This window comes from Kitasatospora sp. NPDC040550, from assembly GCF_055594965.1.
The window spans coordinates 1-112,532 of record NZ_JBVIWC010000020.1; the positions used below are offsets into that span (position 1 = coordinate 1).

The 112,532-nt window shown below is 71.0% G+C and carries 116 protein-coding genes and 1 pseudogene (1 of these 117 running past the window's edge); 78 read left to right on the forward strand and 39 right to left on the reverse strand.

Annotated features, from left to right (window positions below; all coding sequences use genetic code 11):
- From ACZ58X_RS26550 to ACZ58X_RS26570, 5 genes and pseudogenes are all read right to left on the reverse strand, one after another.
- Nucleotides 1-521: pseudogene (locus ACZ58X_RS26550) on the reverse strand (hypothetical protein); the annotation flags it as partial.
- Complete coding sequence (locus tag ACZ58X_RS26555; RefSeq protein ID WP_470336109.1) at nt 518-1,588, reverse strand: ParA family protein; 1,071 nt, start codon at nt 1,586-1,588, stop codon at nt 518-520. The pseudogene ACZ58X_RS26550 and the gene ACZ58X_RS26555, both read right to left, overlap by 4 nt.
- Nucleotides 1,589-2,733: 1,145 nt before the next feature.
- On the reverse strand, nt 2,734-3,486 hold the full coding sequence (locus ACZ58X_RS26560; protein ID WP_470336110.1) for a hypothetical protein: 753 nt from the start codon (nt 3,484-3,486) through the stop codon (nt 2,734-2,736).
- Nucleotides 3,487-3,692: 206 nt separating this feature from the next.
- Nucleotides 3,693-4,574, reverse strand: a complete 882-nt coding sequence (locus ACZ58X_RS26565; protein WP_470336111.1) for an aminoglycoside phosphotransferase family protein — start codon at nt 4,572-4,574, stop codon at nt 3,693-3,695.
- The gene (locus tag ACZ58X_RS26570; protein ID WP_470336112.1) at nt 4,571-5,974 is read right to left on the reverse strand and encodes an XRE family transcriptional regulator; all 1,404 of its coding nucleotides are present in this window, start codon (nt 5,972-5,974) and stop codon (nt 4,571-4,573) included. Before ACZ58X_RS26570 ends, ACZ58X_RS26565 begins: the two co-directional genes overlap by 4 nt.
- A 160-nt stretch (nt 5,975-6,134) precedes the next feature.
- Between ACZ58X_RS26570 and ACZ58X_RS26575 the strand changes: the two genes are divergently transcribed.
- The 21 genes from ACZ58X_RS26575 to ACZ58X_RS26675 all read left to right on the forward strand — a co-directional run bounded on the left by ACZ58X_RS26575 (nt 6,135) and on the right by ACZ58X_RS26675 (nt 27,587).
- Nucleotides 6,135-6,623: an ATP-binding protein gene (locus ACZ58X_RS26575; RefSeq protein ID WP_470336113.1), complete on the forward strand. Its 489-nt coding sequence runs from the start codon at nt 6,135-6,137 to the stop codon at nt 6,621-6,623.
- The gene (locus ACZ58X_RS26580) at nt 6,620-7,129 is read left to right on the forward strand and encodes a DUF6415 family natural product biosynthesis protein (protein ID WP_470336114.1); all 510 of its coding nucleotides are present in this window, start codon (nt 6,620-6,622) and stop codon (nt 7,127-7,129) included. The genes ACZ58X_RS26575 and ACZ58X_RS26580 overlap by 4 nt, the downstream gene beginning before the upstream one ends.
- 309 nt (nt 7,130-7,438) lie before the next feature.
- The gene (locus ACZ58X_RS26585) at nt 7,439-7,690 is read left to right on the forward strand and encodes a hypothetical protein (RefSeq protein ID WP_470336115.1); all 252 of its coding nucleotides are present in this window, start codon (nt 7,439-7,441) and stop codon (nt 7,688-7,690) included.
- A gap of 194 nt (nt 7,691-7,884) precedes the next feature.
- Entirely contained in the window at nt 7,885-9,723 is a 1,839-nt protein-coding gene (locus ACZ58X_RS26590; RefSeq protein WP_470336116.1) for a glycoside hydrolase family 15 protein, read from the forward strand.
- Nucleotides 9,724-9,773: 50 nt separating this feature from the next.
- A complete protein-coding gene (locus ACZ58X_RS26595; RefSeq protein ID WP_470336117.1) occupies nt 9,774-10,253 on the forward strand; it encodes a hypothetical protein in 480 nt (159 codons plus the stop codon).
- Nucleotides 10,253-11,575: an ATP-binding protein gene (locus tag ACZ58X_RS26600; protein ID WP_470336118.1), complete on the forward strand. Its 1,323-nt coding sequence runs from the start codon at nt 10,253-10,255 to the stop codon at nt 11,573-11,575. Before ACZ58X_RS26595 ends, ACZ58X_RS26600 begins: the two co-directional genes overlap by 1 nt.
- Nucleotides 11,575-12,000, forward strand: coding sequence for a roadblock/LC7 domain-containing protein (locus ACZ58X_RS26605; RefSeq protein ID WP_470336119.1), 426 nt, complete (start codon nt 11,575-11,577; stop codon nt 11,998-12,000). Before ACZ58X_RS26600 ends, ACZ58X_RS26605 begins: the two co-directional genes overlap by 1 nt.
- 23 nt (nt 12,001-12,023) lie before the next feature.
- The gene (locus tag ACZ58X_RS26610) at nt 12,024-12,353 is read left to right on the forward strand and encodes a DUF742 domain-containing protein (protein ID WP_470336120.1); all 330 of its coding nucleotides are present in this window, start codon (nt 12,024-12,026) and stop codon (nt 12,351-12,353) included.
- Nucleotides 12,331-12,933 carry a GTP-binding protein gene (locus tag ACZ58X_RS26615; RefSeq protein WP_470336121.1) on the forward strand — a complete coding sequence of 201 codons (603 nt, stop codon included), beginning with the start codon at nt 12,331-12,333 and terminating at the stop codon, nt 12,931-12,933. The genes ACZ58X_RS26610 and ACZ58X_RS26615 overlap by 23 nt, the downstream gene beginning before the upstream one ends.
- Nucleotides 12,930-14,132, forward strand: a complete 1,203-nt coding sequence (locus ACZ58X_RS26620; protein ID WP_470336122.1) for a cytochrome P450 family protein — start codon at nt 12,930-12,932, stop codon at nt 14,130-14,132. The genes ACZ58X_RS26615 and ACZ58X_RS26620 overlap by 4 nt, the downstream gene beginning before the upstream one ends.
- A gap of 15 nt (nt 14,133-14,147) precedes the next feature.
- Nucleotides 14,148-15,383 carry a cytochrome P450 family protein gene (locus ACZ58X_RS26625; RefSeq protein ID WP_470336123.1) on the forward strand — a complete coding sequence of 412 codons (1,236 nt, stop codon included), beginning with the start codon at nt 14,148-14,150 and terminating at the stop codon, nt 15,381-15,383.
- A gap of 23 nt (nt 15,384-15,406) precedes the next feature.
- Nucleotides 15,407-15,916, forward strand: a complete 510-nt coding sequence (locus ACZ58X_RS26630) for a LuxR C-terminal-related transcriptional regulator (RefSeq protein WP_470336124.1) — start codon at nt 15,407-15,409, stop codon at nt 15,914-15,916.
- Nucleotides 15,913-16,578, forward strand: coding sequence for a hypothetical protein (locus tag ACZ58X_RS26635; RefSeq protein WP_470336125.1), 666 nt, complete (start codon nt 15,913-15,915; stop codon nt 16,576-16,578). The genes ACZ58X_RS26630 and ACZ58X_RS26635 overlap by 4 nt, the downstream gene beginning before the upstream one ends.
- Nucleotides 16,575-17,150, forward strand: coding sequence for a hypothetical protein (locus ACZ58X_RS26640; protein ID WP_470336126.1), 576 nt, complete (start codon nt 16,575-16,577; stop codon nt 17,148-17,150). The genes ACZ58X_RS26635 and ACZ58X_RS26640 overlap by 4 nt, the downstream gene beginning before the upstream one ends.
- Nucleotides 17,147-18,433, forward strand: a complete 1,287-nt coding sequence (locus tag ACZ58X_RS26645) for an MFS transporter (RefSeq protein ID WP_470336127.1) — start codon at nt 17,147-17,149, stop codon at nt 18,431-18,433. The genes ACZ58X_RS26640 and ACZ58X_RS26645 overlap by 4 nt, the downstream gene beginning before the upstream one ends.
- 96 nt (nt 18,434-18,529) lie before the next feature.
- Nucleotides 18,530-20,662, forward strand: coding sequence for a tetratricopeptide repeat protein (locus ACZ58X_RS26650; protein WP_470336128.1), 2,133 nt, complete (start codon nt 18,530-18,532; stop codon nt 20,660-20,662).
- A 358-nt stretch (nt 20,663-21,020) separates the two neighbouring features.
- Nucleotides 21,021-21,206, forward strand: a complete 186-nt coding sequence (locus ACZ58X_RS26655) for an FxLD family lanthipeptide (protein ID WP_470336129.1) — start codon at nt 21,021-21,023, stop codon at nt 21,204-21,206.
- A gap of 83 nt (nt 21,207-21,289) precedes the next feature.
- Nucleotides 21,290-23,326: a lantibiotic dehydratase family protein gene (locus ACZ58X_RS26660; RefSeq protein ID WP_470336130.1), complete on the forward strand. Its 2,037-nt coding sequence runs from the start codon at nt 21,290-21,292 to the stop codon at nt 23,324-23,326.
- Nucleotides 23,323-24,396 (forward strand): lanthionine synthetase C family protein, encoded by a 1,074-nt coding sequence (locus ACZ58X_RS26665; RefSeq protein WP_470336131.1) that lies wholly within the window; start codon nt 23,323-23,325, stop codon nt 24,394-24,396. The genes ACZ58X_RS26660 and ACZ58X_RS26665 overlap by 4 nt, the downstream gene beginning before the upstream one ends.
- 37 nt (nt 24,397-24,433) lie before the next feature.
- Nucleotides 24,434-26,485, forward strand: coding sequence for a methyltransferase, FxLD system (fxlM, locus tag ACZ58X_RS26670; RefSeq protein WP_470336132.1), 2,052 nt, complete (start codon nt 24,434-24,436; stop codon nt 26,483-26,485).
- A 4-nt stretch (nt 26,486-26,489) separates the two neighbouring features.
- Nucleotides 26,490-27,587: a hypothetical protein gene (locus tag ACZ58X_RS26675; protein WP_470336133.1), complete on the forward strand. Its 1,098-nt coding sequence runs from the start codon at nt 26,490-26,492 to the stop codon at nt 27,585-27,587.
- Nucleotides 27,588-27,722: 135 nt separating this feature from the next.
- Here ACZ58X_RS26675 and ACZ58X_RS26680 read toward each other — a convergent pair whose 3' ends face one another.
- Nucleotides 27,723-28,103: an HIT family protein gene (locus ACZ58X_RS26680; protein ID WP_470336134.1), complete on the reverse strand. Its 381-nt coding sequence runs from the start codon at nt 28,101-28,103 to the stop codon at nt 27,723-27,725.
- Between the two features lie 434 nt (nt 28,104-28,537).
- Here ACZ58X_RS26680 and ACZ58X_RS26685 point away from each other — a divergent pair, with 434 nt between their 5' ends.
- From ACZ58X_RS26685 to ACZ58X_RS26720, 8 genes are all read left to right on the forward strand, one after another.
- Nucleotides 28,538-30,427 carry an ABC transporter ATP-binding protein gene (locus ACZ58X_RS26685; RefSeq protein WP_470336264.1) on the forward strand — a complete coding sequence of 630 codons (1,890 nt, stop codon included), beginning with the start codon at nt 28,538-28,540 and terminating at the stop codon, nt 30,425-30,427.
- 163 nt (nt 30,428-30,590) lie between these two features.
- Nucleotides 30,591-31,445, forward strand: coding sequence for a phosphotransferase (locus ACZ58X_RS26690; RefSeq protein WP_470336265.1), 855 nt, complete (start codon nt 30,591-30,593; stop codon nt 31,443-31,445).
- Nucleotides 31,442-31,918 (forward strand): NUDIX domain-containing protein, encoded by a 477-nt coding sequence (locus ACZ58X_RS26695; protein WP_470336135.1) that lies wholly within the window; start codon nt 31,442-31,444, stop codon nt 31,916-31,918. Before ACZ58X_RS26690 ends, ACZ58X_RS26695 begins: the two co-directional genes overlap by 4 nt.
- The gene (locus ACZ58X_RS26700) at nt 31,915-33,201 is read left to right on the forward strand and encodes an MFS transporter (RefSeq protein WP_470336136.1); all 1,287 of its coding nucleotides are present in this window, start codon (nt 31,915-31,917) and stop codon (nt 33,199-33,201) included. Before ACZ58X_RS26695 ends, ACZ58X_RS26700 begins: the two co-directional genes overlap by 4 nt.
- Nucleotides 33,198-33,779: a class I SAM-dependent methyltransferase gene (locus ACZ58X_RS26705; RefSeq protein ID WP_470336137.1), complete on the forward strand. Its 582-nt coding sequence runs from the start codon at nt 33,198-33,200 to the stop codon at nt 33,777-33,779. Before ACZ58X_RS26700 ends, ACZ58X_RS26705 begins: the two co-directional genes overlap by 4 nt.
- A 33-nt stretch (nt 33,780-33,812) precedes the next feature.
- A complete protein-coding gene (locus ACZ58X_RS26710; RefSeq protein ID WP_470336138.1) occupies nt 33,813-34,973 on the forward strand; it encodes a bifunctional class I SAM-dependent methyltransferase/NUDIX hydrolase in 1,161 nt (386 codons plus the stop codon).
- Between the two features lie 44 nt (nt 34,974-35,017).
- Entirely contained in the window at nt 35,018-35,803 is a 786-nt protein-coding gene (locus ACZ58X_RS26715; RefSeq protein WP_470336139.1) for a PIG-L deacetylase family protein, read from the forward strand.
- 57 nt (nt 35,804-35,860) lie between these two features.
- On the forward strand, nt 35,861-36,226 hold the full coding sequence (locus tag ACZ58X_RS26720; protein WP_470336140.1) for a MazG-like family protein: 366 nt from the start codon (nt 35,861-35,863) through the stop codon (nt 36,224-36,226).
- A 253-nt stretch (nt 36,227-36,479) separates the two neighbouring features.
- On the opposite strand, the gene ACZ58X_RS26725 is transcribed toward ACZ58X_RS26720, so the two are convergent.
- Complete coding sequence (locus ACZ58X_RS26725; protein ID WP_470336141.1) at nt 36,480-37,481, reverse strand: DUF6624 domain-containing protein; 1,002 nt, start codon at nt 37,479-37,481, stop codon at nt 36,480-36,482.
- A gap of 552 nt (nt 37,482-38,033) precedes the next feature.
- On the opposite strand from ACZ58X_RS26725, the gene ACZ58X_RS26730 reads away from it, so the two are divergent.
- From ACZ58X_RS26730 to ACZ58X_RS26770, 9 genes are all read left to right on the forward strand, one after another.
- On the forward strand, nt 38,034-39,716 hold the full coding sequence (locus tag ACZ58X_RS26730; protein WP_470336142.1) for a ParB/RepB/Spo0J family partition protein: 1,683 nt from the start codon (nt 38,034-38,036) through the stop codon (nt 39,714-39,716).
- A gap of 140 nt (nt 39,717-39,856) precedes the next feature.
- Nucleotides 39,857-40,414, forward strand: coding sequence for a hypothetical protein (locus tag ACZ58X_RS26735; protein ID WP_469502831.1), 558 nt, complete (start codon nt 39,857-39,859; stop codon nt 40,412-40,414).
- A gap of 95 nt (nt 40,415-40,509) precedes the next feature.
- Entirely contained in the window at nt 40,510-40,743 is a 234-nt protein-coding gene (locus ACZ58X_RS26740) for a hypothetical protein (protein WP_470336143.1), read from the forward strand.
- Nucleotides 40,744-40,863: 120 nt separating this feature from the next.
- Nucleotides 40,864-41,307, forward strand: coding sequence for a hypothetical protein (locus ACZ58X_RS26745; protein ID WP_470336144.1), 444 nt, complete (start codon nt 40,864-40,866; stop codon nt 41,305-41,307).
- 70 nt (nt 41,308-41,377) lie between these two features.
- Nucleotides 41,378-42,139, forward strand: a complete 762-nt coding sequence (locus ACZ58X_RS26750) for a hypothetical protein (RefSeq protein WP_470336145.1) — start codon at nt 41,378-41,380, stop codon at nt 42,137-42,139.
- 192 nt (nt 42,140-42,331) lie between these two features.
- Entirely contained in the window at nt 42,332-42,796 is a 465-nt protein-coding gene (locus ACZ58X_RS26755) for a Mom family adenine methylcarbamoylation protein (protein ID WP_470336146.1), read from the forward strand.
- 138 nt (nt 42,797-42,934) lie between these two features.
- A complete protein-coding gene (locus ACZ58X_RS26760; RefSeq protein ID WP_019548545.1) occupies nt 42,935-44,104 on the forward strand; it encodes a tyrosine-type recombinase/integrase in 1,170 nt (389 codons plus the stop codon).
- A complete protein-coding gene (locus ACZ58X_RS26765; protein WP_019548546.1) occupies nt 44,101-44,448 on the forward strand; it encodes a helix-turn-helix domain-containing protein in 348 nt (115 codons plus the stop codon). The genes ACZ58X_RS26760 and ACZ58X_RS26765 overlap by 4 nt, the downstream gene beginning before the upstream one ends.
- Before the next feature lie 199 nt (nt 44,449-44,647).
- Nucleotides 44,648-46,801 (forward strand): hypothetical protein, encoded by a 2,154-nt coding sequence (locus ACZ58X_RS26770; protein WP_234350681.1) that lies wholly within the window; start codon nt 44,648-44,650, stop codon nt 46,799-46,801.
- A gap of 68 nt (nt 46,802-46,869) precedes the next feature.
- Here ACZ58X_RS26770 and trxB read toward each other — a convergent pair whose 3' ends face one another.
- Entirely contained in the window at nt 46,870-47,844 is a 975-nt protein-coding gene (gene trxB, locus ACZ58X_RS26775) for a thioredoxin-disulfide reductase (RefSeq protein ID WP_019548547.1), read from the reverse strand.
- A complete protein-coding gene (locus ACZ58X_RS26780; RefSeq protein WP_019548548.1) occupies nt 47,841-48,263 on the reverse strand; it encodes an arsenate reductase ArsC in 423 nt (140 codons plus the stop codon). The genes trxB and ACZ58X_RS26780 overlap by 4 nt, the downstream gene beginning before the upstream one ends.
- 95 nt (nt 48,264-48,358) lie before the next feature.
- On the opposite strand from ACZ58X_RS26780, the gene ACZ58X_RS26785 reads away from it, so the two are divergent.
- From ACZ58X_RS26785 to ACZ58X_RS26830, 10 genes are all read left to right on the forward strand, one after another.
- A complete protein-coding gene (locus ACZ58X_RS26785; protein WP_026328687.1) occupies nt 48,359-48,667 on the forward strand; it encodes an ArsR/SmtB family transcription factor in 309 nt (102 codons plus the stop codon).
- Nucleotides 48,664-49,776 (forward strand): ACR3 family arsenite efflux transporter, encoded by a 1,113-nt coding sequence (gene arsB / locus ACZ58X_RS26790; protein WP_019548550.1) that lies wholly within the window; start codon nt 48,664-48,666, stop codon nt 49,774-49,776. The genes ACZ58X_RS26785 and arsB overlap by 4 nt, the downstream gene beginning before the upstream one ends.
- Nucleotides 49,773-50,831 (forward strand): ArsO family NAD(P)H-dependent flavin-containing monooxygenase, encoded by a 1,059-nt coding sequence (locus ACZ58X_RS26795; protein ID WP_026328688.1) that lies wholly within the window; start codon nt 49,773-49,775, stop codon nt 50,829-50,831. Before arsB ends, ACZ58X_RS26795 begins: the two co-directional genes overlap by 4 nt.
- 1,058 nt (nt 50,832-51,889) lie before the next feature.
- The gene (locus ACZ58X_RS26800) at nt 51,890-53,038 is read left to right on the forward strand and encodes a PLP-dependent cysteine synthase family protein (RefSeq protein WP_019548552.1); all 1,149 of its coding nucleotides are present in this window, start codon (nt 51,890-51,892) and stop codon (nt 53,036-53,038) included.
- Complete coding sequence (locus tag ACZ58X_RS26805; RefSeq protein ID WP_019548553.1) at nt 53,035-54,294, forward strand: MFS transporter; 1,260 nt, start codon at nt 53,035-53,037, stop codon at nt 54,292-54,294. The genes ACZ58X_RS26800 and ACZ58X_RS26805 overlap by 4 nt, the downstream gene beginning before the upstream one ends.
- A 179-nt stretch (nt 54,295-54,473) precedes the next feature.
- Nucleotides 54,474-54,878: a DUF6153 family protein gene (locus ACZ58X_RS26810; RefSeq protein WP_019548554.1), complete on the forward strand. Its 405-nt coding sequence runs from the start codon at nt 54,474-54,476 to the stop codon at nt 54,876-54,878.
- Between the two features lie 120 nt (nt 54,879-54,998).
- Complete coding sequence (locus ACZ58X_RS26815) at nt 54,999-55,625, forward strand: DUF305 domain-containing protein (protein ID WP_019548555.1); 627 nt, start codon at nt 54,999-55,001, stop codon at nt 55,623-55,625.
- A 96-nt stretch (nt 55,626-55,721) separates the two neighbouring features.
- The gene (locus ACZ58X_RS26820; protein WP_019548556.1) at nt 55,722-56,624 is read left to right on the forward strand and encodes a F510_1955 family glycosylhydrolase; all 903 of its coding nucleotides are present in this window, start codon (nt 55,722-55,724) and stop codon (nt 56,622-56,624) included.
- Between the two features lie 72 nt (nt 56,625-56,696).
- Nucleotides 56,697-57,218 carry a DUF4396 domain-containing protein gene (locus tag ACZ58X_RS26825; RefSeq protein ID WP_026328689.1) on the forward strand — a complete coding sequence of 174 codons (522 nt, stop codon included), beginning with the start codon at nt 56,697-56,699 and terminating at the stop codon, nt 57,216-57,218.
- A gap of 142 nt (nt 57,219-57,360) precedes the next feature.
- Nucleotides 57,361-57,771 (forward strand): four-helix bundle copper-binding protein, encoded by a 411-nt coding sequence (locus ACZ58X_RS26830; RefSeq protein WP_019548558.1) that lies wholly within the window; start codon nt 57,361-57,363, stop codon nt 57,769-57,771.
- A 37-nt stretch (nt 57,772-57,808) separates the two neighbouring features.
- Here ACZ58X_RS26830 and merB read toward each other — a convergent pair whose 3' ends face one another.
- On the reverse strand, nt 57,809-58,771 hold the full coding sequence (merB, locus tag ACZ58X_RS26835) for an organomercurial lyase (RefSeq protein ID WP_019548559.1): 963 nt from the start codon (nt 58,769-58,771) through the stop codon (nt 57,809-57,811).
- Nucleotides 58,772-58,864: 93 nt separating this feature from the next.
- Between merB and ACZ58X_RS26840 the strand changes: the two genes are divergently transcribed.
- Nucleotides 58,865-59,281 (forward strand): heavy metal-responsive transcriptional regulator, encoded by a 417-nt coding sequence (locus ACZ58X_RS26840; protein ID WP_019548560.1) that lies wholly within the window; start codon nt 58,865-58,867, stop codon nt 59,279-59,281.
- A gap of 314 nt (nt 59,282-59,595) precedes the next feature.
- On the opposite strand, the gene ACZ58X_RS26845 is transcribed toward ACZ58X_RS26840, so the two are convergent.
- Nucleotides 59,596-59,958 (reverse strand): ArsR/SmtB family transcription factor, encoded by a 363-nt coding sequence (locus ACZ58X_RS26845; protein WP_026328690.1) that lies wholly within the window; start codon nt 59,956-59,958, stop codon nt 59,596-59,598.
- Nucleotides 59,959-60,167: 209 nt separating this feature from the next.
- Here ACZ58X_RS26845 and ACZ58X_RS26850 point away from each other — a divergent pair, with 209 nt between their 5' ends.
- The 3 genes from ACZ58X_RS26850 to ACZ58X_RS26860 all read left to right on the forward strand — a co-directional run bounded on the left by ACZ58X_RS26850 (nt 60,168) and on the right by ACZ58X_RS26860 (nt 62,700).
- Complete coding sequence (locus ACZ58X_RS26850; RefSeq protein WP_019548562.1) at nt 60,168-61,535, forward strand: MBL fold metallo-hydrolase; 1,368 nt, start codon at nt 60,168-60,170, stop codon at nt 61,533-61,535.
- A 65-nt stretch (nt 61,536-61,600) separates the two neighbouring features.
- Nucleotides 61,601-61,960, forward strand: a complete 360-nt coding sequence (locus ACZ58X_RS26855) for a rhodanese-like domain-containing protein (RefSeq protein WP_019548563.1) — start codon at nt 61,601-61,603, stop codon at nt 61,958-61,960.
- The gene (locus tag ACZ58X_RS26860; RefSeq protein ID WP_019548564.1) at nt 61,957-62,700 is read left to right on the forward strand and encodes a sulfite exporter TauE/SafE family protein; all 744 of its coding nucleotides are present in this window, start codon (nt 61,957-61,959) and stop codon (nt 62,698-62,700) included. Before ACZ58X_RS26855 ends, ACZ58X_RS26860 begins: the two co-directional genes overlap by 4 nt.
- A 78-nt stretch (nt 62,701-62,778) precedes the next feature.
- Here ACZ58X_RS26860 and ACZ58X_RS26865 read toward each other — a convergent pair whose 3' ends face one another.
- Entirely contained in the window at nt 62,779-63,057 is a 279-nt protein-coding gene (locus ACZ58X_RS26865; protein ID WP_019548565.1) for a metal-sensitive transcriptional regulator, read from the reverse strand.
- Nucleotides 63,058-63,126: 69 nt separating this feature from the next.
- Between ACZ58X_RS26865 and ACZ58X_RS26870 the strand changes: the two genes are divergently transcribed.
- Nucleotides 63,127-63,699: a rhodanese-like domain-containing protein gene (locus tag ACZ58X_RS26870; protein WP_019548566.1), complete on the forward strand. Its 573-nt coding sequence runs from the start codon at nt 63,127-63,129 to the stop codon at nt 63,697-63,699.
- Nucleotides 63,700-63,790: 91 nt separating this feature from the next.
- On the opposite strand, the gene ACZ58X_RS26875 is transcribed toward ACZ58X_RS26870, so the two are convergent.
- From ACZ58X_RS26875 to ACZ58X_RS26890, 4 genes are all read right to left on the reverse strand, one after another.
- Nucleotides 63,791-64,393 (reverse strand): cadmium resistance transporter, encoded by a 603-nt coding sequence (locus ACZ58X_RS26875; protein ID WP_019548567.1) that lies wholly within the window; start codon nt 64,391-64,393, stop codon nt 63,791-63,793.
- Nucleotides 64,394-64,686: 293 nt separating this feature from the next.
- Nucleotides 64,687-65,208 carry a signal peptidase II gene (lspA, locus tag ACZ58X_RS26880; RefSeq protein ID WP_019548568.1) on the reverse strand — a complete coding sequence of 174 codons (522 nt, stop codon included), beginning with the start codon at nt 65,206-65,208 and terminating at the stop codon, nt 64,687-64,689.
- The gene (locus tag ACZ58X_RS26885; protein WP_019548569.1) at nt 65,205-65,909 is read right to left on the reverse strand and encodes a cation diffusion facilitator family transporter; all 705 of its coding nucleotides are present in this window, start codon (nt 65,907-65,909) and stop codon (nt 65,205-65,207) included. The genes lspA and ACZ58X_RS26885 overlap by 4 nt, the downstream gene beginning before the upstream one ends.
- The gene (locus tag ACZ58X_RS26890; protein ID WP_019548570.1) at nt 65,906-66,292 is read right to left on the reverse strand and encodes an ArsR/SmtB family transcription factor; all 387 of its coding nucleotides are present in this window, start codon (nt 66,290-66,292) and stop codon (nt 65,906-65,908) included. Before ACZ58X_RS26890 ends, ACZ58X_RS26885 begins: the two co-directional genes overlap by 4 nt.
- A gap of 48 nt (nt 66,293-66,340) precedes the next feature.
- On the opposite strand from ACZ58X_RS26890, the gene ACZ58X_RS26895 reads away from it, so the two are divergent.
- The 9 genes from ACZ58X_RS26895 (at nt 66,341) to ACZ58X_RS26935 (ending at nt 75,842) form a co-directional block, all read left to right on the forward strand.
- A complete protein-coding gene (locus ACZ58X_RS26895; RefSeq protein WP_019548571.1) occupies nt 66,341-67,054 on the forward strand; it encodes a class I SAM-dependent methyltransferase in 714 nt (237 codons plus the stop codon).
- A 295-nt stretch (nt 67,055-67,349) separates the two neighbouring features.
- Nucleotides 67,350-68,750 (forward strand): NAD(P)-binding domain-containing protein, encoded by a 1,401-nt coding sequence (locus ACZ58X_RS26900; protein ID WP_019548572.1) that lies wholly within the window; start codon nt 67,350-67,352, stop codon nt 68,748-68,750.
- The gene (locus ACZ58X_RS26905) at nt 68,747-69,985 is read left to right on the forward strand and encodes an MFS transporter (protein WP_019548573.1); all 1,239 of its coding nucleotides are present in this window, start codon (nt 68,747-68,749) and stop codon (nt 69,983-69,985) included. The genes ACZ58X_RS26900 and ACZ58X_RS26905 overlap by 4 nt, the downstream gene beginning before the upstream one ends.
- Before the next feature lie 415 nt (nt 69,986-70,400).
- Complete coding sequence (locus tag ACZ58X_RS26910; protein WP_470336147.1) at nt 70,401-71,402, forward strand: DUF6884 domain-containing protein; 1,002 nt, start codon at nt 70,401-70,403, stop codon at nt 71,400-71,402.
- Between the two features lie 106 nt (nt 71,403-71,508).
- Nucleotides 71,509-72,735: a hypothetical protein gene (locus ACZ58X_RS26915; protein ID WP_470336148.1), complete on the forward strand. Its 1,227-nt coding sequence runs from the start codon at nt 71,509-71,511 to the stop codon at nt 72,733-72,735.
- Nucleotides 72,736-72,789: 54 nt separating this feature from the next.
- Complete coding sequence (locus ACZ58X_RS26920; RefSeq protein WP_470336149.1) at nt 72,790-73,038, forward strand: hypothetical protein; 249 nt, start codon at nt 72,790-72,792, stop codon at nt 73,036-73,038.
- Nucleotides 73,035-73,598: a hypothetical protein gene (locus ACZ58X_RS26925; protein ID WP_470336150.1), complete on the forward strand. Its 564-nt coding sequence runs from the start codon at nt 73,035-73,037 to the stop codon at nt 73,596-73,598. Before ACZ58X_RS26920 ends, ACZ58X_RS26925 begins: the two co-directional genes overlap by 4 nt.
- Before the next feature lie 244 nt (nt 73,599-73,842).
- The gene (locus tag ACZ58X_RS26930; RefSeq protein WP_470336151.1) at nt 73,843-74,691 is read left to right on the forward strand and encodes a hypothetical protein; all 849 of its coding nucleotides are present in this window, start codon (nt 73,843-73,845) and stop codon (nt 74,689-74,691) included.
- Nucleotides 74,691-75,842 carry a recombination directionality factor gene (locus ACZ58X_RS26935; protein WP_470336152.1) on the forward strand — a complete coding sequence of 384 codons (1,152 nt, stop codon included), beginning with the start codon at nt 74,691-74,693 and terminating at the stop codon, nt 75,840-75,842. The genes ACZ58X_RS26930 and ACZ58X_RS26935 overlap by 1 nt, the downstream gene beginning before the upstream one ends.
- 291 nt (nt 75,843-76,133) lie before the next feature.
- Here the strand turns inward: ACZ58X_RS26935 and ACZ58X_RS26940 are convergent, their stop codons facing one another.
- The 12 genes from ACZ58X_RS26940 to ACZ58X_RS26995 form a co-directional block, all read right to left on the reverse strand.
- Entirely contained in the window at nt 76,134-76,691 is a 558-nt protein-coding gene (locus tag ACZ58X_RS26940; RefSeq protein ID WP_470336153.1) for a P-loop nucleotide/nucleoside kinase family protein, read from the reverse strand.
- A gap of 79 nt (nt 76,692-76,770) precedes the next feature.
- On the reverse strand, nt 76,771-77,538 hold the full coding sequence (locus ACZ58X_RS26945) for a hypothetical protein (protein ID WP_470336154.1): 768 nt from the start codon (nt 77,536-77,538) through the stop codon (nt 76,771-76,773).
- A gap of 33 nt (nt 77,539-77,571) precedes the next feature.
- Nucleotides 77,572-78,372 carry a class I SAM-dependent methyltransferase gene (locus ACZ58X_RS26950; protein WP_470336155.1) on the reverse strand — a complete coding sequence of 267 codons (801 nt, stop codon included), beginning with the start codon at nt 78,370-78,372 and terminating at the stop codon, nt 77,572-77,574.
- A gap of 44 nt (nt 78,373-78,416) precedes the next feature.
- Nucleotides 78,417-79,265, reverse strand: coding sequence for a phytanoyl-CoA dioxygenase family protein (locus tag ACZ58X_RS26955; RefSeq protein ID WP_470336156.1), 849 nt, complete (start codon nt 79,263-79,265; stop codon nt 78,417-78,419).
- Nucleotides 79,262-81,421, reverse strand: a complete 2,160-nt coding sequence (locus ACZ58X_RS26960; RefSeq protein ID WP_470336157.1) for a phosphoketolase family protein — start codon at nt 81,419-81,421, stop codon at nt 79,262-79,264. The genes ACZ58X_RS26955 and ACZ58X_RS26960 overlap by 4 nt, the downstream gene beginning before the upstream one ends.
- Entirely contained in the window at nt 81,418-82,581 is a 1,164-nt protein-coding gene (locus tag ACZ58X_RS26965) for a nucleotidyl cyclase domain-containing protein (RefSeq protein WP_470336158.1), read from the reverse strand. The genes ACZ58X_RS26960 and ACZ58X_RS26965 overlap by 4 nt, the downstream gene beginning before the upstream one ends.
- Nucleotides 82,581-83,288: an HAD family hydrolase gene (locus tag ACZ58X_RS26970; RefSeq protein WP_470336159.1), complete on the reverse strand. Its 708-nt coding sequence runs from the start codon at nt 83,286-83,288 to the stop codon at nt 82,581-82,583. Before ACZ58X_RS26970 ends, ACZ58X_RS26965 begins: the two co-directional genes overlap by 1 nt.
- Nucleotides 83,285-84,424, reverse strand: coding sequence for an enolase C-terminal domain-like protein (locus ACZ58X_RS26975; RefSeq protein ID WP_470336160.1), 1,140 nt, complete (start codon nt 84,422-84,424; stop codon nt 83,285-83,287). The genes ACZ58X_RS26970 and ACZ58X_RS26975 overlap by 4 nt, the downstream gene beginning before the upstream one ends.
- Before the next feature lie 23 nt (nt 84,425-84,447).
- The gene (locus ACZ58X_RS26980; protein ID WP_470336161.1) at nt 84,448-85,512 is read right to left on the reverse strand and encodes a radical SAM family protein; all 1,065 of its coding nucleotides are present in this window, start codon (nt 85,510-85,512) and stop codon (nt 84,448-84,450) included.
- Between the two features lie 254 nt (nt 85,513-85,766).
- A complete protein-coding gene (locus ACZ58X_RS26985) occupies nt 85,767-87,014 on the reverse strand; it encodes a helix-turn-helix domain-containing protein (RefSeq protein WP_470336162.1) in 1,248 nt (415 codons plus the stop codon).
- Nucleotides 87,015-87,099: 85 nt separating this feature from the next.
- On the reverse strand, nt 87,100-88,248 hold the full coding sequence (locus ACZ58X_RS26990) for a helix-turn-helix domain-containing protein (protein WP_470336163.1): 1,149 nt from the start codon (nt 88,246-88,248) through the stop codon (nt 87,100-87,102).
- Between the two features lie 445 nt (nt 88,249-88,693).
- Nucleotides 88,694-89,653: a hypothetical protein gene (locus tag ACZ58X_RS26995; protein ID WP_470336164.1), complete on the reverse strand. Its 960-nt coding sequence runs from the start codon at nt 89,651-89,653 to the stop codon at nt 88,694-88,696.
- A gap of 188 nt (nt 89,654-89,841) precedes the next feature.
- Here ACZ58X_RS26995 and ACZ58X_RS27000 point away from each other — a divergent pair, with 188 nt between their 5' ends.
- The 8 genes from ACZ58X_RS27000 (at nt 89,842) to ACZ58X_RS27035 (ending at nt 96,845) form a co-directional block, all read left to right on the forward strand.
- Nucleotides 89,842-90,168, forward strand: coding sequence for a hypothetical protein (locus tag ACZ58X_RS27000; protein ID WP_470336165.1), 327 nt, complete (start codon nt 89,842-89,844; stop codon nt 90,166-90,168).
- A gap of 394 nt (nt 90,169-90,562) precedes the next feature.
- Complete coding sequence (locus tag ACZ58X_RS27005) at nt 90,563-92,599, forward strand: hypothetical protein (RefSeq protein WP_470336166.1); 2,037 nt, start codon at nt 90,563-90,565, stop codon at nt 92,597-92,599.
- A gap of 47 nt (nt 92,600-92,646) precedes the next feature.
- A complete protein-coding gene (locus ACZ58X_RS27010) occupies nt 92,647-92,871 on the forward strand; it encodes a hypothetical protein (RefSeq protein ID WP_470336167.1) in 225 nt (74 codons plus the stop codon).
- On the forward strand, nt 92,868-93,242 hold the full coding sequence (locus ACZ58X_RS27015) for a fic family toxin-antitoxin system, toxin component (protein WP_470336168.1): 375 nt from the start codon (nt 92,868-92,870) through the stop codon (nt 93,240-93,242). The genes ACZ58X_RS27010 and ACZ58X_RS27015 overlap by 4 nt, the downstream gene beginning before the upstream one ends.
- A gap of 189 nt (nt 93,243-93,431) precedes the next feature.
- Entirely contained in the window at nt 93,432-94,928 is a 1,497-nt protein-coding gene (locus tag ACZ58X_RS27020) for a hypothetical protein (protein ID WP_470336169.1), read from the forward strand.
- A gap of 80 nt (nt 94,929-95,008) precedes the next feature.
- A complete protein-coding gene (locus ACZ58X_RS27025) occupies nt 95,009-95,959 on the forward strand; it encodes a hypothetical protein (protein WP_470336170.1) in 951 nt (316 codons plus the stop codon).
- A 95-nt stretch (nt 95,960-96,054) separates the two neighbouring features.
- Nucleotides 96,055-96,420 (forward strand): hypothetical protein, encoded by a 366-nt coding sequence (locus tag ACZ58X_RS27030; protein WP_470336171.1) that lies wholly within the window; start codon nt 96,055-96,057, stop codon nt 96,418-96,420.
- A gap of 74 nt (nt 96,421-96,494) precedes the next feature.
- Complete coding sequence (locus tag ACZ58X_RS27035) at nt 96,495-96,845, forward strand: hypothetical protein (protein ID WP_362412283.1); 351 nt, start codon at nt 96,495-96,497, stop codon at nt 96,843-96,845.
- Nucleotides 96,846-96,897: 52 nt separating this feature from the next.
- Here the strand turns inward: ACZ58X_RS27035 and ACZ58X_RS27040 are convergent, their stop codons facing one another.
- Entirely contained in the window at nt 96,898-97,374 is a 477-nt protein-coding gene (locus ACZ58X_RS27040) for a hypothetical protein (RefSeq protein ID WP_470336172.1), read from the reverse strand.
- A gap of 118 nt (nt 97,375-97,492) precedes the next feature.
- Entirely contained in the window at nt 97,493-98,458 is a 966-nt protein-coding gene (gene hemC / locus ACZ58X_RS27045) for a hydroxymethylbilane synthase (protein ID WP_470336173.1), read from the reverse strand.
- 232 nt (nt 98,459-98,690) lie between these two features.
- Between hemC and lexA the strand changes: the two genes are divergently transcribed.
- Nucleotides 98,691-99,422: a transcriptional repressor LexA gene (lexA, locus tag ACZ58X_RS27050; protein ID WP_470336174.1), complete on the forward strand. Its 732-nt coding sequence runs from the start codon at nt 98,691-98,693 to the stop codon at nt 99,420-99,422.
- A gap of 70 nt (nt 99,423-99,492) precedes the next feature.
- Here the strand turns inward: lexA and ACZ58X_RS27055 are convergent, their stop codons facing one another.
- Nucleotides 99,493-100,314, reverse strand: coding sequence for a 3'-5' exonuclease (locus ACZ58X_RS27055; RefSeq protein ID WP_470336175.1), 822 nt, complete (start codon nt 100,312-100,314; stop codon nt 99,493-99,495).
- Between the two features lie 108 nt (nt 100,315-100,422).
- Between ACZ58X_RS27055 and ACZ58X_RS27060 the strand changes: the two genes are divergently transcribed.
- Nucleotides 100,423-100,635, forward strand: coding sequence for a helix-turn-helix domain-containing protein (locus ACZ58X_RS27060; protein WP_470336176.1), 213 nt, complete (start codon nt 100,423-100,425; stop codon nt 100,633-100,635).
- 221 nt (nt 100,636-100,856) lie between these two features.
- Here the strand turns inward: ACZ58X_RS27060 and ACZ58X_RS27065 are convergent, their stop codons facing one another.
- The 7 genes from ACZ58X_RS27065 to ACZ58X_RS27095 form a co-directional block, all read right to left on the reverse strand.
- Complete coding sequence (locus ACZ58X_RS27065; RefSeq protein WP_470336177.1) at nt 100,857-101,714, reverse strand: hypothetical protein; 858 nt, start codon at nt 101,712-101,714, stop codon at nt 100,857-100,859.
- Nucleotides 101,701-102,054: a hypothetical protein gene (locus ACZ58X_RS27070; RefSeq protein WP_470336178.1), complete on the reverse strand. Its 354-nt coding sequence runs from the start codon at nt 102,052-102,054 to the stop codon at nt 101,701-101,703. Before ACZ58X_RS27070 ends, ACZ58X_RS27065 begins: the two co-directional genes overlap by 14 nt.
- A gap of 69 nt (nt 102,055-102,123) precedes the next feature.
- A complete protein-coding gene (locus ACZ58X_RS27075) occupies nt 102,124-103,134 on the reverse strand; it encodes an NAD(P)H-dependent glycerol-3-phosphate dehydrogenase (protein WP_470336179.1) in 1,011 nt (336 codons plus the stop codon).
- Nucleotides 103,131-104,015 (reverse strand): class I SAM-dependent methyltransferase, encoded by an 885-nt coding sequence (locus ACZ58X_RS27080; protein ID WP_470336180.1) that lies wholly within the window; start codon nt 104,013-104,015, stop codon nt 103,131-103,133. The genes ACZ58X_RS27075 and ACZ58X_RS27080 overlap by 4 nt, the downstream gene beginning before the upstream one ends.
- Complete coding sequence (locus tag ACZ58X_RS27085; RefSeq protein WP_470336181.1) at nt 104,012-105,160, reverse strand: YcaO-like family protein; 1,149 nt, start codon at nt 105,158-105,160, stop codon at nt 104,012-104,014. Before ACZ58X_RS27085 ends, ACZ58X_RS27080 begins: the two co-directional genes overlap by 4 nt.
- Nucleotides 105,147-106,403 (reverse strand): TfuA-like protein, encoded by a 1,257-nt coding sequence (locus ACZ58X_RS27090; protein ID WP_470336182.1) that lies wholly within the window; start codon nt 106,401-106,403, stop codon nt 105,147-105,149. Before ACZ58X_RS27090 ends, ACZ58X_RS27085 begins: the two co-directional genes overlap by 14 nt.
- A 348-nt stretch (nt 106,404-106,751) precedes the next feature.
- Nucleotides 106,752-106,982 (reverse strand): hypothetical protein, encoded by a 231-nt coding sequence (locus tag ACZ58X_RS27095; protein ID WP_470336183.1) that lies wholly within the window; start codon nt 106,980-106,982, stop codon nt 106,752-106,754.
- 320 nt (nt 106,983-107,302) lie between these two features.
- On the opposite strand from ACZ58X_RS27095, the gene ACZ58X_RS27100 reads away from it, so the two are divergent.
- On the forward strand, nt 107,303-107,830 hold the full coding sequence (locus ACZ58X_RS27100; RefSeq protein WP_470336184.1) for a hypothetical protein: 528 nt from the start codon (nt 107,303-107,305) through the stop codon (nt 107,828-107,830).
- A complete protein-coding gene (locus ACZ58X_RS27105) occupies nt 107,827-108,159 on the forward strand; it encodes a PCC domain-containing protein (RefSeq protein ID WP_470336185.1) in 333 nt (110 codons plus the stop codon). The genes ACZ58X_RS27100 and ACZ58X_RS27105 overlap by 4 nt, the downstream gene beginning before the upstream one ends.
- A gap of 201 nt (nt 108,160-108,360) precedes the next feature.
- Here ACZ58X_RS27105 and ACZ58X_RS27110 read toward each other — a convergent pair whose 3' ends face one another.
- Nucleotides 108,361-109,548: a zinc-ribbon domain-containing protein gene (locus ACZ58X_RS27110; RefSeq protein WP_470336186.1), complete on the reverse strand. Its 1,188-nt coding sequence runs from the start codon at nt 109,546-109,548 to the stop codon at nt 108,361-108,363.
- 249 nt (nt 109,549-109,797) lie between these two features.
- On the opposite strand from ACZ58X_RS27110, the gene ACZ58X_RS27115 reads away from it, so the two are divergent.
- The 4 genes from ACZ58X_RS27115 to ACZ58X_RS27130 form a co-directional block, all read left to right on the forward strand.
- Nucleotides 109,798-110,328 (forward strand): hypothetical protein, encoded by a 531-nt coding sequence (locus ACZ58X_RS27115; RefSeq protein WP_470336187.1) that lies wholly within the window; start codon nt 109,798-109,800, stop codon nt 110,326-110,328.
- Between the two features lie 174 nt (nt 110,329-110,502).
- Nucleotides 110,503-110,916, forward strand: coding sequence for a hypothetical protein (locus ACZ58X_RS27120; RefSeq protein ID WP_470336188.1), 414 nt, complete (start codon nt 110,503-110,505; stop codon nt 110,914-110,916).
- Between the two features lie 55 nt (nt 110,917-110,971).
- The gene (locus ACZ58X_RS27125) at nt 110,972-111,757 is read left to right on the forward strand and encodes a hypothetical protein (RefSeq protein ID WP_470336189.1); all 786 of its coding nucleotides are present in this window, start codon (nt 110,972-110,974) and stop codon (nt 111,755-111,757) included.
- A gap of 68 nt (nt 111,758-111,825) precedes the next feature.
- Nucleotides 111,826-112,532, forward strand: the 5' portion of a protein-coding gene (locus ACZ58X_RS27130; RefSeq protein ID WP_470336190.1) for a hypothetical protein. The gene runs 283 nt beyond the window's last position; only the first 707 of its 990 coding nucleotides appear in the window; its start codon is at nt 111,826-111,828; the stop codon falls past the right edge of the window.

Genomic DNA, 112,532 nt, shown 5'->3' on the forward strand with positions numbered 1-112,532 from the left:
TCCTCGGCCTTGCGCTTCTCCTCGGCTTCGGCTTCGGCGCGGGCGGCCTCTTCGGCCTTGCGCTTCTCCTCGGCTTCGGCTTCGGCGCGGGCGGCCTCTTCGGCCTTGCGCTTCTCCTCGGCTTCGGCTTCGGCGCGGGCGGCTTCCTCGGCCTTGCGCTTCTCCTCGGCTTCGGCTTCGGCGCGGGCGGCCTCTTCGGCCTTGCGCTTCTCCTCGGCTTCGGCTTCGGCGCGGGCGGCTTCCTCGGCCTTGCGCTTCTCCTCGGCTTCGGCTTCGGCGCGGGCGGCCTCTTCGGCCTTGCGCTTCTCCTCGGCTTCGGGGTCGATGGAGGGGACAGGGGCGGGGGCAGCCGGAGGAGGAACCGCTGCTCCACCCCCTGCGAAGGTGGCGGGTACGGCGCCGGGCGTCGTACCGGCAGACTGGTTTCCGGCCGCAGCCACGCGGGATCCGCGGCGCCGTCCCAGCCCGGCAACCTGGGGCTTCGGCGGGGTCACCGGACCGTTCGTGTAGGTCTCGGTCATGCGGCCAGGGCCTCCTCCTGCTCTACCTGAACCACGCGCTCAACGATCTCGACGACCAGATCTTCGTAGTCGCGGCCAACTTCCTCAGCACGGTCCGTGGGGAGCACGGGTCCCTTCTCGCCGCGCTTCTTCTGCCACCACTTGATGCCGTCGGATGCTTCAGCGACCTCGTACGCCAACTGGCCCCTGTCCCGGCAGTTGACCGCGACCCCCTCTGCGTCTCGGATGACTGCCTGGAAGACCGGAGCGTCCGAGCCGGCCTCGGCCAGCAGGGTCTGGATTCGTTCCCGCGCTTGGACCCACAGGCCAACCGGTCGCGTCTGCTTCGTCTTCCTGTCGGTGTAGTACCGGTGGGCGAATCCGAAGAGGACCGCGCCCAGGAGCTCCAGATCGGGGTTGAGGTGGGCGGTCTCTTCGAAGCGGTGCGATACGCCACCGAGTCCATCGATTGACGACGTGTCGCCAGTCGAGACCGGGGCCAGCACCCACCTGGCCGCGCACAGTGCAAGGAGCTGGGGCTCCTTGGTGACCGGCGGGCAGTCGATAACGATCCAGGCGTACTCGCGGGACAGCTTCGCGAGCATCACGGCCAGGCTCAGGTTGGCTGCCTGGCCGTGCTTGCTCTGCATGGTGACCATCTGGAACGGGATCTGCTCCAGCTGCTTGCCGCTCGGCACCACGTCGAGGTGAGGGCGCACGTCGCGAATGATCTTGGGTAGATCGCCGAACTGGAGGGCGATGGCAAGGGATTTGCCGTCGTCGTTCAGCGGGTGGCCCTTGATGCCGAGGTCGTGAAGCGTGTTGCCCTGGGCATCGACTTCGAGGAGTAGGACACGGCCGGCCTCCTGACCTTCCGCTGCCTTCGCGGCCTCTCCCTCGGCGAGAAGGCCGGCCGTGTGCGACGCGATGCTCGTCTTGCCCTGGCCGCCCTTGCCGTTGAACACGGCGATGACCCGTGTCAGGAAGGGACGGAGCGATTCCACGAACCGGTTCAGCACCTCGGGTGACGTCGAGGGCGTGAACGGCTCAAGTGAGAAGTCGGGAAGCGTGAGTTCATCGACGGTCATCAGTGCGGGTTCCCCTCCGAGCGATCGACGGGCGCCGTGTGGCTCCCGATGGTGGACTCCGACCTGGGTCAACGAGCAGTTCGCGCCCCTGGTGTAGAGACGGGACGGCAGCTTACCCGAGGGGCTGACTGCTGAGCGGCTCCCACCCCGTGGCCTACCTGGGTTCGTCCAGGCGTCCGTGTGTCAGTCCGTAGTGACGACCGCTAGATGGTTCTTTGGCTGAGTCTCCTGATGCGTCTCTCGTTGAGGGCCAAGGTTGACTGGCCGTCTGTTGGTTCAGCGGATCAATAGCCGAGTCTTTGGGGCATCCGCCAGATTGATCTAACGGTAAACCTTTCGCTGGCATGAGGGTTCGGACTACACCTAGTTTGATCACGTGTTCGCAATACGGAACGCCAGAGGGGCTATTAGCTGGGCCTCCAGTGTGTCAGTGAGCAGGATCGTCAGATGGACTGCCAGTCGGACCTCCAGTGGGTTCTGGTGATTGGGCGTTTCTGAAGTCCATCTGCCGATCTTGATTAAAGCCAGAAGGTAGGCCGAGAGCAAAGGTCTATGCCGAGCCGAAGTAGAGATCTACTTACGGTCTACTTCCTTGAGCTTGTCTAAGTGCTACCTGAAGGTGTGTTGAAGGATCGCTGTACAGGCGCAAGATACGCCGCCTCAGTAGCCCTAGACATAGACCTATGTTGGAAACATGCTGTCATCTGGAGTGCAGGCCAACCTAAAGACTGTCCGGTGTCTGAAAGTAAGGCTAGGTAGGAGACTGGGAAGAGCCTGCTGTAGCAACTATGTAAGAGACTTATCCAACCTTCTGAACTGCGAAGATGTTCGGAGGCTCTCAGGTTGAACAGTAGTCGAATAGGGGCTGAATGACCCTAGGATCTGGCTGGCAAGTTGAGGGCTCTGTCTCCTTGTAGAGACAAGAAAGCGCTGATTAGCATGCTGAAAAACAGTGACCTCTTCCGGAGCCCCATGGTGCTCAACAACGGGCAATCGGTAGGCCGAGTGAAGGTCATGACGTGCTTTTGGTGTCCTCTGTTCGGCAGCGGTTGCCAACTAAGCGTCGCGAACCTGTAGCGATCTGATCTAGCGATAGGCGCGTGGAAGATGGGGGAGGCTACTTCTGTAGATCCAGGCTCTCAATCTCAAAGGTTTCGCGCATCATTGAGTGCAGATTCGGCTTCGTCCGTGCGGGCCGCAGGCACACCCTGTGTGGCTGCAAACAGCTTGATTTCCGTTGCAGCGAGGCTGATGTAGGCGATCAACCCTTGTTGTGCCGTGGGTGTTGGTGACTCTTCTTCGAGGATCTCCTGCGCGGCGGCGAGCCATTCCTCGGCGTCCTCGTTCAGTGTGAGGTCGTCAATTTGCCGAAGGAGATTCGAGGCGACACCCCGTACCTCGTTGAATCGCCTCGCGACGGCGAGCTGGGCACGGCGCTCGCGATCGGCTGCCGCAGCCTCCTCGGCCACGGCCTTCCGCCCGGCGGCAGGGGTGCGCCGGCCATCTGGTGCTGCCGCCGATGCACGAAGTCGATCCAGACGGTTGGATGCGCTGCCGGGGTACTCGACGCCGATCAGGTCCGCGATGGCCTGCCAGGTGAGCCCGCCAGCTCGGGCATCTTCAAGGGCGGAGAGTTCCTCGAGGTCCAGAGCTTCGCGCAGATGACGGATCAGCGTCAGTCGGAGGCCGGCCTGCTCGCCGCGGCGCCTGTTCTCGTAGGTCGCGGGCGGCAGGGCGCGGTGGTGCGTGCGCGTGTAGCTGAGGATCCCGATGGAATCCCGGTCATCTGGCCACAGGGCGAGGCTCTGATCGTCTGCATCGACCTGCATCTGGTAGAGCTGCTGTCGCAGTTTTCGCAGGTCAGCGCTCTGCGGGCGAAGGGGGCGTCCTTTGGGCACGGGGTGATGATGCCACCGGAACGCGGGCTTTGTCAGACTGGCAAAGCTGCGACGTATGACTCAAATGACCCATCACGGTGAGGGGACGGCATGGTGGTCGGCCCGGTTCTCGAGATGTTGCTCGGCTTCGAGAGGAAGCAGCAGCAGAACCACCGCGGTGAGCCTTCTTGTCGACGGCTCGGCGGAGGGCGCTCCCGCCTCGTCCATCACAGGATTCCCTGCCAGAGCCAAGGCCGGGCTCCGCAGCGGCCGCGCAGGCAGTCGACGCGGTGTTGGGCTTGGGCCCGCCACCGGGGATTCTCAGCGGCGTGCTGGGCGGCGTACGTCACCATGCGAAGCTCCCGCGCACCCGCGAGAACGGAGTAGCCGGCCCAGGTCGTCACGTCGTGGCCGTAGATCGAGCAGAAGGCCTCGTACTCAGCTGGAGAGACCGCACCGGTCGTCCACGTCCGTACAGCCGTGGAGACGAGGTCCCACTCGGGAGGGCCGGCCGAGAACCGTTCCAGGTCCATCAGCAGTCGACCGCCGCGGTCGAGCCGCAAGACGTTGCCGGGCCACGCGTCTCCGTGGACGGCTGATGTGGGGAGGCCGGGTGGGAGGCCGGCATCCCACCGCTCCGAGAGGTCTCCGTACAGGCTCAGGAGCCACTGCCGGTCGTTGCTCGACAGCGTGTGGGCGGCGGACAGCCGTTCGGGAATGCGGACGAAGGGGTCCAGGTGCCCAATGTCGAAGTCGGGGAGCGGGAGGGCATGCAGCTCCTTCAGGGCCGCTGCAACGTCCTCGGTCGAGCCGTGGCCGTGAGGCGGGACTTCATGCCAGAACGTCACCACGCGCCCCGCCCGCTCGACGGGCTGATCGGCGAGCAACGGCTTCACCACGGGAATGCCGTTCGCGGTGAGCCATCGGGCCACGCTGATCTCGCGTGCTGCGGAGGCGGATCGGTCGGGCGGTGCGATGCGGGCGACGATGCCCCCTGGCAGCCGCCAGATCTGGTTCTCCGCGATGCGTATCGGCTCTGCGCCGCGGTCGTCGAGGTCGAGCGCGGCGCAGGCCTCGTGCAGGGCGTCGGGTGCCTCCATGTCCGTCATGCCCGCAACGTAGCGTCGATCTCCTCCTTGAGGACCGCTGTTTCCTGGATCTTCGGGTGCCGGCTGGCGAACTGGCCGAGCTGTCGCAGATCGTCCGCGGCGCGGCGCGAGGTCAGGTCGCCCCCGAGAGCCACAGCCTTCCGTCCGATGGCTGCCGCCTCGCGTGGATCTCCTCGTCGCATCACCAAGGAGGCCAGCTTGGTGCAGGACATCGCTTTGGACCGGGCGAACTGCGGTCCGTGGCCGCTCACGGCCGCCGCGAACCGCTGGCCGGCCTGGGCGGGGTCGTACTCGTCGATCCCAACGGCCAGGTCCCACAGGGCGTGCGCGGTGTCGCCGTTGTGCTGTGCGGCGTCGTAGTACGCCATCCACGGTGGCTCGTCTTCGGGGCGCCGCTGGGCGAAGGCGTCGTCTGCTGCGCCGACGGCGGCGATCGTCTCCTGGACGTTGCGCAGCTTGCCGAAGGCGCGGGCCCTGGCGGTGTGCAGCATGGCCCGCTCCGAGGCGGTCAGCCGATCCGAACGAACCAGTCCCTTCTCCGCGTTGGTCAGGCCGTCGTCGGCGTTGCCGACCCAGATCGCTTGCCGGGCGAGGAAGGAGTAGCCCTTCGCTCGGAGGTGCCAGTGCTGTCCTTCCTCGGCACACTCCACGGCGACCCTGAAGGCGAGGCGGGCGTCGTCGTGCCGGTAGACATCGAACTGCGAGGCTCCGGCGACGAGGCCGAGCCGGGCGACGGCTTCGAGGAAGTCGGGACGGTGGGAGGGAGGGCAGGACACGGACAGAAGCCGGATGGCCCACTGCATCGAGTCGGTGGCGAGCTGCCCGATGAGCCCGCCGCCTCCGTAGGTGTTGTCCCAGGTGTGCAGGCCGGTCGCGATCTGTTGCAGCTGCCGGATCTCCCTGGAGCTGATTTGGTGGGGAACGGCCGGCGGGGTCGTCGGTGTGAGCAGGGCGGAAAGGTCCAGCGGGTCGAGGGCTAACAGGCTCCCGAGCACGAGGAACTGACGGCGGTACAAGGGATCAGGGCTCCTGGTCGATGAGGATGGGGCGCCTCCCTCCAGCATGCGTCCTGCCAGCCGCTGAACGTCTCCCTCCGGGGTGCGCGGGCGGCGGATATCCGCATCACGACGCTGTTTATCCGCATCGCCGAACACCATGGCCCATGCCCGGGTGAAGAGTCCTCCTGTCTGGAGGGCGGCATCCAGCCGCGGCGGCAGGTCCTCCGGGCATCGGTAGACGCCCTTCTCGATCTTCAGCAGGACATCGACGCTGACCTGCACCTTTGCCGCGAACGGGGCGGCCGTCGGGAACCCTGCCTCTTTCCTCCGCAGGCGGAGTTCGTGGCCGAACCACTCCTCCGGGGAGCGCGACGGGTCGAGGATCTTCTCTGGTTGCGGCATGCGGCTCCTGACCTCCCGATGCGGATTCCGTGAGACATCCGCATCACCCACTGCACGTGCCCCTCGCGTGCTGCCTCAATAGTTGCTGACCGGTGCAGGACCAGTACACACCGCAACCGGAGGCCCGAGGAGGGGTTTCCGGCCAACGAAGTGGACGGACATGCTGAACCTTCTCAGTGCACCTCCTCTGGGAGACCGGGGCGTGGCCTCGGCTGTGCCGGGGCAGCTGGCGCTGGACCTGACGCTGTCGGAGAAGGCCATCCGGCACGCCAGGAGAATCGCCATGGAGAGCGTCGGTATGTGGGGCTACGACCACGTGGCCCACGACGTCGCCGTGGTCGTGGCCGAACTACTGACGAACGTCTTTCAGCACGCCGACGCGCCCAAGGGCGGTATGGACAAGAGGGCTCGCCTCGTCGTCCAGGTCCTCGTGGTCCTTCCCTCGGCTGGACGGCTGGTCGTGGTCGTGCACGACGACGATCCCGCGATGCCGAAGGAGCGGTGCGCTGACGAGACCGCGGTCAGCGGCCGCGGCCTCGCCCTGGTCCGCGGGCTGGCGGACAGCCTGGCCTTCGTGCCGGCGGCGGGCGGAAAGGACCTGGTCGCCGTCTTCTCGTTGCAGGCCGACCGTGAGGAGGCTGCGGCGTGAGCACGCGAACGTTGATCGGCCGACGCGTACGTTGGGGCGGCGTACGTCACGCGGCCCTGCGGACCGAGCAGACGACACGGCACGAGCGTGACGCGAGCGCGGCGGCGATGGAGACAGTCGCCCTCGTGCTGGAAGACGGCTCACCGTTACCCGAGACGGCAGAGGACGTCCACTACCTGGTGCAGCGGCTGCGGGGACACGTCATGGTGCTCGGTGGCGGGCTTCCCCCCTCGTACGCCGAGGACGTGCTGGCCGAGGCCCATGCCGCGGCCGAGGAGGAGATGCCTGAGGGATTCATGCCCTCCCGCGTCTACCTGGTGCGGTTGGCCAGGATCACCAAGGCGTTGGCGGAGGCGGCCCAGGCGGAGTCGAGCCAGCATCTCCCGGCTCAGCGGACCACGGGTCTGGCGTTCCGAGGCTGGCCCAGCCGGAACACGCTCCGGGTCGTCACCTTCGCCATCGCGATGGCGACACTGATCCTCGCTGCTTCCGTGAGGCCTTCATGATGCCCGCGCGCTGTTCTGCCGCGGGGCGTTCCTTGGTTCCGGAACAGCACGGTGACCTGCGTCTTCTCGGAGTGCTCACAGCTGTGAGCAATACGGCTCTCCGGCCGGATACGGTCCTCGTCCTCTCCACCGTCGCGTCGCTGGCAGCAGCCGCGCACAGGAGGTGGTGAGGCGTGATGGGACTGACGGCAGACCGGGTGATCCTGCTCGCGGTCATTTTGGTTCCGATGGGAGCTCTTGTGGTGGGAGGCCCGCGGTGGAGCCGACGGCGCTGCGGAGACGAGAGCCCGGTCCGAAGACGGGGAGCAGATGACCAACGACCGCTATCCGCTCCAGCCGGCGATCCGCTCGCGAGCCCCGGGCGCCGTGACCGGCGGAGTCGGCGGCGTGCGCGCGGAGCCGGGGACGCTTCTGCGACGAATCGACGTCCGTGACGCGGTGGTACCCGACACGGCCGACACGCTCCAGAGGTTCTTCCTCACCGGCCGGCGCCTGGCCCGCGCGCACGCAATGACCGCCCTCGCGACGAAGTCGCGTCCCACGGAGGCCCCGCCGCCCTAGGCATTCTCGCCCTGCTCTCTGTCGATGAACGCGGCGAAGCCGCCACTCCACCATGCCCACCCGCAACTGCCCGGTGCCCGCCGGGCCCGTAGAGATCGGACATCATGGAAAGCCGTCTCCCTCTTCCGCACCAGGCTCCGCCTCCCGAGGCAGCGGTGACAGGGGTGCTGATCCCGACCCCCAGGAACGCTCTGGTGCGGCCCCGGCGAGTGGGACGGATCGAGGACCACGGCTTCATCGGGAACATGCGGACGGCCGCCTTGGTCGACCGGGACGGCGCCATCGACTGGATGGGTCTGCCCCGCTTCGACTCCCCGGCCCACTTCACGAGCCTGCTCGGGACCGAGACGCATGGGTTGTGGCGCATCGGCCCGGCCGGTGCGGACGGTGCCGCGCCCGCAGCTGCGGATCGGCGGCGCTACCTCGACGGCACGCTGATCCTGGAGTCCACCTGGATCACCCCGACGGGCACGGTCCAGGTTCTCGACTTCATGCCGGCCACCGATGGGGCGCCGCAGCTGGTCCGCATCGTGCGCGGCGTCAGCGGCCGGGTGCCGATGCGGTCCCTTCTGCGGGCGCGCCCCGGGTACGGAATCCGTGTGCCGCGGATCGAGGTCGACGGCCGCCGCGCGAGCGCCGACCTCGGCGACGGCCGGCTCTGGCTCGACACTTCCGCCCCCACTCGTGAGGCCGACGGTGACCTGTCGTCGGAGTTCACCGTGTCCGCGGGCGAGCGCGTCGCTTTCACCCTGTCCTGGGAGCAGGGCCAGGACGCCCCGCCGCCGCTGCCGGACGCGACCGGGCTGCTGAAGGCGACCGCGGACTTCTGGAGGGACTGGATCTCCCAGTCCACCTACACTGGGCCCCACCGGGGAGCCGTCGAGCGGTCCCTCATCACGCTCAAGGCCCTCACCTACGCGCTGACCGGCGCCATCGTGGCCGCGCCGACGACGTCGCTGCCCGAAGAGATCGGCGGCGTGCGGAACTGGGACTACACCTTCTGCTGGCTGCGCGACTCCGCCCTCATCGTGGAGCAGTTCGTGGACTGCGGCTTCGTGCAGGAGGCCAGGGACTGGATCGCCTGGCTCCGGATGGTCATCGGGGACCGCCCCGAGAACTTGCAGGTCATGTACGGGGTAGGCGGCGAGCGCGACCTGCCCGAGACCGTGCTCCACTGGCTGCCCGGCTTCGAGAACTCGGCCCCGGTCCGGATCGGGAACGGCGCCGTCAAGCAGCTGCAGCTGGACATCTACGGCGAGGTCGTCAACGCCCTGTACGCGGCGCAGCAGCGCGACCCGAGGCTGACGGCGGTTGTCGCGCCGCTGATCACGGACCTGGTGGGCTGCCTGGAGACGTGCTGGGAGGAGCCGGACGAGGGGGTGTGGGAGGTTCGCGGCCCGCGCCGGCAGTTCGTCCACTCCAAGGTCATGGCCTGGACCGGCTTCGCCCTGGCGGTGCGGCTCGTCGAATCGGGTGCCTGCCAGGGTCCGGTGGAGCGGTGGCGGGAGATCCGGGACACGATCCACGAGCAGGTCTGTCGCGACGGGTACGACGAGCAGCGGAACACCTTCACGCAGTCGTACGGCTCGTCGGCACTGGACGCCTCCCTGTTGCAGCTGGCCATCACCGGCTTCCTGGCCCCGGACGACAAGCGGCTCATCGGCACGATCGAGGCGATCCAGCAGGAGCTGTCCATCAAGGGCGGGTTCCTGCTGCGCTACCACACCGAGGGCGCGGCGGCGGGTGTCGACGGCCTGCCCGGTGACGAGGGCGCCTTCCTCATCTGCTCGGGTTGGCTGGTCACCGCTCTCGCTCTCATCGGGCGCGTCGACGAGGCCGAGATCCTCCAGGACGGGCTGCTGCGGGCCCGCAACGACCTCGGCCTGCTCGCCGAGGAGTGGGACCCCGTCAACGAGCGGCAGCTGGGGAATTTCCCGCAGGGCTTCTCGCATGTGGCGTTCCTCCAGTCCGAGCTGGCCTTGGAGGCCGCGCGGTGTGGCCGGGAGCTGGTCGGAGCGGGGGCCGGGCGATGAGGGCGGCGGCCGTCCGCCCGGCCGGGTTCGCGGCTGCTGGTCCCGGGGCCGTGTCGCCCTCGTACGGGGCCTGCCCCGGCACGCAGGAGATCACCGTCGACGACCTGTTTCCCCTGGTAGCGGCGGGGGAGCCGTACGAGGCGTTGATCGGGGAGCACTTCGACACCCTGACGCTGCCTCGCCGGGCCGCGCTGGAAGTCATCAGCCGCTTCGAGGGGTTCCGGCCTCACCCGGTGGGCGCCGCCGTAGTCCGCGCGCTCACCGACGAATGGGTCCTCATCCTCCCGCCCGGCTCCGGCTACGGCATGCACTGGAGCTGGCCGGCCGAGCACCGCGACGAGGGCCTCCTCGAGGTCCCGCCGCGCACGGCCGGACCGGACGAGGACCTGCGCTGGGCCCGCTTCGGCAACGCGCAGGGACGGGTCTTCAGCGCCCCGTTCCTCCTGATGGCCGCCCTGTGTCCGCCGCACGCGACCCGCCCTCCGTACTTCGTACCTGCCCGAGACGACCGCACGCCCGTGGGGATCTGATGAGCACTCTGATAGAAGCCGCAGCGGTCGCCGTGCCGTCGGCGCTGGCCCTGGCCGGCGGAGGTGCGGTCTGGCACTTGCGGGGGTCCCTGCGCGCGGAGCGCCGCCGGTCCGACAGGTTGCAGCGGCATGCCGAGAACCTGACCCGGCAGTTGCGGGCCGCCGAGCTGATCCTCGGCCAGGTGGCCGACGAGGTGGTGCCTGCGATCCAGGCGGCCGTCGTGAGGCCTGGCGCCGGACAAGGCGTCGACTTCACGCTGCCGGACGCCCTGACGGGCACCGTGATCGCCGACCGGGTGCGTGCCGTCGTCGATTCGGTGGCCGCGGCGATGCGGCAGGTGCAGTACGACGCGGAGACCGCCACCGGTGTTCAGGTGTCCCAGGTCAAGCAGGATGCCGAGGCAGCGGCCGCCGAAGCCCAGCGTGCTGCCGAGGAGGCGGCCCAGGCAGCGGTGCGCAGCTTCGCCGCGTCCATGGTGGTGATCGCGTCGAAGGTGAGCCGGCAGATCAGCGAGGGCGTGCGCCTGCACGCGGGCGGGGAGGCGTACGAGACGCTCGTCACCATCGACCGTCTCGTCCAGCAGCTGCTGCTCGTGGCGCAGAACTACGTGATTCTCGGCGGGGGGAAGCTGTCGAGGCGCTGGCCGGCCACCACCTTCACCAACGTGGTCCAGGCGGCGATGGGCCACCTGGAGGGGTTCGAGCGGATCAAGCACGAGGAATCCGATGTCGCCCTGACCAGCCGGGCAGTCGGGCCGGCCGTCCACACGATCGCGGTGCTCCTCGACAACGCGCTGAAGTACTCGCCCTCGTCGGCCTCCGTAGACGTGCGCCTGCTCAACGGGCACCACGGCCTCACGGTGCGAATCGACGACGCCGGCCTGCAGATGAACCGCGAGGCCGTCATGGCCGCCCGCCAGACCCTGAACGGTCAGAAGACCGCGCCGGTCACCCAGCACGGGGCCCACCCGCGCACCGGGTTCGCGGTGGCCGCGGTCCTGGCCCGCGAGTACGGCTTCAGCGTGGACCTGGAGGCCCCCAACCCCTACCGGGGAACCAGCGTCCAGATCTTCTTCCCCGGCCAGCTGCTCACCCACGTCCCCGAAGAGCAGGCCGCCAGCGCGCAGCCCGCCCCGCCGGTGCCCGCACCGACGACCACGTCCACCGGCCTGACCGTCCGCCAGCGCGGCGCGGCCCTCACACCGCGGCAGCCCGCCGCCAGCGCCGAGCACGCCCGGCCGGGCCGCGCGAGCGTGGTCGCCGCCTGGGCCACCGGCACCGAGCGCGCCCGCCAGAACCCTGACGCCCCCGAAGGAGCCTGATGTTCACCGACACGCACGCCAACACGCTCGGCTGGCTGCTCGACGAGCAGCTCGCCACCCTCGACGGAGTCCAGTGCGCCGTCCTGCTCACCACCGACGGCATGCTGCACTCCCGGACGTCCTCCATCGCTCACGACCAGGCCGAGCGACACGCGGCCATCGCCGCCAGCCTGCGCGGCGCCGCCCGCACCTACAGCGAGGAGTTCCGCGGCGGCGGGATGCGGCAGGTCCTGCTGGAGCTGCACGAGTACGTCTGCCTGATCACGCAGGCCGGCCCGAACGCGCTCCTCCTGGTGCAGACCACCGGCCCGGACGTCGATCTCGCCGCGATCGCCCACCAGTTGGGCGAGCTCGCGGTGAGCGTCGGCGACCGGATGGCCGTGGAGACCCGGACGCCGGTACGGGACGCGCAGGCCGCGGGGTGAGCGGGCCGCGGCGGGACCCGGACATGGTGCGGCCCTTCGTACGGACCGGAGGGCGTGACCGCCCCAGCCGGCCGGACGTGCGCCTGGAGTCCCTGGTTCTCGCCGCGACGGGCCCGGCCGACGGGCTGCGCCTGGACCACCGCCGGGTCCTGGCACTCACCCAAGGCGTACGGGGCGGCCTGGCGGTGGCCGACATCGCCGCCGCCCTTCAGCTCCCGCCGTCCACCGTCCTCATCCTCGTCAGCGACCTGATGGACAGCGGCCACCTGAGCAGCCCCGTCAACGCCCGCGACGACCAGCCCGACATCGACATCCTCAGGGAGGTGCTCCATGGTCTACGGACCAAGGTCTGAGATCCGCCCCACCACCGCGGTGCACTCCGCGAAGATCGTCGTCGCGGGCGGCTTCGGCGTGGGCAAGACCACCTTCGTCGGGTCCGTGTCCGAAGTGCCGCCCCTGCACATGGACGAGCCGCTCACCCAGGCCGGCGCCAAAGTGGACGACCTCGCCGGCGCCCCGGAGAAGAAGACGACCACCGTCGGCGTCGACTTCGGCCGCATCCACATCAGCGCGACTCGGGTGCTGTACCTGTTCGGGACTCCGGGCCAGACCCGGTTCCGGCCGCTGTGGCAGAGCCTGACCGAGGGCGCCCTGGGCGCCCTGGTCCTCGCCGACACGCGCAACCTCGACGCCTCCCACGAACACCTGACCCTCCTGGAAGAGCACGCCCTCCCCTACGCCGTGGCGATCAACCGGTTCGACGGCGCCCCCGCGCATCCGCCCGAGGAGATACGCCAGGCCCTCGCCCTGGACGTGGACACCCCGTTGACCGAATGCGACGCCCGGGTGGGCCGCTCCGGCTACCTGGCCCTGATCGAACTCGTCGCCTACCTGACCGACCGCCACCTCCGCCTCCTGGAGCGCCGCCCGTGACCACCGCCCCCGGTACCGCCCCGCCGCCGACCCGTATCGCGCTCTACGAGGCCGAGTTCGCCGCCGACCCGCACGCCGCCTACGCGGCGATGCGCCTGGCGTACGGGCCGCTCGTGCCCGTCGACCTGGCGCCCGGCGTGCCCGCGACCCTGGTCATCGGCTACGACCAGGCCCGCCGCATCCTCAACGACGATGTGCGCTTCCCCGCCGACCCCCGGGTGTGGGAGCAGGCGGTTCCCGACACCTGTCCCGTGCGGCCGATGATGGAGTACCGCCCCAACGCGCTGCGTTCGGCCGGCCCCGCGCACTCCCGCTACCGGGCGGCGAACGCCTCCGCCCTCGACGCCGTCGACCAGCACCGACTGCACTCCCTCGTCCAACGGGTCGTCGCCGAGACGATCGCCGAGTTCCGCCCTGTCGGCCGTGCCGATCTGCTGGCGCAGTTCGCGTGGCCGCTCGCGTTCCGGATCCTGAGCGCGCTGCTGGGCTGCCCGGACGAGCTCGGCCTGCGCATCGCGAACGGCATGGCCAAGATCTTCGACGGCGTGAACGCGGCGGCCGGCAACCAGATGCTGGCCCAGGCCGTGTCCGAGCTCGTCGCCCTGCGCCGAAGCCAGCCCGCCGAGGACATCACCTCCCGGCTCATCGCCGACCCGGCCCGGCTCGACGACACCGAGATGGCACACCAGCTCGTCACCCTGTACGGCGCCGGCATCGAACCCCTGACCAACCTGATCACCAACACCCTGTTGAAGATCCTCACCGACGAGGACTTCTCCGCGACCGTGCACTCCGCCGGCGCCTCCGTACGCGAAGTGCTGGACACCGTGCTCTACCGCGACCCGCCGCTGGCCAACTACTGCATCACCTACCCGCCGCAGCCCGTCCACCTCGACGGCATCCTGCTGCCCGCCCACCAGCCGGTCGTCATCTCCATGGCCGCGTGCAACAACGACCCCGCCCTGGACGGAGGCGGGTCCGGCGACCGGGCCCACCTGTCGTGGAGCACCGGCCCGCACGCCTGCCCGGCACGCTCCCTGGCCTACCTCATCGCCGAAACGGCCGTCACCGACCTGCTCGACGCGCTGCCCGAGATGGACCTCGACTGCCCTGCCGGCGAGCTGACCTGGCGCCCGGGCCCGTTCCACCGCGCGCTGACCCGACTCCCGGTCCGCTTCCCCGCTCCCGCCGCAGCCTGAAGGAGAAGTTCTCCCATGCCCCAGCCCGCCACCCCGATCGTCCTCGATCCCACCGGCGCCGACCACCACGGCGAGCACGAGCAGCTCCGCGGCCACGGCGCCGCGGTCCGCGTCGACATCCTCGGCGTGAACGCCTGGTCGATCACCGACCCCGCCCTGCTCAAGAGCCTGCTGAAGAACCCCGACGTCTCCAAGGACGCCCGCGCCCACTGGCCCGGCTACGAAGAGGCGATACAGACCTGGCCGCTCGCGCTGTGGGTCGCCGTCGAGAACATGTTCACCGCGTACGGCGACGACCACCGGCGGCTGCGCCGCATGATCGCCCCCGCCTTCTCCGCACGCCGCATCGACGCCCTGGCCCCCGTCGTCGAGACCATCGTGGAGGCGATCCTCGACGACCTCGAAGCGCTGCCCACCGGACAGAGCGTCGACCTGCGCGAGCACCTGGCCTACCCGCTTCCGATCACGGTCATCGGCCACCTCATGGGCGTCCCCGCTGACCAGCGTGCCCACTTCCGGGGCGTCGTCGACGGCGTCTTCGACACCACCCTCACCGCCGACCAGGCCGCCACCAACACCAAGGACCTGTACGAGGTCCTGGACCAGCTCATCGCCACCAAGCGTGCCGACCCCGGCGACGACATGACCTCCCTTCTCATCGCCACCCGCGACGACGACGGAGACGGGCGCGGCCTGTCCGACGCCGAACTCCGCGACACTCTCCTGCTGATGATCAGCGCCGGATACGAGACCACCGCCAACGTGATCGACCAGGCCATCAGCCTCCTGCTGACCCACCCCGAACAGCTCGACCAGATCCGCGCCGGCCACGCCGACTGGGCGGACGTCGTCGAGGAGACCCTGCGCCTGGAACCGGCCGTCAAGCACCTCCCGATGCGCTACGCCGTCAACGACATCGTGCTGCCCGACGGGCAGGCCATCGCCAAGGGCGAGGCGATCCTCGCCTCCTACGCGGCCGCGAACCGGCACCCGGACTGGCACGGCGAGACCGCCGACGCCTTCGACATCCGCCGACCCGCCAAGGACCACCTCGCCTTCGGGCACGGCGTGCACTTCTGCCTCGGCGCCCCGCTCGCCCGACTGGAGCTCGCCACCAGCCTGCGCAAGCTCTTCACCCGCTTCCCCCACCTCGAACTCGCCGTCCCCGCCGACCATCTCAAGCCGCTCAGCTCCCTGATCAGCAACGGCCACGAGCAGCTGCTCGTCCGTCTCCGCCCGTCCGCGGCCTGACCATCACCCGACCAGGAATCCAGATGACCACCACCGTCGCCGCCCCGATCACTCCGCTCACCCGGGCTCAGAAGCGGGTCGCCGCCCACCTCGTGTGCGGGCTCACCAACCCGGAGATCGCGGGCGAGGAACACCTGTCCGGCGACACGGTGAGCTCCCACGTCCGGGTGATGCGCGAGAGCCTGCACTGCCCTCCGCGCTCCTCCCGCGCGGTTCTCGCCCATGCCCTCCTCAGCCACCAGCAGGTGCCCCCGCCCCCGCCCTCGCTGCTGCGCCGCGCCTTCGAGCCGGACGCAGACGACCTACTGCTCATCCGCGCCATCGCCGAGCACTCCCGGCCGGACGACATCGCCCGCGCAGCGCGCATCCCGGCCGGCGAACTCCGCACCCGAACCGACGGACTCGTGCGCAGGGCGGGCGCCAGCAACGCCGCGCACCTCATCGGACTGGCCCACACCCACGCCATCCTCGGCGGCGAAGGATCCACCGCCGCCGAGCAGCCCCCGGCACAGCCCGCCGGAGCGGCGCGATGAACACCACCACCCCCGACACCACCGCCCCCGCCGGCACGGCGGCCGACCGCAACGGCCGGGCGACGTGGGCGTACGAGATGCGGCCGATCGTGACGGCCGCCGACCGCGAGGCGGCCGCCGCTCTCGTCCAGGACCGCGGCCTGTGGCTCGCCCGGCGCGGTCACGACGCACCCGCTCTCCACGTCGCCGCCTTCCGGGACCACCGTACGGAGGCGGTCGGCCTGTATGAGGACGACGACGGGGACGAAGTCCTCGTCGGCTGCCTCCTCCTGCACCGGGAGCCGGATCTGCGGTCGTGGGCCGTCGACGACCCGGCTCCGGCCCTGAAGGTCTCATTGGCCTACACCGCCCCTGGACGCACCGACCGGGTCGGCTGGCTGATGACGCTGTGGCTCGCCAACCACGCGGCCCGCACCGGCATCGACTGGGTGTACGCCGAGGCCCCGGGCCGGAGCACCGGGCCGGACGGAAGCGGCGGCCGGCTCCTGGGGTATCTGCGCGACCTCGGCTGGCACGTCCTCGGCTCCGGTCGTACCCCGGACGGTCACCGGGTCGCGCGGATCCGCCTGCCTGCCGCTGCCTCGCCCGGTCTGGCTGCGCTGATCCACTCCACTGTCCCCGCCGTGACGCGACGCGGGCCCGAGGAGGACAGCGAGCGATGAGCACACTCACCCAGGCTCCCGTTCTCGTGCCGCCCCCAGGCCGCGTCCTGCCACCGCGAGCGCGGGCGCTCCGCCCGGCCCCGGCCGCGGCCCCGCCGCTGAAGGACCCTCACGCACTCGCCGCCTGGCGGGACAACATCAACCGGACTGCCCTCGCGCGCTCCGGCGAGACCCTCTCCGTTGTGCTGTACGCGCTGACCGGACCCGGCGAAGACCCGCACACCGACCTCGCCGCCGCCCAGCACTACGCCGAACGGCACCGGCTTCTCGTCGTGGACCGGATCGTCGACACCCTGGCCCGCGACGACCAGGCGAGCACCGACCAGCCGGAGCTCCGGCGCGGATACGCCCACACCGTGCACCTCTTGGGCGACCCGGCCTCCCCCGTGCGCGGGCTCGTCACTACCAGCCAGACCGCGGTCACCCGCGTCGGCCGCCTCTACGAAGCCCAGCTGGACAGGTACGCCGCACTCCGCGCCGCCCTCTTCCTCGTCCGTGCCGAGACCGAGATCTCAGCGATGCCGTCAACCACCCTCCTCCCTCATCCCCAGACCCTCGGAGGCGCACTGTGACCACGGCCTCCGACACCACCGCCAACCCGGCGGCACCGGCCGGCAGCCCGACCGCCCGGCAGGCCTTAGCCGCGCTCCTGGTCGGTGAGGGCACCAGCTACGCGGGGACCGCCGTCCACCAGGTGGCGCTGCCCGCCCTCGCCGTCCTCCAACTCCAGGCCACCCCCGGCCAGATCGCGCTCCTGGCCTTCGCCGCGAAGCTCCCGGCGCTGGTCGTCTCGCTGCCGGCGGGCGTCGTTCTGGACCGGTACCCGATACGCACCGTGCTGCTCGTCACCGACCTCGCCGCGGCCACCGTCGTCCTGGCGATACCCGCCGGTGCCGTTCTCGGCCAGATCACGATGCCCGCCCTCTACGCCGTGGCCCTCACCCTGGGCACCCTCTCCGTCCTCCACAGCGCCGCCGCGATGGCGGCACTGCCCCGCCTCGCCGGACCCGGGCAGCTGCACCAGGCCCATGCACGGCTCACCGCGGCGATCACCGTCGCCGGAACCGCCGGGGCAGCGCTGGGGACCCTGCTCGTCGCGGCAGCCGGGCCCGCCCGGGCGATCCTTGCGAACGCGGCGTCCTTCCTCGTCTCCGCGTGGTGCGCGACCCGCACCCGCGTCCTGCCCATCCCCACGGCACGGGGCAAGAAGCCGCCGATGGCCGGCGAGATCCGCGACGGCCTCCTCCACAGCGCCCGCCACCCCCTGCTGAGCCCCCTGCTCCTGGCCTTGGCCGGTACCGGCTTCGGCACCGGTCTAACCAGCACGTACCTGGCGTACTACCTGCTCACCACGGCGCACGTCGGCGCGACAGGCCTCGGCATGATCATGGCGGCGAGCAGCTTCGGGGGCCTTACCGGAGCACTGCTCGCGCCCCGCCTCGTCCGCCACCACGGCCCGGGCGTCGTGCTCAGCATCGGATTGACGGTCTACGCCCTCACCCACGCGGCACCACTCATCGCCGGGCCTGGACTCGTGTGGCTGGTGGCCCTCGCCGCCGCCGGGTGCGCGCAGCACGCCGCGGCGTGTGCCGTGGGCACCACTCAGCGCTCCGTGCAGCAGTCCGTCAGCCCGCCCCATCTCGGGTCCCGGACCTTGCAGACCTCCTTCTGGGTCATCGCCGGCAGTGAGACCCTCGCCGCCCTCGCCGCCGGTCCCCTGGCCTCTCTCACCAGCGTGCCCACCACCATGCTGACCGGCCTCGTCCTGCTGGTCCTGTCGTCCTCGGTGCTGTGGCGCTCGCCCGTAGGCCGCCTGACCGTCATGCCCACGCCCGTGAACGCGAGGACCGGCTGACCCTCCAAGCTGCTCGCGGCACCGGGCCGCGGCCGCCCGTGCGCGGCGAGGCCGAGATCTGACCACCCACCGGACACGACGAAAGGCTTCTCGGTGATGACCGAGCCGACCCCCGGGCCCCCGCGCCCGCCCGCGGCGGTGACCAACACGATCGCGGACTCCGGTCTCCACACGGCCATTCAGGCCGGCACGATCGGCTCGGTCCATCTCCACCAGCCCCAGCATGTCCTGCCCGTCCCCCGCCAGGTGCGGCCGGTCCCGGCTTCGTGGACCGATCGCGAGCGGGAACTGACCGGGATCACCGCGTGGATCACGGCGCAGCCCGACTACGTCGTACCGATCGTCCTCATCCACGGGCCCATCGGTGTCGGTAAGACGTCCTTCGCGGAGCGGCTGGTCCACAGCCTGACCAGCCGCTACCCCGGCGGCCAGCTCCATGCCGACCTCGGGGGCGCGGGAGGGCCGGCCCGCGTGAGCGACGTCCTGGGCCGCCTCTTGCGCGCCGTTCAGCCCGGTCCGCTGCCCGCCGGCGGCGACGAGCTTGCCAGCTGGTGGAGGTCGGCGACTGCCGCCCGGTCACCGGTCTGCCTGCTGCTGGACGGCGTCACCCACGCCGACCAGATCCGTGCCCTGACGCCCGGCGGTGCGGGCCACCTCGTAGTGGCCACCAGCAGCCGTCCGCTCCCGGAACTCTCCGCCGAGGGCGCAGCCCTCCTCGCCCTCGGCCCGTTCGACCACGGCGCCGCCCGCGCCTACCTGTCCCGCTGCCTGGGCCCCGACCGGCTCCACCAGGAGCCTGAGGCGGTCACCAGGCTCATCGCCCTCACCGCCGGCCTGCCCGCAGGCCTCGCCCTGAGCGTCACCCAGCTCACCCGCAACCCCACCCGCCCCCTGTCCGCAGTCGTCGGTGCCCTCGACGCCAGCCGGGCCCGAACCGCCGCCACCAGCCCTGGAGCCCTCGTGTCCGCCGCGCTCGACACCGCGTACTCCGACCTCGACCGCACCGCCGCCCGCCTCTACCGCAAGGCCGGGCTCCTGCCCGGGGACACGATCGACGCCCACCTCGCCGCCGCCATCACCGAGCGGAGCCCCGCCGAAGCCGGTGCCGACCTCGCGGACCTCGCCGCCTCGGGTCTGCTCGTCCGGGACGCCGACCACCCCGTCCGCGGACCGGTCTTCCGGTACTCGGGCCCCGCCTTGGCCCACGCTCGCGAGCACGCGGCCCGGGAGGAGACCGACGGCGCCGACACCGAGGCTCGAGTCCGCGCCGCCGACTGGTACCTCGCGACCGCGACCGCGGCCGAGCGGCTGCTGACCCCCAGCCACCGGCGCCTCGCCCGCACGTACGTCTACGCCCCTCAGCACTCCGCGGAGTTTGCCGACCGGCGGGCCGCCCTGACCTGGCTCGACGCCCAGTCCGCCGACCTGATGGCCACCATCCGCTCGGCGTACGCCGCCGGCCGGTACGGGGCGGTGTGGCAGCTCGTCCACGCCATGTGGCCCTGGTGGCGCGCCGCCAGGGTGTACGGCCTGTGGATCGAGGCACACCAACTGGGCCTGGAAGCCGCCCACCTCTACAACGACGCTGTCGCCGAGCAGGAGATGCGCAACACCCTCGGCGTCGGGCTGCGCGGAGTCCACCGTTTCGACGAAGCGATCGGGTGCTTCGCCGACGTACTCACCGCAGCCCGCGGCCGCGAGGACACCAGGGGCGAGGCGCAGGCACTCCACGAGCTCGGCGCGACCACCTACGAGGCCGGCCGGCCCGAGGAAGCCGTCGGCTACCTGGAGCAGGCCCGCACCCTGCGCGAGCGCCGAGAAGACCGCCGCGGCGTCGCCCTCACCGACGTCCTCCTCGCCCAGGTCCACCTCAGCCGCGGCAACGCCTCGACGGCCATCGACGTCCTCGCCTCCGCACGCGCCACCCTCATCGAGGTCGCCGACCCGCACGACGCGGCCCGCGCCCTTGCCTGGCTCGGCCGAGCGCACTCCCTGGCCGGCCACCATGAGGAAGCCGACCAGGCGGGGCGGCAGGCACACGAAGAGTTCATCGAACACGGCGCCCGGCAGTGGACCGCACACAGCCTGGAGATGCTCGGCCAGAGCGCGGCGGCTGCCGGGCGGGCGGAGGACGCGGTCTCCCTCTACACCGAGGCGCTGGAGCAGTACGGCCACTTCAGCGCCTTTGACGCGAGGCGGGTCCAGCAACGGCTGGAGGCGGCGCTGTGAACTACGACATCAACAGGTCGGAATGGAACGGGTTTCGGTCATCCTGCGCGGTGAATGCTGTGGAGTCCCCCCATCCGCCCCGCCTGCGTAGTGATCTCACTACACTCCGAAACCGCCGGGCGGGGTCCTTTGCCCAGGGCTCTGACCGCCACGCCTCCGCAGATACCGCCGACGCGATCGGGCCCTGCCCGGAAACGCGTCGGACGTCGAGCTCGGAGGAACCGCTGCAACGGCGGATCCGCTTGGGGAGCCGGTCGTCCGCCATCCGGCATCGCCCCAGCGACGTGGGCCACAGACTCCCGGGCCTCTCCTGGCCCGGGTCGTGCACCATCGACCACTGCCCCCAAGGAGGCACCGCATGACCATCCAGTTGGAGAACCCGGTCGCGCTCGCGCAGTCCGACGGCGACGCCGCGGAGGACACGGATCCGTTCGGCCTCGACATCACCTTCATCGAGGGGACGCCGGCGACCGAGACGGTCCTGATGTGCAGCACCGGCGACACCTGCGGCAGTTCCTGCCCGAGCGCCTGCGTCACCTCGTAACAGCCCAAGGCGACGCGCCAGTGCGGGCCGGACGGGAGCCATCTCGTCCGGCCCGTGCCCCCGCCAACGAGAACGGAGTGGTGATGACACGCAAACGACCTCGCCTGTACCAGAGCATCGGGCACGGGATGCTGCGTGCCGCGGTGCACACCGCCGAGCCGGCCATGGCTCCGTGGCCGGACCGCTCGGCGTCGCTCGAAGCCTGGCGTGCGTGGCTGGGCACCGTGTGGGCCGATGACGCGTTTCAGCGGGCTGTCACCAGCGCCAGCCAGGACCTGGCCGACCAGGTCCAGGCCATCCTCGACGGCTGGTCGCCGAAGCCCCGCCGCGTGCGCCGAGCAGCTCTGGCCGTCGCCCGGTACGCGATCCGGTACGCGCGCCGGTCCACGCCGTACGGTCTCTTCGCGGGGGTCGCCGTGGTCACGTTCGGGGACTCGCCGGAGGTCCGTTTCGGAGACCGGCACGAGGTCGTCACCCGCCCTGATCCGGTCGTGCTTGATGACGCGATCAGCGCTTGGGAGACGGACCCGGCGCGGATGGCCGACATCGACGTGTGCGTCCACCCCCTCGCCCGGCAGCACGACGGACACGTCCGCGTGCCGTCCGAAGGAGATGCGGAGTTCCGCCTCGCGCTGAACAGCCCCGCGCTCAGGTTCGTCCTCGATGCCGCCCGCGCCCCCGTCCGCTATTCCGCCCTGGTGGACAAACTCGCCGCCGAGTTCCCCACCGCTCCTGCCGCTGCCCGCACCCAGCTCCTCGGAGAGCTCCTTCGCGTGCGGCTGCTGCGGTCGTCCCTGCGCGCTCCCGCCACCGTCGTCAACCCCGCAGAGGCCCTGCCGCATGCCCTGCGAGCGCAGGTGCGCGACCGTACGACGGCCGCTGATCTGCGACTCGATGCCACGGTGCGGCTACCTAAGGAGGTCCTGATCGAGGCCGAGACGGCCGCGACCGTGTTGGCCCGTCTCGCCACGCACCCGAACGGCACACCGCCCTGGCGCCACTGGGTGGAGCAGTTCACCGACCGGTACGGCGAGAACACCCCCGTGCCCGTGGAGACGGCGACCGACCCCGAGCAGGGCATCGGCTTTCCGGACGGCTTCGTCAAGGCGTCCGAGCCGCCCCGCCCGATGGCCCGTCGCGACCGGCTGCTGCTGGAACTCGCAGGCACCGCGGCCGTGACAGGTGCCCGCTCCGTGCCCCTGACCGGCGCGATGATCGAGGAGCTGGAGGCCGCGAGCGAGAAGCCCCGGCTCACCGCGCCCCACCTCGAACTCGCCGCCCAGATCCACGCGCCCTCTGCCGACGCTCTCAGGCAGGGCAACTTCCGCCTCCAGGTGGCCACCGTCTCCCGTTCGGCCGGTTCGATGACGGGGCGGTTCTGGCATCTGCTCCCGGAGGCCGGCACGGCACACGCGGCCCTGCCGACGATCGAGCCCGAAGCTGAGATCGTCCAGCTCTCCTTCCACGCCGGGCGCGTCCCGGCCGACTTACTCACCCGCGCCCCGCGCGTGCTCCCCCGGATCGTCAGCGTCGGCGAGTTCCGGCAGGCGGGCGACGGCGTGCTGTTCCCCGCCGACCTCGCGGTCAGCATCCAGGGCGGCCGTCCCGTTCTCGTGGAGATCACCACAGGCACCCGGTTGGAGCTGCTGGCCCCGACCGCCATCAACTTCCTCTGGAACAACTACACCCCGCCGATGGCCCGGTTCCTCGGCGAGATCAGCCGGGCCACCGCACCGCAGGTGACCTGGTTCGACTGGGGGGCGGCCTGGACCCTGCCCTTCACCCCTGCCCTCACCTACCGGCGCACCATCCTCACCGCCGCACGGTGGAAGGTCCGCGCCCGGGACCTGCCCGCCCGGACCGCGACCCTCACGGAGTGGTCCGAACAACTGCACGCCTGGCGTGCCCGGTTCCGAGTGCCCGACCGCGTGCTCCTGGCCGAGGACGACCAGCAACTTCCTCTGGACCTCAGTCAGGACATGCACCTGGACCTGCTGCGCGCCCACCTGGACGCCAGCCGCACCGGCGTCGCCACCCTGCACGACGCGCCCCCGGCCGACGCCGACAACTGGATCGGCCGGGCCCACAGTCTCGTCCTGCCCCTGGCGGCCCGCGCATGACGGCCACGACGGTTCCGACCCGCACGCAGGACCTGGCCGAGGGCCCGCTCGGGATCGCACTCCTGGACATCGAGCGAGGAGACCTGGGCGCCGCCCGCCGCCACCTCACGGCGGCTGTCGCGCACGGGGTGAGCACCGGCTCCAACGCCAGCCTGTTCCACGGCGCCCCCGCGCTGGAGCTCGTCCTCGCACGGGCCGGCCGGGCCGGAGGCGAGGTCCGCGAGGCCGTCGACCGCGTCGTGACCGCACGCCTGGCCGCCGCACGGCGACGGCAAGCGTCCGGTGCCCTGCCGGACCCCGCGGAATGGGACCACATCCGAGGCATGGCCGGACTGGGCGCTCTCCTCCTGACCCGCCCGACCCTCTCGCCACTGCTGACGCAAGTGCTGGCCTATCTCGTTTTCCTGTCCCGTCCGGTGCGCGCAGACGGGCGGGAACTGCCCGGCTGGTGGGCGGCAGCCGGCCCCGGCGGCGAGGAGATGGCGGGCGGACACGGCAACAACGGCATGGCGCACGGCGTCGCCGGACCGCTGGCAGTCCTCTCCCTCGCGGCCCGGCAGGGTGTCCTCGTGCCGGGCCAGCATGGGGCGATCGAGGTATTCGCCCACTGGCTGGACCAGTACGGCGGCCACTACTGGACCACCCGCACCCACCTCGACGCCGCCGAGCCCCCCGCGCCCGCGCCCGGCCGTCCGTCCTGGTGCTACGGACTGCCCGGCATCGCCCGTGCCCAGCAGCTCGCTGCGCTCGCCCTGGGCGACACGGCCCGGCGCCAGCACGCCGAAGACACCCTCGTCCGCACGCTCACCGACTCGGCCCTCCTCGCCCGGATCACCGACGCCACCCTGTGCCACGGCTGGGCCGGCCTGACCGTCCTCACCCGCGCCGTCGCCGCCGACAGCCCGGTCCCCGACCGCTTCGCCCCGCTGGTCGGCGACCTCGCCCAGCGCCTGGCCGACGGCCTGGACCAATTGCCCAAGCCCGGCTTCATGGAGGGCCGCAGCGGCGCGCACCTCGCCCTCGGCGAGACGAACACCACCAACTGGACCAGCGCGCTGCTGATCACCTGACCGTTACCGACCTCGCTGACAAGGAGCGCCCGCGCCCATGGGATTCGACGACGAGCACCTTCCGATCACCCGCGACACGGGATGGTGGCACGCCAGCCTGACCTGCCCCGGAGGGGCGATCAGCGCCAGCACCGCCCAGGCCCTGGCGGCCGCGCTGACCGACCAGCGCTTCCACTTCCTGCGCAAGGACTCCGGGCTGCGCCTGCGCACCGAACACCCCGCCGCGGCCCTGCTGGACCGCCTCGTCACCGAGAAGCAGATCACCGGCTGGGTGGGCGGGATCTACGAACCGGAGACCGAAGCCTTCGGCGGCCCGGAGGGCATGGACGTGGCGCATGACGTGTTCTGCGCCGACAGCCGCAGCGCCCTTCCCGAGACCGGCAGTTCCGGCAGGCGGGAGCGCTGCGTGATGCTGCTGGCCACGATGTTCCGCGAAGCCGGCCTGGACCCCTTCGAGGCCGGGGACATCTGGTCCCAGTTCGCCGCCCTGCGCCCCGCCGTCACCCCGCCCTCCGGGCCCGCGCTCGACCGGGCCGTGGCGGCCATGCGACGCCTCATCAACGCCGACGCCGCCCGCCGCCCGGACGCCGAGGAGGGCTGGACCGACCGTGTCGACGCCTTCGCGGACGCCGGCCGGCGTCTGCGCCGGCTCGCCGCCGATGGGCACCTGATACGCGGCCTACGCGCCGTCCTCGCCCATCACGCGATCTTCGCGTTCAACCGCGCCGGGGTGCCTGTCGCCGAACAGGCCGCCACAGCGTGGCTTGGCCGCCAAGTCGCCTTCTCCACAACCGCGGACACCCCTGTGTCTACCCACCGGTCCGCTCCGGCGGACCCTAACCTCCCTCGAATGGAGACCACCGTGACACCCGTCACCGACCCCACCGAACCGCGCGAGACCCTGGCGACCCGCCTGACGGAGAGCGGGCACCTGCGCACCCCGGCCGTCATCGACGCCTTCCGCGCCACCGACCGCCACGCGTTCCTCCCCGGCGTCGACCTCGAGTCCGCGTACAAGGAGGACGCGGTGCCCATCAAGCACGATGAGGACGGCGAGATGATCTCCTGCATCTCCGCGCCCTCGATCGTCGCCACCCAGCTCGAACAGCTCGACGCCCGGCCCGGCCACAACATCCTGGAGGCCGGCGCTGCGACCGGCTACAACGCCGCCCTCCTGGGCAACCTCGTCGGCCCCGGCGGGCAGGTGTGGACCCTCGACGTCGACCAGGACCTCGTCGACGGCGCGAACGGGAACCTCGCCAAGGCCGGCGTCACCAACGTCACCGCAGTCCTGGCCGACGGAGCCGCGGGACTTCCCGAGCACGCCCCCTACGACCGCATCCAGTTCACCGTCGGCGCCGGCGACATCCCCGCCAAGCTCCTCGACCAGCTCGCACCCGGCGGCCGCCTGATCCTGCCCATGCGGATCCGCGGCAGCATCAGCCGCTCCTTCGCCTTCGAACGCGACGGGGACACCTGGAAGACCGTCTCCTGCGAGATGTGCACATTCGTCCCCCTGCGCAAGGGCGTTTGCGACGACATCTACACCCTCGTGCCCATGGCCGGCGAAGGCAACGTCCGCCTGGAGACCTTCAGCGAGCAGCACGTGGACCGCGACGCGCTCCGCACCGTCCTGGACACCCCGCAGACGAAGATCTTCACCGGCGTCAAGCTCCGCCAGGGCGACCCCTTCGAGTGGATGTACCTGTACCTGGCCTGCGCGCTGCCCAACGGCCTGTCCCGCATGCCCGGCGCCCGCCCGGGCTTCAGCCCGCACTTCGGCTGGGGCTCCATGGCCGCCCTCGACGGCGGCTCCCTCGCCTACATGACCATCCGCGAAGGCGAGGACGACGCCGGCCGCTTCTGGGAGGTCGGCATCATCGGCCACGGCCCCCACGGCGCCGACCTCGCCGAGCGGGTCGTCACCGAGATCCGCACCTGGGACGAGGGCTGGGGCAACACCGCCCCCGAGCCCGGCTTCCGCATGGCCGTCGGTGACGCCCGCGACCAGCTGACCGCCGCCGACCCCCGCTTCGTCATCGACAAGACCTACAGCCGACTGATCGTCGACTGGCCGCGCAAGGGCTGAACCGATGATCCCCGCGATAGCCAGCCGCATCCCCCTGGTCAAGCGCCCCAAGGCGCCCGCGCTCCCTCTGGACGAGCGCATCACCCACCTCACCGGGCTGACCGTCGCACCCGCAGGCGCGAGCCACCACGACCTGGTGGCCCGCGCCTGCGGGGTCCTCAACTACGCCGCGCTCATCGCCTCCGACGCCGGAATGCCCGACCTGGCAGCCGACCTGTGCTGGAGACAGCACAAGGTCTTCGCCGACGCCGGCAGCCTGACCGGCGACATCGCCGTCATGTCGCTGATGCCCCTGATCAACATCTCCAGGCTCCTGACCCGGGAGGGCGACGGCCACGCCGCCTACGACGTACTCACCCGCCTCTACGAGGCCGCCAAGAAGCGCGGCACCGCCGAGATCCACGGCCGTGACATCGACCTGTCGGCCCTGATCAGCACCGACGCAGACCACCGCAAGATCGGCCAAGAGCTGTGGGTCACCCTGCTCGTCGACGGCGCCCGGGCTCTGGCGCGCATCGGCCGCTGGACCGAGGCCGCCGAGGCCATGTCCGCACACCGCGGCATCGGCAACCGCCTCCTCGACGGACGCCAGATCATGATCATGTCGCTCATCGAACGCGATCTCCACGAGCAGGCGCGCTCCATGATCGACTCCACCGTTCCCACGGAACCATGGGAGAACGCCATCGCCGCCCTCCTGCGTATCCACTGCCACCCCGAGGGCGGATCCGTGCCGCAGCAGGAGTTGGATTCCGCGCTCCAGGAGGTCTTCACGGTGATGGCCCAGCCCGATCCTGCGACTGCGGCCTTCCAGACTCGCGTCGGACTCGCCGCGCTCGATCTCCTCCGTGATCGAACCAGCCCCCACTCGGCCCAACTGCGCCGTGCGGTAGTCGACGTGGCCGCCCTCGACGCGTACGCCGCCCGGGACGTCCTGAACATCGAGACGGAAGCCCCCTGCCTCACCCGCGAGCAGAAGCAGAATCTCGACACCGTACTCACGGCCGCAGGGTTGGGTGCGGGCGATCTCCCGCCACCACACATGCAGGCCGTTGTCGAAGCCGTGGACAAGGCCGAGGTCGACCTTCGCAGCCTTCTGTAATTACCCGTATGACGCACCCTGCCGCACGCAGCAGGAAGCCGCCCAGGATCAACCGCATCGCGCCCGCATCCCGCAGGGCCCCCGTCCCTCACCGACCCCGGGAGCTGAGCGGGGCACCACCCGTAACTGAAGGAGTCAGCCGTCGTGGTGACCGTAGGTACCGAGCACCTCTTCGTCGGGCTCGCCCCGGAAGATCACATGCCAGTGCAGGTGCTTGGACTCCTGGTACAGCCCCAGGTTTGTGACGACCGAGCACGATCCGTGCTCCGCTTCGACCTGAGCGGCCACCTTGCGCACCAGGCCGACGACGTCGGTCAGCAGGCCCTTGTCAGCGTCGCCCAGATCGGTCAGCGACGGCACGTGCTCCTTCGGGATCACCACGATGTGCACGGGATAGGACGGGCGGGTGTGGTGGAAGGCGAGTGCGCGGTCCGTCTCCGCAACCTTCTCGACCGTCACCAGGCCGGACAGCGCCTGATGGCAGTAGAAGTCGGAGACGTCGGCACCAGTCTTCACTGTCAGTCACTCTCCGTGATCCATGGGAGGGCCCGGCCGCTGGGTCTCCAGACCGTTCCCCGGAGCTGCCCAGGTACTGGCCGAGGCGCGAGGAGCACGAGGAAGCCGCCCCAGGCACCACACATTTGCCGCCATTTGGCGACCGCATCGGCCTCAATCCCGACAATCACCTGATCGAGTGATCCGGTGCGGGAGACCACCGGTACTCGCAGCGATTCCGGCATCAGGCGGTGCCGCCCTCGAAGGGACCGCCGGCGTTTCGGCCAACACCCTTCCCCCGCACTCCTGTTGCGGGAGGCGGGTCGATGCATCCGCCACGTTCCGACACGCGCCCGTCCCGGGATACCGGGAGCGGCTTGAACACACCAGTTCGATATCGCGGGTGGCTCGTTGAACCTCACGACCACGCCGGACGACCTTCTAGGGGGACCACGTTGACCTCGGCCGTCACGAACGAGCAGCAGGACACCGCGCCGCCTCCACCGCCTCCCGCGGAGATCACCTACAGCGGTCAGTACTCCGTTAATCCGCTCGCCGAGGTGTCCTTCCGACGGATGTGCGCGCAGATCCCTGCCGTCCTGGGCCGAATCGCCCGGCTGTCATGGCGAACCGACCGGCGGGCCGTGCAGCTCCTGCTCGGCTGCCAGGTGGTCACGGGTGTCTCAGCCGCCGTACTGCTGGCCGCCACGGCCCGCGCCATGGCGCCGGTACTCGGAGACGGCACCGCCGGCGAGCGGCTGCGCGGCGCCCTGCCGGCACTGTTGGTGGTGGCGCTCGCCGCCGCGCTGGCACGCGCGGCGGGGGCGGTCGCCGCGTACGCCGAGCGGCGGATCACTCCACGGTTGACCACGGAGACGGACACCGCGCTGGTGGAGGCAGTGTGCCGGGTGGAGGCCTCGGCCTACGCGGAGGACGGCTTCTCGGACCGGCATGAAGCGGCCGAGATGGGGGTGATCCGCACGCACGTCATGGTGACCGACGCGCAGCGGTTCCTTTCCGCGCTGATCCGCATGGTCACCGCCGGCAGCGTGCTGTCGGTGCTGAACCCGTGGATGCTGCCGCCGCTCCTCCTCGCGGTGCTGCCGGCCGGTGTTGGCGCCGTGCTGTCTGCCCGGGTCGACTACGAAATCCACTACGCAAACATCGCCGACCGCAACGTGCGCGGCATGATGCGCTGGTGGGCGACCGAGTCGAAGTACGGCGACGAGGTCCGCGCCAACTCGATGACGGACTACCTCATCTACTGGTACCGGGCCCTGTCCGACCGGTGCGACCGGCGCACGCTGGCCGCCGCGCCGCGCACCCTGCGGATCGCCCTGCTCTCCGCACTGGCCGGCGGTGTCTTCCTCGTCGCGACCTGGGGTGCGCTGGCATGGCTGGCGGTCTCCGGCCGGATCGAGCTCGCGGTCGCGGCAACGGCGGTCATCGCCGTACAGACCACGCTCGCGGCACTGTCCCAGGTCGTCGTCAACGGCGCCGCGGTCTTCCACACCAGCCTGTACCTCAGCGACATGCAGGCCTTCCTCGACGACGCCGCCGCCCGCGCCCCCAAGCGCGGCCCCCACGCGCATGCCGCGCCGACGGAGGAGATCCGGCTCGAGGAGGTCGTCTACCAGTACCCGGGCAAGGACAAGCCCGCCGTGGACGGTGTCTCCCTCACCCTGGAGCGCGGGCAGATCCTCGCGATCGTCGGAGCGAACGGCTCAGGCAAGTCCACACTCACCCGGCTGCTGACAGGGATCTACCTGCCCGACAAGGGCAAGGTCACGTGGAACGGCACCGACCTCGCCGAGATGGACCCCGCCACGGTGTGGGCGAACACCGGCCTGGTGCCGCAGATCTTCGCCCAGTGGCCGCTGCGGGTCCGCGAGAACGTCACCCTCGGCCAGCCCCGCACCCATGACGACGCCCCCGTGTGGGAGGCCGTCGACGCGGTCGGTCTGCGCGAGGCCGTCGAGGACCTCCCTGCGGGCCTGGACACGCTCCTGGCCCGGGACGTCTTCGGTGGCTCTGAGCTCTCCGGCGGACAGTGGCAGCGCGTGGCGTGTTCGAGGGCCCTGTATCGGCGCCCCGGGCTGCTGATCCTGGACGAGCCCACCTCGCAGATGGACCCGCGCGGCGAGCACCAGATCTTCGAGCAGATCAAGGCGATCGCCGCCGACCGCATCACGATCGTGGTCACGCATCGCCTGGAGAACACACGGATCGCCGACCACATCATCGTGATGGAGCACGGCCGGATCACCGAGCAGGGCCGGTACGACGACCTTGTCCACGCAGGCGGGACCTTCGCCGAACTCCTGGACCTGTCGCAAGACCGCTGATCCGCTTCTCCCCTCGTCCCGTCCCTCCCCGGCGGGACGGGACCCGTCAAGGAGGACCCGTGCCACGATCTCTTGCCGCTGCCTTCGCCTCCCGATCTTCGTATGCTGCGCACCCGAGCGCGAGGTGCACGGCGTGAGGCAGACGAAACCCCTGCCCATCGCCGTGCGACGCTGGGCGGAGCAGCGAACCGGGCCGGTCGTTGCCGTACGCGACGCCTCGCACGACTGGCACCGCTCCCGCGTGTGGGAGCTGACCGGGGACCGCGGGGCCCGCTGGTACGTGAAGGTCGCGCCCTCGGTGAAGTTCTTCACCCGTGAGACGAAGGCGTACCGAGGCGTTGTTCCTGCGCTCGGGCACAGCCGGGCACCCCATCTCCTCGACAGCCGCGCGGACGACTTGGCCTTGCTCCTCACCGTGGCGCCCGGTGCTCCGGCGCCTGGCATGGCCCTGACCTCCGCTGAGTGGCGCGCGGTCCACGCGCAGGCCGGCATGCTGAGTGCCCGGCTCCACGACGCCGGTGCACTCGATACCCGCGACCGGGCGGAGGCCGAAGCGTCGTTGGCTGCAGCGGCCGATGGTGCGGAGAAGTACCTGGGCCGCGCCGGGGACCGGCTCACCGGGGACGAGCAGCAGCTGGTCCGCGACTACGCGACCCGGCTCCGCCGCGTCGGACCGGTGCCGCTCGGCTCCATCCACGGCGACAACCAACCGCGGAATTGGCTGTGGTCTACGCAGGGCCTCGCGCTCGTCGACTTCGAGCGCACCCGGCCGGCCGCCCGCGTACAGGACTTCGTCATTCTCGCCGTCACCGAGTGGCTCGACCACCCCGACCGCGAGCAGGCCTTCCTCCACTCGTACGGGCGAGCACTTACTGGCGCCGAACGGCACGCGCTGCGCTGCCTGACCGCGCTGGACGCGGTCAACTGCCTGGCGTGGGGCCCGGACAACGGCAACCCCGAAGTCACCGCCCGAGGCCGGCGGACCCTGGACCGGCTCATGAAGGAGGACCGGCCGTGAGCGACGTCCACCGAAGCATCACGCACGTCATGGTCCTGCTCCAGCATCCAGCGGACGGCCGGGTCCTCACCGTCCGGCATCAGAAGCACTCGTGGCACTCCCCCGGGCTGCTCACCATCGTCGGCGGCCGGCTCGAAGCCGGCGAGTTCTTCGACGAGGGCGCCGCGCGCGAGCTCGCCGAGGAGACCGGCATCGTGATCACTCCGGAACGGCTGGAGTTCAGCCAACTGGTCCACCTGCACGCCGCGGACGGCGAGCTGGTCACCGGCGTGGTGTTCCTGGCGTCGGAGTGGGAGGGGAAGCCGTACAACCGGGAGCCGGGTACCCACAGTGAGCTGGTCTGGGCCAATCCCGCCAGCCCGCCCGACGACTGCCATCCCTTCACCTACGAGGTCCTGCGCCACTTCGCCGCCGGAGTTCGGTACGCCAACGTCGTCGCCCCGGAACTGACCGGCGGAGGTGAGTCTCCGTGACGGTTGCAGCCCGGGCTGGGAAGGCCACCGCTTGGTCGAGGCCCGCCTTCCGGTACCTGCTCGGCAGCGAGGCCGTGACCCTGTCCGGGTCGGCGGTGAGCACCGTCGCCCTGCCTGCGCTGGCCGTGCTGGAGCTGCGGGCGTCCACCACCGAGGTCGCCGTGCTCGCGTTCCTCGGCCAGCTCCCGAACGCGTTCGCGCTGTGGGCCGGGGCGCTGTCCGACCTGCACCCCAGGCGGCCTCAGCTGATCGCCTCGGATCTGGCGGCGGCCGGTGCGCTGGTGACGATCCCGGCCGCCGCGCTGGCCGGTGCGCTCACCGTCGGGCAGCTGTGCGCGGTCGCGGTCGTGCTCGGGGCGGCCAAGGTGGTGCACGACGCCGCGGCGATCAGCCTCCTGCCGGCCCTCGTCGATCCGGATCAGCTCCACGACGCGAACTCGAAGATCGGCGCGGCGTCCTCGGTGGCCGACAGCGTCGGCACCAATCTCGGTGCCGCCCTGGTCGGCGCTGTCGGCCCCGCCCGCTCGGTCTTCGCCGACGCCCTGTCCTTCCTCGTCTCCGCAGTACTGCTGTGGCGCATGCGCGTCCCCGAGACCGCCACCGCGCCGGACGCGGCGCGCACGGGCCTGGTGCGGGACATCGCCGACGGCGTGCGCTACGTGGCCCGGCAGCCCACGATCCGCACGGTGATCGCCGCCCTGTCGACCTTGTCCTTCGGCTTGGCGATCATGAACACCTACTGGGCGTACTACCTTCTGGCCCGGCTGGAAGCGTCCCCGTCCGCGTTCGGCGTGATCATGGGTGTGGGCGGTGCCGGTGGCGTGGCCGGTGCGCTGCTCGCGCCGAGGATCGCCGCCCGGATCGGCATCGGCCCCACGATCATCGTGGGGTTCGCGGTCAGCCCCCTCGCTCAGGTGCCCCTGCTGTGCGCCGGACCCGGACTGCGGTGGCAGATCGTCCTGGCCATCACGCTGACGGTGCAGTTGTTCTGGGCGGCGGCGTCGGGGACCAGCCAGCGTTCCCTACGCCAAGCCGTGTGTGAGCCCGCCTTCCAAGGCCGGATGCAGTCCGCCAGCACCACGCTCACCGCCGGGGCCCGCCCGCTCGCCGCCGCCACAGCCGGCGGCTTGGTGCTCGTCCTCGACGTCCGGGCCACCCTCGCCGTCGGCGCGCTCCTCCAAGTCGTGCCGGTCGTCCTGCTGCTTGTCTCCCCCATCCGCGCGCTGCGCGAGATCCCCGCCCGCGCGGCCGTGCCGCCCTCCCGTGAAGGAGCCTGTTCGTGACCACCGCGTCCACCGCGGCCGCAACCTACTGGGAGCCGATCTGGTCCCAGGGCCGCCGCTACCGGCAGCTCGACGACACCGAGGCCCGCCTGATGGAAGACCACCTCGGCCCCGGCCGCGACCGCCCGGCCCTCGACATCGGCTGTGGCGACGGCTCTCTGGTCCGGCGCCTCGCCGAACTCGGCTACCGCACGACCGGCATCGACTGCTCCCCCAGCGCCATCGAGCTCGCCGCCGGCCAGGACCCCGAGTCCGGCCACAGCCCGGTCTGGCGGTGCATGGACATCACCACCGACGACCTCGGCGCCTTGCCGGAGCCGGCGTACGCGGTCGTCACCTGCCGCCTGGTCTACCGGTGGATCGACGACAAGGCGGGATACCTCCACCGCGTCCGCCAGCTCCTCGCCCCGGGCGGGACCTTCTGGGTGGTCACCGAGATCGCAGGCCGCCGCGCCGCCACCGACCCCGTGCAGGACCTCGGCATCACCGCCGCGCAGGCCGAGATCCTCACCGCGGGCTGGTCCACCGTCCGCACCGCCGACCTCGATGTCCTGCGCTGCTACGCCCTCCGCCCCTGACCCCGCCCGCCCCGCGATCTGATGGAGGACCCGGTGACCACCGAGAAGAACACCGTCGAGACCTGGAACACCTACGGCAACCACCAGCTCGCCCGGAAGCTGGAGTTGCCCGAGCTGGACCGGTGGGACTGGGGCATCCCCGGCACCGGCCCCGGCAGCGAAGCCCTCGGCGACGTGAACGGGCTGCGCGTCCTCGACCTCGGCAGCGGACTGGGGCGGCACGCCGCCCATCTCGCCGCCCTGGGCGCCGATGTCACCGCGGTGGACGCCTCCCCCGCCCAACACCGGCGCGCCATCACACGCTACCCGGACACCCCGGGCCTGCGCCTGGTGTGCGCCGACGCCGTGGCCCACCTGCGCGCCGCCGAACCGTACGACCTGATCTACTCCGTCTGCTCTATCCCGTACCTGGACCCCGACCGGCTTCTGCCCGTCCTGGCCAACGGCCTCAAACCGGGCGGACGCCTGCTCTTCTCCGCGCTGCACACCAACACCCACGGCACCGGACCGTCGGCCGAGGTGGTGCCACGGCCCGAGATCCTGCGCCTTCCCGGCACCACCGACGACCACCCCGTCGACATGTGGGTCCTCACCACGCAACTGTGGGAGGACCTCCTGGTCCAGCACGGCCTCACCATGGAGGCGGTCACCGCGATCGACTCCCCGGACCCGGACAACGGCGTCTCCTACCGCCTGTACGCCGCCCGCCGCCCGCAGCGCGTACCGAGCCGCCCCCGCACCAGCGCACCGCCCCCGGCGCACGCGGCGGTGGGAGTGGGCGTGATCGTCCACGGCCCGGACGGCATCCTGCTCGGGCAACACCGGTGCCGTACCTGGGAGCTCGCCGGCGGAACCGTCGAGCCGGGCGAGACCTTCGCCCAGGCCGCCGTCCGCGAACTCTATGAAGAGGCCGGCCTCGTAGCCGAACCCGGCGACGCGCGCGTGCTGGGCACGCTTCTGGACCGGGTGGGCGACGTCGTCCGGGTGACAGTGCCCGTCGTCGTCACGCAGTGGTCCGGCGTCCCGCAGCAGCGCGAGCCAGCCATCGACTCCTGGCGATTCTGGCCCCTGGACGCACTGCCCGGCCCGCTGTTCGTGCCGAGCGCCCAGTGCCTGACGGCGTGGAACCCGGATCTGCGGCTCGATCACCCGCCTGCCGTCTTCCATGCCTACCGCGTTCCCGGCCGCTCCTAGCCCGGCGTCCCACGCCACACCGCGTTCGACAGGAAGACACCATCGTGACCCCATCCCTTACGGATACTCCCTGCCCGTCCCTTCTGGGCGTCTTCGCCCACCCGGACGACGAATCCCTCCTAGCCGGCGGGGTCCTCGCGCAGCACGCCGCCGCCGGTGCCGCGACTGCCGTGGTCACGGCCACCTGGGCCCCCGACACACACCGAGCCGCCGAGCTCGCGGACGCGCTCGCGATCCTGGGGGCCGGGAAGCCCCGGATGCTCGGCTACGCCGACGCCCGGATCTCCCAGTCCGCTCCCGGCATGCCCCGCCTGTGCGATGCCCCCCTCGATGACGTGGTCCAGGTGCTCGTCGGACACGTCCGCGAGCTACGACCGGACATCGTCGTCACGCACGACGCGTACGGTCAACTGACCGGGCACGCGGACCACATTCACACCCACCGCGTGACCCTGCTCGCCGTACATGCCGCCGGGCTCCCTCATCTCTACCCGCGCGCCGGCGCCCCCTGGCAGCCCGGAGCCCTGTACGTGGCCACGCACCCACAGTCGGGCGTCGGTGAACTCGGCAACCTCCTCCAGAGTGTCGGCAAGACAGTCCGCAGCGCTCCCGATGAACAGGTGACCGCGACCGTCGACGTGGGTCCCTGGGCGGAGGCGAAGTGGGCCGCCATCCTCGCCCACCGCAGTCAGGTCGAGAGCCAGCGCTCCCTGCCGGCCCTCCTGTCCGGCCTCACCGCCGACGCCCGGCGCCGGATCCTCGCCACCGAGTGGTTCACGCGCCTGGACACCAAACCCGTGCCCGGCCCGCTACGGGACCTGACGCTCTGATCCCCTCCGCCCGGCAACGGCTTGCAGCCTCTTCGCCAACCTCTCAAGGAGTACCCGTTGACAGCACATCCGCCGACCCCGCCGCTGTGGGACGTGATCGGCCAGCTCTCCGCCCTCTTCACCGGCCTGGACTCAGAACGCGGGATGACCCCGGAGCAGCAGTGGACGCTGCAGGTTCTCAAGCTCACCGAAGAGGTCGGCGAGTCCGCGCAGGCCGTGGTCGGAGCCTGGGGCACCAACCCCCGGAAGGGGCAAAGCCACACGTGGCGTCATGTTCAGGAGGAAGTAGCCGACACCGCGATCACCAGCCTCGTCACGCTGCACCGGATGCTCGGCGACGAGGCACCTGCGTTCCTGGCCAACGTGCTCGCCCAGAAGTCCGCGAAGTTCCTTCCCCAGAGCAGCCCCATGGAGCAGGTGTGAGCGGCATGTGGGTACCCCCGGAGGAGCCCGGACGGAATCTCTCACAGCTGCGACTGCAGGAAGTGACGGCGGGCACCACACCGGGCAGGCCGCGGACATCGGCTCCCACGCCGCGGAGGTGCGAGCCTGTCCAGCCACACCGGAGAAGCCTTTCCCTCAGGCGCACGCCCTTGGGCTAGGTGCCGATCACGACCATCATCCGAGCACGCAGTGCGGCGGAACCCGATGTCGCGTCTGCCGCCCTGAACCTGGCCTACCCGACGCCGGCCGCGACCTGCTCGATGTACCTCTCCAGCGGCTGGAACCCCCAAGCGGCGCGCAACGCCTCGACCTTGTCCGGGTTCGCAACCGGGTACGGGACCAGCGAGCCGTCGGCCCCCTGCGTCAGCTGGGTGCCGAAAATCTGCTCCTGCCCCTTGGCGATCCTTACCCGGTCCTCCAGCAAGGCGCCGTGCTGCGGGTCAGCGTCACCCGCGGTCACGGCGGCCGAGAGCAGCTCCAGGCACTCCTGCTGAAAGTCGGGCTGCCGGTCGGCATGCTGGGCGATCAGCCAGGCGGCCCCGGCAGCCTGCCGGCCAACCAGCGCATCGCCCGGCCAGCCGCGCTCGGCGATCAGCTCGCGCAGCCAATCGGAGTTCTCCTCGTCCACGGCCCGCCACCGCTCCATCAGCTCCGGCGTCCGCTCGGACACCGGGACCAGCCGTACGGCTTGGTCTTCCTCCTGACGCCGGAGCAGCTCCGCGGCCAAGTCCTCGTCGATCGCCGGCCGGGGCCGTACGGCCGCAACGCGGTCGATCATCCCGAACAGCTCGCCGGCCAGTACCCGGGTGTCCTCGGGAAGGTTGAGCCGGTCGAGCGCGCTGCGCTCCACCCAGTGGACCGTGTGCTCGGGCGTCCCCTGCACGGCGAACGGCCTGTCGACGACACCGACGAAGATGTGGTCCCGGTGCTCGTGGCGCCGATCGCACCGGCTGTCCGCGGCAGCCGGCATCGACACCACATGCCACACCGACGCGGTCGCCGGGTGTGGATACCCCTCTGGAAGCGGCGGCGGCAGCAGGCGCACGCGACACCCCGTCTCCTCCGACATTTCCCGCACCGCGGTCGCAAGCGGATCCTCACCAGCCTCACGGTGCCCGCCGGGCGCGAGTGCACCCCCGAGGCGCGGGTGCTCGATCACGCACAGCCGCCACTGTCGGCCGTGCCGCGCGAAGGCGTAGCAGCTCGCCGTCTGATGCACCACCAGATCACCCATGCCCCGATTCTCGGGTCCAGAGGGTATGGGCCGAACCGCTTCGGACAAACTCATCCGTCCCGGCGTTGCCGGGGCCGTGTTGTCTCCGTACGGTCCTTCGCTGCGCTGCGGTCCGTACGGGTTTCCCCCGCCCTCCCTGCTTTTCGATTCTGGGGGCCGGGCGGCTGCGTGCAAGGTCGTCCGGTCCGTGTCCTCGCCGGCCCGCTCCTTCGTCGCTCTACCGGCTGCGGTACTCCCTTCCTCCCCTGCACTCCGCCGCCCGGCCCCCGACATCTCACAGCGCAGGGAGGGCGGGGGAAAAAGGGTCCGCGGTCATCAGGCCGTACACACCACCCGCCGCACCCGACCAACCCGAACGAGTGGCGCTCGCACACCCTCCGCGCGTAGCGCGGACCCAGTGGGAGGCACCTCGCAGAGGACCCGACACACTCGGAAATGAAGGTCGGGACGGGTTGACCCCAACAGCCAGTTCGAGTAAACTAGTACATGTCGGAACGGGGAGGGCAAACCCCGGGCCGAACGCCACAGACCTACGATTCCAGGGAGACGGCCATGACCGCCACCGTTGTTGAGATCGCCACGAGTGAAGCAGCCGAGTCCACCTCGCACAGCGCGAACATGGAGCTGATCTGGCTCGACCCGAAGGCCATTCAGGCCGGGCGCAACATCCGGCCCGTGGATCTGGACCCCGACTTCGTCGGTTCGATCCGTGAGCGTGGCGTCCTGGAGCCCGTCACCGTGGTTGGCGACGAGTTCTCCGGCTACTCCCTCGTCTTCGGATTCCACCGGCACGCCGCCGCGATCGAGGCGGAGCGCGCGCTCATCCCCGCCATCGTGCGTAACGACATCAGCACCACCGCCGCCAAGATCATCGACCAGCTCACCGAGAACATCCACCGCACGGAGATGCGGCCCAGCGACATCGCCGCCGCGTACGACCAGCTCGCCCTCGAAGGGCTGGACGTGGAGGAGATCGCACGCCAGGTCTCCCAGGACAAGCAGAAGGTCGCCGCTTCACTCCGGCTTCACCAGATGCCGAAGGAGGCTCGGGACGCGGCGGACGCGGGACAGCTCGACCTGGAGCAGTCCATGCAGATCGCGGAGTTCGAGAACGAGCCCAAGGTGTATAACCGGCTCCTCAAGGTCATCAAGGACGGCGGCCACCTCAAGTACGCCCTGGAGACCGAGCGTCGCAGGAAGAAGAATCGCGAGGCCAAGGCCAAGGCGAAGGCCGAGCTGTTGCTCGCCGGAGTCACCGTGATTCCCAAGCCGAGCTGGGGCTCGGTGCCGCTCAGCCTGCGCGACATGCGGGACGAGGCGGGCGATACCTACACGGAAGACACCCACGCGAAGTGCCCCGGCCACGCCGCCTACCTCGATGAGGGCGGCTGCATCACCTACGTCTGCCGGGAGCCGAAGAAGTACGGCCACCAGATCGTCGGCTACTACAAACACCTCAGTGACGAGGAGCGCGCGGAGAAGGAGGCCGCCGAAGCCAGGGAGGCCGAGCGGAAGGAAGCCCTCGCCACCGCCGCCCAGGTGCGCCGCGAGCACGTCACGGAGATGGCGCGGGCCAACAAGACCCCGAAGGGCCTCTACAAGGCGGTCGTGACGCACCTCTTCGGACATGGCCTGACCAGCAGCGTCGAGACCGCCCGCATCCACGACGTGTTCACGCTGCTGGGGGCCAGCCCCGCGAAGGACGTGACCCTGGAGGAGGCCATGCGCCGCCGCGTCGAGCGGACCCCGGAGCACAAGCTCCCCCTCGTCCTGTTCGCCCAGCTCGCCGTCTACGCCGAGGCGAACATGCGCAGGGTCGAGTACGGACGTTGGGGCCTCGACCTCGACTTCGCCATCGAGTGGCTGGAACTGCTCACTCGCTACGGCTACACGCTGACCGACCCGGAGGAGGTGCTGATCGCGGAACTGCGCCAGCGCCGAGAGGAGCGGGACAACCCTGCCCCGGCAGCGGAGGACGAGTACGAGGAGTACGAGGAGTACGACGAGTACGAAGACGAGGAAGAGGACGAGATCGAGGCCGATCCCCAGGAGGGCGAGCCGGAGGAGGCCCACCCGGCCGATTCTGACACCCAGCCGGCTCCCGACGTTGAGCACACCGTCGCCGCCGACGAGGCCGAGGGCTGCCAGGACGAGGCCGGTCGGAACGAGGGCTCCCCGCTGGAGGGTGGCCCCTCGGGCCACGAAGCCGAGGTCAGCCTCTCCCTGGCGGCGTGATCACCAAGGCCGGGGCGGAGTGCGACACCTCCGCCCCGGCCTTGTCACCACGCTTCATCTGAGGTAGATTAGTGAATGTCGGTCAGGGGAGGGCAAACCCCGGATCGGCCGCCGCAAACCCCTGACAAGGAGAGGCCGTCATGGCTCACATCACCGCTTCCCGCACGTCTGGCCACCGGGCGAACTTTGCCGTGTACCTGGTCGGCCGCCACACCACGCAGGCCGTTCAGATGGCCCAGTCCCTGCTGATCACCATGCCTTCGGCCAGGATTCGCATCAAGCACCCGCAGGCCCTCTACGCGGCGGTCACCGGTTGGTACGAGGCCGAGCGGCTGGCCCGCAAGACGTTCAGTGCGACCGTCGTTCCTCACAGCGCCCCGCCGCGCACCGACTCCGAAGCCGCCGCCCACATCAACTTCAGCGGCCCGGTACCCGGCCCCCAGGTCGACGCCCGCGCCGCCGCCGTCAGCCTGAGCGGCGCCGGTGAAGTCCGCGTCCAGACCGGCCCCCTGGCCATCACCACGGGTGACCTCGCCTCCTTCCAGGACCAGCTGGCCCTGTGGACCCGCGCATACAAGCTCGGCTCCTCGATCTGGAGCGAACTGCCCCAGCTGGAACAGACCATCGACGACATCGCACGGGGAGACAGGTGCGTGGCGACCCTCCGTGACCGCCTCGCGCTCGCACCGGCAGCCTGACCGACCGCCCCGATCGCGGGCCGACCTCGCACCCGCTGCCTCCCGCCCGGAGGCAGCGCGGCAGGCCGCGCCTTCGAGATCAACCCAGAAAACCCATGCAGGACTTCGAGATCACCGACGCAGTCACCGGCCGACTCATCGCGACCTGCGACAGGATCGACGACGTCATCCCCGCCCTGGACGACGCATGCGAGAGCTTCGCGCGGCAGCTCGCCGCCAACGCCGAGGGCTCCAGCGGCATCCGGCTGCGCCTCGAAGTGCATCACCGGACCCCCGACGGTCATCGGATCTGGTGCGCCGAGCGCGTCTTCTTCCCGGGCCCGCGCTGAGCGCAGCCGGTTCGGAACGACGTCAGCTGCCCCGGCCACGGGGACCGTTCATCCGCATCCCAGCAGGAGGGCACCTGATCAGCCGAAACACTCATCTACCAGGAGAAAGCACTGTCCCCCATGAACCCCATCGTCCGCATCGTCGAAGGACGCGTCCTTCTCCCCACCGGCGCGTGGGAAGTCCTCCCCGACGTCCACCGTGACATCCGCGGCCACGACTTCTACCCGCCGTTCCCCGAGCTGGCCGGCATCCCGGCACTGGGCAGCACCGCAAGCGTTCCGCCGCCCGCCAGGACCCTGCACATCCACTACTCCATTCCGACGGAGCAGTTCGACTGGTACGTGGCGGAGCTCGACCCCGGGACCGGCCAGGCCTTCGGCTGGCTCCGGGCGGGAGGACCGTACGGGGAGTGGGGTGACTTCATCCTCGGCGAGCTCGAGGCATTCGTCCGGCCCGCCGACGGACGCGGCCGGCGCCAGCCGGGAGCACCTCAGCTCATCCAGCGCGACACCTCGTTCAAGGCGGCCCCCGCCGCTCTCTGCCTGCCCGCCCCCACCATCTGACACACAAAAACGTCCGTTTTTGCATCAAGGAAGCAAACATGAATCGCTCATCCGGCCCGTGGAGGCGGGCATGACCCAGCACATCGTCCAGTACAGCGGCGGGATCGGGTCCTGGGCCGCCGCCATGCGCGTGGCCGAGCGGCACGGAGTCGACGACCTAGTCCTGCTCGTCGCCGACTCCCGGGCCGAGGACGAAGACCTATGGAGATTCGTCGAGGAGACAGCCCGCTACCTGACCGTCGAGCCCATGATCGTCGCGGACGGCAGGGACCCATGGCAGGTGTTCCACGACGTCAGGTTCCTGGGCAACAGCCGCCTTGCCCCCTGCTCGGTTCACCTCAAACAGCTTCCGTGCCGCCGCTGGGTCGAAGCGAACGCCGACCCGGACGACTCGATCCTCTACGTCGGGTTCGACCACACGGAGATCCGACGGATCCCCGGGACGACGCGAGGGTGGGCGCCGTGGCGCGTCGAGTTCCCCATGTGCGAGGAACCGACCATGTCCAAGGAACAGATGCTCCAGTGGGCGCGCGACATCGGTATCGACCCCCCGCGGCTCTACGCCTGGGCCGACCACAACAACTGCGCGGGGATGTGTGTCAGGGCAGGTCAGAAGCACTGGGCGAAGCTCCTGGAACACGAGCCGGAGCGGTACGCGGAGGCTGAGCGGCGTGAAGCCCAGATCCGCTCCCACCTTGGGAAGGACGTCGCGATCCTGCGTGAGCGCCGAGGCGGGGTGTCACGCCCGCTGACCCTGGTCGAACACCGACAGCGTCTCCAGGCCCAGAAGGCCGGCGGCCGCTTCGAGCGGACTATGGCGAGGGCGGCATGATCCTCGCTCAGCAGCTCGAACTGCAGCAGCCGGGTGCCGACACCTGGTGCCAGAGGTGGAAGCACCGGGAGCCGACGTGGAAACGGACTCGGGACGGTGGCTTCGATCCGGAGGTCCACCGCGTCGTCCGGATCCCCGAGGCGCCGGCGAAACGCTTCGTCGTCGCCCACCACTACAGCGCGAGCTGGCCTCGTGCGTCTCGCCTACGGCCTCCAGCGCATCGACCAGCACCCCAAGCCCGGCGAGCCCGAAGGCGGCCGCCTGGTCGGTGTGCTCGCACTCGGGGTGCCGATGAACACCGCCGTCCTCAACGTGTTCCCGGACCTTACGCCGCTGAAGGAATCGCTGGAACTATCGCGCATGTGCCTCCTGGATTCCGTGGCTTCGAACGGCGAGTCGTGGGCGTGCGCGAAGGCGTTCCAGGACGCCGCCACCAGGGGAATCCGAGGGGTGATCGCACACGCTGACCCCGTCCCGCGGGTCAGGAACACGGCGAGCGGTCCCATGCAGGTGATGCCGGGACACATCGGCCACGTCTACGGCCACGGCCAGGGCTTCGCCTACCTCGGCCGGACCCGCGCGCGACGCCTGGTCGTACTGCCTGACGCCACTGTGCTGAATAGTGGAGTACGGGCGGGTTCGTCTGCCGCTGCCTGACCCAGTGAAGCTGCATTTCAGCAGGCAGAACGCTCCTCTGGTGGCGTTCACTCGTTGGTGTGGGATCTCAGCAGTAACTCGCAGATTCTGCGCGTAGTCCCTGTAATTTCACGGTTCGTGTCAGATTCCGAAAGTCGCGTGCTGACGCTGGTGCGCCCAGGCGCCGATGCCAGCGCGGTGGTGGACCCGGCGGCGGTGTCGGTGGAATCGGGGTTGGCGGACGTCGTCACCCTGCAGCGCCGCCGCCAGGCCCGCATCTCCGCCGTCGACGAGGAGAGCTTCTTCCTCGACACGCTCTCGGAGTACCAGTGGGCCCGGGACGCTGCCGGCCTGGCGCCAACGACGCTCGACGGCCTGCTCAAGCCCGTGGTGGAAGTCTGCGAGTACTACGGCACCGTGCCGTGGCAGCTCTCCCCGCGTGAGGTGGACCGCTACTTCGCCGGACCGGGCAAGCGGGCGCCATCGACATTGCGCGGGAAGATCAACAAGATCGACGCCTACTTCGCGTTCCTCGAGCAGCGATACGCCGGCGACATCATGCGGCGCTTCGGGGCGGCCGTGGAGTCGCCGATCGACCCGTTCAACCGGCCGCGTCATCGCGGAGACTTCGGCCTCCGGATCCCGCCGTCGCAGACGGCGATGCGGGACTTCCTGGGCCGGTGGCGCGAGGACCTGCCCAACGCGCGGAAGTACCTGGTCGCGTGCCGCGACTACGTGATGACCAAGGTCGCTTACCTCTCCGGCGTCCGGGCCGCAGAGTTGTGCGGGGTGTGCATGGGCGATCTGCACTGGGAGCACGGCCAGTGGGGCCGCTTCGTCGTGCTGGGCAAGGGCGCTCACGGTTCGGGGCCGAGGCCGCGTGAGGCCTACATGTTCCAGGAGGGCCGCGCCCTCTTGTGGTGGTACATCGAGGAGATCCGGGGCGAGTTCGGCGACGACGTCGAGCACCCGCGGGCACCGCTGTGGCCCTCGGAGCGCAAGCCGACCGCGATCGCCTCATTGAACCTGCCGATCGCGCCGGCGATCGTGCCGTCCACGTTCCGCAAGGCGTTGCATACGGCGGCCGCGACCTACCTGAATGGGCCAGTCACCGATCTTTTCCCGCACCTGCTGCGTCACGCCTGCGCGACCCACAACTACGAGCGCGGGATGACGTTGTGGGAAGTGCAGAAAGTCCTCGGACATGACTGGGCAACTACGACACTTCGGTACATGGCGACCGCTCACTCCGACCCTGAGCACGCGAACCTGACCGCGAGCTCCCGGGCGGCCCAACGACTGGTGATGGACAAGGGGAACCTACGGTGAAGTGGAACCTTCGGATGGTGGCCGCCCAACGGGACCTGTGGCGGCCGACCGAGGTGCTGGCCGCCTTCCAGCAGGTGGGGTTCAACCCCTCATTGAGCAAGGTCGCGGCCCTGTGGGGCGGCACGCCGGTCACCGTGCGCCTGGAGGACCTGGACAAGATGTGCGCCGCGCTGAACTGCACGGTCGCCGACCTGCTCCAGGCCGAGCCGCTCGCCGATGCCCAGGGGGTGCCGGAGTCCGGCCAACGGGCGGTCGGCGCCGAGGAAGGGCCGACCGCGGGCCCGGTCCGGCCTGTGCCGCGCAGCCGCCGTGGCGCCGGGCCGCGCTCGCTCCCGCCGAATTGAGGGGCCCGCGGTGACGAAGGATCGTGGTCAAGGGCTGGCGCGGAGCTGTCCGGTGTGCCTGGGCTGGCTGGTGGTGCACTGGTATCGGGTGTGCGCCGGTTGCCGGCCCTGGGCGGGGAAGTACCCCGAGCGCGGGGTGTGCCCGCGGTGCCGGCACGAGGCGCACCTGAACACGGACGGGCTGTGCAAGCCGTGCCTCATGGCGATCCGGACCGAGGACGACGCCGAATGGGCCCTGGGTCTGCCGGAGGCGCGGCCGCGGCCGGTCCAGCTGATCGTCGGCGGGATGTACGGCGACCGGTCGGCGGACGCCCGGCCACTGCGCCGGCCCGCGAAGAACGGGCTCAAGGTGGGGCAGCAGTGGTGGATCAAGCTACGGAAGCAGCGCGCCGCCCCGGCCGGGCCACCGGTGCTTCAGGCGCAGGTGTGCGGCCAGCTTGCCCTGTTCACAGTGCCCAGAGTGCTGACCGACGCCACGGTCAGCGCGATCGTCGGCCGACCGGTCGCCGGGTGGGAGGAATGCCGCCTAGTGATCGAGGTGATGGCGGCCGAGCACGGCCTGTCCGTGGGCTGGCAGCGCGCAATCGCAGAGATGGTCCGCCTCGCGCTGGCCGTACGAGAGGCCGAGGGCGCCGCACGGCTACCCGAGCCGATGCTTCGGGACCTGCCGTCCAACGGGGACGCGGTGCGCCTGGTCCTGCTGCGGGCCGGGTTGCTCGACCAGGCGCCGGAGCCGATGCGGTTCTCCACCACCAACCAGCCCACCACGACCTACATCACCGCCCCGGCGCCCCTGCCGCCGTCCGTGGCGCGGTCATGCCGCGACTGCGATGCCTGGATGGCCAGCGGAAAACGAGGCTCCCGCTGCAATCCGTGCCGTCACTGGCGCGAGCTCCGCCCTGCGGGCCGGTGCGTGCGGTGCCTGAGGGACGAGCTGCCGCTGCGTGGCAGTCGATGCCGCACCTGCCGCCTCTACCAGCACCTGGACGACTCAGGCCCTGCCACAGTGCGCGCCACCCAGCTGGTCATCGACCTTCCGCACGGGGCTCCCGGTCAGGCCCAGTTGATCCCGGCCGACGAACCCGCGCCGGCGGAAGACGAGGACGAGGCAGTGTCCGCCCTCCATGCCGCCCGCGGGCAGGAGCCGCTCTTCGGAATGCGGCGCGACTGGTCGCCGGTCATGGCCCGCCTGCGCCGCCGCAGCTACAGGAACCTGCCGCTGACCACCGCGGCCCGTGCACTGACTGAGGAACTGGACCGGCTGCGCCGCGGCCGGCAGGACCCCGCGTACCGCAAGGACATCCGCACCCTGACGATCCTGGTGTACCGGCTCGGCGCCGAGACGGTCTTCCAGGAGCGGGACGTCCACGACCTCGCCCTGCTCGACCCCAACCTCGGGGCCAAGCGGGTCTGCCAGTTCCTCGCCGCCCGCGGCCTGCTGGCCGAAGACCCCGAACTACACCGGGACGCGGACCAGGTCTGGATCGAAGCCACCATCAGCACGCTGCCCCCGACCGTCGCCGACGAGGTCCGGCTGTGGGTACAGGTCCTGCGCGGCCAAGGCCGGCGCGAGCACGAGGCCCGCGGCTACGACGGCATCCGCCGCTACCTCTTCGCCCTCGAGCCGACCCTCACCGCCTGGACCAGCAGCGGCATCACCACTTTGCGGCAGATCACCAGCGACCACGCCACCACCGCCATCGACGGCCTCACCGGGAGCGCCCGCCGACAACTCGCCATCAGCCTGCGCAGCCTGTTCAAGGCCCTGCGCCAGGAACGCGTCGTCTTCCGCGACCCCACCCGCAACCTCCCCGTCGGCGACCTCAAGGGCATCCCAAAGTCCGTGCCCGCCGACCTCCTCGCTGGACTCCTCGACCGCGCCACGACCCCGCTCGGCCGGCTTGTCATCGCCCTGACCGCCGTTCACGCCCTGCCCGGCCACGAGATCCCCACCCTGCTGACCTGCGACCTCAATCTCGCCCACGGCACCCTCGAAGCCCGCCGCGGCCTGCTGCGCCACACCCTCTACACCGAGGAGTTCACCCACACCCTCGCCGCCGAGTGGCTGACCTACCGCCACCACCGCTGGCCCGCCTCGACCAACCCCCACCTGCTCGTCAGCCAGCGCACCGCGCTCGACCCCGACCACCCCCCGGTGAGCATGACCATGCTCCACAGGCACTTGCCCAAGGGGTTCACGCTGGACGGCCTGCGACAGGACCGGATCCTCAACGAGGCGTTCGAGACCGGCGACCCTCTGAAGCTCATGCGCCTGTTCGGCATCACGGAGAAGACCGCCATGCACTACGTCACCGTCGCCCACCCGGAGAAGACCTCCCAGCTTCCCCGGTGACGACCGGTGAGAACGACCGCGTCGGGGCCGCCCGGAGCTTCCCGGGCGGCCCCGCCTGCGAGTGCCGTTCAGGCCGGTACGGCAGCGGCTTCGGGCACGGTTTCAGCAGCGCCACGGGCGGCGAGGTAGCGCTCGGCGTCCAGGGCTGCGGCGGCACCGGTGCCGGCGGCGGTGATGGCCTGGCGGTAGGTGTGGTCGACGACGTCGCCGGCCGCGAACACGCCGGGAAGGCTGGTGCGGGTCGTCGGGGAGACGACCTCGATGTAGCCCTCGCCGTCCAGCGTCAGTTGGTCGGCGAAGAGTTCGGTGCGCGGGTCGTGCCCGATGGCGATGAACAGCCCCGTCACGTCCAGACCGCGGGTGGCGCCGGTGAAGACGTCACGCAGGACGACGCCGGCGAGCATGCCGCCTGTCTCCTTGATCTCGGCGATCTCGCTGTCGAACGCGAAGGAGATCTTGTCGTCGGCGAACGCCCGGTCCTGCATGACCTTCGAGGCGCGCAGGGTGGAGCGGCGGTGGACGACGGTGACCGACTTCGCGAAGCGGGTGAGGAAGGTGGCTTCCTCCATGGCGGTGTCGCCGCCGCCGACCACGACGATGTCTCGGCCCTTGAAGAAGAACCCGTCGCAGGTCGCGCACCACGAGACGCCCCGGCCGGACAGCTCGTCCTCCTTGGGCAGGCCGAGTTTGCGGTAGCCGGAGCCGGTCGCGATGATCACCGTCCTGGCGCGGTGGACGGTGCCGGCGGAGTCGGTGAGGAGCTTGACGTCGCCGGTCAGGTCAACGGACACGATGTCGTCGTCGATCATCTCGGCGCCGAACCTTTCGGCCTGGGCTCGCATGTTCTCCATCAGGACCGGGCCGTCGACGCCGTCGGGGAAGCCGGGGAAGTTCTCGACCTCTGTCGTGGTCGTCAGCGAGCCGCCGACGAAGATGGAGCTGCCGAACAGCAGGGGCCTCAGCTGGGCGCGGGCGGTGTAGAGGGCGGCGGTGTATCCGGCGGGGCCGGAGCCGATGATGGCGACCTCGCGTATCTCGCTCACGCCGTCGCCTCCGGCTTGGCCGGGGCGATCTCGGCGATCAGGCCCTCGACGAGGGTCTTGATCTCGTCGCGGATCGGGCGGACGGCGGCCACGCCCTGGCCGGCGGGGTCCTCGAGCTTCCAGTCCAGGTAGCGCTTGCCGGGGAAGACGGGGCAGGTGTCGCCGCAGCCCATCGTGATGCAGACATCGGACTCGCGGACCGCGTCGATGGTGAGGACCTTGGGGGTCTCGGCGGAGATGTCGATGCCAACCTCGGCCATGGCCTCCACGGCGGCCGGGTTCACGGCCGTGCCGGGGTTGGAGCCGGCGGAGCGGACCTCGACGCGGTCTCCGGCCAGGCGGGTCAGCCAGGCTGCGGCCATCTGGGAGCGGCCGGCGTTGTGGACGCAGACGAACAGGACGGACGGCTTGTCGGCCATGGTGATCGTTCTCTCTCGTCGCATGGCGGAACCCGGCCGCCAATGACTTCAGCCCCCGCTGGTATCAGCGGGCGGTGATGTGAGAGTATCAGTGCATGCTGACTTCAGTCGATCCTGATGTGATCCGGGTGCTGGGCGATCCGCTCCGCCTTCAGATCGTGACCCTGCTGGCGCGCGAGACGCTCTGCACGACGCACCTGGTCGAGGAGACCGGAGCCAAGCAGACCAACCTGTCCAACCACATGAAGGTGCTGCGCGAGGCCGGGATCGTGGAGACCGAGCCGTGCGGCCGCTTCACCTACTACAAGCTCAAGCCCGAGGTCCTGGCCGGACTGTCCGAGCAGTTCGCCGCGCTGGCCGACTCCGCCCGCACCGCTTCCGAGAACAAGAGGGCCTGCCCGTGACCTCCACAGAGCCCACCACCGCCCCCGCTCCGGCCGGCGGTGGGGACGACTCGATCGTCAAGAAGCTCTCCACCCTCGACCGCTACCTCGCGGTGTGGATCCTGCTCGCCATGGCCGTCGGCCTGGGCCTGGGCCGCCTCATCCCGGGCATGAACGACGCGCTCGCCAAGATCGAGATCGGCGGTATCTCCCTGCCGATCGCGCTCGGCCTGCTGGTGATGATGTACCCGGTGCTCGCCAAGGTCCGCTACGACCGACTCGACCGCGTGACCGGCGACAAGAAGCTGATGGTGTCCTCGCTGGTCATCAACTGGATCATCGGGCCCGCCGTCATGTTCGCGCTGGCGTGGATCTTCCTGCCGGACCTGCCCGAGTACCGCACCGGCCTGATCATCGTCGGTCTCGCCCGCTGCATCGCCATGGTCATCATCTGGAACGACCTCGCCTGCGGCGACCGGGAGGCCGCCGCCGTCCTGGTCGCACTGAACTCGGTGTTCCAGGTCCTCGCGTTCGGCCTGCTGGGCTGGTTCTACCTCGACCTGCTGCCGCGCTGGATGAACCTCGGTGACGGCCAGGGCCTGGACGTGTCCGTGTGGCACATCGCGCTGAACGTCGTCATCTTCCTCGGCATCCCCCTGCTGGCCGGCTTCCTCACCCGCCGCATCGGCGAGCAGAAGATGGGCCGCGAGAAGTACGAGGCAAAGTTCCTGCCGAAGATCGGCCCCTGGGCCCTGTACGGACTGCTGTTCACGATCGTCATCCTCTTCGCCCTCCAGGGCAAGACCATCACTTCGCAGCCGCTGGACGTCGCCCGGATCGCGCTGCCGCTCCTGGTCTACTTCGCGATCATGTTCTTCGGGACCTTCCTCCTCGGCAAGGGCCTCGGCCTGGCCTACGACCGCACCACGACCCTGGCGTTCACGGCGGCAGGCAACAACTTCGAGCTGGCCATCGCGGTCGCCATCGCCACCTTCGGCGTCACCTCCGGACAGGCCCTCTCGGGCGTGGTCGGACCGCTCATCGAGGTCCCGGTGCTGATCGGGCTGGTCTACGTCGCGCTCGCCTGGCGCAAGAAGTTCGGCCCCGACGCGGTGACGACGGCCCCGTGACACGGCACACGGATGTGGTGGTGGTCGGTGGCGGCCAAGCAGGACTCGCCGCCGGCTACCACCTGCGTCGCCGGGGCCTCGACTTCGTGATTCTGGACGCCGATCCGGCGCCGGGTGGGTCCTGGCAGCACATGTGGGACTCGCTCCACCTGTTCTCCCCGGCGGATCACTCCTCGTTGCCGGGCCGGCTCATGCCCGCTCAGCCCGGCGAGACGTACCCGGACGCAGGGCACGTCGTCGACTACCTCACCGACTACGAGAAGCGCTACGACCTGCCCGTCCAGCACGGCACCCGCGTGGACGCCGTGCGCCGCGACGGCGAGAGGCTCTTGGTCGAGGCCGACTCGGGCACGTGGCGGGCCCGCGCGGCCATCAGTGCCACCGGCACCTGGACGCGCCCCTTCCTTCCCGCCGTCCCCGGCCGCGACGTTTTCACCGGACGGCAGCTGCACACGGTGAGCTACCGCTCTCCGGCCGACTTCGCCGGCCAGCACGTGATCGTGGTCGGCGGCGGGAACTCCGGCGCGCAGATCGCCGCTGACCTCGCTCTGGACGGCAACGTCCACGTCACGTGGGTGACCCAGCGCCCACCGCGCTTCCTGGCCGACGACATCGACGGCCGGGCCCTGTTCGATGTCGCCACCGCCCGCCGCCGTGCGCTCGAAGCCGGCCGCACCGACACCGGTGGGGTGGCCTCACTGGGCGACATCGTGGCCGTGCCGCCTGTCCGCGCGGCCCGGGACGCCGGACTACTGACCGCCAAGCCGATGTTCGCCCAGTTCACCGCTACCGGTGTCCGGTGGCCCGATGGCAGCCAGAGCGATGCGCATGCGATCGTCTGGTGCACCGGCTTCCGCCCGGCTCTGTCCCAGCTCGCCCCGCTCAACTTGCGCGGGCCGCGGGGACACATCCCCACCGACGGCACATGTGCTGTTGGCGAGCCGCGGCTGCATCTGCTCGGCTACGGCGACTGGACCGGTGCGGCCTCTGCCACCCTGATCGGTGTGGGGCGCCCGGCCCGGGACGCGGTCCGTCACATCGCCGGGCTGCTCTGAGCGGCCCGCCGCCCGTGTGAAGCTGCAGCGGCCGGCCGGTCCAGGCGGGGTTGCCAGCTGCGGCAGCCACGCCCCGGGCGGCAGCCGCAGGGATCCTCCGGGCCCGCTCGCGGTGGTAGCGCCGCGAGCGGGAGCCGCGCGGCAGCTCATGCATTGCCCTGCCTCGCCGCTCTCGTTCACCGCAATGGCTGCTGCGGTGAAAGAGAGCGGCGGGGTCGGCCCAGGGCCAGCCGAGGGTCGCGTTGAGGACCTGACCGAGGAGAAGTACTGCGTACAGGTAGGTGCTCGACGCGTTTCGGCGTGATTGGGAGTCAGTTCCACTGGCGCAGCGTGTCAGAACTGTCTTGCACAACACCCCTTCGAGAGGGGTCCTGCGAACGGCGACCTGCGGATATGTGATCGACCCGGGGGGCTTGGCAGAACTCTCGCCACTGGCCATGTGTGAGAGGCGGACTGCGGGACCGCCCACCTAACAAGCACTTTATGTAACCAATCCAATACTGTGTGTGCCGTGTCGGTGTCTGTGGATAGGTGGATGAGCCGGCCCGGACCGTGGCGGCTGGTGCTGGTCATGGTGCTGGCCGGGCTGCTGCACGTGCTTGGCTGCGCACACGGTCCGCAGGCCGCTGGAGCCCCGCGGACCGACACTTTGGCCGTTGTGACTGCTCCGGCGCACGGCCATCCCGCGGCGCCGGTGGCGGACGTTCTGTGTGATCACGGCGCGGGGGCGGGCTGCACAGGGGTGGACGAGCCCGCTGTGGTCGGCTCTCGGGCGGATCTGCCGACCTTTGTTGCCTGCCGGGCGCTCGTTGCGCCCGACTGCACTACCGGGCAGTTGCACAGGGCGCGGGAGCACCGGGCGAGGAGCCCGGGCGGCACCCGGGCGGATCACGGACGTCAGCGGGCCGCGCTGGGAATCTGGCGGGCCTGAGCGGCCTTGCCTGCTGCCGCGTCTGTCACGCGGACAGCGGCGCCGTCGCTCCTGATGCTTCCCCAAAACCCCCCGGCCGTCGGCGCCTGTGACGTGGCGCTGCGGCGGCCGGCTGGAGACCCGTGCGATGAACACCTCTGTCATGCCCCCTGCCCCCGCCCAGCTGCTGACCGCGGCTCCCTCCCTGCGGGCCCACAGCCCGGCCGCTCTGGTGGGCGACACCCCGGTTCTGTGGGTCGGGGAGCCCTTCGCCGCGCCCGGACGCGGCTTCTGGGCCAAGCTCGAAGGCCACAACCCCGGTGGGATCAAGGACCGTACCGCGCTGTTCATGGTCGAACGCGCCCGTGAACGCGGCGACCTGCTGCCCGGAGCAAGGATCGTGGAGTCGACCTCCGGCACGCTGGGCCTGGGACTGGCACTGGCCGGGATCGTCTTCGGCCACCCGGTCACCGTGGTCACCGACCCCGGGATGGAACCGCTGGTGTCGGGTCTGCTCACCGCCTACGGCGCGGACGTGCAGACTGTCGGTGCACCGCATCCGGTGGGGGGCTGGCAGCAGGCCCGCCGTGACCGCGTCGCCGAACTGCTGTCGGTGTATCCGGACGCCTGGTGCCCGGACCAGTACCACAACCCCGACAACGTGGCCGCCTACGCGGGCCTGGCCCACGAACTGGTCGCCCAGCTCGGGCGGATCGACGCCCTGGTGGTGAGCGTCGGCACCGGCGGGCACTCGGCCGGGGTCGCCTCGGTGCTGCGCGGCTTCTTCCCTGCCCTGAAAGTGGTGGGCGTCGACACGACGGGCTCGACCATCTTCGGGCAGGAGGCCGCCCCTCGGCTGATGCGCGGGCTGGGCAGCAGCATCTACCCCCGCAACGTCGACTACGCCCTGTTCGACGAGGTCCACTGGGTGGCCGCCGGTGAAGCCGTGTGGTCCGCCCGGGCGCTGGCCCGTTCCCGGTACGCCACCGGTGGGTGGAGCGTCGGCGCGGTCGCCCTGGTCGCCCGCCACCTGACCGCGACCCTCCCGGCCGAGGCGAGGATTGCCGCCGTCTTCCCCGACGGCCCGCACCGCTACGCCGGCACCGTCTTCGACGACACCTGGTGCCGGGAGCGCCAACTGCTGGGCAGCGAACCGGCCGATGCTCCGGAGATCATCTGCCATCCCGCCGAGCGGACAGTGACCCGGTGGACGAAGTGCGAAACCGTCGTGGACCCGGCGCCCGCCGCCCGGCCGGGCGGTGCGGATGCGGCACTGCTGGCGGGAGCGGCCCGGTGAAAGCCCTGTGGACGTCCACGCTGAGCTTCCCGCCCGCGGTGCGGCTGTTGATGGCCAACCAGTTCGCCATCAACCTCGCCTTCTACATGCTCATGCCCTACCTCGCCGCCCATCTGGCCGGCGAGCTCGGCCTGGCCGCCTGGGCGGTGGGCCTGGTGCTGGGCGTGCGCAACTTCTCCCAGCAGGGCATGTTCCTGATTGGCGGTACGATCGCCGACCGCTACGGCTACAAGATCCCGATCATGGCGGGGTGTCTGCTGCGTACGGCCGGGTTCGCCCTGCTGGGCGTGGTGGACAGCCTTGCGGTCCTGATCGTCGCCTCGGCGGCCACCGGGTTCGCCGGCGCCCTGTTCAACCCGGCGGTGCGCGCCTATCTCGCCGCCGGGGCCGGTGAGCGGCGGGTGGAGGCGTTCGCGACGTTCAACGTCTACTACCAGGCCGGGATGCTGGCCGGCCCGCTGGTCGGCCTGGCGCTGCTGGCCGCCGACTTCCGCGCGGTGTGCCTGGTCGCGGCGGGCATCTTCGCCGCCCTGACCGTGCTCCAGAGCCGCTGCCTGCCTGCCCGCGGCGCCGCCGCCGGCGGGCGGGAGAGCGGAGTGCTGGCGCAGTGGCGGACGGTGGCGGCCAACCGGCCGTTCCTGCTGTTCTCCTGCGCGATGATCGGCTCCTACGTGCTGACCTTCCAGGTCTACCTCGCGCTTCCGCTCGCCGCCGGGGCCACGCTCGGCGCGGCGGGGACGCAGGCCACCACCCTGCTGTTCGTGCTCTCCGCCGCGGTGGCCGTCGCCGGCCAGTTGCGGCTGACCGCCTGGGCGAAGACCCGCTGGAACTGCCAGGACGCCCTGGTCCGCGGCCTCTCACTGATGGGCGCGGCCTTCCTCCCCCTCGCCCTGGTCGCCGCGCGGGGCACACCCGCGCCCGGGGCGGTGGCACTGGCAGCGCTGGCCGCCGCGGTCGTCGCCCTGGCCGCCGGCAGCGCGATCGTCTACCCCTTCGAGATGGACACCGTCGTCTCGCTGTCCGGCGACCGGCTCGTTGCCACCCACTACGGCCTCTACAACACCGTCTCGGGTCTCGGAATCACCCTGGGCAACCTCGCCACCGGCGCCCTGTGGGACTACGCCCAACGCCACCAGGCCCTGTGGCTGGTGTGGACCGCACTGGCCCTGACCGGAGGCGTCTGCGCGAGCGCGGTCCTGCTGCTGGCCCGCTCCGGCCGCCTCACCACACCCCGGCCACACCCCGCGACCGCCTGACCCGCACGGGCCCCGGCACAGGGCCGGCCGCCGGGGCCGGTGCCGCCGACGGCGCCGGGGACCCGCCCACCACCTTGACTCCAAGGTCTTCTGCGCGGTGGACGACGCGTGTCCACCGACCGGCTGACCCTGGGGGTGGGGGGAAGGCCGGGGCGGGGGCCGGACCGTACGATGGGCGCATGACGTCCTCCGTGCAGCTGTCGAGCCGCCGCCCTGCGGGGCGGCTGTTCGCGCTGCTGGTGATGGCGGTGCTCACCGGCCTGCTGGGCATGCATGCTCTCGGCCCCGGCGGAGCGCCGTCACCACGCGCGGAGGCGGACCACGACATGGTGATGGCCGTGTCCGCCGATGCTTCCCACGCGAGTGCGGGATGCTCACACACGGACGGCGGGCCGGATCACCTTGAGCACGCGGACGGGTCCTGCGCAGCGGCCGGTATCGGTTCCGCCTATGCGCCGCCCGCGTTGGCCGGCGCCTTGCCGGACGGGTCCCCCACCCTTGCCTCGCTCATGCCGGCTGTGGCCTCGGCGGAGACCGGCCGGGCGCCCCCGGACCTGTCTGAACTGCAACTTCTTCGGATTTAGAGCGACCCGCACGGCACCCTGACCGGTTTGTTCCCGGTTGCCGGTGCCGCGCTTCGGCACGCCCTCATCCCATGAACATGCGCGCGCCCCGACGTGGCTGCGCGCCCAAGGAGTTGCACCATGATCAGCAAGCGTTCTCACGTCCGTCGTACCGCCGTCGTGGCTGCCGCGGGTGCTGCCGCGCTCGTCCTGGCCGCCTGCGGCGGCAACGGCGACAGCTCGGCCGGACACGACGGCCACACCACCAAGTCCCCGTCATCGTCGGCGCCGGCCTCCCAAGGCCAGCACAACGCCGCCGACGTCGCCTTCGCCAAGGGCATGATCCCCCACCACCGCCAGGCCGTGGAGATGGCCGACCTCGCCCCCACCAGGGCCGGGTCGGCGGAGGTGAAGAAGCTCGCGGAGGACATCAAGAAGGCCCAGGACCCGGAGATCAAGACGATGTCCGGATGGCTGACCTCCTGGGGCGAGGAGGTGCCCGCCGAGGGCGCCATGGACCACTCCATGCACGGCACGAGCGGCATGATGAGCGCCGAGGAGATGGACAAGCTCAAGAACTCCTCGGGCAAGGCGTTCGACACCGCCTTCATGGAAATGATGATCAAGCACCACGAAGGTGCCGTGACGATGGCCAAGACCGAACAGGCCGACGGAGCGTACGAGCCCGCCAAGACCACGGCCGCAGCGATCATCACCTCCCAGACCGCGGAGATCACCCAGATGAACAAGCTGCTCGGCAAGAACTGACCGGACGCCGCAGACGAGAGCGGGCGGGCGCCAGCCGGTGCCCGCCCGCCGCGGCACACCCCCGCTTCGCTTCCCCACCGACAGCTTGGACCCGCCGTGATCACCCCCGCCCGCATACTCCCTCGCGGTGGCCGGACGGCCGCCCTCCTGGCAGCAGCCGTTGCCCTGCTTGCCGCCTGCTCCACCTCCGACCCCGACCAGAACACCACCACCGCCGCAGACCCCGGCACCGGTCACCTGCACGGGCTCGGCGTCGACCCGTCGGACAACACCGTCTACGCCGCCGGCCACCACGGCGTCTTCCGCCTCAGCGACGGGAAGGCGGCCCGCGTGGCCGGCCGCTACCAGGACACCATGGGCTTCACCGTCACCGGCCCGTCCACCTTCCTGGCCAGCGGCCACCCCTCCCCGACCGACCCGGATGCCCGATCACCGCACCTGGGCCTGATCCGCAGCACGGACGCCGGCCGCACCTGGAACACCCTCTCCGCCGAGGGCGAAGCAGACTTCCACGCCCTCGAACAGGCCGGCAGCACGCTGTACGGGTTCGACAGCCAGAGCGGGAAGCTGTGGGCCAGCACCGACGGCGGCCGCACCTGGGACCAGCGCGCCGCGCTGCCCCTGCTCGACCTCGCCGCCCACGCCCAGAACCCTGACACCGTCTGGGCGGCCACCGGAAAGGGACTTGAGCGCAGCACGGACGCAGGGCGCACCTTCCGGGCTGTCCCCGCAGCCTTGGGCCTGGTTGCCGTCGACGAGCCGGAGCCCGGACTCCTCATCGCGCTGGCCGCGGACGGCCGCTTCGTCAACAGCCGCGACGGCCGGACGTGGACGGAGAACGGCCGCCTGCCCGAAGGAGGGGAGCCCACCGTGCTCGCCGCGGTGACCGCGCAGCGGCTGCTGGCCGCCGACAGCACCGACACCGTCTACGAGTCCACCGACGCCGGCCGCACCTGGACCGTCCTCCACCGCCCCTCCGCAGCCATCGACAACCACTAGAGGAATACCCCTGGGGGGTATATTGTTCTGGGTGTGGGATCCGGGAACGGGCCACATGGGACGGGAATGGAGATGAACGTCATGGACCACACCGGCACCGCGCACGACCACGCCGCCCACCAGGCACACAACGGTCACGGCCACGGCGGCCACGCGGCCGGGGCGTCTTGGCCGACGGCGGCGAAGGCGACGCTGCACTGCCTGACCGGCTGCGCTATCGGCGAGATCCTCGGCATGGTCATCGGCACCGCCCTGATGTGGGGCAACGTGGAGACCATGGTCCTGGCGATCGCGCTCGCGTTCGTCTTCGGCTACTCCTTCACCCTGTTCGCGGTCCGCCGGGCCGGACTGGACTGGAAGAGCGCGATCAAGGTCGCGCTGGCCGCGGACACCGTATCGATCGCGGTGATGGAACTCGTCGACAACGGCATCATCGCGGCCGTGCCGGGCGCGATGGACGCCCACCTGTCGGACGGGCTGTTCTGGTCGGCGCTCCTGGGCGGCTTCGCGGTCGCGTTCGTGATCACCACGCCTGTGAACAAGTGGATGATCGGCCGCGGCAAGGGCCACGCCGTCGTCCACGCCTACCACTGACTCAGCCGCTCGCCCGGCCGCCCGGCGCACCTCCTGGTGCGCCGGGCGCGTTCGCGCCGGCGGGGGTTAGCTGGAGGTGTACCGGGGCTCGCGAGGCGGCCGACCGGAGCCGCCGGCCCGCGGTATGAAGGAGGCACCCGTGATGTCCAGCACCGTCAAGGACATGCTCGCCACCTACCCGGCCGACCTCGGCGACATCGACCAGGCCAAGCTCACCGCCTGCATCGAAGCATGCATCGCCTGCGCGCAGGCGTGTACGGCGTGCGCGGACGCCTGCCTGTCGGAGGGCATGGTGGGCGACCTGACCAAGTGCATCCGTACCGACATGGACTGCGCCGACATCTGCACCGCCACCGCCTCGGTGCTCTCCCGCCACACCGGCTACGACGCCAACATCACCCGCGCGATGCTCCAGGCGTGCGCCATGGTCTGCAAGGCGTGCGGCGACGAGTGCGCATCCCACGCCGGCATGCACGAGCACTGCCGCGTCTGCGCCGAAGCCTGCCGCTCCTGCGAGAGTGCCTGCAACGAACTGATCGAGTCCCTGGGCTGAGATCGGCTCGGTTCCGGGACGGGCAGGGTGCGGCGGTTCAGGCATCGAGCAGGCCGGCGAAGGTCTGTGCCGCGATCTGAGCGGCGCGCTGTTGGCTGATGACGTGGCCGGGAACCTCGGGGTGTTCTCTTGCCCAGGCGCCGGCGTTGTGATCGCTGGTGAAGAAGTTCAGCGCGTCGCAGCAGGCCGTCGCCGCCGGGCCGCCTCCAGGGCGCTGCCCGATGAACACCACCGCGCTCGCCGGCCTCCACACGGTTGCCTCGCCGGCGGTGGTGAGGGTGACCGGCTCGCCGGTCACCGGGTCCGTGGACGAGATCACCACGTCCCGGCCGAGCATCGCCGGAATGCCGAGTGCGTCGATCGCGCACATCGACCACACCTCGGCACCTGCGCTGATCTTGACCCGGTGACGGGTCGGCGCGGCAGAGAAGGGATAGGCCGCATGGATCCGGCCATGGCCGTCCAGGGTCAGGAAGTCCTCGCCGGCCAGCTCTTGAAGAATCTCACCTGCCGTCCGGCCGGCTTCCGCGGCGAGCGGCTCGAGTGCAGCAGGATCGGGCGGGCCGCCCGTGGCGGCGAAGTGCCGCAGTACCGCCTGGTGCACCGCCCTGAGTCCTCGCTCGCCCGGTGCGCGACGCCCGCGGCCCGCCCGCCCCACCGCATCGAGCCCGTACGTCTCACAGCAGTCGGACGCGGCCAGCCGCGGCCCGGTGAGCGCCTGACACAGCGCCGCTTCGCCGGGGACGCCCGAGACCGTGCCGTCCGCGCCCCGGTACAGGCGGCAGGACATGCTCGGCTCCACCCCTTCGGATGCGAACGGATCGACGCCGTCCACCAGGATGGTCGGCGATCCGGTCATCCCGCACTCCGCGGCCTGGGCCAGGTCATGCACCTCGACCAGGTCCAGCTGCGCTTCCCGCCCGGCCAGTACGGCCCTGACCCGCTCGGCCGCGGGCGCCGCATTCGGGCACCCGGGAACCGTCAGTACCGTGATCCGCATCGCTCGGCCCTTCCGCTGGTCCGATGGTTCGCCTCTACGCCTGCACGCTAGACCTTCCAGCGCACTGGAAGGTCAAGGGCGTAGGCTGACCACGTGCGCATCAGCGATCTCGCCGCCAGGAGCGGACTGAGCACCAAGACCATCCGCTTCTACGAGCAGAGTGCTCTGCTTCCCGCGCCTCCCCGCACACCCGGCGGCTACCGCGACTACCCCGAGCAGGCGGTGGCGCGACTCGCCTTCATCCGCGACAGCCAAGGCGCCGGCCTGTCCCTGGCGGAGATCCGCTCGATCCTCGTGCTGCGCGACAGCGGCCAGGCACCATGCGCGCACGTCACCGCACTGATACATCAGCGCCTCAACGACATCGAGCGGCGCCTGACCGAGCTGGCCAAGACCAGGGACGCGCTGAACGGCCTCGCCCGACGGGCCGCCCTGACCGATCCCACCTCGTGCAGGGAAAGCGACATCTGCACGATCCTCTCCTCGGTCCGCGAGAAGCCGCGGGGTTGACGTCGGCGTCCGACGGGGCGCTGCCTGAAGGTGCCGGACTGCACCTCCAAATCCCGGATGCACGGCGGTCATAACGCGAGACCGGCGCTGCGGCCGCGGGCATCGCGGTGGACGCAGACGGAGCGCCTCGACGACATCGGCGCACGTGCGCCGGAGAGAGGCCGGCGCGACGTCGGCCTGACCCAGGGCCTTTGCGTCCTAGGTCGGCCTGAAGGTGGCATTGTCTCGTCGATGCCCAACCCAGTAGATCGCGAGGACCTGCGTGGTGTGCACGGGGCCCATGAACGCGACGCGCACGCCGGTGCCGCTGGGCTTCACTGCGTCAGCAGCGCGCCCATGGCGGCGAGCACGGACGGCTCGACGCGGTAGTACACCCAGGTGCCGCGCCGCTCGGAAGTGAGCAGCCCGGCTTCCTTGAGCTTCTTCAGGTGGTGGGAGACGGTGGGCTGAGAGACGCCGACGTCGGAGATGTCGCACACGCACGCCTCCCCGCCCTCGTGCGAGGCCACCGCGGAGAACAGCCGCAGCCGCACCGGGTCGCCGAGGGCCTTGAACATCCGCGCCGCGGTGTCAGCTTCCGCGGCACTCATGGGGCGCTCGGTCAGCGGCCGGCAACACGGCACCACACCCTGACCATCGGCGGGCTCGAGCAGCGACAGCGCCTTGGCATTCGACATGCATCTATGTTGACACACGTCGAACCAGGGGGTCCCCCCCTGGCCGATTCCGCTCGGGCAAAGGACCGTTTGCGTGAGCCGCCCTCTGCGAGCCGATGACCCCACTCGCGCGACAGCTGCCCACACCTCTTTGGATACCCCCCCAGGTATCTCTGTTACGGTGGATTCAGATACCCCGGGGGGTAAATTTGCTGTGAGGAGAGTGTGCCGTGTTCTTTGCCGACATCCTGGAGACGGAAGGTCTGGGCAACCGCAGCTATCTGGCCGGCGGGGCCCGGGCGGCGGTGGTCGTGGATCCGCCGCGCGACATCGACCGGGTGATCGCGGCAGCGGCCCGGCGCGGGGTCCAGATCGCGGCCATCGCGGAGACGCACGTGCACAACGACTACGTCACCGGAGGTCTGGAGCTGGCCCGGCTGACCGGTGCCCGCTACCTGGTGCCCGCCGGTGCGTCGGTGGCGTATGCCCGGGTCGCGGTGGCCGACGGCGATGTCGAGGAGATCGACGAGGGCCTGGCGCTGCGCGCCGTGGCCACCCCTGGCCACACCCCGCACCACACCTCCTACGTGCTGGAGGAGGACGGGCGGGCGGTGGCCGCGTTCACCGGCGGTTCGCTGCTGATCGGCAGTGTGGGGCGCCCCGATCTGGTGGAGCCGCGGCTCACCGAGCAGCTGGCCCGGGCTCAGCACGATTCCGCGCACCGGCTGGCCTCCGAGCTGGCCGACGAGGTCGCGGTGATGCCGACGCACGGGTTCGGCAGCTTCTGCTCCGCCGGCCAGAGTGGCGGCGAGCACAGCACCATCGGCACGGAGAAGGCGGCCAACCCGGCGCTCCTGAAGGACGTGGAGACGTTCGTCAAGGAGCTGCTGGCCGGCCTGGACGACGTTCCCGCCTACTACGCGCACATGGGCCCGGCCAACGCCGCGGGCCCTGCTCCGGTGGACCTGACCGTCCCGGAGCGCGCGGACGCCGGTCAGATCGCGCGCCGTCTGGCGGCTGGGGAGTGGGTGGTGGACCTGCGCAGCCGTGTGGCGTTCTCGCAGGGGCATGTGGCGGGCTCGTTCAACTTCGAGGTCGAGGGCCAGCTGGCCACCTACCTGGCGTGGATGATGCCGTGGGGCAAGCCGGTCACCCTGCTCGCACAGAGCGCCGAGGACCTCGCCCGCGCGCAGCGTGAGCTGTCCCGGGTGGGCATCGACCGCCCCGCCGCCGCGGCCGTGGGCTCCCCGTCCGACTGGACAGCTGCACCGATTGCGTCGTTCCCGCGGGCGACGTTCGCCGACCTGGCTGCCGCGCGCGAGCGGGGCGAGGAGCCGGTGGTGCTGGACGTGCGCCGCGACGGCGAGCGCGCCGGTGGCTGGATCGAGGGCAGCGTCCACATCCCGGTCCACCAGGTCCACCAGCGCCTTGACGAGGTGCCCGCCGGGACGGTGTGGGTGCACTGCGCGGGCGGTATGCGCGCGGCGATCGCCGCCTCCGTCCTGGACGCCTCGGGCCGTGACGTCGTCGCCGTCGACGACGGCTACGCCGCAGCCGCCGACGCCGGTCTCACCCTCGTTTCGCCCGTCCAGCACTGACCGCACCACCCGACCCCCGCCGGGCCACGAGCGCCGGCCGGGTCACCGGCACCAGAGGAAGCACCATGCTCTTGCCCGAATGCGGCCCGGGCCGCGTCACACCGGCACAGGCCCACCGTGCCGTCGAGGACGGCTGCGCACTGCTCGCCGACGTCCGTGAGGAGGACGAGTTCCAGGCCGGTCACGCCCCCGCGGCCATCCTTCTGCCGCTGTCGCAGCTGGCCGAAGGCACGGGCCTGCCCGGCCGGGAGGACGGCCGCGACCTGGTGCTGATCTGCCGCTCCGGGCACCGCTCCCAGCAGGCCGCCCGGCTGCTCGCCGACCGCGGTGTCACAGCGGTCGACGTCACCGGCGGCATGCGTGCCTGGGCCGCCGAGGGCCTGCCCGTGCACGACGCACACGGGGCGGCGGGCACCGTCATATGACCGCGCTCGTTCTCGCCCTGCTCGCCGGGGCGCTGGTCGGCCTCGCCCTGGGATCCCTCGGGGCCGGCGGCAGCATCCTGACCGTCCCCGCCCTGATCTACCTGCTCGGCTTCAGCCCGGCCGAGGCCACCACCGCCAGTCTGATCATCGTGATCGTCACCTCGCTCACCGCGCTGCTGGCCCACGCCCGGGCCAAAACGGTGCGCTGGCGGGCCGGCCTGCTGTTCGCCGCGGCCGGGCTGGGCCCCGCCGCGGCGGCCGGCCTGCTGTCCGCGCACATCCCCGCCGTCGTGCTGACCCTGGCCTTCGCCGCCCTCGCGGTCCTCGCCGGACTGCGCATGCTGCGCCGCAGGACACCGTCCGCGGGGGCTACGGCGTCGGCGCCCCGCGCAGCGGGAGCGGGGGCAGCTCTGGGGGCGGTGACCGGGTTCCTCGGGGTGGGCGGCGGGTTCCTGGCCGTCCCCGCCCTGGTGGCGGCGCTGGCGGTGCCGATGAGCGCGGCCGTCGGTACGAGCCTGCTGGTCATCATCGCCAACGCGCTGGTCGCTCTCGCGGCCCGCGCGACGACCGAGGTCAGCCTGGACTGGGCCCTGATCATGCCGTTCATCGCGACGGCGGTCCTGGGCGCCTGGGACGGCAAACGGCTGGCCGCGAAGGTCAGGCCCGCCACCTTGCAGCGGGTCTTCGGCACCCTGCTGCTGGCGGTCGCCGCGGTGATGGCGACGGGCACCCTGCTGTGACACACCCGTGGGGCCTGCCGCGGACACCCCGGCGAACCGGGTGCGTCCGCGGCAGGCCCCACGGAAGGCGAAAGCTTTTCAGGCCAGCGAGAGGAACAGTTTCTCCAGCCGGGCCCGCATCTGCGCGGAATCCCGCACCTCGGGATCCTCACTGGTCATGCACTGCTGCAGACCCGTCGCAATGATCGAAAACCCGGCCCGGTCCAGCGCCTTGGAGACCGCCGACAACTGCGTGACCACGTCCTCACAGTCCCGGCCCTCCTCGATCATCTTGATCACACCGGCGAGCTGACCCTGCGCCCGCCGCAGCCGGTTCAGCGCCGACTTCAGCTCCTCGGCACTCATGTCGAGTTGCACACCAACCTCCTCACATACCCCCACGGGTATCCTACCGTGGGGGAACCGCTCAGAAAGGCGAACCATTCCATGACCACCTCCACCGCGATCGCCCCCGCCCAGGCCGCCGCCCGCTTCGGCGAGTTCACCGTGATCGACGTCCGCACCCCCAGCGAGTACGCAGGCGGCCACCTGCCCGGCGCCCACAACATCCCCCTGGACCGCCTCGACGAAGCCGCAGACGCCCTGAAAAAGGCCGCCCAGCGCGCCCCGCTCCTTATCGTCTGCGCCTCCGGAGCCCGCTCCGCCAAGGGCTGCGAGAAGCTGGCCGCCCAAGGCATAGCGGCCACTACCCTCGACGGCGGCACCAGCGCCTGGGTGGCCGGGGGCCAGGAGACGGAGCGCCCGGTGGGTGCCCGAGCGACCTGGCCCATGGACCGGCAGGTCCGCCTCGCCGCCGGCACCCTGGTCCTCACCGGCTTCCTGGCGGGCCTGGCCTGGACGCCCGCGCACTGGCTGTCCGGGGCCATTGGCGCCGGACTCGTCTTCTCCGGCGCGACCAACACCTGCGGCATGGCCGCAGCCCTGGCCAAGCTCCCCCACAACCGGCCGCCCAAGAGCACGGTCTCCTTCCAGGACACCCTGCTGCGCGTGGCTGCATGATTCGCCCGGCCGCCGCGGGGCCTGGTTCTGGACACGGGAAGACCCGGCAGCGTGAGGGATTCGAACTGGTCCGGTGATGCCCCGCCTGTCGTCACAGGCCGAATGCGCCGCCCTCGATGAGGATGAGCAGGCCGATGGTGATCAGGACCAGGGGCAGCAGGATGTGGCCCCAGCGGGCGAGAGCCTTGGCGATGACGGGTCGGGTGGCGAGGAACTTGCCCGCGAAGCACCACACGGCCACGAGCACGAGGAACACCGCGGCGTACACGCTCATCCCGCCGACGCCCGCGGTGGCGAACACGGGCACGTAGACGCCGATGTTGTCGCCGCCGTTGGCGAAGGTGACCGCCGCGACCTCCAGCGGGCCCGGCCCGCCTTCCGCGGCCTGTTCCTCCTCGGCCTCGCTGCCGTCGCGGCGGCCTTTCCATGCCTGCCAGGCGGCCTTGAGGCCCAGCGCCAGCGGCAACAGACCGAGGTACGGGATGGCGGACTCAGGCAGGAAGGTGGCCCCGAAGGCGGCGGCCACTGCAACGGCGAGGATCGCGGCGAAGCCGAGGTACTGGCCAAGCACGATCCGCCGGGTGGAGCCTGTGCGGCCCGCGCCTTGGGCGAAGAACAGCGCCAGGACCAGGATGTCGTCGATGTTGGTGACGGCGAACAGGCCGGCCGCCTGCCCGATGATGCCCAAGTCCACGAGTAGCGGTTCTCCTTTGATGCGGGTGTCTCGGTGACGCTACCGGGGAGCCCGCAGGACCTAGCGGTCAAGGCCGGTGCTGTCCATTCTCGGATTCTGGCTCAACTTCTGTGATTCAGTACGGCTGCTCGGTACCCGAGGGTCAGCGGGCGAGAGAACCAGCAGGTCAGCGGCTTGTGCGGTGGCGGGGCCCCGGCCGGTTCGACCCGACATCACAGAAGTCAGAAGTTGGGCCAGAGCCGGTTCTCGTGAACAAGGCCACGCGGGGCCGGGGTGCCGCAGCAGGAGTTCGGCTACTGCGGTGCTGAGCTAATCTGCTCGGTGCCGCGCCCGGGGCGGTCCTCGCGCCAGGACAGGGCGACGAGCAGCAGGCCGCCGACGACGATGAAGACGTCGGCGAGGTTGAAGGTGGGCCACCAGCCGGTGTGCAGGTAGTCGGTGACCCGCCCGTCGGGGGCGCGGTCGATGAGGTTGGCGAGGGCACCACCCAGGACCGCGGCGAGTGCGATGCCCCACAGCCGTCGGGACGCCGCGGCGGTCCGCCACAGCACGACCGCGACGGCGGTCGTGATCAGGGCGGTGACCGCGACGACGGTCCAGGCCGGGGCACCGGCGGCGAAGGAGAACGCGACCCCGGAGTTGAAGGCGAGTTCCAGATCGAGCGGTCCGCCCTCGATCGGGGAGCCCGGCAGGGCGCGCTCGGCCCATGCCTTGATGCCCAGGTCCGTTCCGGCCAGGGCGGCGGCCAGGGCCAGCAGCCCCGTCCGGCGCTTGAGGGCGCCGGAGGGGGCCACGGCTGTGGTGGGCGCGGTCACTTGCATCCGTCCGAGCAGGAGGAGTCGCCGGTCTTGGTGGTGGGCTTGTTGTCGTCCTCGCAGCCGTCGTCGCAGACGAGTTCGCCTTCCCAGGCTTCCTTGCCCTCCATGATGGCGAAGGCGGCGATGACGAAGCCGGCGACCGGGTCGAGCCAGGTCCAGCCGAACGCGGCGAACGCGAGCAGGCCGACGAAGGTGGACACCGACAGCCAGGCGCACAGCTTGGTCTCGGCGGCGTCCGCGACGACCAGGCGGGAGTTCATCTTCAGTCCGGCCTTGCGCTTGGCGCGGGCCAGCCACGGCATGATCACGATGGACAGGCCGGTCAGGGCGATGCCGACGATCGAGGTGTCGGGCTTCTCGCCGCCGAACAGGTCGCGGATGCCTTCGACGGTGACGTATGCGGCGAGCGCGAAGAACGTGATCGCGATGAACTTCAGTGCCCGGCGTTCCTTGGCCTCGTCCGGCTCACCGCCCTTGATCTCCGCCAGCAGCCGCACCAGGACGACGACGGCTGCGGCGACCTCGATGCCGGAGTCGATGCCGAAGCCGATCAGGGAGACCGCTCCGGCGACCGTGCCGGCCGCGATGGCGATGACGCCTTCGATCACGTTGTAGCCGATGGTGAACTTCGCGTACCGCACCGCGCGGTGCGCAGCCGGCCCGGTCACGTCGGGGACGGGGGCGGGGGTGGTGCTCATCGGGCGGGCTCCTCGGGGGCGGGGTGGGTTCCGTAGGTGGGGCACAGGTCGACGGCCTCGCCGGTCGCGGCGAGTAGCTGCTCGGCGGCGGCCAGCAGGTCCAGCAGTTCCGGGCGGGCCAGCGAGTGCAGCGTGGCCCGCCCTTGCGGGCGGGAGGTGATCAGGCCGCAGTCGCGCAGGCAGGACAGGTGCGCCGAGACCGTGGACTGCGCCAGCCCGACGCAGGCGACCAGGTCGGTGACCCGGGCCTCGCCCTCCGCGAGCCGCTTGAGGATCGCCAGGCGGGCCGGGTCGCCCAGCGACCGGAACAGAGCCACCGCCGCTGAAGGCGCCCCGCACGAGGTGGTGGCCGTACTGCCGGCCTCCGTGCTATTCATCGTCATGGAGCGATGATAGCCACAGGAACCGATAACATCCATGGGGGTCGTGTCATGCTGATGAACCGGATCGAGAAGGCGGCGGTCAACAATCCCGCCCGCCGGGCCCTGCAACGCTTCTACGAGGTCCCGGCCCTGCTCAAGCTGGCCGGCGGGCCGCTCGCGCCCGGAGCGAGGGCGGTGGAGGTCGGCTGCGGCTCCGGGTACGGGACACGGATGATCCTCGACCGCTTCGGCGCCGCGAAGGTCGACGCCCTCGACCTGGACCCGGGCATGGTGGCCAAGGCGAGGCGCCGCCTGTCCGACCGGCCGGGGCGGGTGCGCCTCGAGGTGGGGGACGCCACCGACCTGAAGGCGGCCTTCGGCGCCGAGGGCGGCACGTACGACGCGGCGTTCGACTTCGCGATCATCCACCACATCCCAGACTGGCGATCCGCCGTCGCCGAGATCGCCCGCGTCCTGAAGCCGGGCGGGGTCTTCGTCTTCGACGAGGTCACCGCACATGCCCTGGCCCGCCCCACCTACCGCAGACTCTTCGACCATCCTGAGCACGACAGGTTCACCGCCAGGGAGTTCCTGGCCGAGCTGCCGCGCCACGGCCTGGCGGCCACGGGCGCCTTCACCCGCATCAGCGGCGACTACCTGCTCGGCACCGCCCGAAAGCGGGCAGCGAACCGGGCCCGACCGCGACCGTGCCCGGCTCGTGCACCGTCCGGGGTGCGCGAGCCGGGCACGGTTGCGGTCAGGCCCAGCTGGAACCGGCCGTAGCGGTTCGCATGCGTCCGGACCGGAGGGGCCAGCGGGTCCACCTCGGTGAGTTTCTCGCAGCCCAGGACCTACCACCTCGGCATCATGTCGACCACTGGCCGCAGTGGGCACCCCGCGGTGCAGCAGCCCGTCCGCGGGTGTCGACAACGCCGGACCGACCGCCACCGGCGACCTGCTTCACAGCGCTCGAACACCACCCAGTTTCGATGATTGTCTATGTTGACGCTCATCAATGCAGGTGTCATGCTGGGCCGCGCAAGCCATCGACAGATGTCGAACCACGCAAGGAGCCGCCGTGAACGCGCCCGCCACCACCGAGCTGCCCGTCATCGTGATCGGGGCCGGACCCGCCGGCCTGGCCGCCGCCGCCCACCTGCTCGACCAGGGCATCGAACCCCTGGTCCTGGAAGCCGGTCAGAAGGCTGGTGCCGCGGTGCGCGAGTGGGCGCACGTGCGCCTGTTCTCCACCTGGGGCGAGGTCGTCGACCCGGCCGCCGAGAAGCTCCTCGCGCCCACCGGCTGGACACGGCCCGACCCGGACACCTACCCCTCCGGCGGCGACTGGGCCGAGCAGTACCTGCAGCCGCTCGCCGACGTCCTCGGCGACCGCGTCCGCACCGGTGCGACGGTCACCGGCGTCTCCCGCGCCGGCCGCGACCGCATCGTCGACGCCGACCGTGACCAGCAGCCGTTCGTCGTGCACTTCACCCACGCCGACGGCCGTGAGGAGCGCGTCTTCGCGCGCTCTGTCATCGACGCCTCCGGCACCTGGTCCACGCCCAGCCCGGTCGGCGGCAGCGGTCTCGCGGCCCTCGGCGAGCGTGCGGCGGCCGACCGGATCACCTACCGCGTGCCGGACCTGAAGGACCCCGCCGTCCGCGCCCGGTACGCGGGCAGACGCACAGCCGTGATCGGCTCCGGCGCCTCCGCGTTCACCGCCCTCGCCTACCTGGCCGACCTCGCCAAGACCGAGGACGGCGCGGGCACGAAGGGCGTATGGATCCTCCGCCGGGGCATCTCCGGCTCCACCTTCGGCGGCGGCGAAGCCGACCAGCTCCCCGCCCGCGGCGCCCTAGGCCTGGCAGCGAAGGCAGCCGTCGACGAGGGCCATGCGAACGCCGTGACTGGCTTCCGCACCGAAGCGGTCGAGCGCGACACCGACGGCCGCTTGGTCCTGGTCGGCGAGGACGGACGCCGCCTGGACGCGGTCGACGAGGTAATCGTGCTGACCGGATTCCGCCCCGACCTGTCCTTCCTCGACGAGCTGCGCCTGGGCCTCGACGAGCGCCTCCAAGCACCGGTCGAGCTGGCGCCGCTGATCGACCCCAACCAGCACTCCTGCGGCACCGTCTACCCGCACGGCCACCGCGAGCTCTCCCACCCCGAACCGGGGGTGTACCTGGTCGGGATGAAGTCCTACGGCCGCGCCCCGACGTTCCTGGCGATGACCGGCTACGAGCAGGTCCGCTCGGTGGCCGCAGCGATCGCCGGCGACCTCGAGTCCGCGGACCGCGTGGAACTCACCCTCCCCGAGACCGGAGTCTGCGGCGGCGCCGGCCTGTTCGACGCCCCCGACGCCGCTGAGGCCGACGGCGGCTGCTGCGCGCCGACGCCACAGCTCGTCCAGCTCGGCACCCCTGTCTCAGTCGGGGCCTTTGCTGAGGAGAGTCCGGCGGGCGGCTGCTGCGGCTCGTGACAGACCTGGGCACTCCTGCGCGCGGGGCCGCGACCGGAACGGGGGACCGGTCGCGACCCCGCGCCGCCCTTCCCGCCCTCTGCGCCACGCAGATCGTGAGCTGGGGCATCATCTACTACGCCTTCCCCGTCCTCAACCCCCGGATCAACGCCGCGACCGGCTGGCCGGCCGGGGCGACCACCGCGGCGTTCTCGCTGGGCCTCGTCGTCTCCGCCCTCGCCGGAATCGGAGTCGGCCGCATCCTCGACCAGCGCGGCCCACGCACCGTCATGACCGCCGGATCCGTACTCGGCGTGGTCAGCCTGCTGATCGTGGCCGCGGCTGCCAACTTGCCGGTCTTCTTCACCGGTTGGACGCTCGCCGGGCTCGCAATGGCGGCCACCTTCTATCAGCCGGCGTTCGCCGCGCTCACCCGGTGGTGGGCCCCTGATCACGTGCGCGCCCTGACCATCGTCACCCTCGCCGGCGGGCTCGCTTCCACCGTCTTCGCACCCCTCACCGCGGCGCTCGCCGACCATCTGTCCTGGCGCCACACCTACCTCGTGCTCGCCGTGGTCCTCGCCGCCGTCACCATCCCGGCCCACGCACTGGCCCTGCGCGCACCCTGGCCCGACGCCTCAACAAGCCCTGCCCACCAGGCCGCCGACGCTGCCGATGTTGCGCGCAGCCGTCCGTTCATGCTGCTCGCAGCCACCTTCACCCTGTCGGCCTTTGCGATGTACGCCGTCGTCGTGGCTCTCGTCCCGCTCCTCCTGGAACGCGGGTACACCACCAGCCAGGCCGCCTGGGCCCTCGGCATCGGCGGCGCCGGACAGACCCTCGGCCGCACCCTGTACGCCACCCTCGCCCGCCGCACCAGCACCACGGCCCGCACCACGAGCCTCATCGCTCTCGGCGCTCTGACCACGGCCGCGTTCACCGCCGCCCCTGGCCCGTACGGCCTCCTCATCGCCGTTTCGGTCGTAGCCGGCATGGTGCGCGGCAACCTCACCCTTCTCCAGGCCACCGCCATCACGGACCGTTGGGGCACTACCCACTACGGCCGACTTTCCGGACTCCTGGCCGCACCCGCCCACACAGCAGCAGCACTCGCACCGTTTGCCGGCGCCGCCCTCGCCGTACCCCTCGGCGGCTACGGACCGCTCTTCTTCCTCCTGGCCGCCGTTTCCGTGGCAGCCGCGCTCCTCGCACCGTGGACATCCACCGACGCCATACGCCATTGCCCCAGGCAGTGACAACCGCGAAATCCCCTGCAGGCACAGGCGAACCCGCCCTCATTCCGATCTTCAACCCGGGGGCGACGCGCGGGTTCAACGGTTGAGCCCTCCAGGAATCCGCCAACCCGCGCGCTTCCGACCGTGCTGCGGCCAAGGTCCGCCGAGACGAGACAGGGCACGCGGCAGTCGAGCGTCGCCTCGTCGCGCTCGGGGCAACCGCCCGCCGAGCCGAGGAGGACGGTGCTCGCTGGCTCTCTCGGGCGCTCGAGGAAGTCGGGGCGACGACGCTGCGCCACGGCGGCTGCCACAAGTACGCCCGAACCATCGGCCCGCACCGCACCCGGCTCCGACTGACCGGCCCCACCTACCCCGCCCCCCGATACGGGGCGGCGCCTCTCCCACCGTTTATCGAGCGAAACGAAGGAACCATCAGATGAGTCACGGGCTCAGCCCCACCGGGGCCAAAATCCTCAACACCAACGACCACGGTGTCGTCGCCGGGCACGCCGCTGCGCTCGCCAAGCTGGAGGCCGACGGTCTGATCGCCCCACACGACGGCGATGGCGGCACCCACCGGATGACCGACGACGGATGGGCGGCCCTGGACGCCTGGCGGCAGGCGAACCCGGGGCGCAGCCCGCTACCCGAGCTCCCGGGCGTCCTGCCGAAGCTGCCCGCCCGTCAGCACGACGCGGTGCTCACCGCCGCGCGGCGCCCAGACCAGAACGTCCCCGGCCGCGACGACCCGGCCTACCGGGCAGGGGAGACCTGGTTCCGCGGCTCCACCCTGCGGAAGATCGCCGCGATCGGCTACGCCGCCATCCGGCCCGAGCCGTACGACCATGGCCCGGCGACATGGGAGGAAACGGGCCGCTCTCTCTACCTCACGGAGGCCGGCCGGGAGTACGCCCGGCAGCGGGGGAAAATCGACGTTCACCGGCGGCGCGTCGTCGTCATCGCCTGCGGGGAGAAGAAGTTGCCGGACCCCGGCGTCAACGAGCACGGAAACTCGCTCCCTGGCTACCCCGCCGGCGAGCTCTACATCGGCGACTACCACCGGTCCCTGCGCGGGGCAGCGGACACCCTGACCGACCAGAAGTTGATCTTTATCGCCTCCGCGCTCCACGGTCTCGTCCCGCTCGACCGGCTTCTGCGCCCCTACGATGTCACCCTCCGGGACGAGAGGGCCATCACGCCGGACAAGGTCGGACGGCAAGCGGCGCGCCTCGGCCTCGACGACGCGGACATCGTCTTCCTTGGCGGTCAGGACTACGCCGCGCTGCTGCTTCCGTTCGTTCCGCACCTGTACGCGCCGCTGGCCGGCGGCATGGGTGACCAGCGGGGCCAGTGTGCGCAAGCTCGCGAGGACGCCGACGTGCGCGAGGCTTGGTGGAAGGAGGCGGCTGCGCTCCACGACGAGCACGCCGCCCGCTGAACCGGACTGTGGGTTCACTACCCCTTGTGGTAAACTAGTTAATGTCGAAACAGGGAGGGCAAACCCTGGGTCGGCCGCCACAGCCCACCACTTCCAGGGAGAACCCGTGCCTCCGCACGTTGACTTCCGCATCCCTGCGGATCGCCCCGTCATCGCCAACGTCGGCATGGGCGTCGACAGCTCCGCCATCGTCGCCCGCTGGCTCCTGGAACCGCAGACCCGCGGGTTCGGACTCGATCAGCTCACCATCCTCATCGCCAGCGTCGGAGAGGAGTACCAGCACACCAAGGACGCCATGGAGCAGGCACTCTTTCCTCTCGTCGCCAAGCACCGCGTACGGACGGTACAGATCGCGAGAGCCGGTCAGGCGGCGGCCGACGGCTACGTCGTCCTCGACGACACACGTACCCCCGCCCGGCTCGTCACCGACGTCCCCGTGACCCTGGGCGAGCGCATGCTGGGCGCCAGCACGGTGCCCCAGGTCAGCTCGACCCGCCGTTCCTGCAGTGACTGGATCAAGCACTTCGCGCTGGACTCCTGGCTGTCCGCCAACGTGGGGCACGCGCCCTTCGTGCACTGCATCGGCTACAACGCCGACGAGACCAAGCGGGCCGAGCGCGACCTGAGCCACAACAAGGGGCACCGGCTCCCGGATTTCCCGCTCATCAGGTGGAACTGGGGCCGTGACGCGGCCTCCGCGTACCTACGCACCCACCTGGGGAGGGAGTTCGGTCGCTCGTGCTGCTTCTTCTGTCCCTTCCAAAACGGAAAACACGGTCGCGAAGCCCTCGTTGCGAACTGGCGAGCCGAACCCGAGGCAGCCCTCCGATCCCTGCTGATCGAGCACAACGCCCTCGTAATGAACCCCAAGGCAAGACTCTTCGGCCGTCACGCCGCCTACGAAGTCGTACGAGACGCGGGCCTTCACCACCTGCTCGAACGCCATCACGACCGGATCGAACGCGCCGACTGGAGCGTGTACGAGGTTCGCCGCATCTTCCACGCCCGCGACGGCGACCCCCGGCTCAAGGGCCACGCCTACCGAAGCGTCCTGCCGCTGGAGACCGGCTCACGCGCGGCGATGAGCGCCGTCCTCTCCAGCCTCGCCGCCGGGCACGACGCCCCCGTCACCGTCGACGAGCACGGCATCACCCGCGCCCACCTGCGCACGGTCGGCCCGTCGTACCCCACCGCTGAACACTTCCTCGCCGTCGGACCCGCTCTCGCCCCGGCCAAGGCCAGGGACAACTTCGACGACGTCTACGCCGAGATCACCGGCGGCGAGACCTCCCTCGCCGCTCGACACGCGCGGCCCGTTCCGGCCGCCGCCTGAGTCCCTGGGGCAGCCGGCCAGCCCGATGCCCCCCGTTGAAAGCGAACCTGCCCGATGCCCCATCACACCGCCCCACTCCGGGCCCACCACTCCGACCCGGACAACACCGTCTGCCCACCCGACCACCGCTACACGACCAGCGGCAAACCGCTCACGCCCGGCTGCCCCGGGCGGGCCTACCACGAGGCGACATGCAGCTGCGGCAGCTTCACCTGCCGCGCTGGGTCGAAGTCGTACGTCAACGAGGAACGCAAGCGCCACCTCCTCACCCACCGCACCGACGACACCGGGAACCGCCGATGACCTCCCCTCTTGGACGCGGCGCCGACGCCGCCCTTCCGCCTCCCGACTCCCCCGCCTACTGGGACCTCGTAGCCCGCGCGGCCACCGGCTTCGTCAAGGCCACCCGAGAAGGGCTGATCAACAGAGAGGCGATCGGGATCGTCATCGCACTCCAGCAGCGCTACCCCCACGGGACGCTCGATCTGGCCACCGTCCTCGTGGCTGGAGTCCAGGAGCGGTGCCTTCCTGAACAGCTGACCGATGACGGCATCCCCGATCTGAATCTGCTCGCGCCGAACCGGGTCGACGCCGTCACCGTGCTGGAGGCCACCTCCAAGGCGAACGCCTTCTTCGGCCGGGGGCCGGCGACGGCCGCCGACATCGAACACACCCAGCAGCAGGTACGCGTTCATGGAGAGGTTCGCGCGCAGGTCACGGCCGCATGGCGAACCGCCGCGGCGTCACCACCCTCGTCCAGGCGCTCCGCCATCCGCTTGGCGCTGTCCGACCTGGAGCGCGACGCCCGCGCCACAGCGGCAGCGCTCAGCCTGGCCGTCGCGGCCGCGCTGAAGGTTCTTTGAGTCAGCCCCTGCCGTCGCGAACCCCACCTCACCAGGGCAAATGTCGCTGAATGGAGCCGGGGAGGGCTTGACCACCCCTCCCTGGTTAGGTAGACTAGTTAATGTCGAAACAGGGAGGGCAAACCCTGAGTCGGCCGCCACAACCACAGCGACAAGGACATCACGTGACCATGCGCCTTGCGGTCGAAGCCGGAGCCTCTCCGGCGCGACCAACTGCCGCCCCCACGCCACCGAGGGCGGCCCCATGACCAATCCGCAACAGGCCAGAGCCACCGACCAGGGACGGTACTACGAAGACCCCCAAGGCGGCCCGGACCTCATCTCGGTGACGAACGTGCTCGACCACTCGGTCGGCAAACCGATCCTCATCCCCTGGGCCTCCAAAGTCGTGGCCAACTACGTGCTCGGCAACCTGCCCCGGGTCGTCTCCCAGGCCCGCAAGGACCCCGAAGGCATCCTGAAGGAGATCAAACAGCAGCCGGCACTCATGCGTGACGCGGCGGCGGACCGCGGCTCCAGAGTCCACAACCGCGCCGAGGCCCACCTCCTACGCGCCCCGGTGCCGGACGAGGAAGACCCAGAAGTCACGCCCTACTTCAACCAGTTCCTGAAGTTCCTCGATGTCTGGGGAATCAATCCCGATCGGGACCTTGAGGCCGCCGAAGCTACCGTCGCGCACCGGGGGCTGGGCTACGCCGGGACCATGGACATGCTCCTGCACCTGCCCACCGGAGCGACGCGGAAGCGCCGACGGCAGCTCTGGCTCATCGACATCAAGACGAGCGAGACACAGGCGTCCACCACCGTGTGGCCCGAGTACGACATGCAGCTGGCGGCCTACCGGTACGCGCCGGTGATCTGGGCGCCCGACGGCACGGACATCCCGATGCCCAAGGTCGCCGGAGCCGCGATCCTCAACCTCCGCCGCCGTCGCGTCAACCTCGTCCCGATGCAGGCGAACCGGGCGTCCTTCGCCGCATTCCGCTCAGCTCTGACCGTGGCCAAGCACCTCCAGCACATCGACAAGACCAAGTTCATCCCGCTCACCCCACCCACCGACCTCGACCCCACGGCCCTGAGGAGGGCAGCCTGATGGCCGGACGACTCCTGAACCTCCAGCGGCAGGCCGCCGAACTCGGACGCCTTCGCACCGGCTGGAGCGTGCCCACCGACAAGGGCCGGAACCGACCCGTCAAGTCCGAGACCTGGATCGTCTCCAGCCACGACCGCTCACGAGTCGATGCCGCCGCCGAGATGTGGGGCGGCAAGGTCGAACGTTGGAGCCCGCAGGGCAACCACCCCGACCAGTGGAGGGTCATCACCGAGGCGACCACCATCGAAGCCCTCTTCCCGCCCGGTGACCCGCTGTCCCAGTACAACGAGATGTGGACGGGCGGCGGCTGCGCACGCCGCTGCGACGGCATCACCGAGAAGCTGTCCAAGAAGCCCTGCATCTGCCTCGACCGGCATGGAGAGAACTGGTACCTGCTCGGCCCCCAGCAGGTGTGCCGGGCGACCAGCAGGATCAAGGTCTTCCTTCCCGACCTGCCGGGGATCGGCGTCTGGAGAGCAGAGACGCACGGGTTCTACGCGGCCAACGAGTGGCCGGGCGTCGTCGACATGGTCCTCTCCGGCACTGGCGGTCGCGGCGTCATCCCCGTCGGCATGCGAATCGAGCAGCGTCAGCGCATCGCCGAGGGCAAGACCAAGAAGTTCCCCGTCGTAGTCGTGGAGGTCAGGGCCACCGCACGCCAGGCACTCACCGGCACCATCCCCGGCGCCGAACTCAGCCCCGTCCCGCCTGCCCACCTCGCGCTCGAAGGAACCACCCGCGACTACGCGGCCGAGGCCCGAAAGGCAGCCACGGCAGACGCAGCGCTGAAGATCTACCGGGAGGCGGAAGCAGCCGGTGACATGACCGACGAGCTCAAGGCCGAGTTGGTCGCCATCGGCAGCGCGAAGCGCGCCGCCGAGGCCAAGGCAGCGAGCTCCATGAAGACCGGAAGGAAGAACATGAACGCGGCGAACGCCGCCGAAGAGGAGCCGATCGACGCCGAGATCGTCGAGGACGACGACCCGGAAGCGATCTGGTTCGAGATCGTCAGCGAGGCCGGGGAACGCGGCTGGAGCGCCGACCAGCTCGCTGGGCAGTTCGCCGCGCGAAACGGTGGGATCGCCCCCGACTCGGCAGAAGCCCCCCGGCTCCGTCGCTTCCTCGCCGACCTGCGCGAGGCCGCCGCCTGAGCGTAGCGGCCGGTGCTGAGCAGCCGGCACCGGCTGGAGGCGCCGTCCGCCCTCCGCCGCTCGCTATAGTTACTCCTACGAATCTCCTTGTGGGTGACCTCGCTCTTCGAGTTTGAGGAACCCTGCGAGGTGGTTTGTGGTGAGGGGCCAGACGATTTTGCCCAAGCCGGTCCTCCGAGGCCGGTACGGATCTTCGGATCCGTGTCGTCTGGCCCCGACTCATTTTCTGGGTGAGGCCGACAGGGGTGGCTACGCGAGAACATCCGAATCCGCTGCTGGCACCCCTTCGTGCTACGGCCGCAGCACGAATCTCTGGATCTTTGCCATGCCTGGTGTGTAGCCGTCGGAGGTGTCTACCAGCAGCGTCGGGGCGGACAGGCTGATGGGGACGAACCCATCAGGGTCGTACACTCCAGCCTCCATGTCGGCGAGCAGGGCCTTGTCGCCGTGGGCGCCCCGGTGGCTGTCGGTGCGGGCGCGGTCGGTGATGCGTCGGGCGATGGTGGACGCGGGCGTGGTGCACCGGATGATCCGGAGGTCGGCGATTTCCGTGAGCGGCTCCAGCCCGGGGCGCCAGAGGCGGTCCTGGAAAGCGGCCTCGGCGACGACGGTCGCGCCAGCCCGTAGGAGGACGGTGATCGTCGCGAAGAACGCTTCCAGGGCCGGGATATTGAGTGGATCGTCGCCGTCGGGGTCGTGACCGGGATGGTTCATGACCATGCCCTGCTTGATCTCGTCACGCAGGATCGCGGGGCAGCCCAGGTGCCGGGCGAGTTCCCGGGCAAGGGTGGTCTTGCCGGTCGCTGGAGGGCCGCTGACGACGGCCAGGATCGGGGGTCGGATGGGCACGGGTGGACTCCCGGGTGGTGGTGGAGATGGCTGGTGCAGAGCACGTTGCCCCAGAGGCCCTCGGTCGCGCGAAGGAGCTCTAGCCTGCCACGGGGATGAGCGCGGTCCGGTCGGTGTTCGGGACCCAGCGGCGGTCCCGGGGTCCGTTGAATACGTCGCGGGGTAGGGGGACCGCCGCAGTGCTGAGCGTCTCGAAGACCTCCAGGAACAGGTCGTCCCCCTCCGGGGCGTTCTGGCTGGCCTTGGTGAACGCGGAGACCAGGGCCTGGACGTCGTCGCCGAACTGGGCCCGGTTCTCGTTGAACCAGGCTCCCGCCCACTGCGCCGCGTGGTCTTCCCGGCGCACGACCGCGATGGCGCTGACGTAGGGGTGGTCGTTGCGCAGGCTGCCGTTGCGGCCCGCGACCCCGTAGAAGTCGCCCAGTGCCCCGCTTTCCAGGACGGGTGCCTGGAGGGTGAGATCGCCGTACATCGCGGACAGGATCATGTGCGGGGAGTCGAACGGGATCGGCCGGCCGCCGGGGTTGTCGAGCACGATGACCAGCGGCCAGCCCCGGTCACGCAAGCCCTTGAGCTGGCTGGCGGCCTTCTTGATCTGCTTACGGATCGGCGCGAGCGCCTCGCTGAGCGAGCGGGACATCACCTGACCCGGGACGGCGTTCTCGAACATGCCGTACGTCTCGAACGCCTTCACCTCCGCGACGAGCGTGTGCTCGCCCGCGGTGATCAGGTAGTCGGGGTGGCGGCCGGTGCCGAACTCGGGCTCCACCTCGAAGGCGTAGCCCCGCTCCCGGAGGTATCGGGCGACGCGCGCTTCGGCTACGTCGCCGATCCTGGGTGCTGTCACGCGGGCAGTATGCCCGAGTCGGCCCTGGCCGGGTTAGGGCCTGGTGGCGATGATCGCCTCGGTGCGGATCACCTCGTCGAACCGCCCGGAAGGGGCGAAGGCGAGCAGCGCTGCGCGCAGGTCCTGCTCGAAGGCGTCCTTCTGCTCGCCGAGCTGGGCGGGGCTGGAGTACGACAGGCTGAACACCCAGCCGATGACCTCGTCCACGGTGCGGGTCAGGGTGTGGTCCCAGCGCGCGGTGTCGACCTGGGAGAACGGGGAGCGCGCGAGGACGTCCTGGTGGCGCTCCTTGGGGTGGGAGTAGGTGCCGGAGCCGGCGCGGCGCTCGGGTCCGAGGTAGCGGGTGCGGACCTCGTCGACGACGTGGCGCCAGTCGGCGGGCTCGAGGTCGCCGGGGGCGCCGCCGGAGGCGAGGACGATCGCTCCGCCCGGTTCGATGATCCGGTCGAGGTCCCGGGCGACCTGGTCGCGGTCCATCCAGTGGTAGGCCGCGCCCATGACGGTGAGCAGCACGGGCCCGATGTCCATCGCCGGGAGGGTGGTGGAGTCGCCCTCGCGCCAGTCGATGTTGGTGATGCCCTGTTCGGCGGCGAGGCGGCGGCCCTCTTCGAGCATGCCCTTCTCGGGGTCGACGGCGATGACCTCGCCGACGAGGGGTGCGAGGTCGAGGGCGATGATGCCGGGGCCGGCGCCGAGGTCGAGGACGCGCTGGGTGCCATCGAGGCCGAAGCGGTCGGCGAGCAGGGTGTAGAACTCGGGCGCGTAGCGGGGCCGGTGCGCGGCGTAGTACGGCGCGGTGGACGCGAACAGTTCGTCGGGCGTGTACGAGGTCACGGGTCCAGTCTCTCGCGGGGGTGCGGTCAGGGTCGGGCGTTCGGTCAACGAGCCGGAGCGGCGTTCAGGCGCTGCCACCAGTCGGCCAGGGGGCGGGAGCCGGATCCTTCGCGGGCGACGGAGCCGTCGGGGTGGCGGTCGCGGGCGCCGAGGAGCTGCCGTGCGACGTCGTCCAGGTCCGGCCGGTCGAGGAGGCCGGGGTCGGGGTCGTCGACGGCGTTGAGCCACCGGTAGCCGTACTGCATCATCACGGCGAGCCGGTCGTGGCCGGAGCGGTTGAGGCCGCCGGCGTGCCAGGTGCGGTTCTCGAAGAGGACCACGTCGTGGGGGCCGATGTCCGGGGTGATCGCGCCGGCCGGGTCGATGTCCCCCTCCGGGACGGTGACGGGCCCGGTGCGGGTGTGACTGCCGGGCACGAACATCGTGAGCCCGGCGTCCGGGCCCGGGTCGGTGAGGAAGTACGCCACCTTGATCGCCAGACGAGGCGTGCGATCGACACCGAGATCGGCCACGGTGGAGGACATGTCACGGTGCCAGCCGTGCCGGGACGGAACTCGGATGGTGCGCTGCTCGTCCGGCAGGGACGGCATGGAGATCAGGTTGCTCGACATCAGGTGGATGTTGGGGCTGAGCAGGCCGACGAGCGTGGGCAGTACGGCCGGGTTGGCCAGGAGCGGGAGGAAGGCGTCGTCCAGGGCGAGGACGCCGCGGAAGCCGTCCTTGCCGTCGACCGAGCGGTCCCGGCCCGTGGAGCGGTCGGTGGCCAGGAGCCGTACGGCGGCCTCGGCCGCGCGGTCGCGGACCTCGGGGGTGAGGGCGCCGCGCAGGATGAGGAGGCCGTCGCGGTCGAAGGCGGCCAGCTGCTCGGGGGCGGGTGCGAGCGGGGTGGTCATCGCGGCTCCTTGAGCATCGAGAGCGCCTGGGTGGTGAGCGCGGCGGCGGACATGCCGCAGTGCTCCAGCAGGTCGGCGGAGGGCAGAGGGCGGCCGGGGTCGCGGTAGCCGACCACGCGGACGCGAGCGGCTTCGCCGCGGCCGGCCAGCAGGGCTCGTACGGCCGGGGCCTGCGTGATGGTAGCCAGCAGCAGCGGGACACCGGGCGGGAACATGCGGGCGAAGTCGCCGTCGGACAGCGCGGCGGGCCAGATACCGGGAGCGCCGAGGGCGGTCAGGTCGTTGACGTGCACGTAGCGGATGCGGGCATCCGGGCGGGCGTCGGCGAGCCGTCCGGCCGCGCGGGACAGCTCGCGGGCCGCGACGTCCCCGGCGGAGGCCAGGACGATGTCCAGGCTTCCGGAGCCGGGGGTGCTCTGGTGCGGCCAGATTGCGGCGCCGACGGTCAGCTCCTCGCGGAAGGTGTCCGGGGGGAAGGTGAGCGTGTGGTGCTTGTCGGCGAGCAGGAAGTTCGCCCGGTCCCGGCCGGCGAGCATGACCGCGAGAACGGCGGCCGCGCGGGTGGCGTCGGCCGGGGTGTAGACGTGCACCGTGGGGTTCTCGGTCTCCAGCATCGCGGAGACGAGCCCCGGGTTCTGGTGGGTGTAGGTGTTGCGCCAGCCCAGCGAGGTGATCAGGTAGTTGATGTTCGCCAGCCCGCCCAGGCCGGTCGCGGTGCGGGCGCTGCGGTGCTTGAGGTGCTGGACGAGCAGGCTGGTGTTGACCGCGGCGAACGCCTCGTACGTGGCCAGCAGCGCGTCGCGGCCGGTCTCGGTGTAGCCCTGCAGCCAGGCGTGGCAGATCTCCTCGTTGAGGATCTCGCTCGCCCACGTCGGCATCCCGCCGTCGGGTCCGTCGGCCAGGTGCAGCCGGTTGGAGGCGGCCTCGTCCGGGCTGAACAGGCGGAAGGCGCCGGCGGCGGCGCGTTCGCGGATCACTGCGCTGAGCAGTGGCCACGCCTCCGTGCCGCGGACGGCGAGCGGGGCCACCGGCGGGGCCGGGCGGGGCCGGGGCGGCGGGTGCGGCAGTGCCTGCCGTACGGGGTCGGACGGCTGCCCACGGTCGGTGAACAGCGTGGCGGGCTCGTACGAGGCCAGCCAGGCGGCGAGCGCGTCGAACTCCTCCCGGTTGTGGGCGGGGTTCTTCAGCGGGGTCTTGTGGACGGCCGGGGTCCCGGCGATCCGGCGGCCGGCGACCTGCTCGGGCCCGGTCGCGCCCTTGGGCATGGTCAGGACGAGTACCGGCTGGGGGCGGGCGACCCCGAGCGGGCGGAGCCGGGCGAACACCTCGGCCAGGACCGTCCGGAAGCCGGCCGTGTCGGAGCCGTCGTGGAGGAACGGCTCGTACCCCAGGCCGGTGAAGTACGCGCGTAGCTCGTCCTCGTCGAGCCCGGCCAAGAGGGAGGGGCCGCCCATCCGCAGGCCGTTGGCCAGCACGACGGGCAGCACCGCGCCGTGCAGCCCCGAGCCGAGCAGCGCCCGCCGCGCGGTCCAGGCCGCCGCGGCGGCGCCGGTCTCCAGCTCCCCGTCGCCGAGCAGCGCGACCACCAGGCGGTGCGGGGCGTCCAGGACCATGCCCTGCGCGACGGCGAGCGCCGGCCCGAGCTGGCCGCCGGTGTAGCGCACGCCGGGGATGAGCGGGGTGATCTCCCCGCCGTAGGAGCGGGTGTGCGGGAAGCCCGCGGCCAGCGCGCGCAGGTCGGCCGCCGACCAGCCCGGTCCGCTGCCGGTCAGGGTGAGGGTCTTCGTCAGGTAGGCGTGGGCGAGCGCCGACGGGCCGGCGTGCCCGGCGCCGTGGACGACGAGGACCTCGCTGCCCGGGGGCCGCCATGCGGTGAGCGGCCCGAGGTGCGCAAGCATGAAGTTCACCGGCGGGCACACCCCCCAGTGTCCGCTCGGCGCCTCCTTCACGTCCTCCACCCGCAGCGGACGGGTGGGCAGCACGTTGTCGTTCAGGTACAGCTGCGCGGCGCACAGGTAGTTCAGCGCCCGCCACGCGGCCGTGACGGCCGTGTCCGGCACGCGCGCCGCGGCGTGGGCTGCGGCCTGGCTCCAGTCGGGGAAGTCTCCCGGGCCCGCCGCAACAGTGGGCCCGGGGGCCATGACGGTCTCGCTCACCGAGCCGTTCCTTTCCGCGCGGCGACCGCGTCCACGGCGGCGGTGAGCCGCCCGGCCCGGATCTCCGCGGTGCCGGCCTCGGTGACCAGGTGGAGGATCTGCGCCTGCTCGTGGGCGGGCACCGCCGCCCAGTCCAGCCCGGCCCGCTCCAGGGCGGCGGCCAGATCCTCGGGCACGCTGCGCGGGGTGCGGTCCCGCACGCCCTGCACCGTCAGCGGCACGCCGGTCACGCCGTCCGTGACGGCCGCGTACGGCACCGCGGCCTGCCCGCGCAGCGCGTACGCCACGACGGTCTTGGAACTGCCGGTGGGGAAGGTGACGCGCAGCTGGGCGCCGCGCTGGCCGACCGGTCCGCGGCAGGGCAGCAGCAGGAAGTCCCGGCCGCCGATCCGCTCCGGCCGGGCCACCACATGCGCGGTGTCGGAGGCGACCGGCAGCGGGAGCAGGACCATCGGGTCCGGGCCCGCCGGGTCGGGCTCGGGGAGCTGGGGCGGGCGGGTGACGGCGATGATGCCGCCCTGGCCGCCTCCGGCGCGCCGCGCCGCCTTGTGCGTGAACAGCGTCCGGTCCACCGTCGCGAGCAGGCTGTCGGTGAAGGCGTGCTTCCACCCCCTCTCCCGTTCGTTGGGCAGATCCCCGGCGGTGACGAACATCAGGCCGAAGGAGACCGTCACCGGCAGCGCGGCGCCGAGCCGGTCCCGCAGGATCCCGAGGGCCTGGTGGAACTGGGCGGCGTCGTCCACGACCGCGGCGAGGATCACCTCGTCGCCGCCGAACGTCGCCGCGCAGCCGGAGTCGAAGGGCTGCTCGCGGAACCACTCGCGGGTCGTGGCCCCTACGGTCGCCATGACCTCGTTGCCGGCCAGGTGCCCGTAGGAGGTCGGGTTGGTGGAGTTCGTGCGCTCTACGTGGTCCTTCAGCCCGTCGACGTCCCCGATCGCCAGCGCCACCAGCCGCCCCGCCTCCAGGGCGGCGGCCAGGCAGCGCGGGATGTGGCTGTGGAAGTCCGGGAAGGCGACCAGGCCGGTGACCGCGTCCTCACGGCTGCCCTCGCACCAGGTGCGCAGCGGCATCCGACTGGGGTCGAACAGCGGCACGGACGCGGTCAGCGGATCGTGGACAGGGGGTGTTGCCGGGCGGGACGTACGGGACGGCTCCATCAGCCGGCCACCTCCGATGTGATCGCCTCCGCCGCCGCCCGGGCGGGCAGCAACAGGAGGAGGGTGTTGAGGGAGTGCAGGCGAAGCGTGGGCGCGGCGGACATCAGCGGGCCGGTCGTGTGGTACCGGTCCACCCAGGCCGTGTGCCAGCCGACCGCCGCAGCCCCGCGGACGTCGGCGTTCACCGAGTCGCCGACGTGCAGCAGCTCCTGCGGTCGCAGCCCGCTGGCCTGCTGGACGGCCGCGAAGGCCTCCGGCTCCGGCTTGATCGCGCCGGTGCGCGCCGAGTAGAAGACGCCGTCCAGCAGCTTGCGGAACACGGCGGGTTCCTGCTCGGGAACCGAGGAGCCGAGCGCGTTGGTCATCGCGTACAGCGCGAAGCCCCGCGCGCGCAGCGCGGCCAGGGTGTCCGGCACCTCCGGGTACAGCTGCGGGTCCTCGGCCCGGCGCCGGGCCCGCTCCAGCACCTCGGTGAGCGCGCCGACGACCGCGGGCCGCCCGAAGTCGGCCGCGATCTCCTGGGCGAGGTCCTGCGGGGTGACCAGGCGCCGCTTGGCGCTCCTGCCCATGAAGGCACGGGCGTCCTCCAGGGAGATGCCGAGGACTTCGGCGACCTGGCCGGTCGTCGCCACCGGCTCCGGGCGCACCAGCGTGCCGCCCATGTCGAAGCAGACCGCCCGCACCTCGGACCACGTCCGGCCGCTCATGACCCGATCTCCCATGCCGGGAGCGGCGAGGAGGTGACCGGCAGCGGGGCGAGCCCGGCGCCGGGCCCGGACGGCAGCGTCCCCGCCTGCACCTCGGTGGGTTTGGTGAACACCTGCTGCCGCAGCGGCTCCAGCGTCAGGTGCCACTCCACCGCCGGGACCTTGTCCCGGCAGCACGCGCCGGCCAGCGCGAGCGCCGCCCACAGCCGGTCGCCGTGCGGGAACGTCGCCATGCCCAGGTCCGCGGCGACCTCGGTGGTGTGCAGGGAGCGGGCCAGCCCGCCCGACCAGCCCGGGTCGGTCTGCCACACGTCCACCGACCCGCCGGTCAGCAGCCGCATCTGCTCGTGCTCGTCGACCGCGTGCTCCCCGGCCGCCATCGGCACCCCGGCCCCGGCCGCCCGCACCCGGCCCCAGGCGAAGCCGCCCGGCTCCAGCAGCTCCTCGGCGAACGCGACCTCCAGGTCGGCCAGCACCGGCAGCAGGGCGAGCGCCTCGTCCAGCCGGCACCGGCGCAGTCCGTCGACCATGAACCGGCTCTCGCCCGCCGCCTCCCGCAGCGCCCCCAGTACCCGGGCGACGGCCCGCGGGCCCTGGCGCAGCAGCTCCTTGGTGAGAGGCCACTTCTGCCCCCAGAACCCCTGCCCGGCGATCCACTCCGCCGCCTTCACCGCCTCCGGCCGGGCCGGGTCCAGGCCGAGCGCGGACGCGTACACCGGCACCCGCTCCCGCACCGTGCCGCCCAGCAGCTCCGGCACCGACCGGCCCGAAGCCCGCGACGCCAGATCCCAGCAGGCCAGCTCGACCGCCGAGACGGCCTGCCGGGCGTGCGCCCCCTGCTGGTGCCGCCCGGTCCGCGGCCGGTAGCCGAGCTTGCGCGGCGCCGCCGCATCGTGCCCGACCAGCCCGTCGGCGAGCGAGTCCACGATCATCCGCGCCACGCCCTCCCCGACCGGCGCGTGCCAGCCCGAGACCCCGTCGCCGACCACCTCGATCGCGAACCGGGTCCGGTGCTCCGCCCACGACGGACCCGCCGGCGCGACCGCCACCGCGGCCACCGCATCCGGTAACCCCTCCGGCAGACCGGCCGGCTGCCCCGCCACCGGCCACACCCGCACCGCCCGCACCACCGTCACGGCCCCACCGTCCCGGCCGGCCATCAGATCCGCGCCCCGGTCAGCTGCTCCCCGGCGAAGGTGTACGCCCACGGCGAGCGGTAGTTCTGCCACCACTGCGGCCGCAGCCCCGTCTCCGCGAACAGCTCCTCGACCGCGCGGCGCATGGCCAGGTTCCACTCGATCGTGTCCGACCCCGGCGCGCGGTAGACGTCCATGAAGGGGTTGTGCGCCTGGAACGTCTGGAACCGCGGGAACGTCGTCGTCACCGGCACCAGCCGCTTCAGGTTCTCCACGGCCTCCTCGATCGGGTCCAGACCCACGATGTAGGTGAAGTCCGTGGTGATGCCCCGCTCCTTCGCCGCCCCGAGCGTGGCGACCATCTGGTCGACCGTCAGCGCGGCCTTGGACTGCTTGAGGATGTTCGCCCGGTTGGTGAAGCACTCCACCGTCAGCGTCAGGTGGAACGGTCCGAGCCCGGCGGCCCGGTCCAGGCCCGCCTCGCTGGTGAGCACCGACGACAGGAAGTGCAGCGTCCCCTCGCAGCCGGTGCTGCGCATCGCGGCGCGCACGCCCTCCAGGTGCTCCAGGGCGAGGTGCTCGTACAGGAAGCACCCGGTGCACACCGTGACGGTCTCGACCCCCGACAGGTCCGGCATCCCGGAGTTCGCCGCGAGGGTGGCGAAGTAGCCGGGCAGGTCGAGTTCGCGGATCGCCGGGTCCGACGCGCCCTCCAGGGTGTTCGGGCAGAACGTGCACCCGACGCACTGGGACCGCTGGTTGGAGTTCAGGGTGAGCATCTTGGTGCCGTTGCGCCAGTAGCCCAGCACGGCGTCATCGTCCTCGATGCCGGTGACCGCGCCGACCCGCTCACCGTGCAGCCTCAGCTCGCGCTCGTCGATCTCGAACGGCGAGTCCTCGCGGCCCAGCGAGAGGATCAGGTACGACGGGTCGGCCGGCCGCGAGTCCAGCGCCAGCTGGAACCGCATCCGCGGCTTGTCCAGCGGCGAACGCGCCCCGCAGCTGTTCAGCGCGATGAGCAGCACGTCCTCGGGGTTGATCTTCCACTCGCGGGCCACCTCTTCCAGGTGGCGCACGGATTCGAGCATCGGCTTCCCTCTCTCGCCTACGGAGCCGGGCACCGGAAGCCGGCGCCCTCGGAGTCGTGCGTCCCGGCTTCGCGGGGAGACTCTCCTCGCGAAGCCGGAGCCAGACCGTAGACGGAGACACACCCCTGTTTGCTCACAGCCGTGAACATGCGAAATCCCTGCAACAGCACCGGGCAGCGTGCAAAAACGGACGTTTTCATCGCGGGTGCTGAGGAAGGGAACGCGGCTGGTGTCCCCGCGAACTGCCGTAGGAGCTACCGGCTGATGCCCATCCGGTGCGCCAGGCCGGCAAGGTCGCGCTGCACATGAGAGGGCAGCCGCTTCCCGAGGAGGTAGCTGACGGAGTCTCCGATCAGCGCATCGGCGTGGACCCGCTGGGGGGCGATCAGCTCCGCCCGCAGGAACCGCTCGGCTGCGGCCGATTCCTGCCCGCGTACGTGAACGAGTGCCCGTCCCAGATCGGAGTGGTAGGCCGCCTGCCGGCCGGGCGCATTGATGATCTCGGGATGCACGCCGGTAGCCGCCGTGACCGCGTCGCCGTGGTGCCCGAGATCCGTGTTGAGGCTGACCCGGTGGATCTGGACGTTCGTGGGTCCGAAGTTGAGATGGAGGGCGCGCGTCTCCCCGATCCCGGTCGCCAGGCGCGCCGCCTCGGTCAGGTGTGAGCGGACGTCGGACGTGCGGTCACGAGCAGGTCGGCTCGGGTCCTTGGTGATGGTCGTGGCCGAGATCAGATGGAGCTCGCCGAGCAGCGCCTCGGCATTGGGGAGATCGAGGTGGCGTTCCAGGAGGTTCACCGTGGCTGTCGCCTTGGACAACGCCTGCTGGGGGCTCCCGGCCGCCATGAGGATGTGCGTCGCGAAGAAGCCGCTTAGAGCGGTGTAGACCGGGTCCTCGAGTTCGGCGATGGCTTCGCTGGCCCGGGTGACCGCGATGAAGGCCAGATCCGTGTAGCCGAGCGACTTGAGCATCAGGGTGCACGCTGGGTGATAGGCATCCGCCAACAGCCGCAGCACCCTCAGCCGCGTACGACCCTCGCTCGCCGCGGCCGCCGCCTGGAGGTCCGCCAATAACTCCGGAAGCCTCACCGCCAGGGCGCCGTACTCCGCCGAGTGGTACAGCCGGTTCGCCCGCCGCACCCGCGCTGCCAGCCGCGTCACAGGCTCCGCCGGTGGCCGACGGTCCGGCGGGCTCCCCAGAGTCATGCCCATCAACGTCAGCCGCAGTGCCGGGATCGCGGCATGGGCCTCCGTGGCGTGCGGGTCCACAGGGAGGAAGGGCTGCCCGAGCAGCTCCGCCGGCGCGACCTTCAGCGCGTCGGCGAGCGCGCTGATGTAGGAGGAGTCCCTCAGGAGTCGCTTCCCGCCCTCGATCATCGACAAGTAGCTGTTCGAGACACCCGCGAGGCCGGCCAGCTCACGGAGAGTCAAGCCCCTCTTGCCGCGGAGCGTCCGCACTCTCGTGCCGATCTGCTTGGCCCGCTCCTGCTGCCGCTCGTCCATGATCGCCTGCCCAACTCCCCTGGATCATGCGTAGGTTAGGCCAGGTGTGGCCGCCGCAACCCGGCATTCCCGGAACAGACCGAGATCACTTCATGCTGAGCCGCGCCGCGATCCCGCCCAGGACATCGGCGTGTTCCCGGGCGCGGGCGGGGAGCACGCTCACAAGCTCGCGAGCCAGCGGGTCCAACCGGGTGTGCAACGGCGCGAGGGATTCCGCTGCCGCCAGATCCTCGACCGCCGCCCCGTACTGGCCGAGCCTGGCTCGGGCGGACGCGGTGAGAACAAGAAGGGCGGAGCGGTCGCCGGCCGGAAGGTCGGCCGCCCCCTCCGCCCGAGCGAGCACCTCGTCGTAGGCAGCGCCCTCCGCTGCCGCAAAGGCCCCGGCGGACGCGACCTGGGATCGCTGCCACGCGCTGATGGCCTTCTCCTGAGCAGATGCGAGTAGGTGCTCGCTCTCCGCCGCCTGCCCGAGCGCCGCGTGCGCGACGGCCAGCGGCAGTAGAACCTCGGCCGGGACATCGGCCTCCCCCCGCACAGCCCGGGCGACGGCGAGCTCGGACTGGCCCATGTCCAGCAGCAGCCAGACCTCTTCCCCGAGCACCGCAGGGTAAGCCTCCGGCGGGGGACAGGCGTGGGACAGCAGGTTCCAGGCGAGATCCCGGTACCCAAGGCGGCGCAGGAGCCGGCTCACGGCCACGTGCGCGGCCGCGCGCAGTGCGGCGCCCCTGCGGTCGGCGTCTTCGGGGCGCGGCGGGCCGATCAGTTCCAGCAGCCCCGGAACCATCTTGGCGGCGGAGGCGAGCTCGCCGTCGTCGTCGGCCGCTCTCACTCCCTCGGCGAGCTCGGCCAGTCGAGCCTCATCAGCCTCTCCCCCGGCGCCGTCCGCGGAGAGTATGCGCGCCAGATGCCGGCGTGCGAACCACCCGAGGGAGTGCACGGTGGAGTGGCCGGGCCCGTACGGCATGTACGGCTGGCCGGTCAGCTCGGCCGGATCCAGCCGGAGACCGGCGGCGAGCGAGCTCAGCACGCGGCCTTGGTCGACCCACTCCTCCCCCGCCTCCAGGTCCTCGATCAGTTGGCCCGGGACGCCGGCGCGCGTCGCCAAATTGGCTACACCGAGGCCTCGGCGTATTCGCCAGTCGGTGAGGTGGCGGCCAACAGGGGTGGGGCCGCCGCTGTCGATCTCGTGCGTCACCAGGGTGCTCGCATGGCCAATCGCGGGCTCCGTGCTCATCCTCGGCGGCTAACGCCGGTCGCGGGTCAGGCCCCTCTACGGGACCACATGGGCTTTGCCGCGACACAGTAGCTACACGGAACCAGCCAAAGCGAATATGCCAGGTCCGATGTGTATACGAAGTCAACGAGCCCCAGAGTCAAAGGACTTCGAGTGCCGCTCGGCAGTCGGCTGAGCGAGTGACTAAAACGGCCGTTTTGGTGATCGTGCGAGGCGAGGCACGACGAAGGGCCCGCACCTTCAGGTGCGGGCCCTTCGTCGAGGTTCTTTGGGCTGTCGCCCTCTCCTGGAGGTTTGGTGTACGGCCAGCCGAAAGAACCCGCTCGACCGAGCGAGCAGAGGGGAGCCCGGGAGACTTCCCTCTGCTCAGGACAACGAGCAGTCGGCCAAGGCGTCACGGGTCGCCCTCAGTCGATCTGACGGGACGGGGGAGGCCTGGCCACACCTAGGCCGCCAGATCGAGACGGACGATCTCGATCTTCTTCACGGACCGCCTCAACTGCTCGACCGTCCTCGGGAGAGGTGTCCAAGCCGACTCCTTCTCGGGCATATCCCGGTTGAGCTGCGAGATCGCCCGGCTGTAGGCCCGCTCCAGGCCGCGGATCTGCAGCGGCATGCCGGACGGGCGCCGGCGCATCCCGCGCCCCTGCCCGGAGTGGTTGTTCCGGAGCGACACCCACAGAGCGTCCTTGGTGCCCTCGACGAACTCGATCCTCTCAGCGCGGATGTCGAGCCACGCCCTCAGCGCCGCCCGGGTGAACTGGCTGAGGCGGATGGTCTCGACGATCGGCAGAGCCGCCTCCCCCACGCCCTGGGGGCGCCGGATCAACGAGATGGTCGACAGATCCGGAGCGAGGGCATGGGTCGTCATCTCGACGAGCTCGCCAGAGCGAGCCCGGGTGTCGAGGATGACTCCGTACATCGCGAGGGTCCGCACGCGCCCCGCCTCGGACATGGGGGTATGGGCGGGCCGGGACAGCTCCCGGGTCAAGGCGCGGCGCTGCCGGTCGGCGACGGTAGCCTTCGGTGGATCCTTCGGCGCGAGGGGGAACCGGACGGGGCGCCCGAGGAACTTCGCAACGGCGTTCCAGGCGGTCGCCCGGGTGCGCATGCTGCTGTTGCTGGCCGGCACCTGTACCTCGTGGTCAGGATGCCGGTGGCGTTCTCGTGTGAGTCCCGCGCTGGCCAGGTCCGAGTACACCCACCAGGTGGACAGCGTCAACAGATCGTCGAAGGACGTCCTGGCCTTCTCCGGGAACTCGTCGAGCTCGGCCGCGGCCTGGACGTCCTTCACCACCCAGCGGAGGTTGGCAGCGCGCTTCTTCTCCGCCTGCTCCTGGCGGATCAAGGTCTCGACCAGCATGGACATCCGCGCGACGGCGGGGTGAAGCGTCTGCTCAGACATGCGGTCCAGCACCTCCGATGAGCCCGTCACCTGGCCCGTGGCGATGGATAGAAGGCCGTAGAGTCCAGGGTACGCAGCCCCGGACGGCTGTGCAGCGGTTGGCCCAGGGCGGAGATCACGAGAAAATTCGCCGACACACGCGGCCGAATTGATGCACATCACTAGTCGAGACGCATAGGATGATCGCCATGACCACACCGGGGACACCCATAACGCGCCGTCGGCGCGGCCGTCCCGTGGAGTACGTCGCGGGATCCGGCCTCCCCTGGCGAACGACGTTGTCCTTCGACCCGGACAACGCCGAGTTCATCGTGGGCCTGATCAAGCAGGTCCACCCGGACCTCTCCGCCGCGACCGTCATCAACGTCGTGATCGATCTGCTGCTCAAGACCAAGGCATCCGAAGGCGAGCCGCTGACCCCGGCCAGCCTGGAGGCAGCCCTGCGGAAGATCACGAAGGACTGGCCTGCGGCAGAGCACGCTGCCACTCAGGAGGAGCTGCCGATGACCGGGTGATCTGACCGCGGTGGAAGGCGTCCAGACACACGAAAACGCCCCTGTTCTAGACCAACAGAGGCTTCCCGTGATGAACGCCAGCTCCCCCGCTACCTCCCCTAAAAAGTTCTGCTCCGGGATCTCAGCTGCTTCCTACGGCGACCACTGAGACCCGCTCCATATCGACCTGTAGCGAGACCAACCTGTCGGGGACCAACCGCCGGGCCGGGCTCACTGCTGTCCTTCTCTGACCCGAGAGGACGTTGTCATAGTAGCAACGACCCCCCGGGACGGCACCCCCTTGCCTTTCCCCGGCGTGTCCGGTGAAAGCCTCAACGGCCCCGTCCCAGAAGACGAATGCCCCAATAGGGCTACCCTCATCCGCTTTCTGTCCTCTGTCTCACCGCGGCGCGACATGCGCGCCCTGGCGTGGGACGAGAAGACGGGTAGCTGGTCCGCGTACTACGAGGAAGAGATCACCGTCGACCAGGCCGCAGCCGTGGCCGGTCGGCCCGTGGTCGTCTACCTCACCCCCAAGAAGGGGCGTCACACTGATCCCCCCTTCACCCGGATCGGCTGCGACTTCGACGCCAAGCACCACAGCATCGCCCTCGCAGCCAACGACGCCCACCTGCTGGGGGCCTACCTCGACGCAGCCGGCATCCCCTATGTACGAGCGATCTCCGGCCCCAGTGGAGGCCGGCACGTCTGGTTCGCCGTCCCGGCCGGAGTCCCGGGCGAACTCGTCCGTCGCTTCGCGCACGCGGCCAACCTGATCTTCCCCACCTTCGACCCGCTTCCCCTGAGCAACCTGTCCGGCTACGGCGCACTCCGGCCGCCAGGCTCTCCTCACCGGGACGGCGGACACTCCGTCCTTGACGGCGTCACCGTCGACGAGGCCATCGACCGCCTGAAGCACGGAGCCACCCCCGCGCAGTTCGAGATGCTCACGCAGTGGCTTGAGGAGGAACTCCCTTTCCTCCCCCCGGCCGAGAACGAGCACACGCCGGTGGGGGATAGAAGGCCCTATGCGGAAAACGATCATGAAGGCCGGAAACCCGCACCCAGCGGCGGGGGGCTCCCCCCGAGCGTGGTGGACGTGCACGGTGCGGACCGCGTCCGTCCTCTTGAGACCGACGAGAACGGCCACCTGAAGCTCCCTGGCCAGCGGCGCGCCCTGGACGAACGAGCCCGGGCAGCCCTGCACACTCCCCTGGAGCCGCACCAGCAGCACTCCGACCGGATGTTCTCCTGCGTACGAGGCCTCGTACGCGCGCGCTTCTCCCGTGACGAGGGCTGGGAGACCGCATGGTCAGGCATGTACCCGGGCCTCGCCTACATCACCACCGAGCGGGTCGCTGGCAGCACGAAGCGACGCAAGCGGTCCAAGGCCGACGCCCAGAAGATCTTCACCCGTCAGTGGATGCTCGCCGCCGAAGTCGAAGCCCGTCGCCCTGAAGGGCACGCGGAGACCGCAGACCCCGCTCCGGAGGTCACCATGGCCGTCGGCGTCTTCCTGGAGTTCCTCTCCGACCTGGGGCCCGCCTACTGGAGCCAGAAGGGCCGCCAGTCCCATCTCGCCGTCGCCTTCTTCGCCGGCCTCCAGATGCTCGCGGCAGCCCGCCTGGACGTCTCCCTGGGCTCCCGCCGTTGTTCCGACGCCACAGGCTTCAGCCACGAGACGTGCAACGTCGCCCTGACCCGCGCGGTGGACGCCGGCCACCTGGAAGAACTGGATCGGGACCCGAAGTACGGGAACCGGCGGGTCACCCTCCCGCAGAGCCTGCTCGGAGAGCTCCTCCACCGGCCTGCTGCCACTTCAGAAGCACCAGACACAGGTCTGACACAAGCCCGGAACGGGCGCCGGGGGGTGCTGGGGGGACCTTCAGGAGGGATTGAGGGATCCAGGTCCGCGCTTCGCGATCATGTCGGGTGGCTCCTTGAGCTGTTGGCCAGCGACCTGTTCGCCCACGGCGGGAGGCTCGGACACCACGGTGCCCACACCTGGATGATCATGGAGGCCGCACAGGGCCTTCTATCCCTGGACCGTCTTATCCAGGAGACTGGATTCGGGAAGCGTACCGTCATTCGCCACATGCGTGAATTCAGCCGCGCCGGGCTCGTCACCGGAGACCTCAGCGCGGGGTGGACGAGGACGGGGAAGACGCTCGACGAGGCCGCACAGCGGTGCTCCACGGCCGGGACCAGGGAAGCCCGGGCGGCCCGCCACATGATCGACCGCATCGTCTGGCGCTGGTTCCAGGACGACGTGGAGTGGCTGCGGCTGCCCAAGGAAGAGAAGAAGAGGGCCCGCCGGGCGCCGGCTGAGCAGACCTGCATCAAGGTCGGCGGAGACAGCAGTGGCGGCCGCCGCTTCCCACGACGGACCTGCGGGTCCCCAGACCACTCCGAGGCCGCGCGCCTCCTCGTCGAGGAGCTGATCGGGGCCTAGTCAGGAACGTCTCCCACAGGACAGCCGGGCCCGGTACCTTCAAGGGCATGGCCGACACACAGCAGACCCCGGTCCAGATCGTCGGGGAGACCGCAGCCCTCGTCCGCGAGCGAGCTGACCAGAGGCACATGTCCGTCGATGACTACGTGGGCGAGCTCGTGCGTGAGGACAGCACGGTCGACGCCCGCGAGCGGTTCATGACGGGCGCCCGAGAGGTCCTCACGGACTTCGGTGACGTCATCGATGAGGCGGTCGGAGAAGCCGCGGCGTGAAGCAGCTGAGCATCGACCTGTCCTGGATCCTCGACGTGGCCCGGGAGGCCGGCCACGAGGACCCTGCGATCCTCGACTACGGCGTCGCCATCGCCGCCGTCGAGCGGCACCGAGCGATCTGGGCCGAGACCACGGTCTACGACGGCCCGTTCGTCCGCGCGGCCGCGCTCGCGCACACCCTCGGCCGACTCCGCTGGCTCGAACGCTCCAACGTCCGCGTCGCCATCGCCGTCGCCTACGGCTACCTCCTTGGGTGCGACCTCCCGGTCAAACTTGACCAGCCCAAGGTCAGCGCCCTGGCCATCGAACTCCGGAACGAAGAGTGCACGGCAGAGAGAATCGCCGCACTCCTTCGAACCTGGACAACATGATCGAAAAGTAATGCTGCTGGTGGTCCGTCCCGGCGTACCGTAGGCGTAGCGGTCGGGTCCCGGGTGTACCCCCCTCGCCCCGGACCCGACCGCTACGCGCCTCAGCCCTACGTGCTGGAACCTGAAGCACACTCAGGCAACGTGAAATTCAGGCCCGTTCGGTACGGCCCGCAGGGAACAATCAGGAGCATGGCCCGCTCGTTCTTCCGCTCCCCCGTCGCCGACCGCGAGTACGTCCAGAGAGTCCGCCGGCACCCGCCCAGCTCCCTCCTGCCGCTGATCGCGCGAACGAGCGCGCATTGGCCGACGAAGGAACGGTGGACCACCGACCGCACCGGGCTGTACAGGCCTTGGGGTCTTGCGGACGCGGCCTGGGTGTCGCTGGCCCACGGTAACGAGCACCGGCAGAAGGTGGCCACCGAGAACGACCTGCGCGAGATCCTCGCCCAGTACGTGGCCTTGGACGACCCGCTGCGGCACCTGCCCGTCGGTGAGCGCCTGGAAGGGTTCCTGCTCCGGGTCGCGGGCCAGCAGTTCACCTGGCAGGAAGACGACTTCTCCGAACTCGCGCGCAGCCTCGCCGTGCTCGTTCAGACCAGGCCGTCCAGACCGTTGGAGGTGCTCACCGCCGGATGGGAGCAGGACCTGCTCGGCTGCCCGCTGCCTGACTACGTGGGGCTGGGGCTGTTGCTGTACACCGTGGCGACCGCCCGGCAGGGCCGGTTCGACCTTGCCTGGCTGCCCGAGAACGAGCTCTCCGTCTTCGAGGCCATGACCAGCCGAGCGGCGATCAAGACCGTGGTGGAACGGCACTTCGCTACCAGCGCCACAGAGGAGCGCGCCCGCGTCGAGGCCGGCCTGCTGACTTCCGATCCCCTGCTGCGGCGCTACACCCCCAACCCGCTGCGAGCCCGCCCGCTGGTCCGCGGCTACGGATGCGACTACCTCATCCCGGTCACGCCCGCTGTACTGGGCAAGGTCAGCCCCATGGGCCTGTTCTACACGGGCCGGGACCACTACACGGACGACAAGACGTTCTTGGCGTTCACGAGGGATCTTGCTGAGCTGTTCGAGCAGTACGTCGGCCGCCACCTCCGGCTTCTGCCCGGCGTCGAGGTCTTCCCGGAGATCGTCTACGGGAAGAACGGAGAGAAGAGCGTCGACTGGATCGTGGTCCTGCCGGGCCTCGTGCTGCTGGTCGAAGTCAAGTCCGTCCGGCCCACCGCCAAGCTGCGGCTCGGCCCTCAGCACGAGTTCGCTGACGAGCTGGACAAGAAGCTGGGCAAGGCCATAGGGAAGCAGATCACCACCACCGCGAAGCTGATCCGTGACCGGCACCCGAAGTTCACGCATATCCCCACCGACCGCCCGATGTTCGGCATCGTGGTCACCATGGAGCCGTACCACCTCGTCAACACCCCCGACTTCCGGGACACCCTGCCGACCACGGACGTGCCCACGCTGGTCGCCCCGGCGAGCGAACTCGAGGACGCCGTAATCGCGACCGACCCCGGTCTGGAACAGGCGCTGCTCGCCCAGATCGAGCAGCCCACGCCCGCAGGGTGGTCGCTACGATCCCTCGCCGACGGGCGGCCCGCCATCAACCCGATCTTGGACGAGGCCTGGGCGGCCTACCCCTGGGCAAAGCCGCGTAACTTCGAGACCGACGCCGTGGCGGCACCGTGACCGGCACTCTCCCACCCGTCGCCGGCGCGATCTACGAATCGCTCCGGCCGTGTGCCCCGGAGCGTCGGCCGACCCGCTTGATGATCACCGCCCCCGGCCCGAGTGAATCCGTTGTCGTCGACGCCTACACCGGCCGTCGGCCACGCACCGTCCCCTCCGCCCGGCTCCACGAGGCCACGTACGACCCGGCCCGCCGCCGTTACGCCCGGGCCGGGTACGTCCGTGCCGAGGCGTCGCGCCACCTGGCCGACGTCGTGCGAGCCGCGCTGACCGCCCGCAGGATCCCCGACGGCCTGATGAACGGGGCGAGCTTCTCGAGCGACCCCGTCCTGGGCGGCACGCTCACCCTCGTCTGCCAGCCGGACCATCCTGGAGTCCGGGCCTCCATGGCGGCGCTGGCCGCCCTCGGAAGATCGGCGGTCGTGATCCCCGACCGCGATCCGCGTACCGTGCTGCGCGTGCGCTACGGGTCCGGCAGCGCCCTCTGCCCAGTACGGTGGATGACGCGGGACGACTGGACGATGCACTACTGCGGGAAGCCCCTGGGACATGCCGACGGCGAGCACGAGGAGCCCCACACCTACGAGCTGCTGCTGGACGGCGACGACGACGGGTTGGACTGGCCCGGCCACCGCCCTCCGGCGCCCCCAGCTCCAGGGCCCGCCCGCGCGCTTGCCCGTAGCCAGGCAGGCCTCGCGGTCACGGACGACTGCGTGCTCGACCCCAACGAGGCCGGGCGCGTCCCCGGCTTCCGCCAGCACTTCACCGTCCAGCTGCGGACGACGGCTCTTCGCCGTACCCAGCGACCCGACCTGATGACGTACGGCCCCCTGGACCAGGAGGAGGCGAAGGCTCCTGTCGCCGCGGTCACCGACGGCGCGGGTAGGCCGTGGCGCCGCCGGGCCAGCGGTGCCTGGATCCAGGCCGGGAGCGGCAGAGAACCCGAGACCGTTCTTCCTTGGCACCTTCTCGCCTTCCGCCACGCCCCACTTACGAGCTGGCCCGCCGACCGAGCCGGCGGCAAGGGGTGAACGGCGCGCACGCGGCGGAAGCACTCCTCCACGTGGGCGTGGGACTGCTGCCAGGCACCGCTCCGGAGACCGTCGCCTAGAGGCTCGCCGACGCCGTGGTCCACCTGCCCGTGCCGGCCGCCGCTGTGATCGGCACGCACCCGATGCCCGCGGACATCGCCGCCCAAGCCCGAGCCCTCGGTGAGCAGCAAGGTCTGGCCGCAGCCGCCGAGGAGCACGGCACGCTGTTCGCCCGGATCTGGTTCCAGCCGTCCGAGGTCCTGCCCGCGGAAGCCGAGACGGTGGCCATCGCCCTCGTACAGATCTGGGAAGAGCGCGTCCAAGGCCTCGCCACCGGCCTGATCTCGCTTTCGTGCCTGCCCGCTTTCAGCCAGGAGACCTGGTTCCGCGGGGCAGTGGGCTGCACCAGCCTGGCCCGCACCTCCGCAGAGCCTGACGGGCTCATCCCCGCTCAGGACTGACAGGCAACCGAACGCTTGTCGGCGCCATCAGCGAGGATGGCGGGAAGAGGATCATCCACTTGGGGAGGAACCGCATGCCCGACATCTGGGTCATGGGCACGACACAGCACGAGGGCCGGAGCGGGCAGCTCGTCCGTGCCGACGCCATCACCCACCTGAGCGCGACCGTGGACAAGGTCACCGCGTCCCGAATCGGCTCCGAAGACGCGGTGACGTTGGTCCACAAGGACGCCTTCGGACTCGGGGTGCCGGAACCGCTGCCATCGCTGCCCGAGGACTTCCACCTTGCTCTCCTGGTCAAGCTCGGAGAAGCCCGCACCCAGGCTCGTGACGGCAAGGAGGACCTGGTCCTCGTCCCTGGCGTCGACGACAACAAGGAATGGGACTGGACGATCGTGCGGGCCTCGGAGCTCTGGACAGGCTGATCTCCCGCATCCACGGGCATCCGTTGCCGCACTGTCCGCACCACCTCGGCTTTCAGGCGCCGGGACGAGGTGGTGGTGCACCGTCCTCGCTGGCTTCGCGTGCGAGGGCAGCCAGGTGACGCAGATTGGCGGCAGAGGTCTCCCTGATGATCGACGCAGGGGAACACCCGAAAACGATGCCCTCGGCCCGCAGCTCGCCGAGCACGACGATCGCCTCGATCTTGTCGAGGGCCCGGGCGCAGGCGACATCGTCGAGAGCGTTCGCCGCCGCGATTCCTGCCAGGTGGTCGGTTAGTTCCTGCTGCTGAAGCTCGCTGAGGCTGATGGTGTTGCCCGCGCGGAAGGTGGAGAACCACGCCGGTTCCGGAGCGCTGCGCTCGGCGAGGTCGAGTCCGGCTTGGAGCAGCGCCGTACGGAGACGAGCGACCCGGGCCGGTACCTCAGGATCTGCCGTCGGCGCGGGGGGCGGGGTAGGGGGAAGGGGAGGCGCCGGTGTGGTGGGGCGACGGCGGCGGAGCTTGGCGAACACCCCTCGATGATGCCGAGCGGTTTCCACTGGATGCCAACCGTGACCTCGTTACACGCTGTGACAAGTCCCACGTCAGTGGTTCGGAACGCGCGCCTTAGGCTCCTCTCCCAGCCGGACGTCACGCTCGTCGGGACGCGGCGAGGAGCTCGTTCGCACCTTGGCCGATGAGGTCCTCGGCCACACCGCGACCCACTGCCTCCGGGGTGTTCCCCGTCAGCTCGGACGACAGCACCACGGAGCCGTCGGGTGCGTAGACGCGGCCCGCCAAGCGCACCGCCCCGGACTCGTCGGCGAGCGCGTGCCCGGCGATCGGTGCGTGGCAGTGCCCGGCGAGGGCGCGCAGCAGCGTCCGCTCTGCGACCGCCGCCCGGGTGGCTCGCGGGTCCACCAGCGGCGCGAGAACCGCGCGCGTGGCCGCATCGTCCTCGTGGACTTGCATCGCCAGCTGACCGGCACCGAGGGCCGGCACCATCCGGTACGCGCCGAGGATCTCTGTCCCTTCCTCCTCCCGTCCGATCCGGCGCAGCCCGGCGTTGGCGAGGATTACGGCGTCGACCTGGCCGCTGTGGGCGAGTTGGAGGCGGGTGTCGGCGTTCCCGCGCACGGGGACGATCACGAGGTGGGGGTGCGATGCCGTCAGCTGGGCGATACGTCGCGGAGCGGACGTGCCCACGCGGGTGCCTGGCGGAAGGTCGTCCAGCTTCAGGCCGCCGGGGTGGACCAGGACGTCGTTGAGGTCGTCGCGCGCGGGGTACAGGCAGATCAGCCCCTTCGGCGCCGGGACGTCGCCAGGCATGTCCTTGAGGCAGTGGAGCGCGAGGTCGGCCTCCCCCTGGAGCACGCGGTCCGTCACCGCGCTGATGAACGCGCCCTTCCCGCCCTCGCCCAGCTCCGACAGAGGTCCGGCCCACCGGTCGCCCTCGGTGGACACCGGAACGAACTCCGGTGCCACGCCGGGCGTCGTCCGGACGATCTCCGCCATCAACCACTCCACCTGGGCCGTGGCCATCACCGAAGCCCTGCTCGCGATCCTGATGCGATGAGTCATATCGCTGGACCCTAGGCCCGCCTGGGGTCTGCTCATGCCGACATCACGTCCGCTTCTCGCACCCCGGCTGCTGCGGTGCGAGCAGTGTCAGCAGCGGCGTCTGCGCTGTGACCTGCGCATCATCTGGACGAGGGATACAGGGGCCCGATCGCCGGCCTAGCTGAACATCCCGCTCCGTTCGGGTACCCGAACGGATGGAAACCCTGTTCCCCAAGCCGAGGAGCCCGGGTTACGTTCGGTACCAGCAAGATCGACGATGGGGGGCTCCATGCACGTCGCCAATGCGCTTCCCGGCCGGCCCCCGGGAATCCGTGAGGACGCCGACGGCCTGACCGACCGGCAGCGCGCCGTCCTGGCATGCATCCTCGAATCCGTCCGCTCGCGCGGCTACCCGCCGTCGATGCGCGAGATCGGTCAGGCGGTTCACCTTTCCAGCACCAGCTCCGTCGCGCATCAGCTCCAGGCCCTCGAACGTAAGGGGTTCTTGCGGCGGGACCCGCAGAGGCCCCGGGCGTACGCACTCGCTCCGCACGCCCAGGTGCTTGCCGACCCCCACCGGTTGCCGACACCGTCTGACGCCTACTTGGAGACACGGGCCGAACAGGCCGAGCGCACCGCCCTCGTGGCGCACGTACCGCTGATCGGGCAGATCGCCGCTGGCCCGCCCATCACGGCCGAGCAGGCTGTCGAGGACGTGCTCCCGATGCCGCGTGCGGTCGTCGGGCACGGTGACCTGTTCGCGCTCACGGTCGTCGGAACGAGCATGATCGACGCGGGTATCCGCGACCGCGACATCGTCACCGTGCGCCGCCAGAGCACCGCCGAGCCCGGAGATATCGTCGCTGCCCTCCTCGACGGCGGCGAAGCAACGGTGAAGAAGCTCCGCATCGCAGACGACGGGACGTGGCTCATGCCGTGCAACCTGGCCTACTCGCCGATCCGGCTAGGAGACGACGATGCGATCCTCGGCAAGGTCGTCGCGGTGATGAGGGCCCTGTAGCAGGGCCGAAGACACTGGCCGTATGAGGTCTGCCCCGGCTCAGGCGATCGGCGACGCCGGTTCGGGGGGCTCATGCCGGGCCCGGCCCCTGCTGGCCTGGTGTCGCGGCCATCTGTTCGAGCTTCGCAATGAGGAGCCGCGCGTCGGCGACGGCGTCGTGCGGGCCGCCGAGCGGCTGGTTGCGGTAGGCGCCGCGCTTGGCCGACCACAGTCCGCGCCACACCGCGTACGGCACCATCGCGTCCTCCCACCGCACCCGGCCCAGCCACGCGTCCGCCGCCGCGGCGTCGCCGTGGTGATGGCGGTGGAGCTCGCGCTCGATGACGCCGCGGTCGAAGTCCATCTTGTAGGCGACCGCGACCTTGCCGTGGAAGACGTCGGTGAGGCGGGGCAGCAGCTCGCCGAAGGCCGGGGCCTGGGCGAGGCGGTCCGGGGTGATGCCGTGCACGGCGACGGCGGCCGTCTCCAGGGCGGCGTTCGGCTGCACGTACTCGTTGAAGACCACGGCGCCCGCGCGGTCGACGGCGGCGATCTGCACCGCGTACGCGTTCTCCAGGCCGGTGGTCTCCACGTCGACCGCGAGGAGCGTCTCGTCGGCGAGAAGGCGGCGGGCCCAGGCGGCGACCTGCTCGCGCTCGCGGGTCCACGACGCCGGGCGCCGCAGGGCACGGATCGCGTCGTCCAGGTCGCGGTGGGCCTCCCGCGTTCCCTGGACCCGCCACAGCGGCCGGCCGCCGTCCGCCTCCGCCGTCACGCTCCCGACGTACACCGCCGCCTCGTACACCGCCCACACCGGGCGGTCGGTGTCCGCAGGCCGTACGAACTGCACCGGCTGTTCGTCGACGTCGCGGACGAACAGGTCCTCCCACTGGCTCGGGTCCGTGATCGTCATCAGCCGCCCCCTTCTTCTCGTCCGAGCACCTGCGCCGAACCGGTGGCCGCGGCCACCGCCTCACGCGATCATGGCAGCGTCCGCCGCCTTCCAGGGAGGAATCCGCCCATGTCGAACAAGACCAAGGCCCGCCGGCTCGCGCCCGGCCCGGACCGCGACAAGCTCGCCGCTGACCTGAAGAAGAAGTACGACTCCGGGACGAGCATCCGGGCCCTGGCACAGGAGACGGGCCGCTCCTACGGCGGCGTGCACCGGCTACTCAAGGACGCCGGGGTCACCTTCCGCTCCCGGGGCGGAAACCGGCGCAGCGCCGAGTCCTGACCGCGGGGCCGGGCCGCTTGTCGCTGCGGGAGCCCTCCGGCAGCGGCTTCGAGCACATGACGTACGCGCACCGGCGTATTCGCCCGGCCATGGCTTCACGGTACGTCCGGCTTCCCGGTGGTGGCGGCGGCCGGGGCGGACCCCGGCACCGACGTGCACGGTTCCCGCTGGCCCCCCCGGTCCTCGGGCCTGGTGTCGGCTGCGGAGGTCCGGGGGAAGGGTCAGGCGACGAAGGCCACGTAGGTGCCGGTGGTGAGGCCGGAGAAGGTGATCAGCTGCCGGGGCTTGAGACAGCTGAACGCGGCGTGCATCGCGATGCCGGCCGCGACGGCGTACGGCATCGTCTGCGGGATGAGGAGCGCGATGGGCAGCGCGAGCTCCGCCGCGATGACGGTGGCCGCGAGCAGGCGCCAGATGCGGATGTCGCGGTCGGTGAGGCTGCCCAGGTGGCGGCGGACGAAGGCGGGGACGGCGTACTGGCCTCGGCGGTGCGGGAGTTGGTCCCTGACCTGGGTGTAGGTGTGGACCCACTGGGCGAGGTAGAGGCCGGTGCGGAACTGGTCGCTGCGGAGCTTCTGCCAGGCGCTGTTCCAGTAGATGTCCGTGGTGATCAGCACGAGGAGACATAGGGCCCACGTGTTCGCGGCGCTCGGGGCGTGCTCGATGGTCAGCCCGTGGCCGAGGTTCCCGGCGACGAGGAGGCAGGAGCCGGTCAGCAGGGTGTAGCGCACGGCGTTGGGGCTCTTGAGGTAGAGCAGTTCCATGGCGGCGCCGGCCAGGACCACCAGCAGCGCGAGGCGGGGGGCGATGCCGAGCGCCAGGGCGAGTGCGGCGGTCGTACGGATGAGCAGTGCGGGCCGGTAGACGCTGGCGAGGAGCCGGGCCCGGCGGGGTCCGAAGCGCTGTTCGGCGAGGTGGAGGCTGAGCGAGCCGGGGCTGAGGCGGTCCCAGCCGCCCTGGCCGAGGGCGAGTGCGAACCGGGCGGTGAGTACGGTGCCGAAGATGATCCGGAAGAGCTGGAGCCTGCCGGGGTCGGTGGGGTGGGTGAAGCCGGAGGTGAGCGCGTCAACCAACCACACGGCTGTTCACCACCTTCACGGGCTGCTCGCCGCGGGCCGTGAGGACGCGGCCGGTGCCGTCGATCCGGTCGTACCGGCCGCTGTTGGTGAGGTGGTCGAGGATCGCTTGGAGCTGGGGCGTGCCGAGGATGAAGGAGCCGGGCGAGAGGTGGTCGTAGACGTTGACCGGCTCGGCGTGGCCGTCCTTGGTGCCGGTGAGGTGGACGATGGTGAAGGTGGCCCGGCAGAACATCTTCCAGCGCAGCCAGCGGCCGGGCAGGGGCGTGAAGCCGGTGATCATCCACGCCACGAGGGCGAGGGTGAGCACGATCTGGACAGCGGACAGCACGGATTCGCGCATGGGTGAGGGACCTCCGGGTCGGGAGGGTGAAGGCGACAGCGGCGGCCCCGCGGGCGGGCGCCGCGGGGGTCAGTGCTCGGGCTTGGGGGGCCGTTGCATCAGCGCGGACGCGGCCTGGTCGAGCGTGACCTTCTCGTGCAGCAGGTCGGAGACGATCTCGGTGATCGGCATCTCGACGTCGTGGGCGCCCGCCAGGGCGAGGATCGCCTCGGCGCTCTTGACGCCCTCGGTGGTCTGGCGGGTGGCTACGGTCGCTTCGGCCACGGTCAGGCCGTGGCCGAGGTGGGTGCCGAAGGTGCGGTTGCGGGAGAGCGGGGAGGAGCAGGTCGCCACCAGGTCGCCCAGGCCGGCGAGCCCGGCGAGGGTGACGGGGTGGGCGCCCATCGCGGTCGCGAGCCGGGTGGTCTCCGCGAGTCCCCGGGTGATGAGCATGGCCTGCGCGTTGTGGCCCAGGCCCATGCCGGAGGCGATGCCGACCGCGAGGGCGATGACGTTCTTCACGGCGCCGCCGAGCTCGCAGCCGGTCACGTCGGCGGACGTGTAGGGCCGGAAGTACGGGGTGTGGCACGCGCGCTGGACGCGGTGGGCGGCGGCCTCGTCGGGGCAGGCGATGGTGGCGGCGGCGGGCTGGCCCGCCATGATCTCCCCGGCGAGGTTAGGGCCGGACAGCACCGCGACCCGGTCGGCGCCGATACCGGTCACCTCGGTGATGACCTGGCTCGCACGCAGCCCGGAGCCGATCTCGATGCCCTTCATCAACGACACGATCACGGTCTTGGGGCCGATGTGCGGGGCCCAGGCCGCGAGGCTGGTACGCAGGGACTGCGCGGGGATGGACAGCACGAGGAAGTCCGCGCCGTCCAGCGCGGCGGCCGGATCGGTGGTCGCCGTCACCGTGTGGGGCAGCTCGACGTCCGGGAAGTACCCGGGGTTGCGGTGCGTGGTGTTGATCGCGTCGGCGATCTCGCCACGGCGGGCGTGCATGATCACGCTGGTGCCCGCGTCGGCCATGATCTTGCCCACGGCGGTGCCCCAGGAACCAGCTGAGAACACCGCCGTACGGGCGTGGTGCTGGTTCACTGCGGGGTCTCCTTGCTGGACGCGGGCCTGTCGCCGGGGCGGCGGTCGGGCGCGGCCATCCTATCGGCCGGACCCGCTCCGGCCGGGGTGCTCGGTGGGCGCCGCAGCGTCAGCAGGACGGCACGACGGCCAGGCACCTTGGGGAGCATCCGGTGTGCCTCGCGGAGCATGTTCTGGGCCGGTGCCTCGCCCAGCTCGCGCCGCAACTGGTCGGCGTGGGCGATCCACAGCCGGTAGAGCCGCTCCCACATCTCCGCCTCGCCGGGCCGCTCGTCCAGGTGTTCCTGCGTCAGGCCGGCGGCTTCGACCTGCTCGTGCCACGCCGGTTCCGCACCGCGCCGCAGTGCGCGGGTGACGACCAGCCGGCCGCCCGGGGCCAGGACGCGGCCGAGCTCGCGCAGCGCCGCCGCGCGGTCGGCCGCACCGCCCAGGGCGTCCACGCACACGATGCCATGGGCGGCTCCGTCGGGCAGGCCGGTGCGCTCCAGCTCCCCGACGTGGAAGACGGCCCGGTCGGCGGTGGGCCCGAGGAAGTGGGCGCGGCGGGCGGTGGCCTGGGCGGCGGCGACGGGTGAGAGGTCGAACCCGGCCAGGCGGACGGCGAGGGCGCGGGCCAGCCACAGGCCGACGCCGCCGGCGCCGCATCCGGCGTCCACGAGGAGCTGTCCGGGACGCAGTCGCAGCCGCGCGGTCAGCAGCCCCAGCAGGGGCCAGTCGCAGGAACTGGAGGCGGCGACCTCGGCCGGGTAGTCCTCGCCCATCGCCTGGGCGTACAGGCTGGCGACCAGGTTGGTGCGGGCACGTGCGGCGTGGAAAGCGTCGTACTGGGCCGAGCGCGCGGGCGCGGGCGGCGCCGGGGCCGGGGTGGTGGTGGGGTTCATCGGGGCATTGACCTTCTGATCCGGGAGCGGGTGCCGGGGCAGACGACCTGCACGGCGTGGACGGGACAGCCGGGGGCGGACAGGTCCAGCGCCACCGGCTCGTGGGCGGTGACGTGCTGGACGCGGCCGGCGATGTCCTGGGCCTGGTCGGCGAAGCCGCCGGCGGCCGGGGCGAAGCAGGCCGTCGCCTCCGGCCACGGCGTGAGCCCCGCGGTCCGGGCGGGGTGGAAGAGCACGGTGTCGAAGCTGCCGGGATCGGCGGGGAGGTCGTCGCGGGTTCCGGCGATGGCAGCGAGCCGGGACTGCGCGGCCTCGGTCACCGCCCGCGTGAGCGCGATGCCCGGGTGGCTGTGGCAGCCGCCGCCGGCGAAGACGACCGGGTAGTCCTCCGACCACACATACGCGACGCACACCGGCAGCCCGTACGGGCCGCCGACCAGGGCGATCTCCAGCGCCATGCCCGCGGCCGCGAGCCGGGCGATCACCTCCCGGCCGAGCGGGTCGTCGACCGTGCGGGGGTCGATGAGCGTGCGCCGCCGTCCGCAGGACTGCGCGTCTCGGTGCAGCACGTCGCGCTCCACCACCTCGAACAGGGCGTGCAGCAGCGCCTCGTCGCGGGTGTTGCCGCAGGCAAGTCCTGTGCTGGTCGCGCGCCACACGTCCGGGGTCCAGGCGGGGCGCTGGCCGCGGCGGCGGACCAGGTCGATGGGCAGCAGCGTCTTCGCCCCGGTCACCAGGCCGGTGCCGGCCGCCCACTCGCTCACCACCCGGGCGAGGGCGCCCTGGGGGTACGGGGCGGTGGTCGGCAGCGCGGACAGGGGGCAGTCGGGGGCGACCTCGGCGGCCGGGCCGTGCGCGGCGACGGGCAGCGGCTGTTCGACGTGCCACAGCTCGATCGCCTCCATCACCGCCGACAGCTTCGCCAGCAGCGCAGTGGCGCCCTTGCCCTGCGACGTCGACAAGGTCTTCGACGCGGGCCGGATCGCCGTCCACACCGGCAGCCCGATCACGTCCAGGCCGGTCAGGTCCGCGACCCGGGTGATCCCGAACTCCTCAAGGCGCCCGGCCACCGCCGCCCACGTCTCCTCGGGCGTCCGGGCCCGTACGGTGCCCGGCAGCGCCACCAGCTCGTCAACGCCCGCCACGGGCCGCCTCCGTCCTCTTCTCGGTCTCTTCCAGGAACCCGGGCACCAGCCGCTTGGCCGCCTCCACCGCGCTCGCCGCCCGGACCAGTCCCCGCGCGGACGCCTCCGCGTCGAACTCCTCCTCCGGGCAGCGCCACACCCGCAGCAGGAGATCGCGGGCCACCTCGTCGCGGACCGCCGCGGTCGAGAACCCGGGCCGGCTGCGGCGGGCCCAGGCGAGGGCATCGGCGTACCGGGCGACCGCCCGCCTGTCGTCGGCGGTCTCGCCGGCCAGCAGCAGCGCCACGGTCTGCTCGTCGCGCAGATCGGGCCTCGGGTGGAACACACGGTCGGCGGTCAGGTCCCCGCCGCACGCACGGGCCAGGCGCTCGGCGAGCGGCAGTCCGGGCCCGCCGTCGGCCAGGTGCAAGGAACGGTGTTCGAGGTAGGCCGCCCACCTCTCGCGGAATCCGGGATCGAACACCTGCTGGTAGACCAGGCGGTCCTCGGTGGACAGCTCCAGGCCGTCCACACGCTCGCGCACGGTGGCGTTGGACCAGCGGCGGAAGTAGGCCGTCTCCCACCCCGGCACCACGGCGGCCTCGTCCGTCGCAGCCGTGGTGCCGACGAGCGCGGTCCGTACGGCCTCGAGCGCGTCCGTGCGCTTGAGGTCACCGAAGTGCCGGTCCTGCTCACGTTTCTTGGGCAGCCAGTCGGCGAACTCCGTCTCGCCCTGGCGGCGGCACACGGCCCGTACGGCGGCCCAGGTGCGCTGCGGGTAGTAGACCGCGCGCAGCGCCTCCAGAAGCCCGGCGGCCCGATCGTCGTTGAGCACGCCGGTCGAGACGGCCAGGCCCAACACGTACCGGAGGTTGACCAGCGGCCAGGTCAGCGCGCCGAACTCCCCGTCCGGGGCCTGCCCGACCGCCACCTCGTCGTCACCGTCGATCTCCCCCGAGACGTAGGCGGAGTAGACGCTGCCGACGCCGAGCATCCCGTACGGCGCCAGTTCGGCCGCCCGCAGCGCGCCGATGCTCGCCGCCCCGACCACCCGGACTCCCCTGCCCATCAGGGCCAGGATCTCCTTGTGCCGCACCGCCGGGGCCTGGTGATACACGCCGTCGACGAGGACCACCGTGTCGCCGCCGCCGATCGAGGTGTCAAACAGGTCGCCGTGCCGCGCCGGCGGAAGCACCCGCAGGCCCGGCGAGGCGAGTATCGGCTCCGACGCCGGCAGCGTCGGCCCGACGTACACGTGAATCACTGCACCTCCAGGGTGAAGCGCGAGGGGCGCCCCTCCCCGGCCCCGCAAGGGGCACACGAGACGGGAGGGGCGCCCAGGTCAGGACGCGGACGGGCGTGGAGGACTACTCCTCGTCCTCCACGTCGACCGCGACCACGACGGGCCCGGTGACCTCGTCGGTCTCGTGGGCCGACGCCGGGGTGCTGACGGCGGCGATACCGGACTTGGACTGCGCCATGGGACGGCTCCTTCTCTGCGGATTCCGGGTGCGGGACGGCTGCCCGTACCGGTGGTGCTGCGGGCCCGGGGCAGCTCGCCCGCCGAGGACCCGCCTGCCCGCCCCTGGCCGGGGCGGGAAGCTGATGGGGTTCAGCCCTGGGTGAGGGTGCGGTGGTCGGCGACGATCCACTCCGTGCCGCCGCCCTCGGGGCGCAGGAAGACCGCGCACTTGGTGACGCGCCGGGTGGAGGGGTCTTCCCACTCGCCGATGAACTGCACGATGCCCCGGCGGCCGTGGCCGCCTTCGTCGACGGCCGCGGTGCCCTCGGTGAGCCATTCGGGCAGCTGCCGGTGGGAGACGGGCCGGTGTGCGGTGTTCATGACGCAACCTCCGTGTTCGGGCTCCCGCAAGGGTGAACCGTCCCGACACCGTCACGGAGGGGCATCTTGGGGGGCATCATGGGCCCATGCCGATCGGACAGCTGATCCGTGATCTGCGATTACTCAAGCCCTGGTCCCAAGTCCAGCTCGCCGAGCAGCTGGCCATTTCCGCTGGTGACCCCACTGGGGCGCCGGGCCGGGACGCGGTCAAGAGGTGGGAGAGCGGGAAGGTCATCCCCGGCAGGTACTGGATCGGGCACCTGTCTCGCGTACTGGGCGTCCCTGTCGGGCAGTTGGAGGCGGAGGCTAGGCTCGATCGCGTGAACCGACGAGCCTTCCTGGGACTGTCCGCCCTGGCCGTCACGCACGGCGCGCTCGCCACCGAGATGGCGGCCAGCATCGCCGGGAGCGACCCGGTCCCCCTGGCCCGCGTCCAGACCACGCACGGCGCGGACATCGTCACCGCGTCCATGGCGGACAAGGCATCCACCGCGCACCTGCGCCGATGGATGCTGAACGGGGACGTGGCGATCCTGCGCGTCAACGCCGCGGGCATCCTCGCCAAGCTCCCCGGGCAGGGCCAGGCCGACCAGGTCGCCCGCGTCCTGTCCCACGACGAGGAGGTCCGCCACCTCTACATGACGGCCGTGACCTCCCGCGTGTGCGCCGTGGACTGGACGACCGCCGGCCGGATCGTCTCCCAGCCCGCCGCGTACGGCCACCGCGCGGACTTCCTCGCAACCCGCTTCGCGCGGGAGGCCCTCAACCCCCGGGACTCTGGCGCCCGCTGGTGCTCCTCGGTCATGCTGCGGGAGCTGAGCCCCATGATCGGACGGAGTCCCGCATGATCGTCTTTGAAGTCCCCGCCGGCGAGCTCGTCGACGAGCTGAACCGCCAGGCCGCCGAGGCCGGTATCACCGACGCGGCGATCGTCTCCCTGATCGGGGCCGCCGACTCCTTCACCGTCTCCACCATGCCCGAAGGCAATGCGCTCAAGGACACCATCACCAAGTACGACCTGCCCGGCGAGATGACGGGCACCGGCGAGATCCGCAACGGCTTCGCCCACATCCACGTCGTCATGGGCGTCGAAGGCGACCGCGCCATCGCCGGGCACCTCCACGAAGCACACATCGGCACCCACTTCGCCCGCGCCTACGTCATCCCCGTCAGCTGACCAGCCCTCGCGCCGGGACGTCCGCGTACGGCCCGTGCGCGCCGGGGCCTGGGCGGGAGGATGCCCCCGCCCGGGCGCCTGGCCATGTTCACCCCACCCACTCGTACCCGTCGTCCTCCCCGCCGGCGTCCCGGTCGTCGTCGCTGAGCAGGTCGTTCACCTCGTCCTCGGTGAGGACGTCGCGCGCATCGTCCATGCCGCTCAGGATGCCCCGGCCGACGGCTGGGCGTCGCACACGCCGCGTACGGCCTCGCGTAGGTCGAGGAGCATCACGCCTTCGGTCTTGTCGATGCCTCCTTCGCCGAAGCGGACCCACAGCGGGAACGCGCCGGCGTCGCGGGCGAAGGCGAGTTTCTGCGCGGATGCGGGGTTGGGGCGGGAGTCGAGCTCGATGACGAGGTCCGGCGACAGCGGCGAGCAGATCACCACGTCGGCCCGCCCGTAGCGGCCCTTGGCGTCGGGGACCAGCGGCAGCCGCAGTTCCCGGTAGGCGCGGCAGTTCGGCCCCAGGACGGTCCGGGTGAAGTCCAGGACTGCCCCGGTCAACGCCTTGGTGATCTGCGGGGTGCTCGGCGGGCCGTAGCCGTCCGCCCGGTTCTGCGCGACCTGGGCGGCGGCGTCGTCGGTCCACCGCTGGAGGTAGGCGGCCAGGATCAGGGCGATGTCCTGGAGGTCTTGTTCGGCTACGGGCCGCGGGCCGCGGCCGGTGAGGACGTGCAGCCAGCCCTCCGCCCAGTGGGCCTGGTTGAGGATCCGCAGCACCCCATCGGTGGCCGCGGCCCGGCCGGCCTTCTCCTTGGTCGGCGTCAGCCGGGCGGCCATCTCGGTGACCGAGGCCAGGACCTCGTCCGTGCGGCCTTCCTTGCCCATCTTCTCCTCGGCGGCGATGGCGCCCTGGAGGTGCTTGGCCGCCCACCACCGCCATTCCGCCGCCAGCGGCGCGGGCATGTCCGCGGGCAGGACGACCGTGTCCAGCAGCTTGCCCGCGCGGCCGGCCGCCGCTTTCGCGGCGGCGGACAACTCCTTCTTCAGGCGCGGCTCGTTATCCTGCCACCAGCGGTTCTGGCAGTCCCAGCACCGCCCTCGCTTCTTGGCCGCCGACTCCGGGGTGACCTTCACCGTGTGCCCGCAGTCGGGATAGGTGTAGGACACCCGGTAGCCAACGCACTCCCGGCAGGCCGCGACGTCGCCGTTCTTCCACTTCGGCAGCGTGGTTCGGGTGGAGATGTTCTCCTGCCACTCGTGGCCGGCCGCGCACCGCCACCACACCGCGACCTGCATCTTGGGCGTCGCCTTCTGCGGCGTCAGCCCTCCGTTGCGCTCCTGCAACCACATCGCGGCGACCTGCGGATACGCCTCGGCCAGCGACACACCTAACGAACGCGCCACACCCGTTCCCCTCCCAGCTCACGGCCAGACCCTCCCCGGCCCGGCACCTTCACCCGGTGAACGATCCCGACGGCCCCGAGGCGACGCCACCGGGCGCGGCGGCCGACTCGGCGCCCATCTCCCGAGCCGGAAAGCTCGAACAGATGCCCTCCACATCATCGACCGCACCCTGGTGATCTCCCCGAGTGGCGTGCGTCCTCCGTCCGGGCGCCCTGGTTCCCCCGCGGTGTCTCCCCTAGCCTCACGTAGGTGAGGACCGCAGAAGCCCGCGAGGCCATCGCCGCATGGGTCACCCAGCAGATCAGTGCCGGATTCCACCTCGATGTCGAGGAACTGAACGAGGGCCGTAGGGCGCATCGCAGGAGGCGGCCGGGGGCGCTCCACCCTGCCTACGACGAGACGCGGGCCCCGGAGGTCCCGCCCACCGTCGTCAGGACACGGCAGGTGCCAGCCGGGGAGCGAGCGGCGGTGATCTTCACATGGAAGTTGGAGAGCGGCGCCGCGCCCTACTTCATCATGGACATCCCCACTTACTGGCCGCGGCGGATCGCCGCCCCGGGGTGGGTGATCGTCGCTGACCGCCCGGTCGTCGACGTTCTGGCCTGGGATGCTCAGCACCGCCCTGCCACGATCAAATCTGTCAGCCTGCACTCCTTCTTCGACTCCTCGATCCACGGCTGGCGCAGTTGGGCGAGTAACGTGGAATACGACGTCGACTGGAGCGACCCGGAGCGACCCGTGCTGCGGGACCCCGCCGCGGAGCCGGCCGCACGGCCGTGATGTAGGCGCCGCGTATGCCGGGCGGTGTTCCTCGCCGAGGTTCTCCCGGGTTGCAGGACGCCGGTCGACGGAGCGTTGGGGGGATCGTCAGGCGTGTACGACGTGGACGCGGGGCCACATCCGCGCACAGTGGATCAGGGCCGGTCCTGGCTCCTCCGCCGAACGGAGCTGCCCATGATGATGGCCATGGAAGAGACGACGGGAAGGGAACTCGCCGACAGCCTGCTGCGGGACGTGGGCAACGAGCAGATGCGGGCGGCGACCCGGCTCCTGGGCGCGCACCGTGACGGCCTCTGGCTGCGGCGCTTCTTCGACGACCAGGAGCTCGCGGAGGCCGCCGGGCAGCCACTGATTGACCGGTCGGGCTCTGGTCCCTCGATCGACTGGAACGCGATCGGACGGCTCATGCTCACCCTGGGCTGGTCCCGGCGGGCTTCCCGCAGCGAAGTCGCGGTGCTGGAATTCGCCGCCTCGCTCGTGGGATCCGGTGCTGTCCAGCTCCAGCAGGTCATCACGGCGGTTGATGAGAGAGAGCTTCAACTCCTGGTGCGGGCACTGGGAGAGGCCGCGTACGGCGAGGGACGGTGACTGCGCGTCCGCTGTCGCGGCCACAGGGCCCTGGGGCCGCCGCTACGCTGGCCGGGTGACCTCTGCCTCGCCGGCCCTCAAGCGCCCGCTCAGTGACATGCCCTGCGACCCCGGCTACATCCAGTTGTCGTACGAGCTGGAGGCGTCGCTGGACAACAGCGACCGCGAGGACACGCTGGAGAAGTGGCGGGTGACCGCCCACCTGGGCGAGGACGGCTTCGGTCTGGAAGAGATCCCGCCCTGCGACCAGTGCACCGCCAGGTGGAACCGGACCGAGGACGAAGGCGGGTTCGTCGACGAGGACGAGGACTGCCCGCACCGCCTCCACGTCGGCGTGCTGGACCTGGTCAAGGTCCGATGGGGCGGTACGCAGAACCCGTTCTGGGCGATGGAAGAGGAATCGCAGAACCTCTACGAGATCGCCGAGACCGTCTTCAACGACGAGCACGACGGCTACACCGAGGAGTTCGAGGAACTCACCGAAACCTGGGGCGAGGACCTGCTCGTCCTCGACAAGGCCGAGCTCGTCGAGGGATGGCGGGGCTTCGGCCTGGGGCCGATGATCGCCGCGGACGCGTTGCGCCGCCTGGCGCCCGGCTGCCGCGCGGTGATGGTGCATCCCGCCCCGATCGACGCGACGGGCATGAGCAAGGACGAGTGGGCCCGCGCCCGCGACCGTCTGCGCGAGCTGTGGGCGACGCTCGGGTTCGTCCCGTACGGCGACACCCCCTACATGATCTTCGCGACCTGCTGGGCCGACCCGGAGAACAAGCAGTACGCCCTGCGCAAGGCGAGCCGTGAGCTGAGCACCCAGTGGCGAGCGGCGCGGCAGCCCGGCTGAGGCCTGGCCGCCGGCCCACGACACAGCGGACCCGAGCCGTTGCCCGACCGATCAGGGAGCAGAACCCCGTGTCCAAGGTGTACGACAACCTGCCCTCTTCCATCACCGAGGCCGGCGAGAACGTGCTGCGCGCCTACGCCGAGGGCACCGTTCCCACCACGGACCCGGGCCTTCTGCAGACGGCCGAAACCATGCTGTTCGCCGAGGCAGCAGCTCTCGAGGCCGTCGCCCTCCTGACCGAGCGCCACAGTTCCAGCAGCGACCTGGTGTTCGCCGAGCTCCTGGAGGAGCCGGTCTTCATGGACCTGGCGCCGACGATCCTGTCCATGCTGCGGTTCCTGCGTGGCCGCATTGCCGGCCACGACCCTGTCCTGCGTCTTGCCCCCTCCACACCCCAGCCCGCCCTGTGCTTCCTCCTGCTGGCCGGGCAGGCCCTGGTCAGTGCCGCGGCCGACCGGCCCGGTACCCAGCCGGTCCGCGATGCGCTCGCCGAGTGCCTTCACCGGCTGGCCACCTCCCCCGCCGAAGAGCGCTATCCCGCCGGGGACCTGGGGTTCGGCCTCGACGACCAGCAGCGCGAGGAGGTGGACGAGGAGACGTACCTGCTGGACGAGGCCCGCAAGGTCCTCACCGAGTCCGTGCCGCTGCGGCGGGTCCTTACCTCCGTGCGAGGCGAGGGAGGGGCGGTGTTCCTGACCGTGGATCTCGTGGCCCGCCCCGATGTGGCCGACCTGCTGCGGATGCTGGCAACCGACCCGCCGGCCGGGGGCGCGGA

Excerpts from the sequence above, each read along its gene's own strand:
- ACZ58X_RS26630 (WP_470336124.1), top strand. The coding sequence starts at position 15,407 with ATGACCACCACCGTCGCCGCCCCGATCACTCCGCTCACCCGGGCTCAG.
- ACZ58X_RS26910 (WP_470336147.1), top strand. The coding sequence starts at position 70,401 with ATGAGTCACGGGCTCAGCCCCACCGGGGCCAAAATCCTCAACACCAAC.
- ACZ58X_RS26610 (WP_470336120.1), top strand. The coding sequence starts at position 12,024 with ATGGTGCGGCCCTTCGTACGGACCGGAGGGCGTGACCGCCCCAGCCGG.
- ACZ58X_RS26635 (WP_470336125.1), top strand. The coding sequence starts at position 15,913 with ATGAACACCACCACCCCCGACACCACCGCCCCCGCCGGCACGGCGGCC.
- ACZ58X_RS27005 (WP_470336166.1), top strand. The coding sequence starts at position 90,563 with ATGCGCGCCCTGGCGTGGGACGAGAAGACGGGTAGCTGGTCCGCGTAC.
- ACZ58X_RS26935 (WP_470336152.1), top strand. The coding sequence starts at position 74,691 with ATGGCCGGACGACTCCTGAACCTCCAGCGGCAGGCCGCCGAACTCGGA.
- ACZ58X_RS26735 (WP_469502831.1), top strand. The coding sequence starts at position 39,857 with ATGGCTCACATCACCGCTTCCCGCACGTCTGGCCACCGGGCGAACTTT.
- ACZ58X_RS26860 (WP_019548564.1), top strand. The coding sequence starts at position 61,957 with ATGACCGCGCTCGTTCTCGCCCTGCTCGCCGGGGCGCTGGTCGGCCTC.
- ACZ58X_RS27000 (WP_470336165.1), top strand. The coding sequence starts at position 89,842 with ATGACCACACCGGGGACACCCATAACGCGCCGTCGGCGCGGCCGTCCC.
- ACZ58X_RS26570 (WP_470336112.1), bottom strand. The coding sequence starts at position 5,974 with ATGCCGCAACCAGAGAAGATCCTCGACCCGTCGCGCTCCCCGGAGGAG.
- ACZ58X_RS26815 (WP_019548555.1), top strand. The coding sequence starts at position 54,999 with ATGATCAGCAAGCGTTCTCACGTCCGTCGTACCGCCGTCGTGGCTGCC.
- ACZ58X_RS26625 (WP_470336123.1), top strand. The coding sequence starts at position 14,148 with ATGCCCCAGCCCGCCACCCCGATCGTCCTCGATCCCACCGGCGCCGAC.
- ACZ58X_RS27060 (WP_470336176.1), top strand. The coding sequence starts at position 100,423 with ATGTCGAACAAGACCAAGGCCCGCCGGCTCGCGCCCGGCCCGGACCGC.
- ACZ58X_RS26640 (WP_470336126.1), top strand. The coding sequence starts at position 16,575 with ATGAGCACACTCACCCAGGCTCCCGTTCTCGTGCCGCCCCCAGGCCGC.
- ACZ58X_RS27070 (WP_470336178.1), bottom strand. The coding sequence starts at position 102,054 with ATGCGCGAATCCGTGCTGTCCGCTGTCCAGATCGTGCTCACCCTCGCC.
- ACZ58X_RS26665 (WP_470336131.1), top strand. The coding sequence starts at position 23,323 with ATGACGGCCACGACGGTTCCGACCCGCACGCAGGACCTGGCCGAGGGC.
- ACZ58X_RS26890 (WP_019548570.1), bottom strand. The coding sequence starts at position 66,292 with ATGACGATGAATAGCACGGAGGCCGGCAGTACGGCCACCACCTCGTGC.
- ACZ58X_RS26770 (WP_234350681.1), top strand. The coding sequence starts at position 44,648 with ATGGCGATCCGGACCGAGGACGACGCCGAATGGGCCCTGGGTCTGCCG.
- ACZ58X_RS26750 (WP_470336145.1), top strand. The coding sequence starts at position 41,378 with ATGACCCAGCACATCGTCCAGTACAGCGGCGGGATCGGGTCCTGGGCC.
- ACZ58X_RS26955 (WP_470336156.1), bottom strand. The coding sequence starts at position 79,265 with ATGACCACCCCGCTCGCACCCGCCCCCGAGCAGCTGGCCGCCTTCGAC.
- ACZ58X_RS26745 (WP_470336144.1), top strand. The coding sequence starts at position 40,864 with ATGAACCCCATCGTCCGCATCGTCGAAGGACGCGTCCTTCTCCCCACC.
- ACZ58X_RS26600 (WP_470336118.1), top strand. The coding sequence starts at position 10,253 with ATGAGCACTCTGATAGAAGCCGCAGCGGTCGCCGTGCCGTCGGCGCTG.
- ACZ58X_RS26990 (WP_470336163.1), bottom strand. The coding sequence starts at position 88,248 with ATGAGCACGGAGCCCGCGATTGGCCATGCGAGCACCCTGGTGACGCAC.
- ACZ58X_RS27120 (WP_470336188.1), top strand. The coding sequence starts at position 110,503 with ATGATGATGGCCATGGAAGAGACGACGGGAAGGGAACTCGCCGACAGC.
- ACZ58X_RS26870 (WP_019548566.1), top strand. The coding sequence starts at position 63,127 with ATGACCACCTCCACCGCGATCGCCCCCGCCCAGGCCGCCGCCCGCTTC.
- ACZ58X_RS27080 (WP_470336180.1), bottom strand. The coding sequence starts at position 104,015 with ATGAACCCCACCACCACCCCGGCCCCGGCGCCGCCCGCGCCCGCGCGC.
- ACZ58X_RS26920 (WP_470336149.1), top strand. The coding sequence starts at position 72,790 with ATGCCCCATCACACCGCCCCACTCCGGGCCCACCACTCCGACCCGGAC.
- ACZ58X_RS26780 (WP_019548548.1), bottom strand. The coding sequence starts at position 48,263 with ATGGCCGACAAGCCGTCCGTCCTGTTCGTCTGCGTCCACAACGCCGGC.
- ACZ58X_RS26925 (WP_470336150.1), top strand. The coding sequence starts at position 73,035 with ATGACCTCCCCTCTTGGACGCGGCGCCGACGCCGCCCTTCCGCCTCCC.
- ACZ58X_RS26965 (WP_470336158.1), bottom strand. The coding sequence starts at position 82,581 with ATGGAGCCGTCCCGTACGTCCCGCCCGGCAACACCCCCTGTCCACGAT.
- ACZ58X_RS26650 (WP_470336128.1), top strand. The coding sequence starts at position 18,530 with ATGACCGAGCCGACCCCCGGGCCCCCGCGCCCGCCCGCGGCGGTGACC.
- ACZ58X_RS26555 (WP_470336109.1), bottom strand. The coding sequence starts at position 1,588 with ATGACCGTCGATGAACTCACGCTTCCCGACTTCTCACTTGAGCCGTTC.
- ACZ58X_RS26660 (WP_470336130.1), top strand. The coding sequence starts at position 21,290 with ATGACACGCAAACGACCTCGCCTGTACCAGAGCATCGGGCACGGGATG.
- ACZ58X_RS26615 (WP_470336121.1), top strand. The coding sequence starts at position 12,331 with ATGGTCTACGGACCAAGGTCTGAGATCCGCCCCACCACCGCGGTGCAC.
- ACZ58X_RS26565 (WP_470336111.1), bottom strand. The coding sequence starts at position 4,574 with ATGACGGACATGGAGGCACCCGACGCCCTGCACGAGGCCTGCGCCGCG.
- ACZ58X_RS27035 (WP_362412283.1), top strand. The coding sequence starts at position 96,495 with ATGCCCGACATCTGGGTCATGGGCACGACACAGCACGAGGGCCGGAGC.
- ACZ58X_RS26985 (WP_470336162.1), bottom strand. The coding sequence starts at position 87,014 with ATGGACGAGCGGCAGCAGGAGCGGGCCAAGCAGATCGGCACGAGAGTG.
- merB (WP_019548559.1), bottom strand. The coding sequence starts at position 58,771 with ATGCGGATCACGGTACTGACGGTTCCCGGGTGCCCGAATGCGGCGCCC.
- ACZ58X_RS26585 (WP_470336115.1), top strand. The coding sequence starts at position 7,439 with ATGACCAACGACCGCTATCCGCTCCAGCCGGCGATCCGCTCGCGAGCC.
- ACZ58X_RS27025 (WP_470336170.1), top strand. The coding sequence starts at position 95,009 with ATGATCACCGCCCCCGGCCCGAGTGAATCCGTTGTCGTCGACGCCTAC.
- ACZ58X_RS26830 (WP_019548558.1), top strand. The coding sequence starts at position 57,361 with ATGTCCAGCACCGTCAAGGACATGCTCGCCACCTACCCGGCCGACCTC.
- fxlM (WP_470336132.1), top strand. The coding sequence starts at position 24,434 with ATGGGATTCGACGACGAGCACCTTCCGATCACCCGCGACACGGGATGG.
- ACZ58X_RS26885 (WP_019548569.1), bottom strand. The coding sequence starts at position 65,909 with ATGAGCACCACCCCCGCCCCCGTCCCCGACGTGACCGGGCCGGCTGCG.
- ACZ58X_RS26930 (WP_470336151.1), top strand. The coding sequence starts at position 73,843 with ATGACCAATCCGCAACAGGCCAGAGCCACCGACCAGGGACGGTACTAC.
- ACZ58X_RS26730 (WP_470336142.1), top strand. The coding sequence starts at position 38,034 with ATGACCGCCACCGTTGTTGAGATCGCCACGAGTGAAGCAGCCGAGTCC.
- ACZ58X_RS26995 (WP_470336164.1), bottom strand. The coding sequence starts at position 89,653 with ATGTCTGAGCAGACGCTTCACCCCGCCGTCGCGCGGATGTCCATGCTG.
- ACZ58X_RS27055 (WP_470336175.1), bottom strand. The coding sequence starts at position 100,314 with ATGACGATCACGGACCCGAGCCAGTGGGAGGACCTGTTCGTCCGCGAC.
- ACZ58X_RS26895 (WP_019548571.1), top strand. The coding sequence starts at position 66,341 with ATGCTGATGAACCGGATCGAGAAGGCGGCGGTCAACAATCCCGCCCGC.
- ACZ58X_RS27095 (WP_470336183.1), bottom strand. The coding sequence starts at position 106,982 with ATGAACACCGCACACCGGCCCGTCTCCCACCGGCAGCTGCCCGAATGG.
- ACZ58X_RS27020 (WP_470336169.1), top strand. The coding sequence starts at position 93,432 with ATGGCCCGCTCGTTCTTCCGCTCCCCCGTCGCCGACCGCGAGTACGTC.
- lexA (WP_470336174.1), top strand. The coding sequence starts at position 98,691 with ATGCACGTCGCCAATGCGCTTCCCGGCCGGCCCCCGGGAATCCGTGAG.
- ACZ58X_RS26740 (WP_470336143.1), top strand. The coding sequence starts at position 40,510 with ATGCAGGACTTCGAGATCACCGACGCAGTCACCGGCCGACTCATCGCG.
- ACZ58X_RS26855 (WP_019548563.1), top strand. The coding sequence starts at position 61,601 with ATGCTCTTGCCCGAATGCGGCCCGGGCCGCGTCACACCGGCACAGGCC.
- ACZ58X_RS26675 (WP_470336133.1), top strand. The coding sequence starts at position 26,490 with ATGATCCCCGCGATAGCCAGCCGCATCCCCCTGGTCAAGCGCCCCAAG.
- hemC (WP_470336173.1), bottom strand. The coding sequence starts at position 98,458 with ATGAGCAGACCCCAGGCGGGCCTAGGGTCCAGCGATATGACTCATCGC.
- ACZ58X_RS26725 (WP_470336141.1), bottom strand. The coding sequence starts at position 37,481 with ATGGGTGATCTGGTGGTGCATCAGACGGCGAGCTGCTACGCCTTCGCG.
- ACZ58X_RS26655 (WP_470336129.1), top strand. The coding sequence starts at position 21,021 with ATGACCATCCAGTTGGAGAACCCGGTCGCGCTCGCGCAGTCCGACGGC.
- ACZ58X_RS26980 (WP_470336161.1), bottom strand. The coding sequence starts at position 85,512 with ATGCTCGAATCCGTGCGCCACCTGGAAGAGGTGGCCCGCGAGTGGAAG.
- ACZ58X_RS26575 (WP_470336113.1), top strand. The coding sequence starts at position 6,135 with ATGCTGAACCTTCTCAGTGCACCTCCTCTGGGAGACCGGGGCGTGGCC.
- ACZ58X_RS26825 (WP_026328689.1), top strand. The coding sequence starts at position 56,697 with ATGAACGTCATGGACCACACCGGCACCGCGCACGACCACGCCGCCCAC.
- ACZ58X_RS26785 (WP_026328687.1), top strand. The coding sequence starts at position 48,359 with ATGCTGACTTCAGTCGATCCTGATGTGATCCGGGTGCTGGGCGATCCG.
- ACZ58X_RS26970 (WP_470336159.1), bottom strand. The coding sequence starts at position 83,288 with ATGAGCGGCCGGACGTGGTCCGAGGTGCGGGCGGTCTGCTTCGACATG.
- ACZ58X_RS26845 (WP_026328690.1), bottom strand. The coding sequence starts at position 59,958 with ATGTCGAATGCCAAGGCGCTGTCGCTGCTCGAGCCCGCCGATGGTCAG.
- ACZ58X_RS27105 (WP_470336185.1), top strand. The coding sequence starts at position 107,827 with ATGATCGTCTTTGAAGTCCCCGCCGGCGAGCTCGTCGACGAGCTGAAC.
- ACZ58X_RS27010 (WP_470336167.1), top strand. The coding sequence starts at position 92,647 with ATGGCCGACACACAGCAGACCCCGGTCCAGATCGTCGGGGAGACCGCA.
- ACZ58X_RS26810 (WP_019548554.1), top strand. The coding sequence starts at position 54,474 with ATGACGTCCTCCGTGCAGCTGTCGAGCCGCCGCCCTGCGGGGCGGCTG.
- ACZ58X_RS26800 (WP_019548552.1), top strand. The coding sequence starts at position 51,890 with ATGAACACCTCTGTCATGCCCCCTGCCCCCGCCCAGCTGCTGACCGCG.
- ACZ58X_RS26605 (WP_470336119.1), top strand. The coding sequence starts at position 11,575 with ATGTTCACCGACACGCACGCCAACACGCTCGGCTGGCTGCTCGACGAG.